This is a genomic window from Pseudooceanicola batsensis HTCC2597 (genome assembly GCF_000152725.1).
GTDB classification, from domain to species: domain Bacteria; phylum Pseudomonadota; class Alphaproteobacteria; order Rhodobacterales; family Rhodobacteraceae; genus Pseudooceanicola; species Pseudooceanicola batsensis.
The window spans coordinates 2,251,568-2,362,204 of the sequence record NZ_CH724131.1 but is presented as its reverse complement, the minus strand read 5'-3'; the positions used below and the strand labels follow the sequence as shown (position 1 = coordinate 2,362,204).

Genomic DNA, 110,637 nt, shown 5'->3' with positions numbered 1-110,637 from the left:
CCGGGCGCGCGGCTGTCGGTGCTCGCGCTGCCGTTGACGGGCGCGTTCCTGCGGGGGGCGGTTCAACCTGTGGTCAAGCTGGGGCTGCTGATCTGGCCTTCGGCCTTCGCCGCCGCGCTGATCGGGTATCTCGTTTCATCCCTGGTGGTCTGGGCGGCACGGCTGACCATGGGCCAGCGCACGCCGCCCGGCGCGCGGGCCGGAATCGGGTGGTTCATGGTCATCGGATTATGCAACGGGACCGCGCTGGTGATGCTCTACGCGGCGCTCGGGCTGGGCGAGGTGGCGCAGGTCTCGCCTATCGTGGCGATCTATCCGCTGATCACGATCGGGCTGAACCGCGTCGTTCATGGCGACCGGAGCATGGGCGGCCGGGGCATCGCCGGCAGCCTCGCCTCGGTGGGCGGGGTGGTCGCGGTGCTGCTGGGTTGACCTACTGCAGGTCGGCGAAAGCCTTCTGCATGCGGTCCACCGCCTCGACGACGCGGGCGCGCTGAGTCGCGAGGTTGAAGCGCTGGAACGTCTCGCCGCCCGCCCCGAAAGTCTCGCCCTGGTTCACGGCAATGCGCGCATCCTCGAGGATCCGGCGCTGCACTTCGGTTCCGGTCATGCCGGTATCCGCAAAGTCCACCCAGGCGAGGTAGGTGCCTTCGAGCGGCATCGACTTTAGCCCCGGAATGGCGGCCATGCCTTCGTCGAAGATGCGGCGATTGCCGTCGATGTACTCCATCAGCGCATCGACCCAGGCCGCGCCCTCCGGCGAATAGGCGGCGGCGACCATGTGCTTGCCGAAGGCGTTCGGAGATATTCCGAGCGCGCTCATCCGCGTCTCGAAGCGGCGGCGCAAGTCGGGATCGGAGATGATCACGTTCCCGGTGTGCATGCCGGCGAGGTTGAAGGTCTTGGTCGCCGCACTCATCATGACGAGCCGTTCCGCGGCGCCGGGAATGAGGGACATCGGGATGTGCCGTTCTCCGGGCAGCACGAGGTCATGATGGATCTCGTCCGAGACGACGATCAGGTCGTGTCGACGGGCAAAGTCGATCACGCCGGTCAGTTCCTCGCGCGTCCATACGCGTCCGCCGGGATTGTGCGGCGAGCAGAGAACGAGGATCTTCTCGTTTCCGGTCATCATCCCGTCGTAGGCGTCGAAATCGAGCGTGTACTTCGCGCCGTCGCGCGACATCGGGCATTCCACGATCTCGCGGCCCGCCGCGCGGATCACGCGGAAGAAGGCATGGTAGATCGGGGTGAACATCACCACGCCGTCGCCCGGTTCCGTGAAGGCTTCGATACAGAGGCCCGTGCCGTTGACGAGACCGTGGGTCGAGAAGATGTGACCGGGATCGACCTCCCAGCCGTGGCGTGTCTTCATCCACCAGGTGATCGCGTCGAGATAGGCGGTGTCGTCGCCGAAATACCCGAAGACCCCGTGATCGACGTAATGCCGCACGCTGTCCGTGACGGCCTGCGGCGGGCGGAAGTCCATGTCCGCCACCCACATGGGGATGCCGTCGTCGGAGGAAACGCCGCAGAACGCCTCCATCTTGTCCCATTTGGCGGAGTGGGTGCCGCGGCGCTCGATGATCTGGTCGAAGTCAGGGGTCGTCATGGTCGGTCCTTGATTGCTGCGCGCGAGGCTAGCGATTGAGCGGCGAAGAGCAAGCCGGAGCAGGCCATGGCCGATTGTGCAAAAATTGACAGCCCGGCAGGAGATTGCGCCACGCAAAGGCTTCGCTTAAATCAGGCGCATGATCAGACCCATACTCATCCACCCGGATCCGCGCCTGAAGAAGGTCGCCGAGCCGGTCGCAGATATCACCGACGAACTGCGGACGACGGCGGACGACATGCTGGAGACCATGTACGACGCGCCGGGCATCGGGCTGGCCGGTCCGCAGATCGGTCTGATGGCACGTCTGATCGTTCTCGATTGCGTGAAAGAGGAGACGCTTCCCCCCCGACCCCTGGTGATGTTCAATCCGCGGGTTGTCGCCTCGTCCGACGAAAAGTCGGTGTACGAAGAGGGATGCCTGTCGATTCCCGATCAGTATGCCGAAGTGGAGCGGCCCGCCGAGGTGACGGTGGAATGGCTGGATCGCGACGGGGTCCTGCAGGAGGAAAGTTTCGACGGGCTCTGGGCGACCTGCGTCCAGCACGAGATCGACCACCTGAACGGCAAGCTCTTCATCGACTACATCAGCCCCATCAAGCGGCAGATGATCACGCGCAAGATGCAGAAGCTGAAACGCGAGCGGGCGAGGGCCTGAGCGCGTGGCGGTGCGGCCGATCCTGCGCTGGCCCGATCGGCGGCTGCGGGCCGCCGCCGCGGATGTCGTGGATGTGACGGATGCCGTGCGTGCGACCTGGGCCGACATGATCGACACGATGGAGGCGATGCCCGGCGTGGGGCTTGCGGCGGTCCAGATCGGGGTGATGCAGCGTCTTGCCGTCGTGGATGCCTCGGGCGAGCGGGGGCAGGCGGTGCGGATGGCCAATCCCGAGGTGCTGCACGCCAGCGTGGAACCGCGGGATCACGAAGAGGCCTCGCCCTGCCTTCCGGGCGTCTCGGCCAGGATCACGCGGCCCCGGGCGGTCACGGTGCGGTTCCTAAACGCCGAGGGCGCGGTGGAGGAGCGGGACTTCGTCGGCCTCTGGGCGACCTCGGTGCAGCACCAGATCGACCACCTCGCGGGGCGGATGTATTTCGACCGGCTGAGCAAGGTGAAGCGCGACATGCTGCTGCGCCGGGCGCGCAAGGCCGGGCCGTGAGGGGCGGGTTTGAGCAGGTGAGCGGGCAGGTCCGCGGGCGTTCCGGGGTAACAGGGTCTAGGATGAAAGGTGGGGCGGGATGCGCGTGATCTTCATGGGAACGCCGGAGTTCTCGGTACCGGTGCTCGAGGCGCTGGTGGCGGCGGGGCACGAGATCGTGCGGGTCTACTGCCAGCCGCCGCGGCCAGCGGGGCGCGGCAAGAGGGACCGGCCGACGCCGGTGCATGCGCGGGCGCTGGAGATGGGGCTCGACGTGCGGCATCCGGTGTCGTTGAAGGGGGCCGAGGCGCAGGCGGATTTCGCCGCGCTCGAGGCGGACGTGGCGGTGGTGGTGGCCTACGGGCTCATCCTGCCGCAGGCGATCCTCGACGCGCCCCGGCACGGCTGCGTGAACATTCATGCCTCGCTTCTGCCGCGCTGGCGCGGGGCGGCGCCGATCCACCGGGCGATCATGGCCGGCGACGCGGAAACGGGCGTCTGCATCATGCAGATGGAGGCCGGGCTGGATACCGGGCCGGTGCTGCTGCGCGAGGCGCTCCCGATCGGGCCCGAGGAGACGACCGGGGAACTTCACGACCGGCTTTCGGCGCTCGGCGCGCGGCTTATCGTGACCGCGCTCGACCGGCTGGACAACCTGACGCCGCAGCCTCAACCCGAAGAGGGCGTGACCTATGCCGACAAGATCGACAAGGCGGAGGCGCGGATCGACTGGACCCGGCCGGCCACCGAAACGGACCGGCAGATCCGGGGATTGTCGCCGTTTCCCGGGGCCTGGAGCGAACTCGAGGGGGAGCGGCTCAAGATTCTCCGCTCGCGACCGGGCCGAGGGTCGGGCGACCCCGGCGAGGTGCTGGATGACGAATTGACCGTGGCCTGCGGAGAGGGCGCGGTGCAGCTTCTGCGCTTGCAGCGGGCGGGCAAGGGGGCGCAGGATGCGCAGGAATTCCTGCGCGGGCGGCCGGTCGCCAGGGGCGCGCGGTTCTAGGAGGCGGAGATGTTTCCCACTCTCATCGGGACGGTCGTGATTGCCGGCATCGTCGGATATGTTTCCGAACGGACGGGGTTCACCCGGAACGGTTATGTGCCATCGGTCGTGATCTGCGTCGGCGGGGCTTTCCTGTTCTATTTCGTCGGGCTGATGTTCGGCCTCCGGCTGGTGTCGCCGGGGGTCGATGCTATCCTGGCCTCGCTCGGTGCGCTGCTGATCGTGCCGACCCGGTACAGGCGGAAATAGGAGGCGGCGATGAATGTCATCTGGCTACTGATCGTGGGCGCTGCGGCGGGATTCCTGGCGACGCGCATGATGCGGATCGAGGCCTCGGTCCCGGCCACCATCGCGATCGGCATGGGCGGGGCGCTGATCGGCGGGCTGGTGCTGCGGGCCCTGCTTTCGGTTATGGGGCTTCTGGCCGGGCTGGTGGGGGCCGTTCTGGGCGCGCTGCTGCTGATCTGGCTGTGGCAGACCTACGGGCCGAAATAGGCCGCGCCGCCGTTATTTGAACGGGGCCATGCCGGCGCGGGCCAGTTCGTCGGCGCGCTCGTTCTCGGGGTGGCCGGCGTGGCCCTTGACCCATTGCCAGGTGACATCGTGGCGGGCCTGCGCCTCGTCGAGGCGCTGCCAGAGGTCGGCGTTCTTGACCGGCTTTTTCGCCGCGGTCTTCCAGCCGTTGCGCTTCCAGCCGTGGATCCAGCCGGTCACGCCGTTCTTCACATAGGCGCTGTCGGTGACGATGGTGATGGCCGTGGACCGCCCAAGCGCCTCGAGCGCATTGATCGCGGCGAGCAGTTCCATCCGGTTGTTGGTGGTTGCCGCTTCGCCGCCCTTGAGGTCGCGCTCTTTCAGCACGGTTTCCCCGTCCTTCGCCTGAAGCAGGACGCCCCAGCCTCCGGGGCCGGGATTGCCGGAGCAGGCTCCGTCGGTATAGGCGAAATAGTCAGGCATGGGCGGTGACGAGACACCACGGATCGACCGTCCCCGCAAGACCTTTTCCCTTGCCTTCGGCGCAGCCCGTGACCGTGAACCCCGCGTGGGCGAGATGGCCCAGCAACTCTTCGGGCCGATAGTAGGTATAGAAACGGCCGAGCGTGTCGCGGGCCTCGCCCTCTCCGGTCTTCATGCCGAGGTGCAGCAGCCCCCGTGGCCGGAGCGCGCGGTGCAGCCGGGCGAGGTGGCCGGGAAACGTTGCCCGTGGCGCGTGGAGGAGCGAGAAGTTGGCCCAGATGCCATCGTAGCGGTCCCGGGCGGTAATGTCCCCGAACCGCGCCTGGCGGGCGGGCAGGCCCCGCGCGCGGGCGAGGGCGACCATCTCGGCAGAGGCGTCGACGGGATCGGGCGACAGCCCGGCTTCGGCCATGCCGGCGGCGGCGTGACCCGGCCCGCACCCCAGATCGAGAACTCGCGCGCCGGAGGGCAGCGCGGCAATGAAGCTGCGCAGGGCTGTCACCTCGCCGATGTCGGCGGTCATCGCGGCATAGTCGCCGGCCCTGCCGTCATAGGCGGCGATCGTTCGCGCGTCGCTCATCCGACGCGCGCGGCGAAGGTGCCGCAGTAGAGGCAGACGAGAACGCCGATCGTCAGCATGGTCCGCAGCGGCTGCCACCACTCCGGAGCGAGCCTGGCCCGAAGGTAGAGCTGTTCGATCAGACCGAGCAGAAGAAAACCGACCATCAGTTTCAGGAGCTGCTGAAGCTCGGTTCCCGTGTTGAAGAAAGCCCAGAGTGCCGGGACGACCGAGAGGACGTAATAGAGCGGCATCTCGCTGCGGGTGGCAAAGCCCCAGAGGACGCCCGACATGAACGACAGGATTACCGTGCCGTAGGCGATGAGAAGCGCCGGCCCGTTCTGCAGGCTGACCAGAGGGTGATCCGCGGTCGCGAGGAACCCCACAGGGGATGTGTCGCCGAGGCTGACGATCGCGCCGGCGACGAAGGGCAGCAGCCCCGCGAGGCCGAGCAACAGGGGCGCGCGGGGGATCTGCCGGATCACGCGGGTTCCCGCAGCACGCGGGGGACCTTGAACTCGACGTTCTCCTGCGCGGTTTCGACCTCTTCGACGGTGACATCGTAACGGGCGCGCAGGGCGTCGATCACCTCGTTCACGAGAACCTCGGGGGCCGAGGCGCCCGCGGTGATGCCGATGGCGCTGATGCCCTCCAGCGCGCGCCAGTCGATGTCAGTGGCGCGCTGGACAAGCTGCGCATAGCTGCAGCCGTTATTGGCGGCGACTTCGACAAGGCGGCGGGAGTTCGAGGAATTGGGCGCGCCGACCACCAGCATGGCGTCGATCCTGCCGGCCATCGCCTTGACGGCGGCCTGCCGGTTCGTCGTGGCGTAGCAGATGTCTTCCTTGTGCGGGCCGATGATGGCGGGGAAGCGGTCCTGAAGCGTGGCGACGATCCCCTTGGTGTCATCGACCGACAGGGTCGTCTGGGTGACGAAGGCGAGACGGTCGGGATCGCGCACCTCGAGGGTGGCGACATCCGCCTCGGTCTCGACCAGCAGGACCTCGCCTGCCGGAAGCTGCCCCATGGTGCCGATGGTCTCGGGGTGGCCCGCATGGCCGATCATCACGATCTGCAGGCCGTTCTCATGGTGCCGTTCGGCCTCGATATGTACCTTCGAGACCAGCGGGCACGTGGCGTCGACGTACACCATCTCGCGGCGCGCGGCCTCGGCGGGCACGGCCTTGGGGACGCCGTGGGCCGAGAAGATGACCGGCCGGTCGCCGGGGCATTCGTCGAGTTCCTCGACAAAGACGGCGCCCTGGTCGCGCAGCGCATCGACCACGAACTTGTTGTGGACGATCTCGTGGCGCACGTAGACCGGCGCGCCCCATTTCTGCAGCGCCATCTCGACGATCTTGATCGCACGATCGACGCCGGCGCAGAAGCCGCGCGGCGCGGCGAGGTAGAGGGTGAGGGGCGGCTGGGTCATCGCGGTCTCCTTCCCGCCAGACCTAAGACCTGCGGGCCGGCGCGTCCAGTTGGTCGGCGGAAAGAGTTTTCGGTTGGTCGGGCGCAGCTCTTTGGGCCGGACAGTCGCGCCCGGAGAGAGCTGATCGCCCCCGGTCGGACCGGCGCAGCGGCCGGCTTCGACAGGGGGCGAGGCAGGCGTCAGCCGTTCGAGGCCGTTTCCCGTTCACGCTCGTTCTGCGTTTCGCGCGGGGGGCGACCGATGACATCGCGCAGGTCGTCGAGCTCGATGAAGTTGTCGGCCTGGCGGCGCAGTTCGTCGGCGATCATCGGCGGCTGGCTGCGGATCGTCGACACGACGGAGACCCGGACCCCCTGACGTTGCAGACTTTCCACGAGCGGGCGGAAATCGCCGTCGCCGGAGAAGAGGACGATGTGATCGACGCGCGGCGCGAGCTCCATGGCATCGACCGTCAGTTCGATGTCCATGTTGCCCTTGACCTTGCGACGGCCCTGGCTGTCGGTGTATTCCTTGGCTGGCTTGGTCACCATGGTAAAACCGTTGTAATGCAACCAGTCCACCAAGGGCCTTATGGGCGAGTATTCATCGTTTTCTAGAAGTGCCGTGTAGTAGAAAGCGCGCAGCAATTTTCCCCGCCGCATGAACTCCTGCCGCAGCAACTTGTAGTCAATGTCAAAGCCCAGAGCCTTCGCGGCGGCGTAAAGGTTTGACCCGTCGATGAACAGCGCCAGCCGTTCGTCTTTGTAGAACATCCAATACCTTTCGAAATTTGCGCCCGGGTCCGTGAGTGAGTTAAATGCATTGGGCGCAATGTGCTGCGACAATAGGCTCAAACGGATTATGTATCAAGAAGTTGAACCTGTCCAAAAGAATAGGAAATGTGGCATATGACGCACAGGTACCTTGTGGCGATCGGTGGAAACCTGCCGATGGACGGGGCGAGCGTCGGCGAAAACATGCAATCTGCGATTGCGGAGGTCGGTCGCCGAACCGTCCGAATCGTCGCCGTTTCGCGTCTGTTCCGCTCGCCCGCCTTTCCGCCTGGCTCCGGCCCCGACTTCGTGAACGGGGCTTTTGCTCTCGAGGACGATCGCCCGCCGGAGGAAATACTTTCGTTATTGCATGACGTTGAGCGTTCGCACGGGCGCGAGCGGCGCGTCAGGTGGGGGCCGCGCACGCTGGATCTCGATCTGATTGCCGCCGGCGCCTACGTGGTGCCGGATGTCGCGACATGGCGTCACTGGCAGACCCTGCCACAGGCGAGGCAGAGTACCGAATCTCCTGCCTCCCTGATTTTGCCACACCCGCGTTTGCAGGACCGCGCCTTCGTTCTGGTTCCGCTGATGGACATCGCGCCGGACTGGCGGCACCCCGTCACCGGGCTGACGGTAGCGGAAATGCACGCAGAATTGACCGGAGAGGCACGCGGATCGGTGGTTCCCCTCCCAGATCCGGCTTGTCAATAAGGGACGCGGCGCGTATGTAGCCCACTCACCCCCGCCCTATCCGGAGTGCCCCATGGCCCGTGTGACCGTTGAAGATTGCGTTGACAAAGTCCCGAACCGTTTCGAGCTGGTGATGCTCGCCGCACATCGCGCGCGTGAGATCTCGGCCGGAGCCCAGATCACGGTGGACCGCGACAACGACAAGAACCCGGTGGTCAGCCTGCGCGAGATCGCGGACGAGACCCAGTCGGCCGATGAACTTCGGGAACGTCTGATCGAGGCGAACCAGAACCAGATCGAGGTCGACGAGCCGGAAGAGGACAGCATGGCGCTTCTGATGGGGTCGGAAACCGCCGACAAGCCCGCCGAAGACGACATGAGCGAAGAAAAGCTGCTGCGCGCGCTCATGGAGGCGCAGGGCGGCCAGGGCTGAAGATGACCGGAAAGGCGCGACCAAGTGGACCTGAAGCCTGCCGATCATCTGGTCACGCTGGTTCGCGCCTATAATCCACGGACGAACGAAGCGCTCATCCGTGACGCCTATGACTTCGGGCGCGACATGCACGAGGGGCAGTTCCGCAAATCCGGAGAGCCCTACTTTTCCCATCCGCTGGAAGTCGCCTGCATCCTGGCCGAACAGCATCTGGATGACGCTACGATCGTGACCGCGCTGCTGCACGACACGATCGAGGATACCAAGGCCTCGTATCAGATCGTCAGCGACCGCTTCGGACCCGAGATCGCCGACCTGGTCAACGGCGTGACCAAGCTGACCAACCTGCAGCTGACCTCGACCGAGACCCGGCAGGCCGAAAACTTCCGCAAGCTCTTCATGGCCATGTCGCGCGACTTGCGCGTGCTTCTGGTCAAGCTGGCCGACCGGCTTCACAACATGCGCACGATCAAGTCGATGCGCCAGGAGAAGCAGGTCCAGAAGGCGCGCGAGACGATGGACATCTTCGCGCCCCTCGCGGGGCGCATGGGGATGCAATGGATGCGGGAAGAACTCGAGGACCTGGCCTTCAAGGTGCTCAATCCCGACGCGCGGAATTCGATCATGCGCCGGTACGTGGTGCTTCAGCAGGAAGCCGGGGACGTGATCCAGCGCATCACCGGCGACATGAAGACCGAACTGGAAAAGGCGGATCTCGTTGCCGAAGTCAGCGGCCGGGCGAAGCGCCCCTATTCCATATGGCGCAAGATGGAGGAGAAAGAGCAGAGCTTTTCCCGTCTGTCTGACATCTATGGCTTTCGCATCATCACCGCATCCGAGGATCACTGTTACCGGGTGCTGGGGGTGATCCACCGGCGGTGGCGGTCCATTCCCGGCCGGTTCAAGGACTACATCTCGCAGCCGAAATCGAACGGCTACCGGTCGATCCACACAACGGTATCGGGTCGCGACGGCAAGCGGGTGGAGGTGCAGATCCGCACCCGCGAAATGAACGAGGTGGCCGAGTCGGGCGTCGCGGCGCACTGGTCCTATCGGGATGGCGTGCCGGCGGAAAACCCCTTTGCGGTCGATCCCGCCCGCTGGATCGCGTCGCTTTCGGAGCAATTCGGGAGCGAGGACGATCACGAGGATTTCCTCGAGGCGGTGAAGCTCGAGATGTATTCGGACAAGGTCTTCTGCTTCACGCCCAAGGGCGACGTGGTCAAGCTGCCCAAGGGCGCCACGCCGATCGATTTCGCCTATGCGATTCACACCCGCATCGGCTCGGCCTGTGTCGGTGCCAAGATCGACGGGATGCGTGTGCCGCTTTGGACCCGGATCAAGAACGGGCAGTCGGTCGAGATCATCACCGCCGAGGGGCAGGAGCCGCAGGCGACCTGGCTGGACATCGCGACCACCGGCAAGGCCAAGACCGCGATCCGCCGGGCCCTGCGCGAGGTCGACCGCGAACGCTTTATCCGGCTGGGGGCGGAACTTGCCCGGTCGGCCTTCGAGCACATCGGCAAGAAGGCGACCGACAAGGCGCTGGACAAGGCTGCCGAAAAACTGCGGCTGATCGGACGGGACGAGCTGCTGGCGCGGCTCGGCTCGGCCGAACTGAGGGCGAGCCAGGTGGTTCAGGTGCTCTATCCGAAACTCGTGCCGGACGATGGCGAGGGGATCGGCCAGGACCGCGCCGTGATCGGCCTGTCCCCGGGTCAGAAGTTCGAGCGCGCGCCCTGTTGCCAGCCACTTCCCGGGGAGCGCATCGTCGGGATCACCTGGAAGGGGCGGGGCGTGGTCGTGCACGCGATCGACTGTCCGGTTCTGGGCGACTACGAGGATCAGCCGGACCGCTGGCTCGATCTGCACTGGCACGCCGGCAAGCATGCCGCCGTCAACCCGGTGACCTTCGCCGTGACGCTGGGCAACGATGCCGGTGTCCTGGGGCGAATTTGCACATTGATCGGCGAGCAGAAGGCCAATATCTCGGACCTCAAGTTCGTTGACAAGAAACCAGATTTCTACCGCGTTCTTGTTGATGTGGAATTGCGCGACGCAGAGCATCTGCACAACGTGACCTCGGCGCTGGAGGCCGAGTCCGATGTGGCGGCCCTGTCGCGGTATCGCAACCCGTCGGCGGCCCGGCCTCCCGTGGCTCCTCCGGCAGAGATGGGAGAGACCGTTGGTCTTCAAACGTCGGGATAGACGTCCTCTCTGGCAAATGGCTGTCGAATTCTTCTGGCCGCGTGGCGGCTGGGGTCGGGCCTTCCACTATGTCAAGCACCGCATGCGGCGGCTTCCCGACACGCCCGAGAAGATCGCCCGGGGCATCTTTGCCGGCATCGTCACGATCTTCACGCCGTTCTACGGTCTGCATTTCCTCACGGCGGCGATCCTGGCGACCATCACCCGGGGGAACATCCTGGCCGCGCTGCTGGCGACCTTCGTCGGCAATCCCCTGACCTACGTGCCGATCGGGCTGATCTCGGTCCAGACCGGCTATTTCCTTCTGGGGCGTCCTCTCGGCTCGCATGGCGACGGCGAGAACTTCGTCAAGAAGTTCATCCTCGCGGCCGAGGACCTCAGGGACAACGTGATCGCGCTCTTTACGAACCAGGACGCCGATTGGACGGCGCTCGGTGTGTTCTACCACGACATCTTCTACCCCTACATGATCGGTGGCATTATCCCCGGACTCATCGGCGGGATCGTGGGGTACTATGTCTCGGTCCCCTTGATCCGCGCCTACCAGGCACGCCGGCGCGGCGCGCTGAAGACCAAGCTGGCTGCGATGAGGGCGAAGGCGGATGCCAAGAGGATGAAGAACGGGAACGGAGAGGGCAAATCGCGGGAGAGGAAGATATGAGCGAACCAGCGCTGCGGCTCGGGGTGAACATCGACCATGTCGCTACGGTCCGGAACGCCCGCGGCGGAGCCTATCCGGACCCCCTCCGCGCGGCGAAACTGGCCCAGGAGGCCGGGGCCGACGGCATCACCGCGCATCTGCGCGAAGACCGGCGGCATATCTCGGACGCGGATATCGAGGGGCTGATGGCGACCCTGTCCCTGCCGCTCAACTTCGAGATGGCGGCCACGGACGAGATGCAGGCCATCGCGCTGCGGCACCGGCCACATGCCGTCTGCATCGTGCCGGAGCGGCGCGAAGAGCGGACGACCGAGGGCGGGCTGGAGGTCGCGCGCGAAGAGAACAGGCTGGCACATTTTATCGCGCCGCTGCGCGAGGCAGGGTGCCGCGTCTCGATATTCATCGCGGCGGACAGCAAGCAGATCGAGGCCGCGCACAGGATCGGCGCGCAGGTGATCGAGCTTCACACCGGCGCCTATTGCGATGCCCATGCCGAGGAACGGTTCGAGGAACGCGACGCGGAGCTGGCGCGGCTGACCGAGATGGCGACATTCGCGCATTCGCTCGGGCTCGAGGTCCACGCAGGACACGGGCTGACCTATGACACGGTGCAGCCCGTCGCGGCCCTGCCCGAGGTGCGGGAGCTGAACATCGGCCATTTCCTGGTCGGCGAGGCGATCTTCCGGGGGCTCGATCCGGCCATCCGCGAGATGCGGCGCCTGATGGACGACGCGCGCGCTGCGTGATCCCACGTGTTCCGCGGCGGGGCGCCGGAGGCCGAGGGAAGCGGACTGTCTGACCATTGACAGGCGGTGGCGTCACCGGATGGCAAGCCGCTGACAAGGCGGCGGAAAGCAGGTAGTGAGGGGAAGATCTCAACGGAAACGGGCCGCCCCGCATGATCCTTGGAATTGGTACCGATCTGGCGAATATCGACCGGATCCAGGGCACGCTCGACCGGTTCGGCGATCGGTTCCGCAACCGCGTCTTCACCGAGACCGAGCAGCGCAAGGCCGAGCGTCGGGCCGATGTCGCCGGGACCTATGCCAAGAGATGGGCTGCCAAGGAGGCCTGTTCCAAGGCGCTCGGCACCGGGTTGCGCATGGGCATCGCCTGGAAGGACATGGCCGTCAGCAACCTGCGCACCGGGCAGCCTATCATGCATGTCACGGGCTGGGCCGCCGAGCGGCTCGCCGCGATGACCCCGCCGGGACACGAGGCGATCATCCATGTCACGCTGACCGACGACCACCCCTGGGCACAGGCCTTCGTGGTGATCGAGGCCCTGCCGGTGGCAGGCGCGTCGCCTGATTGACGACTGTGTGGCCCCACGGGACCGGCGGCCCCGCGCTCCAATTCGTGAACTGCCGCCGACCCGCCGGCTGCAAACTTGACACCCCGTGGATGGGGCCGCATGTACCGTCGGAGCGCCGAGCAGAAGGACATCCGCAATGGCTGACGACAACCAGAGCTTCCTGGGAGCGGTCTGGGAAACCATCAAGACGATCTTCTGGGCGCTGGTCATTGCGGGCATCTTCCGCACGCTCTTTTTCCAGCCGTTCTGGATCCCCTCTTCATCGATGAAGGATACGCTGCTGGTCGGCGATTTCCTCTTCGTCAACAAGATGGCCTACGGCTACTCCCATGCCTCCTGCCCGAACATCAAGCTGGCCCGGTTCGGCGTCGATATCGACGCGGCCGACATCTGCGGCTTTCTCGATGGCGACAACACCCGCGTTCTGGGCAGCGAGCCGGAGCGCGGCGACGTGGTCGTCTTCCGGCACCCGGTGACGCATCAGGACTATATCAAGCGGGTGGTGGGGCTGCCCGGCGACACGGTGCAGATGAAGGACGGCATTCTCCACCTCAACGGCGAGGCGGTGACCGTCGAGGATGGCGGCACCTTCACCGAGGTCAAGGAACCGCAGGGCCCCGAGGGGCGCTATCCCCGCTGCTCCAACGATCCCGTCGGAGAGGGCGGCTCGTGCGCGAAACAGCGCCAGATCGAGACTCTGCCGAACGGCGTGCAGCATTCGATGCTGAATATCCGCGACGGGCTCGATCTGGACGACACCAAGATCTTCACCGTGCCCGAGGGCGAATATTTCTTCGTGGGAGACAATCGCGACAACTCGACCGACAGTCGGGTGGCGCAGACCTCCTTCGGCGTGGGCTTCGTAGCCTACGAGAACCTGATCGGCCGGGCCGACCGGATCATGTTCTCGTCCGGCGGACGGTCGATGCTCTTTTTCTGGACCTGGCGCGGCGACCGGTATTTCAAATCCATCGATTGAGGGGCGTATTGAAGCTTTCGGCGGACCTTCAGGCATTTTCCTCGCGCATCGGGCATGACTTCCGGCGACCCGAGCTGCTGGTGCAGTCGGTGACCCATTCGTCGGTGTCTTCGCCGACGCGGGACGACAACCAGCGGTTGGAGTTTCTGGGGGACCGGGTTCTCGGCCTGGTCATGGCCGAGGCGCTGCTGGCCTCGGACCGGGCGGCCAGCGAAGGGCAGCTGGCGCCGCGTTTCAACGCCCTGGTGCGCAAGGAAGCCTGCGCCGATGTCGCGCGCGAGGTGGGTCTCGGTGCGGTTCTCAAACTGGGGCGGTCCGAGCAGCTCTCCGGCGGGCGGCGCAAACAGGCCCTCCTGGGCGACGCCATGGAAGCGGTCATCGCCGCGGTCTACCTGGACGGGGGCTTCGCGGCCGCCAGGGACATGATCCTGCGCCTCTGGGGCGCGCGTGTGGCGCAGGTGGATGTCGATGCGCGCGACGCCAAGACCGCGCTTCAGGAATGGGCGCAGGGCCGGGGACTGCCGCCGCCGTCCTATATCGAGGTCGCGCGCGAGGGGCCGGACCACGCGCCCGAGTTCCGGATCGAGGCGCGGCTGGTCACGGGAGAGACCGCGCAGGCGAGCGCGGGGTCGAAACGGGCCGCAGAACAGGCCGCGGCCAAGGCATTGCTCGGGGAGGTGACAGGCTGATGCGCATCGTGAGCTTGAACGCATGGGGCGGGCGCCTCTTCGAGGAGATGGTGGCCTGGATCGCCGAGGTGCAGCCGGATATCCTGTGTCTGCAGGAAACGGTCTTTGCGCCGGGCAGTCCGTCGGCCTGGCTGGACTACCGCGACGGCGACACGGTGCTGCCGCAGCGGGCGGACGTGCTGCGCGATGTCTCGCGCGCCCTGCCGGATCATGGCATGAGCTTCTGTCCGGCCGCCTGCGGGAACCTCTGGCTGGGCAATCGCGAGGTGCCCAGCCTCTGGGGGCTGGCGACCTTCCTGCATCCCGATCTCATGATCGTTGGCCAGTCGCAGGGGTTCGTGCACGGCGCCTTCAGCCCCGACGGCTTCGGCGACCACCCCAGGTCGCGCACGGCCCACGTCGTCCGTGTCTGGCACCCGGACGAGGGCGGAATCACGGTCGGGCACATGCATGGCCTGCGCGATCCGAACGGCAAGATGGACACGCCGGTGCGCGGCGAACAGGCCCGCAAGTTCGCGACCATGGTGCAGAGCGTGCTGCAGCCGGGAGACCCGGTGGTGGCCTGCGGTGATTTCAACGTGCTGCCGGGCTCCGAGACCTTCCGGGTGATGGCCCGGGTCGCGCCCTACAACCTCGTGACGCAGCGGGGGTTCGATGGCACGCGCACCTCGCATTACGAAAAGCCCGAGAGGTGGGCGGACTACATGCTGGTCAATGGGCCGCTGAAGGACGCCGCCTTCGACGTCATCCGCACGCCGGAAATTTCTGACCACTGTCCGCTGGTGCTCGACACCGTCTGAACGCGCGGCGCCCCGGTCCCGAAGAGAGTTCCCGGGGAAGGTCCGCCCCTTAGGCCAAAGCCGTCGCTTGGTGCTGGCACTGGGGGCCGCCGTGCAGTATGAGGCCGGGATGCATCACAAGGTGAACCCATGACCACCCGCGCCGGATTCGTCGCCCTGATCGGAGAGCCCAATGCGGGCAAGTCCACCCTGACCAATCGCATGGTCGGGGCGAAAGTGTCGATCGTCACGCACAAGGTGCAGACCACCCGGGCGCGGATCCGGGGGGTCGCCATCGAGGGCGACAGCCAGATCGTCTTCGTCGACACGCCGGGGCTGTTCCAGCCCAGGCGCCGGCTCGACCGGGCGATGGTCGCCGCCGCCTGGAGCGGCGTGGCGGATGCCGATCTCACCGTGCTCCTAGTCGAGGCGCACCGGGGCGTGACCCCGGGGGTCGAGAAGATCCTCGAGACGTTGCAGCAGATGGCCAAGGGGCGGCGCGTCGCGCTGGCGATCAACAAGATCGACCGGGTCGAGGCGAAGCAGTTGCTGGACCTGACGGAGAGGCTGAACGCGGCCTATCCGTTCGAGAAGACCTTCATGATTTCCGCCGAAAAGGGTCATGGCGTCCAGGATTTGAAGGAATGGCTTGCCGCCGAAATGCCGGAAAGCCCCTGGCTCTATCCCGAGGATCAGATTGCCGACCTGCCGCTGCGCATGATCGCGGCCGAGATGACGCGCGAGAAGCTGACCCTGCGCCTGCATCAGGAACTGCCCTATCAGCTGACCGTCGAAACGGAGAGCTGGGAGGAACGCAAGGACGGCTCGGCCCGGATCGATCAGCTGATCTATGTCGCGCGGGACGGGCACAAGGGGATCGTGCTCGGCAACAAGGGCGAGACGATCAAGGCCGTGAGCAAGGCGGCGCGCGAAGAGCTGGAAGAGTTTCTCGGGCGGCGCGTGCACCTGTTCCTGCAAGTGAAGGTGCGCCAGAACTGGCTGGACGAGGCCGAGCGATATTCGGAAATGGGGCTCGACTTCCGCGACGGGAACTGAGCCATGCGCCTGACCGCCCGGATCTGGGTCGATGCCTATCTCGCGCGGCTGCGGTTGCAGGACATTCCGGCCTTTGTCGTCGCGCATGGCGACGACACGGCGGGGGCGGTGCTGATCAAGCTGTCCACGCTCGACGGGCAAGCCAGGGCCTTTCAGCGCAGCTTCGACATCATGACAGGTGCGCGGAACTGGATGGTTCTCTCCGAAGGAGAGGAACGCGAGGTGGATGCGGCCATCGGACGCCAGCGCAGTTTCGACCCCGATCTCTGGGTGATCGAGGTCGAGGACAAGGCGGGCCGACATCTTCTGGACGAGCCGGGGCTGCGGGACTAGCGGTTTCGTACCACCCGGGCGAGCGCGATCTGAAGCAGGCCCGCGACGAAAAAGGCGCCCGCCAGCGCGGCGGACCAGGTCAGGACGCCGGTCCAGCCGATCCGGTCGGGATTGGTGAAGAAGTAGGGATAGGCGCCGTCGAACTGCCCGCGCAGGAGCGCGTAGCAGACGTAGATCAGCGGCCAGGACATCCAGACCAGTGCCGCGGTGACGTTCAGCCTGTCCCGCGGCGCGAAGGCCAGCCACCAGAGCAGGACGACGATCGGAACGCTGGTGTGGATGCCGAAATTGGCCCAACAGCCGATGCCGGTCTTCTCGCCGTCCGTCTCGGCCAGAAGCAGGTGATAGACCGCACCGGTTATGCCGATCCAGAGGGTCACACCACCCAGCCAGACGGGCGAGGCGACGCGGCCCCGGATGGCGAGCACGGCGAACGTCCCTGCGACCAGCCCGTTCGTCAGGATCGTGAAGAACCGTCCAAGCCGCCAGAGCGTCTCCCACAGGGTATCGTCGGCATTGTTCCGCTGCACGGACAGGAACTGCAGGGCGAGCGCCGCGAGAGCCATCGCGGCGATCAGTGCTGCAAGCAAGCGAACGGTCGGAGACAGCGACATGGATCAAGGATTGCGCCAACTTGCCCGGCCACGCAAGGGCGCAGATAAGGGGGTATGGAGTGGCGCGATCAGGGAATCCTTCTGGCGGTGCGGCGGCATGGCGAATCTGCCGCCATCGCCGATGTCTTCACGCCGGGGCGCGGGCGCCACGCGGGGGTGGTTCGCGGCGCGACCTCGCGAAAACTCGCCCCGGTCCTGCAACCGGGCGCGCAGCTGGACATCTCCTGGAAGGCGCGGCTCGAAGAGCACCTCGGCCATTTCACGGTCGAGCCGGTCCGCTCGCGTGCGGCGCAGATCCTCGGCGACCGCCTGGCGCTGGCGGGTCTGAACGCGGTGACGGCCCTGCTGTGTTTCGCCCTGCCCGAACGCGAGGCGCATGAGGCGCTGTACAGACGGACCGAGACACTGCTGGACCTTCTGGGGCAGATGGACCTCTGGCCCCTGGCGTACCTGCACTGGGAGCTGGCGTTGCTGGAAGACCTCGGATACGGGCTCGACCTGACGGAATGCGCGGTCACGGGCGCGCGGGAGGGGCTGGACTACATCTCTCCGCGCACCGGCCGGGCGGTGACGGCGGCGGGGGCGGGCGACTGGGCGGACCGACTCCTGCCGCTGCCGCCCTGCCTGCTTCGGCAGGGCGAGGCGCCGGACGAGGAAATCCTCTCGGGGTTCCGCGTCACCGGCCATTTCCTTGCCGAACACCTGGCGCCGGAACTCGGGCAGAAGCCGATACCCGAGGCGCGGCAGCGCTTCGTCGACAGGTTCGCCGCCGGGATCTAGCGGAGGGCGAGCACCAGATCGACGATGGTGGACAGGGCGTCGTCGTCGCTTGTGCCCCGGGCGAGGCTTCCCATGCCGACCTTGGCGGCATAGAGGCTGAGCGCGATGTCGGGGTTCGTCACGTCCAGCTTGCGGAGAATCGCGGAGAGATGGGCGAGTCGGGCGCCATCGAGTTCGCCGATCGTCTCGGCGGCCGCGGGGTCGGTCGCGGCCCAGCTGCGCATGGCGGCCTCGGTCGCCGAATCGCCGCCGAACCCGTCGCGCATGATGGCATGAAGCTGCGCCACCGCGTCGGATCTCTCGGAGGGGGGGCTCGGCATCTTGCCGGAAACGTCGCGCCAGAACTTGAGCAGCGCCTGCCTAAACCGCGGTACGTCCTCGAAATGCCAGTAGAAAGACCCCTTGGTCGTGTCGAGCGCGCGCGCCAGCGGCTCTGCCTTCAGGGCCTCGGGCCCTGAAGCGGCAAGGGCCCGCAGCCCGGCATGGAGCCAGTCATCGGCGGAAAGGCGTTGCTTGCGACTCATGCCCCTATTCTAGCGCATTCATGCTGCTGCGCAGCGAATTTCTGCGCGCGCGAAGGAATTTGACTGCGCGTGCAGCGTTTTTGACCAGGTGCCGGCGCCCTGAGCCGGGTCGCCGCCGTGCTGTCAGGCGGGGCCTTCCGGCGCGCCGATCGTCAGTTCGATGGGGTCGAGGCCGTCGATATCGCCTTTCAGAACATCGCCTTGCTCGACGGCCCCCACGCCGGCCGGGGTACCGGTATAGATCAGATCGCCGGGGCCCAGGTGATAGTAGCCCGAGAGATGTGCAATGACGGCCGGCACGTCATGCAGCAGCTGGTCGAGCTTCGCTTCCTGCCGGACATCGCCGTTGACGGTCAGGCGGATGCTCTGCGGGCCGAGGGGGGGCAACGTCGCGGTCTTGCTGAGGGGTGCGATGACGGCGGCGTTTTCGAAATCCTTGCCGAGATCCCAGGGGCGCCGCTTGTCCTTGGCATCTTGCTGCCGGTCGCGCCGCGTCATGTCGAGACCGCAGGCATAGGCGTAGACCGCGTTCGCCGCCGCTTCACGATCGGCGCGGAAGACGCTGGCGCCGAGTGCCACGACCAGCTCCATCTCGTGGTGAAGGTCCGAGGTGCCCGGGGCGTAGGGCACGGTGGCGCCAGTCAGGCACAAGGCCGCCGGCGTCTTGGTGAAATAGAACGGCGCCTCAAGGTCGGGTTCCTGCCCCATCTCGCGCGCGTGGTCCGCGTAGTTGCGGCCGACGCAGAAGATGCGGCGCACTGGATAGCCGCGGTTTTCGCCGTTCACCGGCACGTCGGGGATGGGGGGGAGGTCGAACAGGCTCATCGCGATGCTCCTTGCAGGTCGGGCCGGTTATCGGCGGTCGCGGGGGCGCGGTAAAGGGCCGGGGCTGGACTTTCCGCCGTGGCTTGCGTTTGCTTCGCCGTGACAGCTGCAAGAGGTGACCCATGGCCGAACCGCTCTCCCGTCTGATTTCGCAGGGCCGGGGCGACATGCCCGCCGATCTGGTCCTGAGGGGCGGAGAGGTCTGGGACATGGTGACCGGTGACCGGATCACGGGCGACGTGGCGATCTGCGGCGGAACGATCGTCGGGATCGGCGCCGATTACGAGGCCGAGCGCGTCGTCGACGTGGCGGGAATGACGCTCGTCCCCGGATTCATCGACACGCATCTGCATATCGAAAGCTCGCTGGTCACGCCGCACGAATTCGACCGCTGCGTCGGGCCGCGCGGGGTGACCACCGCGATCTGCGACCCGCACGAGATCGCCAACGTGATCGGGGTCGAGGGCATCCGGTACTTTCTCGACGCCGCGTCCGAGACGGTGATGGACATCCGCGTGAACCTCTCGTCCTGTGTGCCCTCCTCGCACATGGAGACCGCCGGCGCGCGGATCGAGGCCGAGGACCTGGTGCCGCTGATGGATCATCCGCAGGTGATCGGGCTGGCCGAGTTCATGAACTATCCCGGGGTGGTCTTTCAGGATCCTGGCTGCATGGCCAAGCTGGAGGCCTTTCGGGGGCGGCATATCGACGGGCACTGCCCGCAGCTTGGGGGCAAGGACCTGAACGCCTATGTCGCGGCCGGCATCCGGACCGAACACGAGGCGACGACCGCCGAGGAGGCGCGCGAGAAGCTGCGGAAGGGCATGCGCGTCCTGATCCGCGAGGGGTCGGTGTCGAAGGATCTTCACGCGCTCCAGCCGCTTCTGACCGATGTGACATCCGCCTACATGTGTCTGTGCACGGACGACCGGAACCCGCTGGATATCGGCGAGCACGGGCATCTGGACTACATGATCCGCGAATTGATCCGGCTGGGCTGTCCGCCGCTGGCGGTCTACCGCGCGGCCTCGCTGTCGGCGGCCGAAGCCTTCGGGCTGAAGGATCACGGCCAGATCGCGCCGGGCAAGCGGGCGGATATCGTCGCGCTGCGGGACGTGTCCGCCTGCCGGGCCGAGATGGTCATCTCCGACGGCGTGGTCATGGGGGATGAGGCCTTTGCCGCGCGTCGGATCACGCCGCCCGTGGGACACGGGTCGGTCCGGATCGAAACGCTTCGGCCCGAGCAGTTCCGGACCGGAGGAAACCGGCCCAAAACCGACGTGATCGGCATCATCCCCGGAAAGATCATCACCGAGCACCTGACCGAGATCATCGAAATCGAGAACGGCGACAAACGCCCCGACCTCGGGCGCGACCTGGTCAAGATCGCGGTGGCCGAACGGCACGGGATCAACGGCAATGTCGCCACGGGGTTCGTGAAAGGGTTCGGGCTGAAGACGGGGGCGATCGCATCGACTGTCTGCCACGATCACCACAACATCGCCGTAGTCGGGGCCGAGTACGGGGACATGGCCCATGCCGCGAACCGGCTGGCCGAGCTTCAGGGCGGATTCGTCGTGGTTCGGGACGGCGCGGTCCTGGCCGAGCTGGCGCTCCCGGTCGCGGGACTGATGTCGGATCAGCCGTTCGAGGTCGTGCATGACCGGCTGGTGGAATTGCGCGAGGCGGCCAAGGGCCTCGGCGTCACGCTGGACGAGCCGTTCCTGCAGCTCGCGTTTCTGGCCCTGCCGGTCATCCCCGCGCTCAAGATCACGGACCGCGGGATGGTCGACGTCACGAAATTCGAGATCATCCCGGGCTGAGGGAATAATTCTGCACTGCAAAACGCAATTCCACGTGATTGACGACTTGGGACCGGCGGCTTAGGTTCTCCGCCATCAGGGAGGAGACATTGCCCGCCGATCCGGACCGCATCGGCCGGGGCGGCCTTCTCCCATTGGCTTGAATCCGTAAGGCGAGGGGACCGACATGGCCGAATCCAATTCCACAAGTGAAGCAGTCAGCTATGGATACGAAGGCGATGTCGCGCTTGTCTGTGTCGACAACCCGCCGGTGAACGCCACCGGTGTCGCCGTTCGCGCCGGACTGCAGGACGCGTTCCGCAAGATCAACGAAGAGGGAAAGGCCAAGGCCATCGCCCTCTACTGCGCCGGGCGGACCTTCATCGCCGGGGCCGATATCCGGGAATTCGGGCAGCCGCCCAAGGCGCCGGGCCTGACCGAGGTTCTGAGCGAGATGGAGCAGAGCGCCATTCCGACGGTTTCGATCATTCACGGCACGGCATTGGGCGGCGGCTACGAGACGGCGCTGGCCACCCACGCGCGGGTCGGCATGAAGGGGGCCAAGTTCGGCCTGCCCGAGGTTCTTCTGGGGATTCTGCCCGGTGCCGGCGGCACGCAGCGTCTGCCGCGCCTATCGGGCATCGCCTACGCCCTGGACATCGCCGTGTCGGGCCGTCATGTGCCTGTCGAAGAGGGTGTCGAGAAAGGCGCCATCGACCGCGTCGTCGAGGCAGGCGATCCGCGCGAGATCGCCATCGCCATGGGGCAGGAGGTCGTCGCCGGGACGTTGCCGACGCGCCGGACGGACCAGCTCCAGGCCCAGGCCGACGATGCGGCGGTCCAGCAGACGTTGGAGATGGTGCAGAAGAAAAACCCGCACCTGATCAACCTGGCGGAATGCGTCAAGGCCATCGCCGCCTCCACCAAGCCGATCGACGAAGGTCTTGCGGCCGAGCGCGAGCATTTCCTCGTCTGCATGAACTCGCCGCAGCGGTCCGGGCTGATCCACGCCTTCTTTGGCGAGCGGGCGGTGTCGAACATTCCCGAAGCCAAGGGCGAAACCCGGTCTCTGGACAAGATCGGCGTGATCGGCGGCGGCACGATGGGGTCGGGCATCACGACCTCCTGCCTGATGGCGGGCATTCCGGTCCGCCTGATCGAGGTGCAGCAGGAGGGGCTGGACCGTGGCGTGGCGACGATCACCAAGAACCTGGATGGTGCGCTGTCGCGCGGAAAGATGACGTCGGACAAACGCGATGCGGCTCTGGCCATGCTCGAGCCGTCGCTGAACATGGAGGACCTCTCGGATGTGGACCTCGTCATCGAGGCCGTCTTCGAGAAGATGGAGATCAAGAAGGACATCTTCGGCAAGCTGAACACGATCTGCAAGCCGGGCGCGATTCTTGCCTCGAACACCTCCTATCTGGACATCGACAAGATCGCGGCCACCACGGACCGTCCGCAGGATGTTCTGGGCCTGCACTTCTTCTCGCCCGCGCATGTGATGCGCCTGCTTGAAATCGTGCAGGGCGAGAAAACGGCGCCGGATGCGCTGGCCACGGGCTTTGCCCTGGCCAAGAAGCTCAAGAAGGTCGGCGTGCTGGCGCAGGTCTGCGACGGCTTCATCGGCAATCGGATCCTCGGCCACTACGGCAAGGTGATCTCGTATCTCGTTCTCGACGGCGCCTCGCCCGCCGAAGTCGATACCGCGCTGGAGAACTTCGGCATGGCGATGGGGCCGCACAAGGTCGGCGACCTGGCCGGGCTCGACATCGGCTACATGACCCGGCAGCGCCGCAAGGAAGAAGGTCTGCCCGCGGACGAACGCTATGGCGGCGATATCGCCGACCGCATCTGCGAGCGCGAAGGCTATGGCCGCAAGACGGGCAAGGGCTATTACCTCTACGAGACCGGCGCGCCCGTGCCCAACCCGGCGGTCGACGAGATCATCGACGAGGTGCGGGCCGAAAAGGGGATCACACCCAAGGAGTTCACCGAACAGGAGATCGTCGACCGCTACATGACGGCCTTCATCTCGGAGGCGACCCGCGTGGTCGAAGACGGCACGGCGAAAAGACCCATCGACGTCGATATGGTCTTCCTCTTCGGCTACGGTTTCCCGCGCTTCCGCGGGGGGCCGCTGCACTATGCCGACACGATTGGCGCAGCGGAACTGGTGCGCCGGATCGAGGAATATGCCAAGGAAGACCCCAACTATTGGCAGGTTCCGCCGCTGCTGCGCAAGATGGCCGACGACGGAACGACCTTTGCCGACATGAACTCGTAAGGAGGCGAGACCATGGATCTGAACTTCACCCCCGAGGAAGAGGCGTTCCGCCAGGAGGTCAGGGACTTCTTTGCCGAGAACCTGCCGGACGACATTCGCGATGCCGTCCGGAATGGCGGCGAGCTGACCAAGGAGCACATGGAGCGGTATCACGCCATCCTGAACAAAAAGGGCTGGCTGGCGACGACATGGGCCGAGGAATTCGGCGGGCCGGGCTGGGGCCCGGTCGAGCGGCATATCTTCGACGAGGAGAGCAGCGCCGCCTACGCCCCCCGAATCGTTCCCTTCGGGCTGTCGATGCTCGGTCCGGTGCTGCAGAAGTTCGGGTCGAAGGAGCAGCAGGACTACTACCTGCCGCGCATCCTGAACGGTGACGACTGGTGGTGCCAGGGCTATTCCGAGCCGGGCGCCGGATCGGACCTCGCCTCGCTCAAGACCCGCGCGGTGCGCGAAGGCGACGAGTGGGTGATCAACGGCCAGAAGACCTGGACCACGCTCGGCCAGCACGCGAACATGATCTTCTGCCTCGTCCGCACCGATCCGGACGTGAAGCAGCAGGAAGGCATTTCCTTCATCCTCGTCGACATGTCCACGCCGGGCGTCGAAGTGCGGCCGATCAAGCTGATCGAGGGCGGGCACGAGGTGAACGAGGTCTTCTTCACCGATGTGCGTGTGCCCTACGAAAACCTCGTCGGCGAAGAGAACAAGGGCTGGACGATTGCCAAGTACCTGCTGACGCATGAGCGGACGGGCATTGCCGGCGTCGGCTTCTCGATGCTCGAACTGGAAGAGGTCAAGCAGCTGGCGAAAAAGATCACCCGCAACGGCAAGCCGCTGGCCGAGGATCCGCTTTTCGCGGCCCGCGTGGCCCAGGCCGAGATCGATCTCGAGGCGATGAAGCTCACGAATCTGCGGATGCTCTTCACCGCGCAGAAACAGGGGGCGCCCGGACCGGAAACCTCGATCCTCAAGATCAAGGGCACGGTGATCAACCAGGAGCTCAAGGACATCCGCCGCCGGGCGCTCGGCCCTGCCGCGGCCCCGTTCCCGGGCAGCTTCAAGGACAGCAACCTCGATGTGGCCCCTTCGGGTCATGCGAACAATGCCGCGCGGTACTTCAACAACCGCAAGACCTCGATTTTCGGTGGATCGAACGAGATCCAGCGGAACATCCTGACCAAGACCATGCTGGGGCTCTGATCCATGAATTTCGACCTCACCGAAGACCGCCAGATGCTGCAGGACAGCCTGCGCCGCTACCTTGGCGACAAGTACCAGATCGAACACCGGAACAAGGTGGCCTATGCCGAGCCCTATCATGACCCCGCCAAATGGGGGGAGCTGACCGAGCTGGGCGCGCTCTTCGCCCTGGCGCCCGAGGATGCGGGCGGCATGGGCGGCGCGGGTTTCGACATTTCGGTCGTGTTCGAGGAACTGGGGCGCGCGCTCACTCCCGAACCGGTTCTGGGCGCGCTGATGGCCTCGCGCCTGCTGACCGCCGCCGGTGCCGACCAGGAGGCGCTGCTCTCCGGCGAGACGAAATACGCCGTCGGGCTGGGCGAGCTGGATGCCCCCTATGACCTGAGCGAAATGACGACCACCGCAGAGGGCGGGAAGGTGTCCGGCCGCAAGTCCGTGGTCTATGGCGGGCAGGCCGCCGACGTCTTCCTGATCGCGGCGAAGGAAGGCGACAGCCTCTCGGTCTACGAAGTTCAGGCTGCGGACGCCTCGGTCACCGGCTACGCGCTGATGGACGGCGGCGGGGCGGCCGAAGTCGTGCTGGAGGATGCGCCGGCCAAGCTGATCCTCGAGAACGCCGGCGAGGCGATTGCGGATGCGGTCAACGCCGGGATCGTGGCGCTCTGCGCCGAGGCGGTCGGAGCGATGGACGTGCTGCACAGGATGACGGTCGAATACCTCGGTCAGCGCAAGCAGTTCGGCCGTCCGATCGGGACGTTCCAGGTGCTGCAGCACCGGGCCGTCGACATGCTGACCGAGATCGAGCAGTCGCGCTCCATCGTCATTAAGGCAGCGGCCGAGCTCGGCGGTCCTGACGCGTCGCGCTATTGCTCGATGGCCAAGAACCTGATCGGCCGGGCGGGCCGGCTGGTGGCCGAAGAGGCAATCCAGATGCACGGCGGCATCGCGATGACCTGGGAATACCCCGGCTCGCATTACGCCAAGCGGATCATCATGATCGACGCACAGCTGGGCGACACCGACTACCATCTCTCGCGCGTCGCCCAGGCTGCGTGAGGGGGCGGGCCGGGGCGTGTCTCCGGCCCCCGTTTCCAGGATTTCCGACATGACAGAAGACACTGTGCCGACACTCGGTGACATGGTCCGCGACCTCTCGGGCGAGGCGGGCCGGATCGCCGCCCGCATCTCGCCCCACTGGATGCAGGGCCGCACGGCCTTCGGCGGCATCACGGCCGCTCTGGCACTGGCGGCCACGCGGCAGGCGCTGCCCGGGCTGCCCGCCCTGCGGTCCATGCAGGTCAGCTTCCTGCGACCGATCTCGGAGCATGTGGCCTTCGAGGTCGAGACGATCCGCGCGGGCCGGACCTCGACCTTCGTGCAGGTCGACTGCATCAGCGGCGACAAGCTCGGCGCGCGCTGCACCTTCGTCTTCGGCGCCCCGCGCGAGAGCGCCTACGCCCACGACTACGGCCGAGCTCCGGACGTGCCGGGGCCTGACGACTCGCCCGAATTGCTCCGCCGGTCGTCGGGGCCCTCGTTCTTCAAGAACTTCGAGGCGCGGCTGGCCGACGGGGCGCAGCTCGCCTCCGGGTCGGACAGGCCCGAGATGATCGTCTGGACGCGCCTTGCCGCGCGGGAGGACGTGGACCCCGAGATCGCCTTCATCTGCAACGCCGACAACCTGCCGCCCGCGGCGATGGCGACCTTCCATGGCGGCGCGCCGGTCAGCACGGTGACCTGGGCGCTCGACGTGGCGCGCATACCCGCCGACACCGACTGGCAACTGACGCGGACCACGTCGAAACATTCCGCCGAGGGCTACTCCGTCCAGGACATGGAGATCCGCGACCGTGGCGGAGATATCCTGGCCTCGGCGCAGCAACTGGTGGCGCTTTTCGCCTGACCGCCCTCGCTTCTTTGGTCCGGAAAATATCCCGGGGTCCGGGGCAGAGCCCCGGCCGGCCGGGCAGGGGGCGCCCGCCGGGGCGGGCACCCGTCGCCGGCTAGTCCACCTTCACGACCAGCTTGCCCTGGTTCCTGCCCTTGAGCAGGCCCATGAAGGCCTCGGGGGCGTTCTCGAGGCCCTCTTCGACATCCTCGACATAGACGATGTCGCCGCTGGCGACCTTGGGCGCGACTTCGCGCAGGAAGTCGCCGAACCGGCTGACGTGGTCGGTCTGCAGCAGGCCCTGGATCGTCAGCCGCTTGACCAGCGCGTGACGCCACAGTTTCTGCAGGGGCATGGACCCCGTCTCGTCGCTCTCGCCCGAGTACCAGGCGATCATGCCGCAGACGATGACGCGGGCGTGGAGGTTGAGAAGGGGGATCACCCCGCCCAGGGTCGGGCCGCCGACGTTCTCGAAATAGATGTCGATGCCGTCCGGGCACTCGTTCTTGAGCGCCTCGCGCATGGCCCTGGCGTCCTTGCCGCGGTGATCGACACAGGCGTCGAAGCCGAAGGTCTCGACCGCCATTTTGCACTTTTCCTCGCCGCCCGCGACGCCGATCACCCGAAGCCCGGCCTGCTTGGCGAGTTGCCCGACCATCGATCCGACGGGACCGGTGGCCGCGCCGACCACGAGGGTCTCGCCCTCCTTCATGCGGGAATAGGCCGTCATGCCGGCCCATGCGGTGAAGCCGGGCATCCCGAGCACCCCGAGCGAGGTCTGGATCGGCGCGTCGTCGGGGTTCACCTTGCGCAGCATCCTGGCCGGCTGGACACCATGGGTGGCCCAGCCGAACATGCCGAAGGCGTGGTCGCCCGGCTGGAACTTGGGATCGTTCGAGGCGATGACCTCGCCGACCGCGCCGCCTTCCATCGTGCTGCCGACTTCGACCGGGGCGGCATAGCTGGGGCCGTCGTCCATGCGTCCGCGCATGTAGGGGTCCAGCGACATGTACTTGACCTTGACCAGCACCTCGCCCTCACCCGGTTCGGGAACCGGCGCGTCCTCGAGCCGGAAGTTCTCGTCCGTGGGGGCACCTTCGGGCCGCTTGGCGAGGACGATGTGTTTCATTGTGTCTGTCATGTTGAAAACCTCCCTTTCGCGGCACAAGTTAAAGGGCTGTCCCGCCGTGCCAAGAGGCAATCGGCAGGAATGGACTCGACGGAAGGGAGAGGCTAAGACCGCGCGATCATGGCCAATGAAAAGACCAACCCGAACTACAAGGTGATCGCCGAGAACCGGCGGGCCCGGTACGACTACGCGATCGAGGAAGATCTCGAATGCGGGATCGTGCTCGAAGGGTCCGAGGTCAAGTCTCTACGCGAGGGCGGGTCCAACGTCGCCGAGAGCTATGCCACGGTCGATGATGGCGAGTTGTGGCTGGTGAACAGCTATATCGCGCCCTACGATCAGGCCAAGACCTTCGGCCACGAGGAACGGCGGCGGCGCAAGCTGCTGGTGAGCCGCAAGGAACTGGCCAGGCTGTGGCAGGCGACGGCGCGCAAGGGCATGACGCTGGTGCCGCTGGTTCTGTATTTCAACCACCGCGGCATCGCCAAGCTGAAGATCGGGATCGCCAAGGGCAAGAAGACGGTGGACAAGCGCGACACCTCGGCCAAGCGCGACTGGAACCGGCAGAAGCAGCGGCTTCTCAAGCAGGGCGGATAGGCGGCTGCGGTCCGTTTCGCTTGCTTGCCAAAGGGGCTGCCTGTAGGGATTTGGTCCAGACCTAAACGGGAGGGCCCCATGCAGGATGATCCGAAGACGCTGGTTTCAACAGATTGGCTTGCCGCCCATCTGGACGATCCCGATCTGCGGATCCTGGACGCGAGCTGGTATCTTCCGGCGATGAAGCGCGACCCCAAGGCGGAATACGATGCCGCCCATATCCCCGGCGCGCGGTTCTTCGACATCGACGAGATCTCGGACCTTCGGTCCGAGTTGCCGCACATGGTGCCTCCGGTCGAAAAGTTCATGTCCCGGATGCGGGCCATGGGGGTCGGCGACGGCCACCAGGTCGTGGTCTATGACGGGGCCGGCATCTTTTCGGCCCCGCGGGTCTGGTGGCTCTTCCGGCTGATGGGGCAGCAGGACGTGGCCGTTCTGGACGGCGGTTTCCCCAAGTGGCAGGCCGAAGGCCGCCCGGTCGAGGACATGCCGCCCGTGGTGCGGGACCGACACATGACGGTGCGCCGGCAGAACCACCTCGTAAAGGATGTCACGCAGGTTTCGGCCGCCTCGAAGCTGGCGGATACCACCATTGCCGACGCCCGCTCGGCCAGCCGGTTCGAAGGTGTCGACGACGAGCCGCGCCCGGGCCTGCGCAAGGGTCATATTCCGGGGTCGGTGAACGTTCCCTTCACCGAGCTTCTGACCGGCGAGGGCACGATGAAGCCGGCCGATGCGCTGGCCGAGATTTTCGCGGCCAGGGGAATCGATGCGAAACAGCCGGTCATCACCTCCTGCGGATCGGGCGTGTCGGCGGCCATCCTGAACCTCGGGCTCGAGATCACCGGACATCGCAATCACTCGCTCTATGACGGGTCCTGGGCGGAATGGGGGGCCTTTCCCACCCTTCCGGTGGCGACCGGCAAGGAAAGCGCCTGACCTTGTTCGCAGAGCTGCGCCCCCAGCCCGATGATCCGATCCTCGCCCTGATGGACCGGTTCCGGGCCGACCCGCGCGCGGACAAGATCGACCTCGGCGTTGGGGTCTACAGGAACAGCCGGGGCGTGACGCCCGTGATGCAGGCCGTGAAATCTGCCGAGCAGCAACTGCTCGAACGGCAGGAAAGCAAGAGCTATACGGGCCTCGCCGGGGATCCCGCTTTCGTCGCGGCGATGACGCGGCTCGTGCTGGGCGGAGAAATCGACGCCGAGCGCATCGCCGGCGCCGCGACCGTGGGCGGGACCGGTGCGCTCCGGCAGGCCCTCGATCTGGCGCGCTTGGCAAGCCCGGGCGCGACGGTTCACATTCCCGATCCCAGCTGGCCCAACCACCGGGCGATCATCGAGGCGGTCGGGCTGTCCTGCCGCAGCTACCGGTATTACGACCCGGCAGCCGGCGGCATCGACATCGAGGGGATGATTGCCGACCTCGCCGCGGCAGAGCCCGGGGATGTCGTTGTCCTTCATGGCTGCTGTCACAATCCGACAGGCGCCGATCCGACGGCCGCGCAATGGCACGATATCGTCGAGGCGCTCCGCACATCCCGTGCAACCGTTCTGATCGACCTTGCGTATCTGGGGTTCGGCGAGGGGCTGGATGCGGATGCCGCCGCGACCCGTCTCGTTGCGCGGCAACTGCCCGAGGTGATCGTGGCGGTGAGTTGCTCCAAGAACTTCGGTCTCTATCGCGACCGGGCCGGGGTCGTGCTTGTCCTGTCAGAGACCGGTGCGCATCGCGATGTGGTTCAGGGCAACCTCGCCACGCTGAACCGGCTGGCCTATTCCTTTCCCGCCGATCACGGGGCGAAGGTGGCCGAAACGATCCTGAACGATCCTGCGCTCCATGCGTCCTGGACCGAGGAGCTGGGCCAGATGCGGGGGCGGATCAACGAGTTGCGCCGGAGCTTGGCCGATGCCCTGCGGTCCGAGACCGGCTCGGACCGCTTCGCCTTTCTGGCGTCTCAGAACGGCATGTTCTCGCGTCTGGCGGTGCCACCGGAGGACATCCGTCGGCTGCGCGAGGAGAAGGCGATCTATCTGATCGGAGACGGGCGCCTGAATGTCGCCGGGCTGAACGCCGAGGACATCCCGCGCCTCGCCCGGGCAATCGCCGAGATCAGCCCCTAGGCGGCCGGCTGCGGCGGGACGATTGTCATTCCGGTTTCAGTTGCCTTCGCGACGATGGCGGCGACGTCCGGCTCGACCGGGTCGGGCAGGTCTGTCTGCCCTTCGGGCAGGGGCGTTCCGAGACCGGTGAAAAAGGCGTCGTGCATCTCGCCCGGGGCGTTCAGGATCAGGAGCCGGGCTGGTTTGTCACCGACCGCCTGAAAGGCATGAACCGCTCCGTCGGGAACGGGGACGAAATCTCCGGCGCCCGCCAGGATCTCTTCGCCGTCGACCATGAATCCGACCTGGCCATCCAGAACGAAGAAAGCCTCGGTCTCGCCGGCATGGTGGTTCGGGGGGGCGCCTGCCCCGACTGGCACGGTGCATTCGACCAGCAGGTACTTGCCCTGTACCTCTTCCGGGAAGGCGTGGAATTTCATCAAGATATTGAGCACGTTGTATGTTCTGGGACGATCGGTCACGGTCAGCTCCTGCATTTTTTCCTGTGAGTCGTGGTCATGATACTCTAGTCTTATAACGAGACAAGTGTCTCATTTATGCGAGCGACCGATGACGACCACACGGCGGAACCAGAAAGCCCGGACCCGACAGGCTCTGTTGCAGGCGGCGCGCGACCTGCTGGCCGACGGTCGGACCGTCACCGTCACGGCGGCCGCAACGAAGGCCGGGATATCGAAGGCGACGGCCTACCGGTACTATTCCGAACCGGCCATCCTGGTCGCGGAAGCGGGTCTCGACATCGAGGTCCTGCCCTACGAGGCGGTCGTCGCGGGATGTGGCACAACGCGGGACAAGCTGCGCGCGATCAGCCTCTACTACCTGGACCTCGCGATCGAGCACGAGGCGGGATTCTGCCGCTATGTCGGTCTGACGCTCCTGTCCCCCCGCGAGGCCGTGCCGGGATTGGCCACGCGCCGGGGCGGGCGGCGGCTGGCGATGTACGAGGCCGCTTTCGAGGAGCACGAACCGAAGGTGTCGCCCGAAGCGCGGACCGCCTGCATCCAGGCGCTCGCGACCGCGACGGGGGCCGAGGCGATGATTTCGCTACTCGACGTGGTCGGCACGGACAGGCAGAGGGCGCGCTTCATCGTCGGCGAGATCGCGGAGGCCGTCATCGACCGTTACCTGGGCCGACCCGGCGACCCGGTCTAGCGGCGTCCCTCGCGCAGCCAGCCGGCGAGGATAAGGCTGGCGGCAACCAGCAGGACGAGCCATTCCGGCAAGAGCGGCACCTGCGTGACGTCGCGGGTCTCGAAGGCATCGCGCGGCGTCAGGCCGATCCATCCGCGTCCCGCAGCGGGCCGGCCCGCGCGCACGTTGCGGATGCTGGGCAGACCATCGGACATGTCGCGGATACCCCCCCGCGTGGAGTCGACCAGCGGCTCGAGGGCCTCTCCGTCGGCGATGGTCCTTTCGAACTCGCGCGGCGCCGAGGGGCCCAGGCCGATGACCGATTCGAGGTCGCCTTCGGCGAGCCGGTAGAGGCCGATTTCCGGGCCGGTGTACTCGGACGTCCAGGTGCCGGGCGCGACCTCTTGCAGGGTCAGTTCCTCGGTCTCGCCATCGGGGCGGGTGACGGTCAGGGCGCCGACGGAGTCCCCGAGCGTGCGGCGGATGATGCGCATGGACTGGCCTTCGGCCTCGGCGGTCAGCGCCTCTTCCTCCAGTTCGGGTTCCTTCATCATCCAGTGCGCCAGGCGGCGCAGCAGTTCGAGCTGCGGGCCGCCCCCCTCGTAGCCGCGGCTCCACAGCCAGGCGTGGTCCGAGGCGATCAGCGCCACCCGCCCCTCGCCCACACGGTCGAGGATCAGGAGGGGGCGGTCGTCGATGCCGGACATCACGACCTCGCCGCCCGCCTCGGCGGCGTCCACGTCGATCTGGCGCATCCAACGGCCCCAGTCCCCGTCCCATTCGGCCTCGAGGCCCGAGGTCACGGGGTGACGCCGCCCGAGGTCGGTGACCGCCGGCCGATAGGCCTCTTCGATCACGCGGGCCGTGCTGGGCTGGGCAGGAAGGATTTCGCTCAGCGGCGACCGATAGAGCGAATCCGCCGAGGCGAAGTCCGGCCCGGCGGCCACCAGAACCGCGCCGCCGCGGTTCACGTAATCGGCCACGTTCTGCAGATAGATCGAGGGCAGGATGCCCCGGCGCTTGTAGCGGTCGAAGATGATCAGGTCGAAGTCGTCGACCTTGTCCATGAAGAGTTCGCGGGTCGGAAAGGCGATGAGCGACAGTTCCGAGACCGGGACGCCGTCCTGTTTCGCCGGGGGGCGAAGGATCGTGAAATGTACCAGATCGACCGAACTGTCGGATTTCAGCAGGTTGCGCCAGGTCCGGCCACCGGCATGGGGCTCGCCCGAGACCAGCAGGACCCGCAGCCGGTCGCGGACGCCGTTGATCTGGACGATGGCGGCGTTGTTGCGCGCGGTCAGTTCGCCCTCGGCCTCGGGGGTGGAGATCCGAATGACATTGCGACCGCCATGGGGCAGCACCAGCGGCAGCTCAAGCTCGCGGCCCGTGGCGACCATGAAGCGCTGCGGCTCGGCACCGTCGATCGAGATGTCCAGCGGCACCTGGCCCCGGCTATCCGGCGTCGCGCCCATGTCCTCAATGCTGAGGGTCAGGGTGACCTCTTCGTCGAGGATGGCGAAGGCCGGGGCGTTCTGCACGGTCAGGCGCCGGTCCCAGTCCTCGGGCTGGCCCGACAGCAGGAGATGCAGGGGCGCCGGCAGAGCGGGCGCCTGGTCGAGGTCGTGCAACCGGCCGTCCGACAGCAGGATCATCCCCGCGACCCGGGCGCGCGGTTCTTCGGCCAGGGCGTCGGACAACGCGGTCATGAGACGGGTGCCGGTGTCGCCCGCCCCGTCCGCAAGCGTCACGCGCCGCAGCTCGGTATTCGGACGTGCGGCGATGCGGGCGGCGAGGGTCTCCGCCGCCTCCTCCGTCTGCCGCGCACGGTCGGACAGGCGCTGCGAGGCCGTCCGGTCCTCGATCATCAGGACGATGTCGGTCAGCGGTGTCCGGTCTTCCTGGCGCCAGGAGGGGCCGGTGAGCGCGGCGATGACGACGAGCGCCGCCAGCCCCCGCAGTGCCCAGCCCGTGAGGCCGCGCCACACGGCGAGCGCCACCCCGGCGAGCGCGATGGCGGCGATGCCCGCCAGAAGCGCCCATGGCAGGAGAGGAGAGAAGATGATGGTGCCGGTCATTGTCCAAGCCTGTCGAGGAGGGCGGGCACATGGACCTGGTCGGACTTATAGTTGCCGGTCAGCACATGCATGATCAGATTGACCCCGAACCGGTAGGCGATCTCGCGCTGACGTTCCCCGGCATAGCCGCGCCCGATCGGGACCAGCGGCGCGCCGCGGTCGTCCACGGCCCAGGCGGCAGCCCAGTCGTTTCCGCCGATTACCACGGGGGTGACGCCGTCGTTGAGGTTGCGAAACGGCATCCCCTCGACCAGTTCGGCATCCGGCGGGGCGGCCTCGACCCAGACGTCGCGGCCCAGATGGCGGCCCGGAAAGTCGCGCAGCAGATAGAAGGTGCGTGTCAGAACGTGATCCTCGGGCACCGGTTCCAGCGCGGGGATGTCGAGAGGCGCGGCCAAAGCCTGCAGCTTGCGGCCGTTGGGTCCGGAGGTGCCGAAGCCGGCCACGTCGGCGTCGCGGGTGTCGAACAGGATCATTCCGCCGGTGCGGAGGTAGCGGTTCAGCTTCTGATAGGCCACGTCCGACGGGATCGGCTGGTCCGGGGTGACCGGCCAGTAGAGAAATGGGTAGAACGCCAGTTCGTCGGTCTCCAGGTCGACGGCCATCGGTTCGGCCGGTTCGACCGAGGTACGGAAATTCAGCGTCTGGCTGAGGCCGCGCAGCCCGTCATGCGCCAGATCGTCGACCGCCCGGTTGCCCGTGACGACATGCGCCAGGACAACCTCGGCCGTGGCCTGGATTGCCTGGGCCGGATCGCTCTCCTCCTGCGCCCGCGCTGCACCGGGCTGTACGAGCGCCAGGGCCAGCAGGACCGCGGTGGCGCTCGCCCCGGCGCGGGGGCCGGACAGTCGACCGGAGAGTGCCAGCGTGGCAAGGATATCCGCCGTCAGCAGGATCAGCGAAAGCGCCAGCAGCCAGCCGCCGAGCGGTTGTTCCTCGGCCCGGGTCATCCCTTCGACGCGCAGCCGTGCCGGCCAGTTGACAGGGGCGAGGGTGGATTCGGCCTGCAGGACGTTGCGGGCCAAGGTCCGGTCGCCGCTCTGATAGAGGCCGGGCTGGAGGTTCGGCCCGAGCGCCGCGTCGATCAGCCGTTCGCCGGGGACGCCGGGCAGGGTGCCGGCCCGCTCGATACGGCCGTCGGCGGTCAGCAGTTGGGTCGCCTGCCAGGTGGTGCCCTCGAGATCCTCGGCCTCGGGGCGCGCGGTGCCCGACGCGACGGACAGGCGTTCCAGCATCTGGACGAACAACCCCGATAGCGGCAGCGTCGACCATTCCGCATTGGCGGTGACATGGAACAGGACGACCTGTCCCTGGCCGATCGTCTTGCGCGTGACCAGCGGTGTGCCGTCGCTCAGCCGTGCGATCACCCGCTCGGAGAGCGAGGGATCGGGCTGGGCCATCACCTGCGAAGAGACGGTCACGTCGTCGGGAACCTCCAGCCCCTCGAAGGGGCTTTCGGTGTCGAACGGGGCAAGCGTCTTGGGTTCGCCCCAGCTCATTGCGCCGCCGACATTGCGGCCGCCGGCCCGCAGGCGCGTCGGCAGAAGCGGGTTCTCGGCGTCCCGGGCGACATCGCTGGCGGCAAGGCGCGGTCCGGCAAAGCGCAGAAGCAGGCCGCCCTCTTCCGCCCATTCCAGCAGTTCTTCCTCTTCGAGTGCCGAGAGGGAGGCCACGTCGGCCATCACGACGACGTCCGGGTTGGCCGGCAGCATCTCGGTCAGGGGGCCTTCGATCAGGTCGACCGTCTCGACGAGCGCCTTGCGGAGGTAGTGGAGCGGCGACAGGAGGTCGAGCGTCTCGCCCTCCTGCCGTGTGCCGATCAGGGCGACCTCGCGGCGGCGGAAGCTGTCGTCGGACAGGGTGGTCGCGCCGGCAGTGCGTTCGCCGGCGATGGCCAGATGCGTGACCCGGGCGCGCAGCTCGGCCGGCAGGGACAGCGCCCCGCTCGCCTCGGTCTCGCCGTCGGCGAAGGCCAGCGGCAGATTGGCCAGGGTCCGCATCGTGCCGGCGGGGTCGCGCCCCATTGCCTGCACGGTGATCTCGCGGGCCGACCGGGGCAGCGGGCGGATGGCGGCAATCGCCAGGGCGCCGTCCTCGATCGTGACGGGTCTGAGGCCGAGCGGTGGCCGCGGGCTTTCGTAGACGGTCACCGTGCCACGCGACTCGAGTGCGGCGAGGAGGGCCTGGCGTCCGTCGCGGGCCAGGCCGTCGGATAACCAGTACGTGTCGAACGCGCTGTCGGGAAGGCTGGCGGCGACGCTCTCCAAATCGTCGGCCGAGGGTTCCCACGGGCGCGCGGTCAAGCCGGGCAGGTACTGCCGCCAGGTGTCGGCGGCGCGGAAGACGGGCGGTTCGGGCGTGGTCAGTCGCTGGAACGCGGCGGTACGGCCCTGGCGGCCGGCCTCGGCCAAGAGCCCGTCGATCAGGTCGGACTGCGCGTCCCAGTTCCGTGCCGAGGCCCAGCTGCCGTCGAGAAGGACGAGAAGCGGCCCCCGCCCCGTCCGGGCCTCGTCCTGCGGGTTCAGGATCGGGCCTGCCAGGCCGACGATGACGGCGGCGACGGCGAGCATTCGAAGCAAAAGCAGCCACCACGGGGTGCGGTCGGAGACAGCTTCGTCATCGGTCAGGCCGAGCAGCAGCGCCACGCCGGGAAAGCGGCGCCGGATCGGGGCGGGCGGCACCGCCCGCAGGAGCAGCCAGAGGATCGGCAGCGCCGCGAGGGCGATCAGCAGCCAGGGCGCCGCGAATCCGATCGGTCCCAGCGTCATGCCGTCCCCCTGTCGAGTGCCTGGTAGATGGTCAGCAGGGCCGATTGGGCCGAGGCGTCGGTGTGATGGATCAGGTACTGCCAGCCGGTGGCCCTGCAAAGCGTGTCGAGCCGGTCCTTCCGTTCGGCCAGTCGCGCCAGGTACCGGGCGCGCAGATCGTTCGCCTTGAGCGTTTCATGCTCGAGCGTGCCGCCGACCGACTGGAAGATCGTGCGCCCCTTGAAGGGAAAGCTTTCCTCGGAGGGATCGAGAACCTGAAGGACGACGCCGCGGATGCCGCGATCGGCGGCCTTGGTCAGGGCAAGTTCGACCTGATCGATGCCGCCCAGGAAATCCGACACGAAGAGGGCGCGGGCGTTCGGGATCATCGCGCGATGCTCCGGCACGCCGTAATCGCCGGTTTCGGAGACGCTGAAGAACTCGGCCAGCCGCAGGATCTGGTTGCGGGCGTGGCGCGGCGGCAGCATCGTGCCGGTCAGGCCGACCCTCTCGCCGCCGCGGATCAGCAGGATCGCGATGGCGAGGGCCAGCAGGCGGCCGCGTTCCGATTTCTCCGGAAGCCGCTTGTCGGAACTGAACCGCATGGAAGCGGCCTGGTCGACCCAGAGCATGACGGACTGGGCGATCTGCCATTCACGTTCCCGGACATAGCGTTCGTCGCTGCGGGCCGACCGCCGCCAGTCGATCCAGCGGCGGGGATCCCCCGGCTGCACGGGCCGGTATTGCCAGAAATCGTCGCCCATCCCCGGCCGGCGGCGGCCGTGGTCGCCCAGCAGGACAGTTCCGGCCAGATGTTCCGCGCGGGCAAGCAGGGGCGGCAGGTTCGAGGCCTGACGTTCCGCCCGTTCGCGCAGCTGGCGCGGGTCCTGGACCAGGGTGGGCGTGTCGCTCACGCGGCGGCCTCGGTCCGGGTGACGGCCGCGGCGGTTTCGTCGATCAGGGCGGCGAGACTGTCGCCGCGTGCCCGGGCCGCGAAGTTCAGGCCCATGCGGTGTGACAGGACCGGGCGGGCCATGGCGATCACGTCCTCGGTCGACGGGGCCAGGCGCCCGTGCAGCATGGCGCGGGCGCGCACCGTCATCATCAGCGCCTGGGCCGCGCGGGGCCCCGGCCCCCAATTGACAGTGTCGCGGACACGTTGCGCCGCGCTCGGATCCTCCGGCCGGCAGGCGCGCACGAGGTCGAGGATCTGTTCGACGATGCTCTCTCCTATGGGCATGCGGCGCAACAGGGTCTGCGCGGCGAGCAGTTCCTCGGCCGTCAGGACCTGGTGCGCCTCGTCCTCCTCGACGCCGGTGGTGGCCAGGAGGATCGAGCGTTCGGTATCGCGGTCGGGATATTCCACGTCGATCTGGACGAGGAACCGGTCAAGCTGGGCCTCGGGCAGGGGGTAGGTGCCTTCCTGCTCGATCGGGTTCTGGGTGGCCAGCACATGGAACGGTCGCCCCAGGTCGCGATCCTCGCCGGCGACGGTCACCTGACGTTCCTGCATGGCCTGGAGCAGCGCCGACTGCGTCCGGGGCGAGGCACGGTTGATCTCGTCCGCCATCAGAAGCTGGCAGAAGATCGGCCCCTGCAGGAACCGGAACGAGCGGGAGCCGTCGGCGCTGGTCTCCAGCACCTCGGACCCGAGGATGTCGGCCGGCATGAGGTCGGGGGTGAACTGGATGCGGTTGCCGTTCAGGCCCATCACCGTCGACAACGCCTCGACCAGGCGGGTCTTGCCCAGCCCCGGCAGACCGATCAGCAGGCCGTGGCCGCCGCACAGCAGCGCCGAGAGCGTCAGCTCGACCACCCGTTCCTGACCGATGAAGCGACGCTCGATGGATGTGCGGGCCTCGGCCAGCTTTTCCTCGACCGCCTCGATCCGGGCTACGAGGTCGTCATCGGCGGTGTCGGTCATGGCAATGGCTCCGTGGGGGTCTATACTCTCATCCAGTGTATCGCGGGCGGAAGGAATGACAAAAGCAATGAGTGCACAAAATACCGTGAAACCGGATGCCGACGACATTGCTGCTTCTGCGAGGGCGGCGGCCAAGGGGCGCGGTCTGCCGCCGGTGGACGAATGGGATCCGCCCGACCGGGGCGATCTGGACATGCGTATCGCGCGCGACGGCACCTGGTTCTACCTCGGAACGCCGATCAACCGGCCGGAACTCGTCCGCCTGTTCTCGACGATCCTGCGGCGCGATGGGGATCGCCACGTTCTGGTCACGCCCGTCGAAAAGGTCGGCATCACGGTCGAGGACGCGCCCTTCGTCGCCGTCGACTTCGAGGCCGAGGGCACGGGCGAGGCGCAGGTGCTGCGATTCTCGACCAATGTGGGCGATGTCACCGAGGCCGGGCCGGACCGGCCCATCCGCGTCGAGCGCGATGCCGAGACGGGCGAGCCCTCGCCCTACGTGCTGGTGCGGGGGCGGCTCGAGGCACTGATCGACCGCAAGAGCTTCTATCGTCTGGTGGAACGGGGCGAGCATCGCGACCACGAGGGAGAGCGCTGGTTCGGACTCTGGTCGGGGGGCAGGTTCTTTCCCATCATCCCTTCGGACCAGTTGACAGAGGATTAGCGCGCGGCCTTTTCTGGACGTCCCGCACCGGAGTTCGCCTTGCCCAGATTTTGCGCCAACCTCTCTTTCCTCTGGAAGGATCTGCCGCTGCCCGCGCGGATCTCGGCGGCGGCCGAGGCAGGATTCTCGGGGGTCGAGATCCTGTTTCCCTATGACGACCCCGTGCCGGAGGTGCGCGATGCGCTGGCCCGGACGGGTCTGCCGTTGGTGCTGATCAACTGCCCGCCTCCGAACTATGCCGGCGGGGACAGGGGCTTTGCGGCGGTCCCGGGACTGGGCGGCCGGTTCCGCAGCGATTTCCTCCGCGCCCTGCGATACGCCCGGGCGCTCGGGGTCGAGCATCTGCACATCATGTCCGGTGCGGCCGAGGGAGCCGAGGCCGAGGCCTGTCTCGTCGACAACCTGGCCTGGGCCTGCGCCGAGGCGCCCGGGCAGAGCCTGACCATCGAGCCGATCAACGGCGCGGACATGCCGGGCTATTTCATGAATGATTTCGACCTGGCGCTGCGCGTGATCGACAGGGTCGGCGCCGCGAACCTCGGCCTGCAATTCGACGCCTATCACGCGCACCGGATCACCGGCGATCTGCTTGGCACCTGGGCAAGGGCGGCGCCCCGGGTCCGGCACGTTCAGTTCGCCGACCATCCCGGCCGGCATGAGCCGGGGACGGGCGAGGTGGATCTGGGCGCGTTCTTCGAGCGCCTGGATGCGGACGGCTTTGCGGGATGGGTCAGTGCGGAATACGTGCCGTCGTCCAGTCCGGAGGCTTCCCTCGGTTGGATGGGGTCTGCCGATTCCTCCTGACACGAGGCTGTCAGGAGGGGTATGTCATAGCTGAGCCATCGCAACCTGATGGAGTGACTGACATGACTGAACGCCTGACCACCGTATGGACCGAGATACCCGTGAAAGATCTGGATCGCGGCATCGCCTTCTATTCCACCGTCTTCGACTGGACGATGTCCAGGGAAGAGGCCGGCCCGAATGCCGTCGCCAATTTCAGCAGCGACATGGGCGGCGTGCACGGGCACCTCTACCCGGGGCGCCCGGCGGAGGCGGGCGCGGGTCCGACCATCCACATCGCGGTGCCGGACACGCTGGCCGCGGCCTCGGACCGGCTGAAAAGCGCGGGCGGCAGGATGGTCGCGGGGCCGATTTCGATCCCCGTCGGCAGCTTTCTCTACTGCGAGGACCCCGACGGCAACTCCATCGGGCTCTTCGAGGCGACGGCCGCCTGATGCGCCGGGCCGACCGTCTCTTTCAGATCGTCCAGTTTCTCAGGGGCGGTCGGCTTGTCACGGCGGCGCAACTGGCGGCGAAACTCGAGGTCTCGGAACGGACGATCTATCGCGACATCGCCGATCTCATCGGCTCCGGCGTGCCCGTCGAGGGAGAGGCCGGGGTCGGCTACGTGATGCGCGGCGGGTACGACCTGCCGCCCCTGATGTTCTCGCAGGACGAGATCGTGGCGCTGGTGGCCGGCGCCCGGCTGATCCGCGCCTGGGGTGGTCTGTCGATGGCGGCCGCGGCGGAAGAGGCGTTGGTCAAGATCAATTCGGTCCTGCCGGCACCGGCCCGGGACCGGTCCGAGCGGGTGCAGATCCACGCCTTTCCCTTCAGCCAGATGAGCGATGTCGTGCGCGACCGGCTGGACCGGATCGAGGCGGCGATCCACGCGCGCGCCCGCCTGATCGTCCATTACGCCAAGGAAAGCGGCGTGGCCGAGGATCGCTGTCTTCGGCCGCTGGGTCTCTATTTCTGGGGCAAGGTCTGGACGCTGGTGGCGTGGTGCGAGCTGCGCGAGGATTTCCGCAGTTTCCGCGTGGACCGGATGACGCGCATGGAGGTGGGCGACCCGTTCCGCGAAGAGCGCGACAAGAGTCTCAAGGCCTATTATGATACGCAGCGGCTCCACGGAGACCACCCGCCGCACTGATCCGGCAGTCAGTGACCGATGGCGGGAATGCCCTCGCAGGCGGCCTCGGGGGGTTCGACCTCGATCGTCGAGTGATGGATCGCGAACCGGTCGATCAGCATCGCCTTGAGCGACTGCCGGACCGCATCGCTCCGGGGACCGCACTGGACCACATGCGCCTCGAGCGCGGTTTCATGCTCCTGCATGCGCCACAGATGCAGGTGGTGGACATCCTCGACGCCGGGCATCGCGCGCATCGCCTCGAGCACCTCCTCGGCATGGGGCGTGCCGGGGCTGCCGAGCATCAGGATGCGGATGGCGGGCATGACCTCGGACGCCGCGTGCCAGAGAATGTAGGCGGCGATCAGCAGGGTGACGATCGGATCGATCAGCCGCCAGTCGTAGAGCAGGACCAGCGTGCCGGCGAAGATCACGCCGATCGAGCCCAGGGCATCGGCCAGATTGTGCAGGAAGGCCGCGCGGATGTTCATGCTGTCGCGCGCCATGCGAAAGGTCAGCCAGGCGGTCACTGCATCCACGATCAGAGCGAGGGTCGCGACGATGACCACGACCCAGCCCGCGATCGGTTGCGGATCGAGCATCCGCATCACGCCCTCGGCGGCGAGCCAGACCGAGAGAACGATCAGGGTGGTGTAGTTGATCAGGGCGGCGACCACCTCGGCCCGCCCGTAGCCGAAGGTCATCTCTGCATCGGCGGGGCGGCGCGCGATCCGGCGGGCGACCAGCGCGAGGACCAGGGATATCGCGTCGGAGAGGTTGTGGATCGCGTCGGCGATGAGCGCGAGGGAGCCGGAGATCAGACCGGCGACGATCTGGGCCAGGGTCAGCCCGATGTTGATCCCGGTGGCGATCCACAGCCTCTTGCCGCCCGCATCGACGGGCAGATGATGATGGTGGTGATCATGTGGCATGGCCGGTTGGTCTCATCTGGCGTCCCTCTCTTCAAGGTGCCGCAGCGCGGCCGCCTCAGGCGGTTGCCTTGCCCGCGGCCTCGACCTGGTTGCCGGACCGAAGCCCAGCGGCGGCGGCCGCGACGAGGGCGCGGAAGAGGGCGCGCTGGCGCCGGGCGTAGAACAGATGCTCGGGATGCCACTGCACGCCGAGGGCGAAGGGATCCCGCGTTCGTTCGATGGCCTGGATCATCCCGCCCGTGTCCCGCGCCGCGACGCGCAGTCCGCTGCCCAGCTCGCGCACGGCCTGGGAATGCAGGGCGTTGACCTTCATCTCCTCCGGTCCCGTCAGCGCGAGCAGCCGGGTGTGGGATAGGACGCGCACCGTCTTGCGCGGGAGGATGGTGCGGTACCTGCGGCTGTCCTCGTGCGTGGCATAGGCGTCCTGGTCCAGCGTGCCGCCGAGGGCCACGTTGATCATCTGCGCGCCGCGGCAGATGCCCAGAACCGGCTTGCCCTGTGCCTGCGCCTCGGTCACGAGGCGCCGCTCGAGCGCATCGCGGGCGGGGTCGAGGCGGGCGGAGGCGACGAGCTCTCCACCGTAGAGGTCGGGCGATATGTCGTCCCCGCCGCCGATGACCAGCCCGTCTATCCCGCCGACATCCGACGGACGCCCCGCGCCCCACCTCTGCGCGCGACCGCCGGCGAGCCAGATGTTCAGGGCGACCAGCGGAAAGATGCGCCAGCCGGAGCGGTTCGAGGTCGTGACGCCGATGAGCGGGCGGGTCATGCCGACACCCCGGATGCCATCAGACCGGACGCGGCCAGAACCTCGCCGCAGCGCCGGGCCCACTTGTGGCGGATGAGTGTCAGCTTTCCGTGCGCCTCCTGCCATTCGGTCATCAGCCGGACCATCAGCCGGTCGTCCTCGGCGACCTGCTCGACAAGGCGCCAGCGGTCCCATTCCTGCCGGAGCGTCCAGTCCGGATCGTCGATCAGGCAGTCCGGAAGCCGGAAGTGAAAGGCCGGGCGGGCCGAGACCGCGTCGCCCTTGAGCGCCTTCTCGACGCGGTCCGGAGCGAGCCAGGCGAAGATCGGCAGCATGTCCAGGCCGTAGTTCCGGCTGGCGGCGTGCTGCAGGTAGATCTCGAGCGCGGCATCCGGGCTGACGAAGCCGGCGTCGCAGAGATGCGCGACAAGGGCCGTCGGGTAGGGATCGGTAAAGGGCAGAACCTCGCGGCTGAGGTCGATGGGCCGCACCTCGCGCATCCAGTCCTCGATCAAAGCATAGGCCATCAGGGGGCGGGTGATCGATCGTGCATCCTGCCCGGCGAGCGCCGGGTTCAGATGCACGCCGAACCCGTAGGTCAGCCCCTTGCGACTGCCTTCGGCGCCCGCTTCGCGGAGGGCGGTGCGCAGGGCCTCGAGCCGGAAGAGCTGTTCGCGGTCCAGCGGTTCGGAGACGATCTCGACGGGAATGACCTCGCGGCCGATGTCGAGGCCGAGGCGCTTGATCGGGGTGTCCCTGGCGTGGCGCAGCGCGGTATCGAGGTAGATGTCGAGGCGGCCCAGCTCGCTGTCGGGAACGCTCCAGACATGCGCGTCCTGCCGGCTGGGCGAGCCGCCGAGTGTCCGGGCGGCCAGCGTGGCAGCCTCTTCGGCCGTCAGGCCGGAAAATTCGATCTCCACGCCGGTCAGGCGCGGGTCCCCGTCGTCGGTCCGGTCCCGGGGCAGTTGCGGAAAGGACTGCTGCGTCATGGTTTCCCCTTGCTGTCGGGGGATCAACCGTCCCAACGCCGGGCGGTTCCCGTGACGCGGCGGCGCGCGCCGCTGGCGCGCACGACATCATTTAGGGAAGGGCGCTGCCCTTCTGCGGCGAAGCGGGGCTTCGCCGCATTCATCCCGGGATACTTGCCGGACCAAAGAAGGGTTATTGCAGGCCGGACTCCGCGGCAATCTCGGCGGCGATCCGGGCGCGGGATTTCCTTTCGCGTTCGGTCGCGGACTTGAGCTGGCCGCAGGCGGCCATGATGTCCTCGCCGCGCGGGGTGCGGATGGGTGAGGCGTAACCGGCCTTGTGGACGATATCCGCGAAGCTTTCGATCCGCGACCAGTCCGAGCGTTCGTAGGGGGCGCCGGGCCATTCGTTGAACGGGATCAGGTTGATCTTGGCCGGGATGCCGGAGATCAGTTTCACGAGGCGGCGGGCGTCGGCGTCGCTGTCGTTCACGTCCTTCAGCATGACGTATTCGAAGGTGATGCGTTCGGAGTTCGACAGGCGCGGATAGTCGCGGAGCGCGGTCAGCAGCGTCTCGATGTTCCAGCGCTTGTTGATCGGGACCAGCCGGTCGCGCACTTCGTCCGTGGTGGCGTGAAAGCTGACCGCGAGAAGGCAGCCGATCTCTTCGGCGCATCGCGCGATCTCGGGGACGACGCCGGAGGTGGAGAGCGTGATGCGGCGGCGCGAGAGGGAGATGCCCTCGCCGTCCATGGCGATCTTCATGGCGTCGCGCACGTTGTCGAAATTGTAGAGCGGCTCGCCCATGCCCATGAGGACGATGTTGGAGAGCAGTCTCTCCTCCCGCTTGGGCGCGCCGGGCACCGGCCATTCCCCGAGATCGTCGCGGGCCACCATGATCTGGCCGACGATCTCGTCGGCGGAGAGGTTGCGCACCAGCCGCTGCGTGCCGGTATGGCAGAAGGAGCAGGTGAGCGTGCAGCCGACCTGGCTGGAGATGCAGAGCGTGCCGCGATCGGCCTCGGGGATGTAGACAGTCTCGACCTCGTGACCACCGGCGATGCGCATCAGGTACTTGCGGGTGCCGTCGGCAGAGACCTGTTTCGACACCATCTCGGGGAGGTCGATGCGGAAGGTCTCGGTCAGTTTTCCGCGGTAGTCCCGGGCGAGGTTGGTCATCTGGGAAAAGTCGCGCACGCCCCAATGGTAAATCCACTGCCAGACCTGGTTGACGCGCATCCTGGCCTGCTTTTCGGGCGTGCCCATGTCGATCAGAGCCTGGCGCAATGCCTCGCGCGTGAGGCCGACGATATTCGGCTTTCCCCCGGGCTGTTTCCGGGGGATCGTCATCACGTCCTGCGTGATCGGCGTCTGCGGCGCGTCGGTCATGGGCTCGGCTCCTGGGCGAAGCCTAGCCCTATAGTGGATTCGGGGCGGTTTGAAAACTCCCCCGGATCACGGATGCGCTACTGGCAGCGGCTCTGCGCCTCGGTCACGGCAGCGGTGTAGCCGGTGAGCGAGAAGGTGTCCTTGGTGGTCGTCCCGCGCGAGGAGCGGCCGGTGACGATCGCGCTGGCGCCGGCCTTCATGGCCGCGACGATCCGCGCATCCTGGGACTTGTTCTCGGGCCAGGCCCATTCGCCCTGGGTGATCAGTTCGAATTCGGTGCCGTCGACGTTCAGGTTCACGGTCGAGCCGTTGGCGAAGGGATAGCCGCCGGTGAAGGTGACCTGAGCCTCGACGCCCGCGCCGGGGCGGAAGAAGGTCATCAGCAGCATCTGCGACCGGGTCACCGTGACCACGCGGCCGTCCTTGGTATTGACCGTTTCCTTCGGGGCCGCGACGGCCCAGCACTCCTTGGGGTCGGCATCTTCGTACACCGCCCAGTCTTCCTGTTCGCTGACGATGTTCTCGCTGACCTGCTGTGCGAATGCGGGCGTGGCGACACCTCCGCCCAATCCGATCACGGCAGCCGCGGTCAGACCCAACACTTCACGGGAAATCATATCTCCAGCCTCCAAGCCGTCCTTGCCTCTGTCATGCTCATCCCGCCTTTGCGGACGTGTTCAGAGCTTTTGTTCTTCGACATTGCTACAATAGTCGGAAATCTGCCAATGACGAAAGAGCGAGTGGCGGGATTTTGCAGAGAAGGAGATCAGATGTCGAGTGCGGTGGAGCTTGCGCAGGTCTGGCGCGGAGAGGTTCTGGAGAGCGTGCATCACGGGCACGCGGTGATCTGCGATTCGTCCGGCGGGATCGTCGAGGCCTGGGGGGATCCGGACCTCGTCATGCTGCCGCGGTCGTCCTGCAAGATGATCCAGGCCCTGCCACTGGTGGAAAGCGGGGCGGGGCTGACGGACAGCCAGCTCGCGCTGGCCTGTGCGTCGCATTCCGGCGCCTCGCTGCACACCGGAATGGCCGGTGCCTGGCTGGAGGAGATCGGTCTGGGCGAGCCCGATCTGCGCTGCGGCTCGCACATGCCGAAGGACGAGGAGGCGCATCATCGCCTGATCCGTGCCGGGGCCGAGCCCTGCCAGTTGCACAACAACTGCTCGGGAAAGCACGTGGGCTTTCTGATGCTGAACCAGCGGCTCAAGGGGGATGCGGATTATGTCGAGCCGGATCACCCGGTCCAGCTGGCCGTGCGCGCCGCCTTCGAGGAGGTGACCGGAGCCGAGAGTCCCGGCTACGGGATCGACGGCTGCTCGGCCCCGAATTTCGCCACGACGCTGGCGGGGCTGGGGCGGGCGATGGCCTTCTTTGCCAATGCGCACCGGGCGTCGGGGGCGCGGGCCGGGGCCGCTGCGCGGCTGGTCGCCGCCATGGCGCGGCATCCGGTCCTGGTGGCGGGCGAGGGGCGGGCCTGCACCGATCTGATGCGCGCCATGGAGGGGCGCGTCGCGATCAAGACCGGGGCCGAGGCGGTCTATGTCGCGATTCTGCCCGAGGCCGGGCTGGGGGTGGCGCTCAAGGTGATGGACGGCGCGACGCGGGCGGCGGAATGCGCCATCGCCGCGATCCTGATCCGGCTCGGCGTTCTGTCGGCGGAGCATCCGGCGGTGGAGAAGTACTGGAACGCCCCGCTCGTCAATTGCCGCGGGCGCCGGGCGGCGTGGATCAGGCCGGGCACGGGCCTGGCCTGATCCGAGCGGTCAGTCGGTGCTGCTGAGGCCCTCGGGCTGGCCGACGACCACGAAGCGCAGAGCGTCGGGATCGAGATACCGGCGCGCCACGTCGTTCACCTGGTCCAGCGTGACCGCCTCGACCCGGTCGTTGCGGGTCGCCGGATAGTCGAGCGGCATTCCTTCGATCTGCATGCCGGTGATGATGTTGGCGATCCGGCCGTTGCCGTCGAACCGCAGGGGGTAGGCCCCGGTCAGGTACTTCTTGGCGGCCTCCAGTTCTTCCGCGGTGACGCCGTTTTCCGAGATCTCGGCCCATTGGGCCCTGATCACCTCGATCGCATCGGCGACCCGATTGTTCGCCGACTGGACCTGGCCCATCCAGAGATCGGCATGATCCTTGTCGACGAGAAAGCTGTAGACGCCATAGGTCAGGCCGCGCTTTTCACGGACCTCGGTCATCAGGCGGCTTTCGAAACCGCCGCCGCCGAGGATCGTGTTCAGCAGGTAGGCGGCGAAGAAGTCGTCGCTTTCCCGGTCCACGCCGGCATGGCCGAAGAGCGCGACGGATTGCGGCGTATCGAAGGGCACGACGGTGGTTCCGCCGGTCAGCGCGGGCTCGATATCGCGGGGAAGGGGCGCGCCGGTCTCTGGCAGATCGCCCAACAGATCGTCCAGAAGGGTGGCAAGCTCTTCGGGTGTGATGTCGCCGACGGCACCGATGTAGATGCGGTCGCGGGCCATCGCATCCGCATGCGCCTGGAGGATGTCCCCGCGCGTCAGGGACGAGACGCTGTCGACCGTGCCGTTGCTGTCGGTGCCATAGGGGTGATCGCCGAAGGCCCGCGATTCGAAGGCCCGGCCGGCGATGTCGTTCGGGTCCTTGGCATCCGAGCGGATGATCGAGAGGACCTGACTGCGCACCCGGTCGATGGCCTCCTGGTCGAAGCGGGGAGAGACGAGCGTTTCGCGCAGGAGCGCCACCGCTTCGTCGCGGTTCTCGGTCAGGAACTTGGCCGAGACGCTGACGGTGTCGTCGCCGGCGTCGTAGCTGAACGATGCGGCCAGCTCTTCCTTTGCCCGGGTGAAGGCGAGCGCGTCCATTTCGCCGGCGCCCTCTTCCAGCGTCGCGGTCATGAGATTCACGGCCCCGCGCTTGCCGGGCCGGTCGAGCGACGTGCCCCCGCGGAACCAGATCTCGAGGGCGGTGAAGGGGATCGAATGCTCTTCGACAAGCCAGGCGGTGAGCCCGCCGGGTGTCTTCACCTCCTGGATGTCCACTCCGGCCCGCGCGGGAAGCGTGAGCGCGAGGGAGACCAGGGTGGCCAGCAGGATACGGATCATTGGCTCACCTCGTTTGCAGGCTGCGTTTCGTTCGCGTCGGCAGAGGGTTCATCCCGTGCCGGGGCCCGGAGATAGCCGGTGACGGCGCGGTCCCGGTCCAGTACTTCGCGGGCGGCGGTCAGGATGTCGGCTTCGGTCACCTCCTGCAGGATGTCGGGCCAGGCCTGGATGTCTTCGATCGTGAGTCCCTGGGTCAGGCCCGAGCCATAGCGGCGGGCCATGCTTTCGACGTTGTCGCGCGCGTAGACCTGTCCCGCGCGGATCTGCATCTTGATGCGTTCGAGCTGCGCCTCGTCGACGCCTTCGTCCAGGAACCGGTCCAGCGTCTCGTCCATCGCCCGTTCCGCTTCCTCGAGGGACACACCCTCGGCCGGGACGACATAGACGCCGAACGTCGTGTCATCGAGCGACTGTCCGCGATACCAGGCCGATGTGTAGACCGCTTTTTTCTGCTCGAAAGTCAGTTTCTCGGTGAGATAGCCGGTCTGGCCGCCGCCGAGGATGTCGGCAAGGATGACCAGCGCGGCGGCGGTCTTCTGGTCGCCGGGATCGCGTTCCGGGGCAAGATAGCTGCGGCTGACATAGGGTTGGGCGACGCGCGGGTCCTCGAATACCAGCCGGCGTTCGGCGGTCTGGCGCGGTTCGGCCGGGCGGTCGCGCTCTTCCGGCAGTTCGGGGTTGGCCGGAATGGGCCCGTAATGCTCTTCGGCCAGTGTCCGGACCTCATCGGGCGTCACGTCGCCCGCCACGACGAGGATCGCATTGTTCGGCGCGTAGAACGTCCGGTAGTAGTCCATTGCGTCGTCGAGGCCGAGCTGCTCCATCTCGTGCCGCCAGCCGATGACCGGCACGCCGTAGCGGTGGTTCAGATACTGGGCGGCCATGGCCTGTTCGCGGAACAGGGACTGGGGCGAATTCTCGACCCGCTGGTTCCGCTCTTCGATGATGACTTCGCGTTCGGTCAGGATGTCGGTTTCGGTCAGGCGGATATTGCGCATCCGGTCCGCCTCCATCGACATCATGAGACCGAGCCTGTCGGCCGCGACGCGCTGGTAATAGCCGGTGTAATCGTGGCTGGTGAAGGCGTTGTCGGTCCCGCCGTTCTCGGCGACCGTCTTGGACAGCTCACCCGGCGCCAGATCGTCCGTACCCTTGAAGAGCAGGTGTTCGAGGAAATGCGCCACGCCCGAGACGCCGGGCGTCTCGTCCGCGGCTCCGGCCCTGTACCAGACCATGTGGACGACGACGGGGGCGCGATGGTCCTCGATCACGACGACCTGCATTCCGTTGCCGAGGGTGAAGTCGGTGACGAGATCCTCGGCCGCCTGCGCCGAGGGTGCCGCCAGTAGGAGAAGGGCCAGGACGGTCTTGAGTATCCGGGCCGGAGAGAAGAGAGACATCGGCGTTCCTTTTTATCCGAACCGGCCGTGCGGGACGGTTCAGTTCCAGTTGCCGGGGAAGATAAGCGAAAGGCCCGTGTTCGCAACACGGGCCCCGGTGGATGACGGATGTTTGACGCCCGCGTGAGGCCGTCAGCGTTCGGGCGGCGCCGAGGGGGTCTGGGCGCCGGCGCGCCGCCAGATCCATTTGACCGACTGGGAATCCAGCGTCTGGTTGTCGTAGGCGCGGTAGTATTCGTCCCCGCCGAAGATCCGGAACCGGGCGAACCGGTGCTTCCTGCGGCGCAGTTCCTCGTCTTCCTGCGCCAGTTTCTGGCGGATCGTCGAATCGACGCCGCGGCGCGAGGCCGCGCTCACCAGCGCCCCGTCGGCAGCGGCGATGCCGCGGTCCTCAAGCGCCGAGGGATTGCCGCCCAGGGCGGCGACGGCGTCGGCGATCGGCTGCTGGTCGGTGCGGTTCGCTCCGCCGGGGGTGGGCGGCGGCAGTTCGACGAAGCTCGGCGGTGTCTCGAGCGGCTTGCCCGGAACGATGGTGAATTCCTCCGGCCCGTTCGAGGTATTGCGAATCTTCCGCAGCGTGAAGTCACGATCGACACCCCCACAGGCCGCAAGGCCCGTGCAGGCTATAAGGATCAGCGGCAACGCAAAGCGTCTTGTCGCCGACATGGCAGTCCCCCTAGGCAGTCTGGGAACAAGGTCTACCGCATCTTGTGGTGGAGGTCACGTGCCTTTCTCGCCCGGCAGAAGGACGAGCACGGCCGCGCCGACGAAGATCGCCATGTCGGCCACGTTGAAGGCAAAGGGGTTGTCGATTCCGCAGCAGGAGACGTTCAGGAAATCGGCCACGGCGCCGTAGAGAAGCCGGTCGATGACGTTCCCGATCGCGCCGCCGACCAGCAGGCCGGTCGCGACCAGTCCGGCGCGCCGGGGCCTTTCGCGATACGCCCAGTAGAGCACCCCGACCGAGATCAGCAGGGCAACGGCGATCAGGATCCACCGGGACGACGCGGCGCCCTCGGCAAAGAGGCCGAAGTTGATGCCGGTGTTCCAGGCCATCCGCAGCGTCAGGAGAGGCGGGTAGACCTCGATGGTGCCGCGCTCGGCCAGGTTCATGGCATGAACGACGAGGTACTTGGTGGCCTGGTCGATCAAAAAGGCCCAGAAGGCGGTCCAGTAGACGATGCGCATTGTTCTGGCCGTTCAGTGCCGGAAATGCCGCATGCCGGTGAGAACCATGGCCAGCCCGGCGTCGTCGGCCGCGCGGATCACCTCGTCATCGCGCATGGAACCGCCCGGCTGGATCACCGCGGTCGCCCCCGCCTCGGCCGCGGCGAGAAGACCGTCGGGGAACGGAAAGAAGGCGTCCGAGGCCACCACCGACCCCTTGGCCGGCGTTTCGGCAAGACCGAGCTCGTCCGCCATGCGCTGCGCCTTGTGGGCGGCGATGGTCGAGCTGTCGACGCGGCTCATCTGGCCGGCGCCGATCCCCACGGTCTTGCCGTCCCTGGCGTAGACGATGGCATTCGACTTGACGTGCTTGGCCACGGTCCAGGCAAAGAGCAGGTCGGCCATCTCCTTCTCCGAAGGCCGGCGCGTCGTCACGACCCTGAGGTCGTCCATGTCGATGCGTCCGTTGTCCTTGTCCTGCACCAGAAGCCCGCCCGAGACCTGACGGAGCGTCAGGGTCGCCGTGGCCGGATCGGCGAGGCCGTCCGTCGTCAGCAGACGCAGGTTCTTCTTGCGGGAAAAGACCCGTTTCGCGGCGTCGTCCGCACCCGGGGCGATGACCACCTCGGTAAAGATCTGCGCGATCTCCTCGGCGGTCTCGCCGTCGAGCGGCCGGTTCAGCGCGATGATCCCGCCGAAGGCCGAGGTCCGGTCGCAGTCGAAGGCGCGCATGTAGGCCTCGCGCAGGGTGCCGCCGCGCGCCACGCCGCAGGGATTGGCATGCTTGATGATCGCGCAGGCCGGGCCATTCGCGGGAAGGAACTCCGACACCAGTTCGAAGGCCGCGTCCGTGTCGTTGATGTTGTTGTACGACAGTTCCTTGCCCTGATGCTGTTCGGCGGTCGAGACCCCGGGCCGGGCGGTGCCGTCGGTGTAGAAAGCCGCCGTCTGATGCGGGTTCTCGCCATAGCGCAGCGTCTGGGCGAGGGTGCCCGCGAAGACGCGGCGGCGGGGCGCCGGTTCCCCGATCGCGGCGGCCATCCAGGTCGAGACGGCGGCGTCGTAGGCCCCGGTGCGGGCATAGGCGATCTGGGCCAGGCGCTTGCGGAAGGCCAGCGAGGTGCGGCCTTCGTTGACCTTCAGTTCGTCGATCAGGAGGCCGTAGTCGCCGACATCGACCACCGTGGTGACGAAGGCGTGGTTCTTGGCCGCGGCGCGGATCATGGCCGGTCCGCCGATGTCGATGTTCTCGATGCAGGTATCGTAATCCGCGCCCTTCGCGACGGTTTCCTCGAACGGGTAGAGGTTGACGATCAGCAGGTCGATTCCCTCGATCCCGTGATCCTCCATCGCTGCGACGTGGCTCTCGTTGTCGCGCAGTGCCAGCAGCCCGCCGTGCACCTTGGGATGCAGGGTCTTGACGCGTCCGTCCATCATTTCGGGAAAGCCCGTCACCTCGGCGACGTCGGTGACCTCCAGCCCGGCCTCTCTCAGGAGGCCGGCGCTGCCTCCGGTGGACAGGAGCTGGACGCCCATGTCGGCCAGTTCCCTTGCAAGATCGACGAGGCCGGTCTTGTCGGAAACCGAGATCAAGGCGCGGCGGACGGGGTGGAGGTCGGTCATCTGGTTTGGTGATCCCTTGTCAACGGTCGGTCGCCGCATCCATCCCGTCGCGATGCAGATCGCGGATCGAGATCGGCGTGTCATGCGCCTTGGAGAGCGACCAGCGCACGCGGCTGGCGTGATCCCGGGCGATGGACGACAGCACGATCTGGGTGGTCGCACGCGGCTTGAGGCGGTTCTTCTCCAGAAAGACGGAAGGTTCAAGGCGCATTTCGCCGCCTCCGTCGTGCCGGAAGACCCAGATCTCGCCCGACTTCAGCGCCAACGAGACGGCCACGCCCCCCATGTCGAGCTGCGCTTCCACATCGGGATGCAGGTGAAACCGCACCTGATAGGCGATGCCCTCGGCGGCGTCGCGCGCCAGAATCGCGTCGAAGCGGCGCTTTTCGTCGTCCTCCATCGCGATCAGGAGATCCTCGCCCGCCACGGCGCGCCCGTCGCCCGTCAGCTCCAGCGTGCGGGCGTGGGTGAGGCCGTGGGATTTGACATAGCCGTCATGGCCGACCTGCAGCCGAAGCCCGTCGGGCGCCCGGGTCATCCGCACGGGCACGCGGCCGGGGCCTTCGACCAGCGGCTCGAACGCGCCTCCGCGCGTCCTGTGGCCGAGGCGGGCGCTCGACCGGCCTTCGAGGCAGAGGGTCGAGTGGCTGGGCGTCGCCCGGCCGGCACGGTGCCATTCGACACCGAAACTGACGCCGGACCCGCAATTGACGATGACGGGACGCCGCCCCGAGGTGAGTTCGAAGGCGAGGGTCGAGGCATGCGCGGCCTGGGACGAGCGCCCGGTGGGCGGCGTGGCCGCATCGACGATGACGCTCGTCCGGCCGCTCGAGAGGCGCGCGAACCCCATGGCGAGGCCGTTCGAATGACGGCGCCTGATCCCGGACTGGGCGAGAGCCTGGTCGAGCTGCCCCTCGGCCCCGCGACCGCCGCCGTGGAACCGGGCCAGCCCGCCGTCCGCGTGGCGCAGCGTGCGCAGGGTCGGGGCGATCCGTTCGATCGCCTCGGCATGGGCCGGGCCCAGCAGCAAGCCCCGGTCGGTGAGGGCCGCATCGGCGAGGGCCAGCAGCGAGAAGACTTCCAGCAGTTCCTCGGGGTTCCGGCTGGCGATCCCGCCCTGCTCGTCGATCTGATCACGGCAGGCGCGCTCCAACGCGGCGAGGGCCGGGCCGGCGTGGCGGCGCATGCCCTCGAGCGACAGGCTCGCATGGATCAGCCCGCAGAGCGCCTCGAACCGCGGCAGCCCGGGGTCGGCGGCGCGCCAGCGGCGCGCGAGGTAGCGCGTCTGCCGGGTGAGCGCGGCGAGGTAGCCCTGGTGTGCCGACCTGTCCTGCCCGCGCAGGACGAAGAGTGCGTGCTGGATGCAACGGATCAGGCGCCGACCGGTCAGGTCGGGCGTCCAGCCGGGACCGGCGCCTCGGCCGAACCGTGCGATCCAGTCGCCGACCCATTTCTGCGCCCGCTGGCGGGTGGTTGCATCCGCGACCGCGGCAAGGTCGTCGAGCCAGGCAAAGCCGTGCAGTTCGGCCGCGAAGGCCGGGTCCGGGGGGCGGATCGCCCAGATGTCGCCGCCCGGGTCTTCGACCAGATGGCCCGCGAACATGAAGTTGCCCGCCACCAGTTGCCGGCCCCGTGCAAAGCTGCCGACGCTGCGCGGTTCGGGCTGAGAGACGAATCCTCCGGAGGGTCGCGCCAGCGCCGACCAGCGCGCCACGACCCGGTCCATGAGACGGGGGGCGCTGCTGACCTTTGGGATGCTGTCCGACATTCTCTGCCTGTTCTCTGCGCTCGGGTGCGTGCCGGGGCCGACCTTATCGCCGCCCCCCGGCAAGGTCACCGGAAAATCCGGGTCACGCCGGTTTGCGAAGCATGGCGATGTAGAAGCCGTCCATTCCGCCCAGCCCGGCCCAGTGGTCCGGCCGCAGGCGGAGGCCGCCCTCCTGGGTGATCCAGTCCGCCTCGAGGCCGGGCAGGTCGAGATCGGCGGGATCTGTGGACAGACCGGGGTGCCGGGCCAGGGCCTCTGCGACCTGGACCTCGCCCTCGTCCGGAATGAGCGAGCAGGTGCAGAACACGAGCCGCCCGCCGGGGCGCAGCAGCGACAGGGCATGGTCGATCAGGCCGGACTGCAGGGCGATCAGGTCGCCGATCCTGCTGCCGTCCTGGGCGTGGGGCAGGTCGGGATGCCGTCGGATCGTGCCGGTGGCCGAACAGGGTGCATCGAGGAGGATGGCGTCCCAGCCGGTCCGGTCGAAGTCCAGCGCATCAGCCACGACGATCTCGGCCCCGAGCCCGGTGCGGGCGAGATTCTCGGTGATCCGCTCGGTGCGCGCGGCCGAGATGTCGAGCGCCGTCACCTCGGCGCCCGCGGCCGCCAGCTGCAGGGTCTTGCCCCCCGGCGCGGCGCACATGTCGAGCACCTTTTCGCCCGGGCGCGCGCCCAGCAGGCGTGCCGGGATGGCGGCGGCCGCGTCCTGCACCCACCATTCGCCCGCGTCGAACCCCTCGAGCCTCGAGACCTGAACGGGCCTGTCTATCCTCAGGTTGCCGGTCGGGAGGACCCTGGCCTCGAGCCGCTGGGCCATGTCGGCGGCGGCGGAGGGGTCGCGCGGCGTCAGGTCGAGCGGGGCGCCCCGGGCATGCGCGGCTTCCATCGCGACGACGCCGGCTTCGCCCCAGGCCATGACGAGCGGCGCGCGCAGCCAGTCGGGCAGGGGCGACGGCGGCAGATCCGGCCAGCGCGAAGGGGCCGTCGCGGCGACCTTGCGCAGGACGGCGTTCGTCATGCCCTTCAGCCGGTTGTGGCGGGGCATCGCGGCAACATGGGTCACTGCCGAATTGACCACGCCATGCGCCGCCTCGCTTGTGGCCAGCTCGTAGGTCGCGATGCGGAGGGTGATCAGCACCGGAAGGGGCGGCATGTGAGAGAGATGCTCGGCCAGGAGCGTGTCGAGCCGGCCGAGGTGCCGCAGCGTCTCGGTCGCGAGACGCTGGGCGCGGGCGCGGTCGGCGGGATCGAACCGGCCGAGCGGCCCCGTCCGCCCCAGCAGGTCGGCCAGGGTCTTCTGCTCATCGATAACGGAGGAGACGAGTTGATGCGCCGCGCGGCGCGGATCGGGTCGGCGTTCCGGACGCGGCTTGGCCTGCCGGTTCGACCGGTCGGGTTGGTTCGTTCCAGCGGGCCGGGCGGGGCCGCTGCGGCCGGGTCGTCCTCCCCGGTGTGGTCTTTTCCCCGACGGCGGCGTCATGGTGCTCTCCTTGCCCGTGAACAGGCGCGCGGTATATCATGGGGAGAGCAAGAAGGAAGCCCGGGATGAGCGACGACACCGTTCGGAAGGACCTGCCGCCCGCCGCGCAACGTGCGCTGGCGGAAGCGGAAGAGAGGCGGCGCGCCGCTGCGGCAGAGGCCCTGCCGCCGGAACTCGGAGGGCGCGACGGCCCGGAGCCGGTCCGCTACGGCGACTGGGAGAAAAAGGGAATCGCCGTCGATTTCTGACGGGGCGCCCGGTGGCGCCGCCGTCATGACCCCTTCACGGTGTCGTCACAGGCCCAGCACGTCCAGCATCGAATATTCGCCCGGTTCCCTGCCCTGCGCCCAGAGGGCGGCGCGCAGTGCGCCCCGGGCAAAGAGCGCCCTGTCGTCGGCGACGTGGCGCAGCGTGATCCGTTCGCCGGGGCCGGCGAAGATCACCTCGTGTTCGCCGACGATCCCGCCGCCACGGATCACGGCAAATCCGATATCACCCTTGCGCCGGGCGCCGGTGATGCCGTCGCGGCCCCGGTCCGAAACCTCGCTCAGATCGACGCCGCGGCCTCCGGCGGCGGCCTCGCCGAGCATCAGCGCCGTGCCCGAGGGGGCGTCGACCTTGCGGTTATGATGCGCTTCGACCACCTCGATGTCGTAGTCCTCGTCCAGCGCGGCGGCGACCTTCCTGACCAGCATCGTCAAAAGGTTGACCCCCAGCGACATGTTGCCGGCGCGCACGATCGCGGTCTCTTTCGCGGCATCCGCGATCGCGACCAGATCCTCGTCGCCGAACCCTGTCGTGCCGATGACATGCGCCGCGCCCGCGCGGGCGGCGGTCCGCGCGAAGGCGACGGTGGCTGCCGGCGCGGTGAAATCGAGCACGGCCTGAGCCCCGTCGAAGGCGCGGGCGGGGTCGTCCGTCACGGTGACGCCCAGCTCTCCGGTTCCGAGGCAGGTGCCGAGGTCCTGCCCGATCCAGTCGTGCCCCTGCCGTTCCACGGCGCCCGCCAGGCGCGCCCTGTCGCTTTGCCGCACCGTCTCGATCAGCATCTGTCCCATGCGCCCCGATGCGCCCGTCACGACGATCCCCGGAAGGTCACCCATCTGTTCCGCTCCTTGCTGGTTCCGCCTTGCTTATCGCCACAGCCCTGCCTTGGCAAAGGGATGGCGAAGGTCTAGATGCGGACCATGAGCAGAAACATTCACAACGACGGCCCCGGCCCCTCGCAAAGGCAGCTTCGTGTCGGCGAGACGATCCGGCGCGCGCTGTCGGAAATCCTGATGCGGGGCGATATCCACGACCCCGACCTCAACCGCCTGTCGATCACCGTGGGCGAGGTGCGCACCTCGCCCGACCTCAAGGTGGCGACCGCCTTCGTCCTGCCGCTCGGCGGTACCGGGCAGGACGTGGTGGTGGACCTGCTGGCCCGGAACAAGGGCGAACTGCGCCGAATGATCGGCAAGAAGCTCGGTCTCAAGTTCACGCCGGATCTGCGCTTCCGGGTTGACGACACGTTCGATCGCATGGACGAGACGCGACGGCTCTTCCAGCAGGACGACGTGCGGCGCGATGTCGAGGAGTAGGGCCGCGATGCGCGCCCTCGCTCTGGTGCTTTCGCTTTTCGCGACCTCCGCCGCGGCGGTGGAATGCCGCGACGCGGAGTGGCTCGGGCGGGGTTATACGGTCTGCGCGGTCGATGCGGTGCAGGACGAGCTGCGGCTTTTCCTGACCGATGACGGCGGCGTGCCCTATGGAACCTTCGCCGCCGTGGACGCCGGGCTGGCCCAGCAGGGCAAACAGCTGGTCTTTGCCATGAATGCCGGAATGTATCACGAAGACCGCAGCCCCGTCGGGCACTACCGCGAATCGGGGCGTGAGGTGCGGGGCGTCATAGCCAATGCCGGGCCCGGCAATTTCGGCATGCTGCCCAATGGCGTGTTCTGCTTCGGCCCCGGGCGGGTCGAGGTGATCGAGACCACGGCATACCAGGGTCGCGACGAGGCCGATTGCCCCAATGCCACACAATCGGGGCCGATGCTGGTGATCGACGGTGAACTGCACCCGCGTTTCCTGTCGGACAGCACATCGCGCTACATCCGCAACGGCGTCGGCGTGAATGCCGAGGGGACCAAGGCCTGGTTCGTGATGTCCGAGCTGCCGGTGACATTCCACGAATTCGCCTCGGTTTTCCGCGACATGCTCGGGGCGCCGCAGGCGCTGTATTTCGATGGCAATGTGTCGCGGCTCTTCTCGCCGCAGATCGGTCGGAACGATCTCGGCCTGCGCATGGGGCCGATCGTGGGTGTCGTGGCGGACCGGCCGGCGGATTGACCCGCCCGCCCGGCCGGGGTAGGTCCGCGGCCCTGACGACGAGGAGCGAGATGGCGCGCAAACGCAAAGGCCGGGACGTTTCGGGGTGGCTCGTGGTGGACAAGCCCGCGGGCATGACTTCGAACGCCGTGGTGAACAAGGTGAAATGGGCTTTCGAGGCACGGAAGGCCGGTCATGCCGGAACGCTGGATCCGGAGGCCACCGGTGTGCTGGCCGTCGCGCTCGGCGAGGCGACCAAGACGGTGCCTTTCGTGACCGACGCGCTCAAGGCCTATGTCTTCACCGTCCGGCTGGGGCAGGCCACCAACACCGACGATGCCGAGGGCGAGGTGATCGCCGAGAGCGATGCGCGTCCGACCGACGACGAGATAAAGGCGGCCCTGTCGCCTTTCGTGGGCGAGATCATGCAGGTCCCGCCCAAATTCTCGGCCGTGAAGATCGACGGTCAGCGGGCCTACAAGCTGGCGCGGGACGGCGAGGATGTCGAACTGGACGCGCGGCCCTTGTGGGTCGAGAGCCTGATCCTCGTCGACCGTCCCGATCCGGATCACGTCGTGCTGGAACTCGTCTGCGGCAAGGGCGGGTACGTCCGGTCGATCGCGCGGGACCTGGGGGCGGCGCTCGGCTGCCACGGGCATGTCGTCCGGCTGCGTCGCGTCTGGTCGGGACCGTTCCTCGCGGAAGAGGGCGTCGAGATGGACCGTATCGAGGCGCTGGCCCGGTCCGAGGAGATCGACACGCTTCTGCTCCCGGTGGAGATCGCGCTCGACTGCATGCCCGAAGTACGCGCCACCGACGAGAGCGTGACACGTCTGCGCAACGGAAATCCGGGTCTGGTGATCGCGCATGACGTCGAATACGGCGAGGAATGCTGGGCCAGCCACGGGGGCAAGCCGGTCGCCGTCGGCCACTACCGGGCCGGTGAGCTGCATCCCAACCGGGTTTTCCTGATCCCGTGATCGAACGGACGTTCCAGAAGGGCGATGCCGCGTCGGCGGCGGTCTACTCGGAGTGCGAGCTCTACCGATATGCTCTGACGCGGGTCTGGGAACCCTCCGGGCGCCGCGTGCTCTTCATCATGCTGAACCCTTCGGTCGCGACGGAGATTCAAAACGATCCCACGGTGGAACGGTGCGAGCGTCGCGCGCGGGTGCTCGGCTATGGCGGCTTTCGCGTCGTCAACATCTTCGCCTTTCGGGCGACCGACCCCAAGGTGCTGAAGCGCGCGCCTGCACCGATCGGGCCGGAGAACGACCGGACGATCTGCGACGGCGTCGCCTGGGCGGAAGATGTCATCGCGGGCTGGGGCGCGCACGGGGCGCATCTGGGGCGCGGCGCCGCGGTCGCGGCGATGCTCGGCCGGCTCGGGTGCCAGGCCATGCACCTCGGGCTGAGCAAGCAGGGGCATCCCCGCCATCCGCTGTATATCGCCTATACCCGCCAGCCCGAGATCTGGGTAGATCATGCCCTTGCTCCGCAGGACGCATGAACCGTTTGTTTGCAAAGCCTTAACCACAACACACGGTAGGCTTTGACCCGACTCGGAGCGGCGCCTATCGCTGGCACAGCTTTGAGGGCGACACGATGCTGATGCTTGCGGGAATGATGGGTCTGGTGTTGGTCGGGGCGACGGCTTTTATCGGTTTCGTCGATGATGAGGTTGCGGAAACCCGGGTCGATTCCCCCGAGCCCGACGAGAGACCGGAACTTTCCGCCCATGCGCTGCTGGAACTGATCGAGGGCGAGATCGTCGCGGGCACCGGACAGCCGGAGACCCTCTCCGGAACAGCTCACGATGACCAGATGAACGGCTATTCGGGCGACGACAGCCTGGCTGGCGGTGGTGGGAGCGACGTCGTGCTAGGTGCGGGCGGCGCGGATGTCCTCGACGGTGCGGGCGGGGACGATACGCTGCACGGCGGGGAGGGGCGGGACACGCTCTACGGCAGCAGCGGCGATGACGCGCTATTCGGTCACATGGGGCGGGACCTGCTGGACGGCGGCGGCGGGCGGGATGTCGCCCACGGCGGGGCCGGAGGGGACCGCCTGGCCGGCGGCGCCGCGGCAGATGCCCTCCACGGCGGGCTGGGGGGAGACGTGATCGATGGCGGCTCCGGAGACGACATGCTGTTCGGCGGATCGGGCGACGACTGGATCAACGGCGTCGCGGCGACACACGCGGCGGCAACGGATGCCGATTTCCTGAACGGCGGTCCGGGCGAGGATACCCTCATCGGCAATGCGAAGGATACGCTCACGCTCGGGGCCGGGGCGGACAGTGCCGTCCTGGGGCATTGGATCGGGACGGGTGATGAGGCGGCGGAGCTGATCGACTTCCTGGCAGGCGAGGACCAGCTGATCCTCATTCGTCCGGAAGGCGCCGCCTCGGATTACGACGTCCAGATCGATTCGAATGCAGCGGCGACCCGGGTTCTGCTGGACGGCGTCGCGGTCGCGGCTCTGCCCCCGGGCACGGAGATCGGACCGGGCGATATCGCCGTGATGCAGGAAAATGCGGCCGCTGAACTCCTGCAGCCAGGTCGAGAGGGCGGGGCAGGCACGCCATGATGCCAGAAAGGACTTTATTTTCCGGGAGAATTGGCCTAGATCGCCGGAATGCCATCGGTCTGCCGGTGGCATTTTGTTTCGGACCTTGCTGGACGACATCCCGGCTCGTGCCCGCCACCCCTGATGAAGGAGACCCCGATGTCGATTACCGTGGAAGAAAAATCCCGCCTGATGAAGGAATATGCGACCAAGGACGGCGACACCGGTTCGCCCGAGGTTCAGGTCGCGATCCTGACGTCGCGCATCGCCACGCTCACCGAGCATTTCAAGACCCACACCAAGGACAACCACGGCCGCCGCGGCCTGCTGAAGATGGTGGCGCAGCGCCGCAAGCTGCTGGACTATCTCAAGGGCAAGGACGAAGGGCGCTATCGTGACTTGATCAAGCGCCTCGGCATCCGCCGCTGAGGGACTGGTGGGGGTGAAACCCCACACTTCGCAAAAAGCGCCCGTTCCGGATGGAGCGGGCGTTCTGCTATGCCGGTACGTCAGGATTGACCACGGCGATCAAGTGGCCGCATTCTTGCCGCAGGAGGAGCGACATGATCCCGGCCCTGCGCATCGTCATCCACATGGGCGGCCTGCACCGCCTGTTTCCGTTCTGGCTGGCAGGCCTTTTCGCCCTCGCGACCTGGTTCAGTCCCGTCCTGCTGGTGGCCTTGGTCTATGGCGTCGTGCTGCAATGGATCAACGAGTACCTCATCCACAGGTTCATCTATCACCGTGAGCCGCCGTCGGATCAGAGTCCGTTCAACCGCCTCTACCGCAGCCATATCGGCCATCACGAATTTCCGCAGGACGAGGAATTTTTCACCGGCGACGACCACTGGTTTCCGTTGAAGGTCGCCGCGGGATCCTTTGTCCTGCATCTGCTGGCGCTGTGGCCCCTGCTCGGTCTCGCTTCGGCGGCCCTGCTGTCCTGGGTGGCGATCTTCGTTGGATCGGCCTCGGCTTTCGCGTTCTACGAATACTGTCACACGCTCGCCCATCTGAACGTGCCGAAGGGTCGGTTCGGCAAGCGACTGACCCGCAGCCACATGGCGCACCACTATCAGGATCACGAGGCCACCTATCACGTGACCTTCGGCATGGGATGGATCGACCGGCTGTTCGGAACGGCTCATGATCCGGCCAGGGCGCGCGCCAGGTATGACCGCCGCACGATGATGAGCATCGGCATGGACCCGGAGGACCTGCGGCTGGTGACGGCGCGCAAGGCCTATGGTATCAACAGATCGCCCCGGCACATGTCCTGATCGCTGGCGCATCAGGATAGCGCACCAGCGCGTCCCTCCGGCCGCTGGCGGCGCGCAAACCAGAGCTTTCCAATCGGTTGCAATTCCTGTATGGCCCCGCCATCTGAGACGTAACGCTCCGGCCCCCGGCGTTGTGCGAAGGATAGGGGGCGGTGGCAATGGGGCCGCCATGCAAACGGGAGACCCGGCAGGGGCCGGGAGTGCTCCCTCACAGGATACGATGATGTTCAACGTAACGAAGAAATCGATGGAGTGGGGCGATGAAACCCTCACTCTGGAAACGGGCAAGGTTGCCCGTCAGGCGGACGGTTCCGTGATCGCGACTCTGGGCGAGACCAGCGTGATGGCGAACGTGACCTTCGCCAAGGAACCGAAGCCGGGTCAGGACTTTTTCCCGCTCACGGTTCACTACCAGGAGAAATACTATGCCGCGGGCAAGGTGCCCGGCGGCTTCTTCAAGCGCGAGGCCCGGCCGACCGAGAAGGAAACGCTGACCGCGCGCCTGATCGACCGTCCGATCCGTCCGCTGTTCGTGCCCGGCTTCAAGAACGAAGTTCTGGTGATGTGCACCGTGCTGAGCCACGACCTGGTCAACGACCCGGACATCGTGGCGATGATCGCGGCCTCGGCCGCGCTGACGATCTCGGGCGCGCCCTTCATGGGGCCGATCGCCGGCTGCCGCGTCGGCTATGTCGACGGCGACTATGTGCTCAACCCCGATGTCGAGGACATGAACGGGCTGCGCAACAATCCCGAGCAGCGGCTCGACCTTGTCGTCGCGGGCACGAAAGACGCCGTGATGATGGTGGAATCGGAAGCCTACGAGCTGACCGAGGACGAGATGCTGGGCGCCGTGACCTTCGCGCACGAGCAGATCCAGCCTGTGATCGACCTGATCATCTCGCTCGCGGAAGAGGCGGCGAAAGAGCCGTTCGACTTCACTCCGCCGGACTACTCGGCCCTGTATGACGTGGTGAAGGCCGCCGGCGAAGCGCAGATGCGCGACGCCTATGCGATCACCGACAAGCAGGAGCGCGTCGCCGCCGTCGCGGCCGCGAAAGAGGCCATCAAGGCCGGGCTGAGCGAAGAGCAACTCGAGGACCCGAACCTCGGCTCTGCGCTGAAAAAGCTGGAATCGACAGTCCTGCGCGGGACGGTGGTCAAGGACGGCAAGCGGATCGACGGCCGTGCGCTGGATCAGGTCCGGCAGATCGAGGTCGAGACCGGCCTGCTGCCGCGGACCCATGGCTCGGCGCTCTTCACCCGTGGCGAGACGCAGGGCCTGGTCGTGACCACCCTCGGCACCGGAGATGACGAACAGATCATCGACGCGTTGCACGGGAACTTCCGCTCGAACTTCCTGCTGCACTACAACTTCCCGCCGTATTCTGTCGGTGAAGCCGGGCGCGTCGGCCCTCCGGGTCGTCGCGAGATCGGCCACGGCAAGCTCGCATGGCGCGCCCTTCAGGCCGTTCTGCCCGCCGCGACCGACTTCCCCTACACGATCCGGGTCGTCTCGGAGATAACCGAGTCGAACGGCTCCTCCTCGATGGCCTCCGTCTGCGGCGGGTCGCTGTCGATGATGGATGCCGGTGTGCCGCTCAAGGCCGCGGTGGCCGGTGTGGCCATGGGTCTGGTTCTGGAAGACGATGGCGAATTCGCGATCCTGACCGACATTCTCGGCGACGAGGATCACCTCGGCGACATGGACTTCAAGGTCGCCGGGACCGAGAACGGCATCACCTCGCTCCAGATGGATATCAAGGTTGCGGGCATCACGCCCGAGATCATGAAGAAGGCCCTCGCCCAGGCGAAGGACGGCCGGATGCATATCCTTGGCGAGATGAACAAGGCGCAGGCGGGCACGGGCGAGTTCTCGATCCACGCCCCGCGGATCGAGACGATGCAGATCCCGACCGACAAGATCCGCGAAGTGATCGGGTCGGGCGGCAAGGTGATCCGCGAGATCGTCGAGGTTTCCGGCGCCAAGGTCGACATCAACGACGAGGGCATCATCAAGATCGCCAGCCCGAACGGGGATGCCATCCAGAAGGCCTATGACATGATCCACTCGATCGTGGCCGAGCCGGAAGAGGGGCAGATCTACAAGGGCAAGGTCGTGAAGATCGTCGACTTCGGCGCCTTCGTGAACTTCTTCGGCAAGCGGGACGGGCTTGTGCACGTCTCGCAGATCGAGAACCGTCGCCTGAACCACCCGTCCGATGTTCTGAAGGAGGGCCAGGAGGTCTTCGTCAAGCTTCTGGGCTTCGATGACCGCGGCAAGGTCCGCCTGGCCATGAAGATGGTTGACCAGGAGACCGGTGAGGAAATCACCAAGGAAAAGGCCGAAGCCGAGGAGTGATCCTTGCAGACAAAAAGAAAGCGCCCCGGTTCGTCCGGGGCGTTTTTTCGTTTGGCGGCGGCACTTGTCGCCAACAACCGCTTCTGCAATATCAGCCCGGAAATTGGTGGCGCGCCGGGTGATCAGAATCTCCCGCAACGGCAACGAAGGATTGTCGCGCGGTCGCGAATTGATCGGACCAAGTGGCGTTCCTGTGAATGGCAGAAAATCAGATGTCAAAACCGGTGTTCTACGACCTCACCGAGATTCTTTACCTGTCCGGCAGTTCACCGTTCTATTACGGCATCGCCCGTGTCGTGGCCGAAGCCGCGCGCGAGATCTTCCTGCTGGATCGCGGCGTGCGTTTCGTCGCCTATTCCCAGGCCCATGACACGTTCATGGAGATATTCCCCGGCCGCGACGAAACGGGCGATGTCGATCTGAACGTCCCGAACGCCCGGCTGCTCAAGTTCGTTCGGGCGACTGGGGGTAAGCCGCGGGCCATCCGGCACGTCCAGCCGCTTCTGCTGCCTCCGTTCCTGGCCTATCAACGGCTGCGCTGGTTCCGGACGGGTGTCGATATTCGCCCCGTTGACATGTCCGGGGGCATCTTTCTCTCCTGCGCGCGCCCCAAGCTGATGATCCACGCGGTGGATTCGATACGGGCGAAGCACCCGGGTTGCGAGGTTCACGCGCTCTTGCACGACATGATCCCGCTGTATGTCGAAAAGCACGACAGGGACACGCGTTTTGCGTCGTCATTCAGGATCGACAACAATTACCTGATCGAACGAGCGGACCACATCATTACCAATTCCCAGTTTACCGCGGACGACATCATGTCGTTCGTGGAACAAGGATTACTGATTCAGCCCCGGAAGATGACCGCTGTGCGGTTGCCTCACGAATGTCGCGCGGGGACAGATCAGCCGGTCATCTCCCTGCCAGAGCGGCCCTATGTCCTGATGGTGGGCACCTCGCTCGGCCGCAAGAACCTCGATGTCGTTCTGGACGCGATGTGTCTGGTGCTGGAGCGGGGCAAGACCCCGCCGCTTCTCGTTCTCGCCGGGCGCAAGCGGAAGCGCACGCTGGAATTGCTCGAGACGCCGCGCATGGCGGAGGTGGCAAAGCATGTCCTTCATGTGGATCGCCCCAACCAGACCGATCTCGAGCGGCTGTATCGCGAGGCTCTGGCGCTTGTCCTGCCCAGCGAGATCGAGGGCTGGGGCCTTCCCGCGGCCGAAGCCCTGTGGAACGGGATCCCGCCGTTCTGCTCGGACATCCCGGTCTTGCGCGAAGTCTGTGGCGACTTGGGCGTCTATTTCGACCTGCGCGATGCCGAGGCGCTGAGCGGCCACCTCGTCAGGCTGAAGGAAGAGCCCGGGTGGCGCGCCGGGTTGGTCGATCGGATCGAGGCGAATTCCGGGTCTCTCAGGACCTGGAACCAGTTCGCGACCGAGCTGCTGGATCGTGCCGTCGCGCCCTGAGGCACCTCACGTCCCGCGACGGCGGAACACGCCCGTGGCCTGTGCCGCCTCATTGCCCAGTTCGTCGCGAATCCGGGCCTCGGCAAAATAGGTCCTGGCGCCACCGCCCGTGACCGTGCCCTCGGCGATGATCGTTCGGCCCTTGAGAGGGCCGAGATAGTTCACGTTGAGGTTGAGGGTCATGGCGAGTTTCCGGTCGTCGGGATCGCCGGTGTAGCAGCCCGCGTAGCCCATAACGGTATCCGACATGACCGCGTGCACGCCGCCGTGCGGGATGCCGTAGCGGTTGAGGAGGAAATCCTCCATCGGCAGATCGAACCGGGCATAGCCCTCGCGCCAGGCGGTGAGGCGGAACCCGAGATGGCGCTGGAAGGGGTAGGGGTCTTCCACCAGAAGCGGATCGAGCTGCTGATCATCCATCTGCCGTCACACCTTCCTGGCCGCGTTCAGACCGGCCTCGGCGAAATGGGGCACGGACTCGCCCATCTTGCGGGCTCGCTCCGGGTTCGAGGCGTTGCCGTCCAGCGCCCGCTTGTAGACGCCCTGGATGATTGCGGCCATCCGGAAAAAGGCGAAGGCGAGGTAAAAGCCGAAGCGGTCGATTCCGTCTATTCCGGCCCGCTTGCAATAGCTCTCGACGAATTCCTCGTCGGTCATCAGCCCTTCGGCCTTGCGATCGGTTCCGGCCAGGCCGCGGCCGTCGACGCCGCCGGGCATCGACCATTGCATGATCACGGCGGCCACGTCGGCGTAGGGATGGCCGGTGGTCGAAAGTTCCCAGTCCAGAACGGCGGCGACGCGGGGGCTGTTCTTTTCGAACAGCATGTTGTCGATGCGATAGTCGCCATGGGCGAGGGTGCGCAGGCCGTCATCCTCGGGAATGTTGTCGTTGAGCCATTGGATCAGCTCGTCCATGGCCGGGATCGTATCGGTCTCGGAGGCGCGGTACTGCTTGGTCCAGCGGCCGATCTGACGTTCATAGTAGTTGCCGGCCGGGCCGTAGTCGTCGAGGCCGGTCGCCACGAGATCGACGCCGTGGATCGCCGCCAGGACGCGCGACATCTCGTCATGGATGGCCCACCTGTCCTCTTTCGGCAGTTCCGGGAGGGAGGGCAGGTTGAAATGGCGGCCATCGACCTCGTCCATGACGTAGAACATCGAACCGATGACATCCTCGTCCTCGCAGAGGACATGGACCTTGGCGACCGGCACGTCCGTGTCGTAGAGCGCCTTCTGCACGCGGAACTCGCGATCCACCGCATGAGCCGATTTCAGCAGAACCCCGGGCGGCTTGCGGCGCAGGACATAGCGGTGTTTCGGCGTGACCAGCCGGAACGTCGGGTTCGACTGTCCGACGTCGAACTTCTCGGCCTCGATGGGGCCTTCGAAGCCGGGCAGGTTCTCGGTCAGCCATTTCTCGACCGCGGGCAAGTCCAGTTTGGTGGGGTCCTGTTTGGTCATCTCGGGCCTCATGCGTAGGTCAGCAGGCGGTCGGCATTGGCCGCCGTGATGTGCGGGGTTTCGTTGAACCCATGGAAATAGGTGTTTCGGGGCGTGAAGACGAAGCGCGTGATCGCCGTGTTCTTCATCTGCAGCTGCATCTTGGTCTGGTGGACGCCGGGCGTTTCCAGAAGGGCCGAAACCGCCTGGCTGATGGCGCCGCCGGAGGAGACGGCGAAGACGGTCTCGACCCCCTCGCGCATGACCGCCCTGCAGGCGGTGTCGACGCGGCCGGTGAAGTCCGACCACATCTCTGGCGGGCCGGCAATTTCGTCGCGCTGCCATTCGGCGACCGTCGAGCGCAGGGTGCGAAAGTGGCTCTTGTGATCGGTCATCAGACCCTCCGGCGCGCCCCCGGCGGCATATTTCGCCTTCAGCAAGCCGCCGAAATCGTATTCGTCGAAGCCCTGGTGTTCCTCGGGTTCAAGCTCGAGACCCATGCCGCGCAGGATCCCGGTCAGGGTCTCCTTCTGCCGGCGCAGGGTGCCGTGTGCGACAAGGTCGGGACGGATGCCTTCCTGCGCGAACCAGCGGCCGAGCGCACCGGATTGCTCATGTCCGATTTCGGACAGGACATCGTAGTCGTCGGCGCCAAAGGACGCCTGACCGTGACGGATCAGGTAGAGTGTCGGCATTTCGCCCCGTTCGGTTGGGCCCCGGCGCGCAGGCCGGGGCACCGTTGCTCTTACAGGACTTCGAAGAGGCCAGCCGCGCCCATGCCGCCGCCGACGCACATGGTGCAGACCACGTATTTGGCACCGCGGCGCTTGCCCTCGATCAGGGCGTGGCCGACCATGCGGGCGCCCGACATGCCGTAGGGGTGGCCGATCGAGATCGCGCCGCCGTTGACGTTCAGGATCTCGTCCGGAATTCCAAGGACGCGGGCCGAGTGCAGGACCTGGCAGGCGAAGGCCTCGTTCAGTTCCCACAGGCCGATGTCTTCCATCTTGAGGCCGTGCGCTTCCAGCAGCTTGGGCACCGCGTAGATCGGGCCGATGCCCATCTCGTCGGGGTCGAGGCCGGCGGCCATGACACCGATGTAGCGGCCCAGCGGCTGAAGGCCGCGCTTCTCGGCCTCCTTGGCCTCCATGACGACCGAAGCCGAAGCCCCGTCGGACAGCTGCGAGGCGTTGCCGGCCGTGATGTTCTGCCCTTCCTTGACCTTCTGGCCGTCCTTGAAGACCGGCTGCAGGCCCTGCAGGTTCTCGAGCGTGGTGGAGGGGCGGTTGCCCTCGTCCTTCTCGAGCGTGACCTCCTTGTAGGAGACCTCCTTGGTTTCCTTGTCCATGACGGCCATGGTCGAGGTCAGCGGCACGATCTCGTCATCGAACTTGCCGGCCTGCTGTGCGGCGGCGGTTCGCTGCTGCGACCGCAGGGCGTACTCGTCCTGATCCTCGCGCGAGACGTTGTAGCGGTCGGCCACGATCTCGGCGGTTTCCAGCATCGACATGTAGATCGCCGGCATGTTCTCGACCAGCCAGGGGTCGGTCCGGCGGTCCGTCCGCATGTTCTGGTTCTGAACGAGCGAGATCGATTCGACTCCGCCGCCGATGGCGACCTGCATGCCGTCATGCACGACCTGCTTGGCGGCCGTGGCGATGGCCATCATGCCCGAGGCACACTGACGGTCGAGCGACATGCCCGCGACCGATGTGGGCAGACCCGCCCGCATCGCGGCCTGACGGCCGATGTTGCCGCCGGTGGCGCCCTGCTGCAGGGCCGCGCCGATCACGCAATCCTGAATTTCGCCGCCCTCGAGGCCGGCGCGGGACACGGCGTTGCTGATGGCGTGGCCGATAAGCTCCTGCGCCTGTGTGTTGTTGAACGCACCGCGAAAGGCCTTGCCGATCGGGGTCCGGGCCGTTGAGACGATAACTGCGTCACGCATTGGGGGTCCTCCCTCTGGGTATTACGATTTCGGTAGTTCGATGCCGCGCTTTTCGGCGGCCATCTGGGCATATTTTCGGGTCTGCGCGAAGGCGCCGGGCATGATCCGCTGGTTTCCTTCGTCCCGGATCGCGTCCATTTTCGAGGCGATCGTGTCGGGGTCGAGTTCGTCGTCGCCGAAGGCCAGGCCCTCGGTTTCGTAGATGCGGCATTCGGCGAAACAGCCGCCCCCCGCGCCCATGATCATACGATTGGGGCTGTCCTCGTGCACGAGGGTCAGCAGGCCGGGGGTGATTGTCTCGGGCTTGAGCAGGTCGAGCACCTGCTCCGGCAGCAGGCCCTCGGTCATCCGGGTCGCCGCCGTGGGAGCGAGGATATTGGCCTTGATGTTGTATTTCTGGCCTTCCTGCACCAGCACGTTCATCAGGCCGACCATGGCCGCCTTGGCCGCGCCGTAGTTGGACTGGCCGAAGTTGCCGTAGAGGCCGGAGGCCGAGGTCGTATAGACGATCCGGCCGTACTCGTTCTCGCGGAAGTGGTCCCAGAGCGCCTTGGTCGGCACGACCGAACCCATCAGGTGGACGTCCACGACCTTGGAAAAGTCGTCCAGCCCCATCTTGGCGAATGTCTTGTCGCGCAGGATGCCGGCGTTGCAGACGAGGATGTCGACCTTGCCCCACCTGGCGATGGCCTGATCGACCATGTCCTTGACCTGAGCGGCATCCGTGACGTTCGCGCCATGGGCCATGGCCTCTCCGCCCATGGCTTCGATCTCCTTCACCACCGCGTCGGCCTGCGCGGTCGATGAACCGGTGCCGTCCGTCGCCACGCCGAGGTCGTTCACGACGACCTTCGCGCCCCGGGCCGCCAGCCCGAGGGCATGGGACCGGCCCAGACCGACGCCCGCGCCGGTCACGATGGCCACCCGGCCGTCAAAACGTATGCTCATGGTTCAACCTCCGAAATATCTGCGGCCCAGCCACTCGGCGACGAGTGCGGGCTTTTCCTTGCCTTCGATCTCGACCGTCACGGTCGTGGTCGTCTGGACCTCGCCGGGCCGGATCTCTTCGAACTTGTCCAGAACGAACCGCCCCCTGATCTTCGATCCGACGGGCACGGGCGAAACGAAACGCAGCTTGTTGAAGCCGTAGTTGACGCCCATGGTGACGCCCTCCATCGCTGGCATCTGGTATACCATCGCCGACAGCATCGAAAGGGTGAGGAACCCGTGGGCGATGGTCGTGCCGAAGGGCGTCTCCTTCGCCTTCTCGGGATCGACGTGGATGTACTGCCAGTCCTCGGTGCAGTCGGCGAAGGTGTCGATCCGGTCCTGCGTGATCTCGAACCAGTCGGAGACACCGATCTCCTGGCCGGTCAGGGCTTCGAATTCTTCCCGGGTGACGGTCTTGCTCATGTGGGGTCCTTTCAGAAGCTGCGGGCGGCGGCGACGCGGGCGGCGTGATAGCCATAATCGCCCAGCCATTCGGCGCCGACGCGCGCGCGCTTCATGAAGAAGCCCATGTCGAATTCGTCGGTCATGCCGATGCCGCCGTGCATCTGCACGCCCTCGCTCACTGCGAGCTTTGCGGTCTGGGTGGCGCGGGCCTTGGCGATGGACACGGCGATTTCGGCGTCTTCGGGGCTTTCGTCCATCATCCGGCCCGCATTGGCGATGGCCGAGGCGGTGATCTCGATTTCCGAGAACAGGTGTGCGGCGCGGTGCTGGAGCGCCTGGAACGAACCGATCGTGCGACCGAACTGCTTGCGTTCCTTCAGGTAGCCGGTGGTCATGCCGAAAGCGCCTGCCGAAACGCCGAGGAGTTCGGCCGAGAGCGCGGCCTGCCCTGCCTTCAGAGCGGTGGCGAGGGCCGCCATGCCGCCGTCGACCTCGCCCACCACGTCGTCGCCGGTGGCCTCGACCGCGTCGAAATCAAGCTGCGCATGATCACGTTCGTCGATCGTGTGCTTCGCGCTGCGGCTCAGTCCCGCACGGTCGGCGTCCAGATCGAACAGTGTCAGGCCCTCAGCCTCTCCGGGGCTTCCGGCCGTCCGGGCCAGCACCAGCACGCGCGTCGCGGCGGCGCCATCGGCGACAAAGACCTTGCGGCCGGACAGCCGAAAGGCGTTGCCGGATTTCTCGGCCTTCAGACCCGTCCGGAGCGGCGCGTGTTTCGGCCCCTCGTCCACGGCCAGCGCGTAGATCGAAGAGCCGTCCGCGATACCCGTCAGCCGGTCGTTCGCGGCACCCTTCAGCGCGGTCGCGGCCATCACGGCGGTGGAGATGAATGGAGAGGCGGCCAGCACCTCGCCCATCTCCTCGCTCAGGATGCCGGCGGCGCGATGCCCCATGTCCGACCCGCCCGCATCCTCGGGCAGGAGGACCCCGGTCCAGCCCATCTGGGCCATTTCCTTCCAGAGGCCGGAATCGTAGGTCCGGCCGGCGTCGCGGTTGGCGCGGAAGGCGCTGACGGGAGAAGATTCCTGCAGGAACCCGCGCGCCGCATCGCGCAGCATGACTTCATCCTCGGTCGGGACAAGCGAAGTAACCATGTCGATATTCCTTTACGAGGAGGGCAGTTCGAGAACGCGTTTGGACAGGATGTCGAGCATCACCTCGCTCGTTCCGCCCTCGATCGAGTTCGCCTTGGTGCGCAGCCATTCCGGCGCGAGCGACCCGTGTTCTCCGTCCCATTCGACGCCTTCGGAGCCGGTGATGGACATGAGAACCTCGTAGCGGCGCTTGTTCAGTTCGGTGCCGGCATACTTCAGCATTGCCGAGGCATGGCCGACGCCGCCCTGTTTCGCCATGTCCTTGTACCGTTCGAGCGTCATTCCCATGGCCAGCGTGTCGATCTCCAGTTCCATGGTTTGGGACCGAATGACCGGGTCGTCCATCAGCGTCTCGTCCAGGGTGTCGATGAAGGCCCCGAGCGACCGTGATCCGAGGATGCCGCCCGCCGCGCCCGAGCCGCCACCGCCGATCATCTCGCGTTCATGCGTCAGCAGGTGCTTGGCGACGTCCCAGCCGCGGTTCAGTTCGCCGACGATGCGCGAGTTGCCCTCATCGTCGGTCTTGGGAACGGTCACGTTGTCGAAAAAGGTCTCGCAGAAGGGCGAGGCACCCGAGATCAGCTTGATCGGTTTGGTCGAGACGCCCTCGGCCTCCATGTCGATCAGCATGAACGAGATGCCCTTGTGCTTGGGCGCCTCCCTGTCGGTGCGGACCAGGGCGAAGATCCAGTCGGCCTTGTTCGCATAGGAGGTCCAGATCTTGGAGCCGTTCACCACCCAATGATCGCCCTTGTCCTCGGCGCGGGTCTGCACCGATGCGAGGTCCGAACCCGCACCCGGTTCCGAGTAGCCCTGGCACCAGCGGACCCGTCCGTTGGTGATCTCGGGCAGGTATTTCAGCTTCTGTTCGTGCGTGCCGAAGGCCAGCAGGGCCGGTCCGAGCATCCAGAGGCCGAAGCTTTCGAGTGGCGAAGGCGCGTTCGCTTTCGCCATTTCTTCGCGGAAGATCTTTTCCTGGGCGCGGGACAGGCCGGCGCCGCCATATTCGGTTGGCCAGCGGGGGGCGGTCAGCCCCACCTCGGCCGCGTTCTCCATCCAGATTCGCTGCTCATCGCACGAGAAGTTGAAGCGCTTGCCGCCCCAGCAGATCGTCCGCTCATTAGCGGGCATATCCCTTAGTTTTTGTGGGCATTTTTCGGCAATGAAAGCCGCGACCTCGGACCTGAACTGGTCCAGGTCGTCCGAAAACGACGCCATATCCGCTCCTCCCAGACGGGTGATGTTTTGCAGTGCAGAATAGAATTTCACAGTTTGCTTGACAAGGCGGCCCGGAAACCTTTTGATCGGCCCCAGAAATGCGTCGGGGTCAGTACCCGGCCGTTCGAAACGGGAGGAAATTCATGTCCATCAAAACTGCCGCTCTCGCGGCTGCTGTCTCTGCCGTTGCCGTCACCGCGGCGCAGGCCGAAATCAAAATGGCGTTCATCGATCCGCTGTCCGGTCCCTTCGGTCCCTCGGGTGAGGCCGCCTACACCAGCTACCTGCTGGAAGCCGAGCGAATCAACGAAGCCGGCGGCGTCAACGGCGAGATGATCGAGCTGACCGGCTATGACAACAAGGTCAATCCGAAGGAATCGCTCGTCCAGCTGCAGAAGGCCATCGACAGCGGCGCGCGCTACATCTTCCAGGGCAATGGCTCTTCTGTGGCGGCTGCGATCATCGATGCGGTGAACAAGCACAACAAGCGGAACCCGGGCGACGAGGTCCTGTTCTTCAACTACGCCGCCGTCACGCCGGCCTTCACCAACGAAAGCTGCTCGTTCTGGCATTTCCGCTTCGATGCGCATGCCGACATGAAGATGGCGGCGATCACCGACTACATCCGCTCGCAGGACGACATCAAGAAGGTCTACCTGATCGGGCAGGACTATATCTTCGGCCAGGCCGTCGCCGCTGCGGCAGAAAGCCAGTTGACCGAGAAGCGTCCCGACATCGAGATCGTCGGCAACGAACTGCACCCGCTCGGCAAGGTCAAGGACTTCACGCCCTACATCCAGAAGATCATCTCGTCCGGGGCGGACGCGGTCATCACCGGCAACTGGGGCGCCGACATGCAGCTGCTCATGAAGGCAGCGGCCGAGTCCGGCTCCGACATTCCCTACATGACTTTCTACGGCGGTTCGCTCGGGGCCGTGTCGGCGCTTGGCGAAGGTGCGATGGACCTGCTCTACCAGGTCTCGGAAGGCATCACGAACCTCGAGGCTTCGGATGAGCAGTACGAGCTGATCGAGACCTACAAGGAACGCTTCCCCGAGTACGACTATTACTATCACCGGGCCCATGTCGCGATGCGCATGTTCAAGGAAGCGGCCGAGAAGGCCGGCTCCGTCGATCCGATCGCGGTCGCCTACGCACTGGAAGGTATGGTGCACCAGGACGCCTACGGGCCGGTGACCATGCGCGCGGAAGACCACCAGGCGCAGCAGAACCTCTACATCTCGACCGTGTCGGATGACGTGAAATACGGCGTCGACAACATCGAGCTGGGTTGGAAGGTCGTCGAGGGCGGCGAGATCGACGCGTCGGTCGCCGAACAGCCGACCACCTGCGAGATGGAACGCCCCGAGAAGCCGTAATCTCGGGCGCCGTCTGAACCATCTGACAGGGGCGCCGTGCAGGTCCGCGCGGCGCCCCAACTACACCTGAGAGGTCGACATGGAAACGATCGTATTCGCGCTGCTCAACGGCGTGATCTACGGGCTCCTGCTCTTCATGCTGTCGTCTGGCCTGACGCTCATCTTTTCCATGATGGGCGTGCTGAACTTCGCGCATGCAAGCTTTTACATGCTGGGCGCCTACTTCGCCTTCACCATTTCCGGATCCACAACCTTCTGGATCGCGCTCTTCGTGGCCCCCGTCCTCGTCGGGCTGGTCGGCGCCGTGGTCGAGCGCTACGGGCTGCGAAAGGTCCACGCCAACGGGCACGTCGCGGAACTGCTGTTCACCTTCGGCCTCGCCTACCTGATCGAGGAGATCGTCAAGATCGTCTACGGCAAGACGGCCGTGGACTACCGGATCCCCGATCTGCTGAATTTCCCCGCCTTCACGATCTACGGCGCGTCCTTTCCGGCGTACCGGATATTCATGCTGTTCATCGCGATCGGCATGCTGATCGGGCTGTGGTACCTGCTCAAGAAGACACGGGCCGGCCTGATCATCCAGGCGGCGCTGACCCATCCGCACATGGTGGGTCACCTGGGGCACAACGTGCCGCTGATCTTCATGACCGTCTTCGGGATCGGCTGTGCGATGGCGGGTCTTGCCGGCGTCATCGCGGGCAACATCTTCGTCACCGACCCGGCCATGGCGGTGCAGATGGGGCCGATCGTCTTCGTGGTGGTGGTCGTCGGCGGAATCGGGTCGCTCGAGGGGGCGTTCCTGGCTTCCCTGCTGATCGGCCTGATCCAGAACTTCGCCGTGGGTATCAACGCCTCCTTCGCCGAGATCTTCTGGTTCACCGGGCTCAGTCCGACCTCGGAAATCGGTGACATCACCATATCCTCGCTGGCACCCGTGATGCCGTTCCTGCTGCTGGTCCTGATGCTGATCTTCAGACCCCGCGGCCTGATGGGGGAGCAAGAGCTATGAGCGACGCAACCCAGAACCACGCGGATCTCGCCCCGTCGACCGGGGCCAAGTTCCGCCAGCGCACCCTGCCGATCCTGATCTTCGTCGCGATCATCCTCGCGATTCCGATGACGGACCCCTCGCGCACGATGCTGACGCTGATCCACCAGATGGCGATCAACATCGTCTTCGCGCTGGCCTACAACATGCTGCTGGGCAAGGGGGGCATGCTCTCCTTCGGCCATGCTGTCTATTTCGGGCTCGGCGGGTATTTCTGCATGCACGTGATGAACTGGATCGAGGAGGGATCCGGTATCTGGGGCAGCTACCCGACCTTCTTCCTGCCGGTGATGGGCTTTGTCGCGGGCGGTCTGGCGGCTGCCGTGATCGGGTCCTTCTCGTGCCGGCGGGCGGGAACGACCTTCGCGATGATCTCGCTGGGCGTGGCCGAACTCGTCTTCTCGGGCGCCTTCATGTTCGACAGCCTCTTCGGCGGCGAGCAGGGGATCAACGGCGACCGGATGAACGGCCCCGAGGTCTTCGGACTGTCCATGGGGCCGATGCAGGACATCTACTGGTTCATGGCCTTCTGGACCGTTGTCGGGATCGTCGCCATGTACGCCTTCACGCGGACGCCGCTCGGCCGTCTGTCCGAGGCGACGCGCGACAACCCGCAGCGGGTGCAGTTCATTGGCTACAACCCGACGCGGGTGCGGTGGCTGGTCTTCACCATCTCGGGCGCCTTCGCCGGTCTTGCCGGCGGCATGTCCGCAGTGAACTACGAGATCTTCACGCCGGAGGCCCTGTCGCTGATCCCTTCGGGCTTCGTCCTGATCATGGCCTATGTGGGTGGCATCACCTATTTCGCCGGCCCGATCATGGGGGCGATCCTGCTGACCTACATGTCCTCGATGATGTCCGACTTCACCGAGGCCTGGCTGCTCTATCTCGGTCTGATGTTCGTGATCATCGTGATGTACGCCCCGCGCGGCATTGCCGGTATCGTCTTCGGCTTCTGGGACGGGTTGCGCGGCGCGCAGTCGGGTGAATTCCTGAAGCGGACGCTGATCCAGTTGGCGGGCTGTCTGCTGATGCTGCTGGGCCTGATCGTCCTCGTCGAAGTGTCGATCCGCTGGTCCAACGGCTGGGGCGAGGTGTTCGAGCCCTACGGCATGCACTTTGGTCACGACAGCATCCTGACATGGATCGTCATTGTGGTGCCGATCGTGGCGGGGGCAGCGATCCTCCGCTACCTCGGCCGCGAGAAAGAGGAGATGCCGGCATGACCGCACCTGCGCTTTCACTGAAGAACCTGAGCAAGAGCTTCGGCCCGGCCCAGATCATCAACGACGTGAACCTCGACATCGCCAAGGGCGAGCGGCACGCGATCATCGGCCCGAACGGGGCCGGCAAGTCGACGCTGTTCAACCTGATCTCGGGGCTCTACACGCCGACGTCGGGCACGGTCTCGCTCAACGGCACGCTGATCTCCGGCGTGCCGCCCCACGAGATCAACCGGATGGGCCTGTCGCGGTCCTTCCAGGTCTCGAACATCTTCGCCAACATGACCGTGCGCGAAAACGTGCGGTGCGGCGTCCTGCATTCCCTGGGACAGGGGTATTCGTTCTGGAAGAGCGTGACCTCCTCGAAGGCGGTGCAGGAGAAGACCTTCGAGGTGCTCGAGCATTGCGCCCTCGTGGACAAGGCGAATACGCCGGCCGCGCTGCTGCCCTATGCCGACCAGCGCGCGCTCGAGATCGCGATCACCATCGCGGGCGGAGCGAATGTCATCCTGCTCGACGAACCGACGGCGGGGATGAGCCATTCCGAAACCGACCGGGCGGTGGAGCTGATACGCAAGTCGAGCGAAGGCAAGACGCTGGTGATCGTGGAACACGACATGGGCGTGATCTTCGATCTCGCCGATCGCATCTCGGTTCTGGTCTACGGCGAAATCATCGCCTCGGCGCCGCCATCGGAAATCCGTGGCGATCCGAAGGTGCGCGAAGCCTACCTCGGCGACGAGGCCCTGCCGGAGGAAACCGCATGACCCAGCCAATGCTTGAAGTCAAAGACCTTCATGCCTTCTACGGCAAGTCCCACGTGCTGCGCGGCGTGAACATGGAGATCATGCCGGGCGAGGTGATCGCGCTTCTGGGCCGCAACGGGGTGGGGCGGTCCACCACCGCCAAGGCCATCATGGGAGAGGTCGCACCCAAGGGAGAGATCCTCTTCAAGGGGCAGCCGATCTCGGGTCTGGAAAGCCACAAGATCAGCCGCCTCGGCCTGGGCTACGTGCCTGAAAGCCGGGATATTTTCCCGTCGATGACGGTGCGCCAGAACCTCGTGCTCGGCGTGAAGGATATGAAGAACCCGGGCAAGTACAGCATCGACCAGATGCTCGACATGTTCCCCAACCTGCGGGCCCGCGCCGACAATCCGGCCGGTGTGCTTTCGGGCGGGGAAAAGCAGATGCTGACGATGTGCCGGACGCTGATGGGCGACCCGGAGCTGATCATCATCGACGAACCGACCGAGGGGCTCGCGCCCAAGATCGTGCAGCAGATCGGCGACACGATCGCCGAGATCGCCAAGACCGGTGTCGCGATCCTGCTCGTCGAGCAGAAGCTGTCGATCGCCCTGAGGATCGCCAACAGGGTCTATGTCATGGGCCACGGTGAGATCGTCTATGGCGGCACCCCGGCGGAATTCGCCGAGCGCGAAGACGTGCGGAAGGAATGGCTCGAGGTGTGACCGGGCTTTCGGGGCGGGTGCGGTTGTGCCCGCCCTTTTTGTCTGGCGGACGACGCTCCGGCAAAGACATGCACGGTCGTGACAGGTGTCGGTTCAGCGCCCCCGGCCCGCGAGGCGCAGCCCCAGCAGGCCCGAGATCAAAATGATCACCAGTCCCGCCAGGGCGAGGCTGTCGGGCCAGTCTCCGAAGACGGCGAAGCCCAGAACCATCGCCCAGAGGATCTGCGAATAGACCAGCGGCGCCACCACGTTGGCCGGAAGACTGCGGCTGGCGATCAGCAGGAGGTAGTTGCCCATGGCCGATCCGATCGCGGAGAGGGGAAAGGCCCAGGCGAACCCCGGCGGCAGTGTCGCGGGCCAGATGACGGCGGCCAGGGGCGTCAAAACCACCGCGCCGATCGCCAGCTGTGACAGCAGAAGAAGACGCGGTCGGTAGACGCCCGCGATCAGACGGGTCGCCACCAGATAGCTGCCGTAGAACGTACCCGCCAGCAGCGCCATCGCCATGCCGAAGGACATCCCGAAGCCGGGTTTCACCACCAGCAGCACGCCGCCGAAGCCGACCAGAAGCAGCAGGGCGCGGATCAGGGTGACCCGTTCCTTCAACAGCAGGGCCGAGCCGAAATAGGCCACGACCGGCCCGACGAAGAAGGCGCCGAAGACATTGGCGATCGGTTCGGTCCTGAGCGCCGTGAGGATGGCGGTGATGCCGGCGACCACGAGACCGGTGCGCAGCAGGACGCGCCAGTCGCCGAAGGCGGGGAGATCGGCCCGTCTCAGCCCGGCGAAAGGAGCCAGCGCGACGGCGGCAAGGGCAAAGCGTCCCCAGGCGGCGAAATAGGGGCTGATGCCCTGAGCGGTCATGGTCTTGCCGCCGGTATCCCCCAGAACGATGCAGGCCATGGCCAGGACCACCATCAGAGCGGGGAAAGGGGGCAGGTCGCGCATCGCCCCTCATGATCCTATCCAGCGCGGCTTGTCAAACGCCCGCCCCGCGCATGTCCGTTCGCGGGGCGGGGTCCGGCCCGGGGCTATTGCGCCGGCAACGGGAGGTTGCGCTGCGCCTTCAGCCTCAGGGCGATCACGAGGCCGGTCGCGGCCAGGGCGATACCGGCGGTGCTGATGTAGGTCAGACCGACCGAGGACAGCATCGCCCCGCCCAGAACGACCCCCATGCCCTGCCCGAGGTAGACCATCGACCCGTTCAGCGCGAAGGCGAGCGTGGCGGCCGGTCCCGCGGCCTCGGCCAGGCGGGATTGCACGATCGGGGCCGTCGCGAAGAGCGATGTCGATCCGATGAGCATGGCGACGACCGAGCCCGCGAGCCCCGCGGGTCCGGTCCAGCCGCCGATCAGGGCCACGGCAAAGACGGTCTGCGCGGCGGCGATGGCGCAGAAGAGCCGGATCAAGGGGCTTCCGGCGGGTCGTTCGACCATGCGGGTGCCGATGACGAGGCCGAGAAAGCTCCCCACGCCCGAGACCATCTGCACCATGCCGACGCCCCGGCCGTCGAATCCCGTCAGCGCCGACACGACGGGCCGGACGAACCCGATGACCACGAATATGGCGGCGAAGGCGAACAGCGTGACCAGAAGATAGCCGGTGGTCGGCCATTTCAGCACCGCGCCGAAGGCGCCTTTCGGGACCGCCGGCGGTGTGGGCGTGCGCGGGACGAAGAGCGCGGTCATCAGCCCGGCGACGGCACACAGACCCGACGCCAGCCAGAAGCTCGACCGCCAGCCGTAGATCTCGCCGATGGCCGAGCCGAGGGGGATGCCCGACAGGAAGGCCAGGGTGATCCCGCCATAGACCATCGCCAGCGCACGCGCGCGGCGCTCGGGCCCGGCGAGCGCGACCGCGATCGTTGAGGCAAGGGGCAGGGCGAGCGCGCCGAGGGCCCCGGTCAGGGCACGAGTCACGGCAAGTCCGACGAACCCCGGCATCACGGCAGAGGCCGCGTTCATCACGGTGAGATAGACCAGCGACAGGACCAGTAGCCTCTTGCGGTCGAAGCGACCGGTCAGCAGGGCCAGGACAGGTCCGCAGATGGCGCAGGTTATGGTGAAGAGCGATTGCAGCTGACCTGCCGCGCCGACGCTGACGCCGAGGTCCTCCGCCATGGGGGTCAGCACGCCCGCGAAGACGAAGACCCCGGTGGTGAAGGCGAGAGGCGCCAGCATGAGAACGAATATCGGCATGCTCAATGCCCCAGCGGCCGGATGAAACACGAGGTGGTGCCGGTGGCGAGAACCCGGCCCGTGCGGTCCTCGATCACGCCCTCGGCCGTTGCGATGCGCTTGCCGCGCGATTGCACGCGACCGATGCACCGGACTTGCCCGGTCTCCGGGGTGATCGGCCGGACGAACCGCACCGAGGTGTCGAGCGAAACGAAGGTGACGCCCTTTTCCAGCGTGGTCTGCACCGCGCAGCCCAGGGCGCTGTCCAGCAGGGTCATGGCCCAGCCCCCATGCACCAGCCCGCCGGGATTGAGCACCTCGGCCGAGGGTTCGCCGCGGAATTCGACTTCGCCCTCTTCGACCCGCGCGATCCAGTGGCGCATGGTCCGGGCCATACTCGGCGCCGGTTGGTCTCCGTCGATGATTCCCTGCATCAGATCCTGGCCGGTCCTGTTCAGGACTTCGGAAATGTCAGCGGTACCAACGTTGTAGTCGGGGATTGGCGCGGGATCGAACATAAGGTACTCCTTGATTTTATGCATATACAGGTAAATCCATGCATATGCATGGGTCAAGAGGATATGATCGACACTAGAGACGCCCCCGAAACACCCGCTCTTGCCGAGTTGCTCTCGGGCTCCTGCTACTGCCTGGCCACGCGCAGGGCCTCGCGCCGCCTGGTGCGCCTGTACGATGCCGCGCTGGCGGATCATGGCCTGACGATCTCGCAGTTGGCGACGCTGGCGTGGATCCGCCACCTTCGGAAACCCACCGTCCAGAAGATCGCCGATCTGATGGAGATGGATCAGTCGGCGTTGTCGCGCGGCCTGATGCCGTTGGAACGGGCGGGGCTGGTCACGTCGCAGCCGGACGATATGGACAAGCGCAAGAAGGTGCTGGCGCTGACGGAGGCCGGCAATTCACGGCTTGTCGCAGCGGCCGAGGACTGGTCCGCCGCCCAGCGAGAGGTCGAGGCGGATCAGGCCAGGCGCCATGCCGATATCGCGCGGCTGATCTCGGGCATCAACGGCCTCGCCGTGTCCGGGGCCGATGATCCGCAGGACTGACAAGGGCAGTGCAAAAGAAGACGGGCGCCACACAGGGGCGCCCGTCGATCTCGTCATGGATGTGCGGCTCAGGCGGTTTCGCGCAGTTCCGGATGCTTGTAGTCGGCCAGCTGCTTGCGCAGGTTGAGCTTCGAGAACTTGCCCGTCGCGGTAAGCGGAATGCTGTCGACCCAGACGACGTCGTCGGGCAACTGCCATTTGGCGAAATGTTCGCTCAGATGCTCGCGGACCTCGTCGAGATCGGGCTTCTCCGCCCCCTCGGCGGCCACCGCCACCAGGATCGGGCGCTCGTCCCATCTGGGATGCGCGACGCCGATCGCCGCCGCCTGGGCGATCGCGGGATGGGCCATGGCGATGTTCTCCAGATCGATCGACGAGATCCATTCGCCGCCGGACTTGATGAGGTCCTTCGCACGGTCCTGGATCGACAGGAAGCCGTTCGGATCGATGGTGGCCACGTCGCCGGTGCCGAACCATCCCTCGGAGTCCAGGGCCTTGGCGCTCGCCTCTTCGTTCTTGAAGTAGCCCGAAACGACGGTGTTGCCGCGGACGTAGAGTTCGCCGACCGCCTTGCCGTCGTGCGGCAGGCGGTTTCCGTCCTCGTCGACGAGCTTGAGTTCGACGCCGAAGCACCGCCGGCCCTGCTTGGACTTGTAGTCGATGCGCGTGTCGAAGGGTTCGTTCTCCATCCACTTGGGCATGATCCCGTGCGTGCCGACCGGGGACATCTCGGTCATGCCCCAGGCGTGACCGACGCTGACATCCATCTTCTCGAAGGCCTCGATCATCGAGCGGGGGGCGGCCGAGCCGCCGATCACGACATCGCCGAACCCCTCGGGCTTGCGGCCCTGTTTTTCGATCTCGCCCAGCAGGCCCTGCCAGATCGTCGGGACGCCCCAGGCCGAGAACACCTTTTCCTGGTCCATCAGCTTGAACAGGCTTTCCCCGTCGAGGGCGGGGCCGGGCATGACCATGTTCATGCCCGACAGCAGCGAGGAATAGGGCAGCCCCCAGGCGTTGACGTGGAAGAGCGGGACGACGGGCAAGACGCTGAGCCCTTCGTTGAAGGTCGTGGTCTGCATGACGGACATCATCATGCCGTGCAGCACGGTAGAGCGGTGCGAATAGAGCGCGCCCTTGGGGTTTCCGGTCGTGCCCGAGGTATAGCACAGGCCGCAGGCCGTTTCCTCGTCGAAGAGAGGCCATTCGATCTCGGTCGGCTGTCCCTCGAGCAGGTCCTCGTAGCAGAGCGCCTCGAAGGGGGCGTCCGGCATGTGCGCCTTGTCGGTCATGATCACATAGGTCATGTCCTTCGGCAGATGGTCCTTCACCGCAGCGATCAGGGGCACGAAGGTCGTGTCGAGGAAAAGCACCTTATCCTCGGCGTGGTTGACGATATAGATCATCTGCTCGGCCGAGAGGCGCGGGTTGATCGTGTGGCAGACCGCCCCGATCCCCGAGATGGCGTAGTAGAGCTCCATGTGCCGGTAGCCGTTCCAGGCGAGGGTCGCGACACGGTCCCCCAGCTCGACCCCGTGCGCCTTCAGCCCGTGTGCCAGCTGGATGGTGCGTTCCCGGAACTCGACCAGCGTTTCCCGATGGATGTCGCCCTCGGTGCGAACCGACACGATCTCGGCCTTGGGGTAAGCGCCGGCACCGAATTCAAGAATTTCCGACACCAGCAGAGGCTGGTGCATCATCATGCCTTTCATGGCAAAATCCTCCCGTAATCTCCCGGGAAACTTAACGCCCGCGACCCAGAGGTGGAAGGGAATTCCGCAGTTTGACGCAAGGTTCGTTCGCAAGGCGGAAATTACCGGCCCGCCGTGCGGAAAATCACGGTGTTTATGCCGAAATATGTCTGTTTCCAATGGCATACGTTTCTAGATGAGGTAGGTATTGTCGTGAACGCGGCGCCGCTCCGGGCGCCCACGAGGGAGGCAATGATGAAAGCAATTGTGTGTAAGGAATTCGGCCCGCTTGATGATCTGGACTACAAGGACGTGCCCGATCCCCGGCCGGGGCCCGGTCAGGTCCTGATCAGAACCGAGGCGGCCGGCGTGAACTATCCCGACGGGCTGATCGTGCAGGGGCTCTACCAGTCCAAGCCCGACCGTCCGTTCACGCCGGGCAGCGAAGTCGCGGGCGAGATCGTCGCGGTCGGCGACGGCGTGACCCGCTTCCGGCAGGGCGACCGGGTCGTGACCTACTGTTCGGGCGGATATGCCGAGATGGCCGTGGGCAGCGAACGGACCTGTTTCTCCCTGCCCGAGGGCATGGATGCGGCGGATGCCTGCGCGATGATCATCGCCTGGGGCACGTCGCACCACGCGCTCAAGCAGCGCGCGAACATCCAGCCGGGCGAAACGCTCGTGATCTTCGGCGCGGCCGGCGCCACGGGGACGGCCGCGATCCAGATCGGCAAGGTCATGGGCGCCACCGTGATCGCCGTCTGTTCCTCGGACGAGAAGCAGAAGATCGCCACGGAACAAGGCGCGGATCACGTCATCGGATACGACAACCTCAAGGACGAGGTGAAGGCGCTGACGGGCGGCAAGGGGGCGGACGTCGTCTATGACTCTGTCGGTGGCGACGCCTTCAAGGCGGCCTCGCGGTTCATGGCGCCGAATGGCCGCCTGCTGGTCATCGGCTTCGCCAGCGGAGAGATCCCGCAGTTGCCGGTGAACCTGACCCTGGTCAAGGAATACTCGGTCGTCGGCGTGTTCTGGGGCAACTGGACCCGCCGCGAGCCCGAGGCCTATCTGGCCAACATGGACGAACTGTTCGGCTGGTATGCCGAGGGTAAGGTCAAGCCGCTGATCGAAGGGCGTTACCCGCTGGCCGACGCGGCTGACGTGCTCAAGCGCGTCATGAACCGGGGCGCGGTCGGCAAGATCGCCCTGGTGCCCTGACGGGCGCGGGCCGAGTCAGTATCCGACCCGGCTCACCATCCGGACGAGATCGACAAGCTGCGGCCCGAGGTCGTTCTCGAGCCGCTCCTTCGGAAGGGCGAAGCTGTAGCCGCCCAGGTTGAAGGCCAGCATCGGCGTGTCGGGCTGCTGGCTGCGGTAGGGCACGGCCACGGCGTTCACGTCGCGCTGCCAGCCGCCCATCATGCAGAAGAAGCCCTTTTTCTGAACCTGCTCGCGCGCGTCGTCGAGACTGTCCAGGATCTCGTTCACCCTGTCCGGCTCATAGCGGGTGCGAATGCGGTCCACGATCTCGGCACGCTCGACCTCGTTCGTGCCTGCGATATAGGCCTGACCGATGGCCGACCGGGCGAGCGAAATCCGGGACCCGACGGACAGCTGCAGAGAGATCACGCCCTTGGACCGGGCGGCGGCGATGTAGGTCATCGACATGTCGTCGCGCCCGCCCAAGGCCACGAGCACGCCGTCGCCCGCCTTGTCGGCGAGTTCCTGCATGTAGACCTGTGCGGTTTCCCGGACCTGCATTCCCGCCAGACAGGCATAGCCGAGAGACAGGACCGGCACGCCCATACGGTAGCGTCCGGTCCCGTCGTCGTAGACGAGGTATCCGGACTTCAGCAACGTGAAGGTCAGGCGCGACACCGTGGAATTCGGCAGGCCCGTGCGTTCGGCAAGCTCGGAGTTCCCGAGTCCCGCCTTGTCGGCCGGCCGGAAGGCCCGCAAGATCTCGAGACCGCGGTGCAGGGCCGTGACGAACTGGCGGTCACTGTCAGAACGCTCGCCGGCGTCCAACGTGTTATCGGTTGCTCTTTTCCGCACCATTTTCCTTTCCTCCGCGCCCGCTGCAGGTGTCTGCGCGAACCGCTCCGGAGACCCTATCCCTGTTCACCCGCCCGTGTCGCCTCTGCCTCCGCAAGGTCCCGCCACTTTACCTTGCCCGACCCTGTCTTGGGCAGGCTATCCCTAAAAATGATGTGTTTCGGGCATTTATAGGCGGCCATGTTGTCGTGGCACCACGCGATGACATCGGCCTCGGACAGGTTCCCGGCATCAGGGCGGCGTACCACATAAGCCTTGACCGTCTCGCCCCTGCGGGCGTCGGGCGCACCGATGACGCAGGCCTCGGATATACCGGGATGGCGGTGCATCAACGCTTCGACTTCGGCCGGCCAGACCTTGAAGCCCGACGCGTTGATCATCCGTTTCATCCGGTCGGACATGTAGAAGAAGCCATCCGCGTCGTAATGGCCGATGTCCCCGGTCCGGAAGAATCGCTTGCCGCCGAGTTCGATGAACGCCGCCGCCGTGGCGTCGGGGTTGTTCCAGTATCCCTCGAAGACCTGCGGCCCGTGTGTCACGATTTCGCCGCTCTCGCCCGGGCCCAGTTCGGCGCCGGAATCGATGTCGAGCACGCGGGACTCAACGTCGAAAATCGGGATGCCCAGGCACTGCCGGCGCGGCGCCTGCGGCGGATTGATATGCGTGGCGGCGGCGGTTTCGGTTAGGCCGTAACCTTCCACGAAATCCAGCCCTGTCAGGTCCTTCAGCCGGGCCGCCACGGCCTCGGGCATGGCCGCGCCGCCGCCGCCCATGGTGCGCAGGGAGGACAGGTCGTAGCTGTCGAAATGCGGCGCGTTCAGCAGATCGATCACCATGGTGGTGATGGACCTGAACATGTTGACCCGGTAACGCCGGATCAGTTCCGCGGCGAGGTCGCGGTCCCATCTCGACATCAACACCAACGTGGCGCCGGTCAGGATCGGCGCGTTCATCGAGTTCTGCATCCCCGTGACATGGAAGAACGGCAGGACAGCCAGCAGGGTCGTCTCTTCGGTGAAAGGGCTCCAGTACTTGTAGGCTTGAGCCGTCGCCTGGACCGAGCGGTGGTGGTGCACGCACCCCTTGGGATGTCCGGTGGTGCCACTGGAATAAGGGATGATCGCGAGGTCGTCCGCGCCGGAGCGCAGCGGGCCGGGGGCTGCATCGCCAGCAAGGGCATCGGTCCAGCGGGTCAGGCCGGCTCCGGTGATGCCCTCGTCCGTCATCCCGGCGAGACTGTCGGGCATCTCGAGGTCGCTGTCGGGATCGGCCATGTCCGCATAGGCGGCGACGACGATCCGGTCGAGATCGCGCGTGTCGATCAGCGGGCGCACATGGTCGAGGATCTCCGATCCGACGAGGGCGATGCGCGCCCCGGTGTCGCGCGCGATATGCTCGATCTCGGCCCGGTGGTTCATCGGGTTGACCGGGATCACGGCGGCATCGGCCCGCAGGATCGCGTAGTAGCCGATGATCCATTGCGGCGAGTTCTGCATGTAGAGCAATACCCGGTCGCCGCGGGCAACGCCCTGCGCCTGAAGCCAGCCGGCGAGGCGCTCAACCCGTTCCAGCAGATCGCCATAGGAGATCTGCGTTCCGTAGTAGTGGATCGCGACCTTGTCGGGCAGGCGGGAGGCCGTATCGATGAGGTTCTGTGCGATCGACTGCTTCGGGACGTCGATGCGATGCGGCAGACCCGGCGGCCAGTGCTGGAAGTGCAGGTCCGTCATACCTTCATGCCGGGCAGATTGAGCGAGGCCGTGTTGCCGCCATCGACCGGCAGGGCCTGCCCCGTGATATAGGAGGCATCGTCCGAGGCGAGGAAGCAGATCGCGGCGGCGATTTCCTCGGGCCGGCCGTACCGACGCAGTTCGCAGCGCGATCCCAACTTCTCTTCCTTGCCATGCTCGCGGGCATAGTCGAAGACACGCCGGGTCATGCCCGTCTCGATCAGCCCGGGGCAGACTGCGTTCACCCGGACGTTGAAGCCGCCGAGGTCGCAGGCGGCCGTCTGGGTCAGGTTGACGACCCCGGCCTTGGAGGCGGAATAGGCATTGCCGCCGGCGCCGGACCGTATCCCGGCGACCGAGGCGGTGTTCACGATCGCCCCGTGGCCCTGATCGCACATGACCCGGCCGGCGTGCTTGATGAAATTCGCCACCCCGATCAGGTTGACGCCCAGCACCTTCGTCCAGACATCCATGGCGTTTTCGGTGATCGGTTCCTTGGTGCAGGCGATGCCGGCGTTGTTGGCCACGACGTCGATCCGGCCCCATTTGTCCATCACGGCCTTTATGACCGCCTCGACACGGGTCTCGTCCGAGACGTCGCAGGCCATGGTCATGTGATCGCCCTCGGGAAGACTCTCCGTCAACCCGGCCTCGTTCAGATCGACGAGACACACGTTTGCGCCCTCGGATGCCAGCCGCCGCGCGGTCGCACGCCCGATGCCGCTGCCAGCCCCGGTTACGATCGCGACCCTGCCCTGAAATCTCACGTTCCGTCCTCCCGAATTATCGAACGATGGCACAGCTTTCGGCGCCGATCAATATTGTTGGAATTAGCTTCCGCAATGCGGATTTACGCCGGCTGCCCTTCCCAGTAAGGGGCGCGAAGCTCGCGTTTCAGTATCTTGCCGATCTCGCTGCGGGGCAAATCCTGGCGGAATTCGATGCGGGACAGGCGCTGTGTCTTGCCCAGCTGGTCATTGGTCCAGTCGCGGATGGCTTCGGCATCGGCCTCCGGCCGTCTGGGCACCACGAGGCCGAGAGGTGTCTCGCCCCATTCGCGCGAAGGGATGGCGATCACGGCGACATCGGCCACGTCCGGGTGCTTGCGCAGGACGGCCTCGAGATCGGCAGCATAGATGTTGAACCCGCCCGAGATGATCATGTCCTTCTTGCGGTCCAGGAGGTGGAGAAACCCGTCCTCGTCGAACCGGCCCATGTCGCCGGTGCGCACGAAATGGTCCCCCTCGGGGCTGACCCATGTCGCCTCGCGCGTCTTTTCGGGGTTGTTGTGGTAGCCCGGCATCATCGAGCCCGACCGGCCCACGACCTCGCCGTAGGCGCCGTAGGGAAGTTCATTTCCCTCTTCGTCGATGACTCGCATGTCCGCTCCCGGCTGCGGCTGGCCGACGGTGTCCCACTTGTCCGGATGGGCGGCGCAGTCGAGCACGGTGGCGGGCCCGCCTTCGGTCATGCCGTAGAATTCAAGGATGTTGCCCGGCCAGCGCTCCATACATTGCGCGATCAGCACGCCCGGCAGCGGAGCAGAGGTGGACATCTTGCACTGATAGCTCGACAGGTCGAACTCGTCGAAGCGCGGTTCATCCATCAGTCGCATGTACTGGACCGGCACCAGCATGGCATGGGTCGCGCGGTGCCGTTCGCTGAGTTCCAGGAAACGGACGGTGTCGAACCGGGCCATGGTGACCAGCGTCGCCCCCCGGACGAGGCCGGCGATGGCGGCCACCAGCGTGGTGTTGGAATAGAGCGGGGTCGACAGCATCAGCACGCCATCCGCCTCGAGCCCGTAGGCCGAGGTGCGCGAGAACTGACGCGACCGGAACCGGTGATCATGCACGATCCCCTTCGGCGTGCCGGTGGTGCCGCTGGAATAGATCATGTCGAACAGGTCGTCGTCGGTGACGGGCACCGGATCGATCGCCGGAGCGTCGCCCACCCAGGCTTCTATTTCGGCAAGGTCCACGATCTCGCTGGCGCCCAGTTTCTCGGCCGTGGCGCGGAACTGGTGCGTGGTGAAGAGAAGCGTGGCGCCGCAGTCGGCGCGTTCCTTGACCAGGGCCGCTTCTGTCGCGGAAAAGGGCAGGGGCACCATGCAGGCGCCCGCGTACAATACGCCCGCGTACATGGCGACGTTGTTGGCCGAGTTCTCGGCAAGCGAGGCGACCATGCTGCCCGGCCCGATCCCCATGGATCGGAGCCGTCCGGCGATCCGGGCGACGAGGTCGCCGAACTCGGCCCAGCTCATGGTGCCGATCTCGTCGATGACGCAGGGCTTGGAGCCGTGGACCTCGGCGTTCTCCTTCATGCGGGGACCGAAGCGAACCAGCTCCTCGCCCTCGATCACCTTGGGCGTCAGGCGTGCCACCCCTGTCGATTGATCGTTCGTCACGATCCGCTCCTCCCGCTGCCGACCTTGAATGGCGGCATCTTATCGTCGGGAAAGACGGGGTCAATATTCCGCTTATCGGAACACCTTTCCGCAGGTTGACTTGCCTGAGAAAGCCGTGTCCATTACCGCGAGCCACGAGGAGGACCTGCCATGTACGATCATTTCCCGATTTCGGATCGCGCCAAACGGATGCGTGAAACCCTGTTGAAATTCATGGATGATCACATCTACCCGGCCGAAACGACCTATAAGCAACAGGTCGCGGAGGGTGACCGCTGGCAGCCCGTCCCCATCATGGAGGAGCTGAAGGCCAAGGGGCGCGAATCCGGCCTCTGGAACATGTTCCTCACGCATGACGCGGGCGAGTACAAGGGCGCGGGTCTCACGAACCTCGAATACGGCACTCTCTGCGAAATCATGGGCCGCTCCTCGATCGGGTCCGAGCCGTTCAACTGCTCGGCCCCCGACACCGGCAACATGGAGACGATCTTCATGTACGGCACCGAAGAGCACAAGGCGACCTGGCTCAAGCCGCTGCTGGACGGCGAGATCCGCTCGTGTTTCGCGATGACGGAGCCGGGGGTCGCCTCGTCGGATGCCACCAACATCGAGACCAGGATAGTCCGGGACGGCGACGACTATGTCATCAACGGGCGCAAGTGGTGGTCGTCGGGTGCCATGGACCCGCGCTGCAAGATCGCGATCCTGATGGGCAAGACCGATCCGGAAGCCGAGACCTACCGCCAGCAGTCGATGATCCTCGTTCCGTTCGACACGCCCGGCGTCAAGGTGATCCGCCCGCTCTCGGTGATCGGCTACGACCATGCGCCGCACGGTCATGCGGAGGTCGAGTATACCGATGTGCGGGTGCCCGCGTCGAACATCCTGCTGGGCGAGGGCCGGGGCTTCGAGATCGCCCAGGGCCGGCTCGGACCGGGCCGCATCCATCACGCGATGCGGTCGGTCGGCCAGGCGGAGCGCGCGCTCGAGATGATGTGCGAGCGGGCCATGGGCCGGAGCGCCTTCGGCAAGCGGATCGCCGACATGGGCGTGACCAAGCACTGGATCGCGGAGAGCCGAATGGAGATCGAACAGGCCCGCCTGCTCGTGCTGCACGCCGCCTACATGATGGACACTGTCGGCAACAAGACCGCGCGCAAGGAGATCGCGATGATCAAGGTGGTCGCCGCCAACATGGTGCAGCGGGTGATCGACCGCGCCATGCAGGTTCACGGTGCCGCCGGTGTCAGCCAGGACACCTCGCTCGCCTCGGCCTTCGCCAATGCCCGGACCATGCGCCTCGTCGACGGTCCGGACGAGGTGCACCGGGAGACCGTGGCCAAGCTCGAACTGAAGCAGTACCGGAACTGAGGCCATGACCGATCTGCTTCGACTGAAGGACAAGGTCGTGGTGATCACCGGGTCGTCGCGCGGGATCGGCCGCGCGATGGCCGAAATGTTCGCGGAGGCGGGGGCTAGGGTGGTCGTCTCGTCGCGCAAGCGCGAGGCCTGCAAACCGGTGGCCGAGGCGATCCGTGAAAAGGGCGGCGAGGCGATCGTCGTTCCCTGCCATATCGGCAATCCGGAGGACCTGCAGAACCTCGTCGACACGACGATCCGCGAATGGGGCCGGATCGACGTGCTGGTGCCCAATGCGGCGATCAACCCCGTCTACGGTCCGATGCAGGACCTGGACGACGCGGTCTTCGACAAGATGCTGGTCACCAATGTCCGGACGATCAACACCATGTGCAAGATGGTGCTGCCCCGAATGGCGGAGAATGGCGGCGGTGCGGTCGTGATCATCTCTTCCGTCGCGGCGATCAAGGGATCGACGACGCTGGGCGCCTATGGCGTCACCAAGGCGGCGGATGCGGCCGTCGCCCGGGCGCTCGCGCTGGAATGGGGGCCGCAGAACATCCGTGTCAACGCCATCGGCCCCGGTCTCATCAAGACGGATTTCGCCAGGGCCCTCTGGGAGGACCCGGACCGGATCGAGCGGATCAACAGTGCCAACCCGCTGCGGCGGATGGGCACGGTCGACGAGATCGCCGGGACCGCGCTCTGGCTCGCCTCGCCGATGTCGGGCTATGTGAACGGGCAGCTGATCATCGCGGACGGCGGTCAGTCGCTCGCCTGACCGGAGCGGCCGGCGACGCGACCCGCGGGACGGGCGCCGCCTCCATCGCATTCTGCCACCGCCGAGGGACAGGCCAGCCCGGGAACGGCCGGGGAAAACCCCCCGGCCCGGTCCGCCGGCGCTTCCGCCGCGGCGCGGAATGGGGCATAACCGCGACGACCCGAACCCGGAGGACCCCATGCTCGCCATCGATCCAGCCCTGATCCCGGAACATCTGCGCCCCGTCATCGAAGCCATGTGCCGGACCGGTGCCGAGCTTTCGCGCGTGATCGCCAAGGGCCCGCTGGCAGGCAAGCTCGGCGCCGGGGTCGGGGAAAACAGCGACGGCGACCAGCAGAAGGCGCTGGACGTCATGGCGGACGAGATGTTCGAGGCGGCGCTCCGGGGGACCGGTGTCCGGTACTATGCCTCCGAAGAACAGGAAACCGTGCTGACCCTGGACCCGGAAGGTGGGTATGCGCTGGCGACCGATCCGCTGGACGGGTCCTCGAATATCGATGTCAACGTCACCATCGGCACGATCTTCTCGGTCTTCGCGGCCGCCGAAAGCGCCGAAGCCAGCTTTCTGCGTCCGGCGTCGGACCAGATCGCGGCGGGGTACATCGCCTACGGGCCCCAGACGCTTCTGGCAGTCACCTTCGGCGCGGGCACGATGCTGTTCGTTCTCGACCCCGACAGCGGATCCTTCGTGCTGTCGGAGGACAGGATGGCGCTGCCCGAAGCCGCCAAGGAGTTCTCGATCAACGCGTCCAACCGACGGCACTGGACCGCGCCGGTGCGTGCCTATGTGGAAGAGTGCGAGGCCGGCCGGGAGGGGGCGAAGGGCAAGGACATGAACTTTCGCTGGGTGGGATCCCTGGTGGCCGAGACGCACCGGATCCTGACGCGGGGCGGGACTTTCCTCTATCCGGCTGATGCGCGGCCGAGTTACGGCAACGGCCGGCTCCGCATGGTCTACGAGGTCGCGCCGATGGCGTTCCTCGTGGAGCAGGCTGGCGGCAAGGCGACCGACGGCACGCGGCCGATCCTGTCCCTGACGGCAGAAGAACTGCACGAGCGGCGCCCCTTCGTCTTCGGCTCGGCCGAGGAGGTCGACCGGATCGCGGAGCTGCACGGATAGGCCCGGGCGCGGCGCGGCCGCGGCCTCCGGCGGGAGTATTTGCGGCAAGATGAAGCACGGCGGTTCCGCTCCGGAGCGGAAGCGCTTATCTGGGCGGGCAGCAGCAATGGGGGCATGCCATGTCATTCGATCGCAATCTCAAGATCGCGCCGTCGATCCTCTCCGCAGATTTTGCCAACTTCGGCGCCGAGATCGATGCGGTCGAGGCGCAGGGGGCAGACTGGATCCACGTCGACGTGATGGACGGGCATTTCGTGCCCAATCTGACCTTCGGGCCGCCGCTGGTGAAGGCGATCCGCAAACACGTCCGGACCGTGATGGACGTGCATCTGATGATCGCGCCGGTCGATCCCTATATCGAGGCCTTCGCTGATGCCGGGGCCGATGTGCTGACCGCGCATGTCGAGGCCGGGCCGCATATCCATCGCACGCTGCAGGCGATCAAGGGCGCGGGCATGAAGGCCGGCGTCGCCCTGAACCCGGCGACGCCGGCCGAGGCGGTGCGCCATCTTCTCGACCTGACCGACCTTGTCTGCGTGATGACGGTGAACCCCGGATTCGGCGGCCAGTCCTTCATTCACTCGCAGATCGACAAGGTGCGCCAGCTGCGGGAAATGATCGGCGACCGGCCCATCCATATCGAGATCGACGGCGGCATCACCCCCGCCACCGCGCCGCTGATGCGCGAGGTCGGGGCGGATGTGCTGGTGGCGGGCTCGGCCGTGTTCAAGGGCGGGTCGGTGGATGACCCGGCCCCCTACGGAGCCAACATCCGGGCGATCCGGACCTCCTGCGACACGCTGGTCTGAGGCTCAGTTCTCGTCCGAAAGTGCGATCCGGATGGTGGTGACCGTGCCCCGTTCGTCGCTCTCGATCCGGGCGGGGCCGCCGAGCTGCTGGGCCGATGCTTCGATGATCCGGAGGCCGAGGCCCCCGCGCCGGGGCGAGGTCGAGGACATGCCCCGACCGTTGTCGCTGCAGGTGAGGATCACGTGATCCTCGCCGTCGCGGTCGATGACGAAGCGGATCAGGCCCTGCCCCCCGGCTTCGAACGCGTGCTTGGCAGAGTTCGTCGCGAATTCGTTCAGAATGACCCCTACCGCGGCGGCATGGGCCGCGGACAGCGAAACGCGGGTCACTTCGGTCTCGATCCGGATGCCGGCGGGCATCGACTGTTGAAGAAGCCGGGCGACACGCGGCACGACATCCGCGAGATCGACGGCGCCGTCCGCGCTTGCGCAATAGAGGTGCTGGTGCAGGAGGGCGACCGTCTCGATCCGCCGGCCCGTCAGGTCGAGCGCTTCGCGGGTCTCCTCGGAGGTGGCGGAGCGGGCCTGCATCCGCGTCAGTGCCGAGACCGACTGGAGCGAGTTCTTCACGCGGTGGTCCACCTCGCGGCGCAGGACCTCGGCCTCGCGCAGGGCGCGGCGCAGTTCAAGCTGGGCCACCACCTGCCGGGCCAGCACGCGCAGGGCCTCACGCTGAAGATCCGTCAGCCGGTTCGGTTTGTTGTCGAGGACGCAGAGCGTGCCCAGGGCGTGCCCACGGTCACTGCGGAGTACCGCGCCGGCGTAGAACCGCAGGTCTTCGGGGCCGCGGACCAGCGCATTGTCGGCGGTCCTGGGGTCCAGCCGTGTGTCGCCGATCTCGAGATAGTCGTCCTCGAGGATGGCATGGGCGCAGATCGCCTGTTCCACCGGGGTCTGGGGTTCGTCCATCCCGACGCTCGCCTTGAACCACTGACGCTCTGCATCGACCAGGGAAATCAGGGAAATGGGCACGCCGCAGATCTTCGAGGCCAGCTGCACCACGTCGTCGAACTCGGCCTCCGGTTCCGTGTCCAGCACGTCCAGTTCGCGAAGATCGTGCAAGCGATCGATCTGGTCTGTGGGTAGGTCTGCCCTCATCTTCCCGCCCCGTTTTTCAGGAGCGACGAATATGCATGAATTTCCGCGAACAACAATAGTGTGTGTTCCCCTTGGCGAAGGGCCCTGCCGCGTCAGAAGGCGGGCCCCGCGAGCCGGGTGAGCAGCTCGGCGGCGTTCCGCGCCTCGTACCGGCGCAGAAGCCGGGCGCGAACGTCCTCGATCGTGCGGGGAGACAGTCCGAGGTCGCGCGCGATTTCCTTGCTGGTCTGGCCCCGCGCGAGGCCGGCGACGACGGTGCGTTCGCGGGGTGTCAGAACGCGGTCGGGCTGATCGTCGCGCAGCGCAGCGAAAGTCATGACCAGACGGGAAAGCGGGTCGTCCGGGGCCAGAGTGCGCGCGCGGAACCGCACCAGCAGCGCGCGGCCGCTGGCGTGCAGCAACAGTCGTTCGTCGCTGTAGATGGCCCCGGAGCGCAGGACATGCAGGCCGATGTCGCGGATGTTCCGGAAGGCCCGGGCGCTGTCGTAGAACATCCGGAAGCTTTGGCCGGGCAGGCCCGAGGGGTCGTGGCCCGTCATTTCGCCGAAGGTGCGGTTGCAGCTGCGTATGACGCGCGCCTCGGTCATCACGATGCCGAGCGGGGCGTGATCGAAGGCGAGGCTGGTGAAGTCGTCCAAGGCGGGCTCCCGTAGATCTACGGTATTGAGACCGTAGACACTCCGCCGCATCCTGTCACGATGGTAGACAGGGCAGAGATGACGAACTTGCAGAGCCGGCTGGCGACCGAAATCGAGGCGCGGCGCGGCGACCTCGTGACCCTGACGCAGGAGCTGATCCGCATCCCGACGCTGAACCCCCCGGGGGACAATTATCGCGAGATCTGCGATTTCCTCGATCTCCGGCTGCTGCGGGCGGGGTTCCACACGCAGCTGATCCGGGCCAAGGGTGCGCCGGGGGACAGCGACCGATATCCGCGGTGGAACATCGTGGCGCGGCGCGAAGGGGCGCGACCGGGGCAATGCGTTCATTTCAATTCGCACATCGACGTCGTCGACGTCGGTCGCGGCTGGACGGTCGATCCGTTCGGCGGTCTGGAGCGGGACGGCAAGGTCTACGGTCGCGGCGCCTGCGACATGAAGGGGGGACTCGCCGCCTCGATCGTCGCGGCCGAAGCCTTTCTGGCGGTCGTGCCGGACTGGGAAGGCGTGATCGAGATCAGCGGCACGGCCGACGAGGAATCGGGCGGCTTTGGCGGGGTGGCCTATCTGGCCGAGCAGGGGCATTTCGCGCGGGTCGACCACGTGATCATCCCCGAGCCGCTGAATGTCGACCGCATCTGCCTCGGTCATCGCGGGGTCTGGTGGGCCGAGATCGAGACATATGGCGAGATCGCCCATGGGTCGATGCCGTTCCTCGGGGACTGCGCAGTGCGCCACATGGGCGCTGTCCTGCACGAAATGGAGGAGACGCTGTTTCCCGCGCTGGCCCGCAAGCGGACCGATATGCCCGTCGTGCCGGATGGGGCGAAACAGTCGACCCTGAACATCAACTCGCTTCACGGCGGCCAGGAGGAGATCGCGAAGGATTCCACCGGTCTTCCCAGTCCTGTGGTTCCCGACAGCGCCCGCATGGTGATCGATCGCCGCTTTCTGATCGAAGAGAAAATCGACGAGGTCCAGCAGGAGCTGAACGACGTGCTGGAGCGCGTGAAAGCGCGGCGCGATGGTTTCTCGTACGATATCAGAGAGATGCACAGGGTTTTGCCCACGATGACCGAGAGGGACGCGCCCGTGGTCACGACCGTCACCGAGGCCATTCGCGCGACACTCGGAAAAGAGCCCGATTACGTGGTATCTCCCGGAACCTACGACCAGAAGCATATCGACCGCATCGGCAGGCTGAAAAATTGCGTGGCCTATGGTCCGGGAATTCTGGACCTCGCGCATAAACCGGACGAATATGTCGGCGTGGATGACATGGTGGCCTCTGCTCAGGTTATGGCGCTCAGTCTGCTATCCCTGCTCGGGCCTCCGGATAACCCCTGACCAAGGGGAGACAGGGAGTGATGATGACCAACAAGCCTTTTGCCTTGGGCCTCGCCGGGGCGTTCGCCCTGACGGCCACGCTGGCCGTGGCGCAGCAGTCCGACATGACCATCGGGCAGCAGCTGGAACCGCCGCATCTGGATCCGACCTCGGCCGCGGCCGGGGCCATCGATTCGGTGCTGTATTCGAACGTGTTCGAGGGACTGACCCGGTTCGGACCCGACGGATCGGTCGGGCCCGGCCTGGCGCGCGAGTGGGAAATCTCGGACGACGGGCTGACCTATACCTTCCACCTCGCCGAAGGGGTCAAGTTCCATGACGGCACCACGATGGACAGCGAGGACGTCAAGTTCTCGCTCGACCGCGCCCGGGCCGAGGACAGCGTGAACGCGCAGAAGGCGCTCTTTTCCGGGATCGAGTCGGTCGAAGCGACCGATCCGGCGACGGTGACGGTGACGCTGAAGAACCCGGACGGGAACTTCCTGTTCAACCTGGCCTGGGGCGATGCGGTGATCGTGGCGCCCGAAAGCATCGAGAACATCAAGACCACACCGATCGGAACCGGCGCCTTCATGTTCGACAACTGGGTGCAGGGCGACCGGATCGAACTGACGAAGAACCCGGAATACTGGGGCGAGCCGGCGATGCTGGACGCGGTGACCTTCAAGTTCATCAGCGATCCGACCGCCGCCTTCGCGGCGATGATGGCCGAGGATCTCGACGTCTTCCCGGCCTTCCCGGCACCCGAGAACCTGCCGCAGTTCGATGCGGACCCCCGGTTCAAGGTCCTGGTGGGCTCGACCGAGGGCGAGACCATCCTCGCCATCAACAACAAGCTGCCGCCGCTGGATGACGTCCGCGTGCGCCAGGCCATCGCCCACGCGGTCAACCGTCATGAGATCATCGACGGGGCGCAGTTCGGCTACGGCACGCCGATCGGCACCCATTTCGCGCCGCATCACCCGGATTACGTCGATCTGACGGAGATGTCGCAGCATGACCCCGAGAAAGCGCGGACGCTGCTGGAAGAGGCCGGGGTGTCGCTGCCGCTGCAGCTCAAGATGACGCTGCCGCCGCCGTCCTATGCGCGCCGCGGCGGCGAGATCATCGCGGCCCAGCTGCGCCAGGTCGGCATCGAGGCCGAGATCGAGAACGTGGAATGGGCGCAATGGCTGGAGGCGACCTTCCGGGGCTACGACTATGGCCTGACCGTGATCAGCCATACCGAGCCGCTCGACATCAATATCTATGCCCGGCCGGACTACTACTTCCAGTACGACAACGCCGAGTTCCAGAAGCTGATGGAGGAGGTCGGCGTCGAGAGCGATCCCGACAAGCGCTCCGAGATGTTCCGGCAGGCGCAGACCACGATCGCCGAGGACTACGTCAACGCCTATCTGTTCCAGCTGCCTCTGCTGACCGTGGCCAAGACAGGTGTCGAGGGGCTCTGGGAGAATGCTCCGACGCAGGCGGCGGACATGACTGCGGTTCACTGGGCCGAGTGACTCTTCGTGGCGGTGCGTGCAAGCACGCACCCCACGCCGCGCAACCCATAGGGTGCGTGATCTCACGCACCCTTGCCGACGGTCCCGAATGCTCCGCTATACCCTGACCCGTCTTCTTTCGCTGGCGATCAGCCTCGCCGTGGCCTCGGTGGTGATTTTCCTCGCCATCGAGATCCTGCCGGGCGATCCGGCGGCCTTCATGCTGGGCGTCAACGCCCAGGAAGACACGCTCGCGGCGCTGCGGGATCAGCTCGGGCTGAACGGCACCCTGTGGGAGCGGTACGTGTCCTGGGTCGGCGGCATGCTGACCGGCGACTTCGGCACGTCCTACACTTACCGAACGCCGGTGGCCGGAATGATCGCCGACCGGCTCTGGATCTCCCTGCCTCTCGCGATCTACGCGCTGTTGCTGTCTACCCTCATCGCCTTTCCCGCCGGCATCTGGGCCGCCTCGCGGCGCGGTTCGGCGGCGGATGTGGGCGTGATGGGCACCACTCAGCTCGGCGTGGCGATCCCGAATTTCTGGTTCGCGATGCTTCTGGTCGTGGTTTTCGCCATCAACCTCCAGTGGTTCTCGGCCGGCGGGTTCCCGGGCTGGGACGAGGGCTTCTGGCTCTCGATCAAGTCGCTGACACTGCCGGCCATTGCGCTCGCGCTGCCCCAGGCCTCGATCCTGGCGCGGGTGATGCGGTCGGCGCTTCTGGATACCCTGTCCGAGGATTTCGTGCGCACCGCCCGCGCCAAGGGGCTGAGCCGCCGCCAGGCGCTCTGGCGGCATGCGCTGCGCAATGCGCTGATCCCCGTGCTGACGATCATCGGGCTCCAGTTCTCGTTCCTGCTGGCGGGCGGCATCATCATCGAGAACGTCTTCTACCTGCCGGGGCTGGGGCGGCTGATCTTCCAGGCCATCTCGGCCCGCGACATGATCGTGGTGGAGTCGGTGGTGATGCTTCTCGTCTTCGCCGTGATCCTGGTGAACTTCCTGGTCGAGATCGCCTATGCTCTGGTCGATCCGCGACTGAGGCACCGCGCATGACCGATCTGCGCGCCGACAGCCTGCCGCCCCAGGGGGCGCCGGTCCGCCTCTGGGGGCGGGCGCTGCGGTCGCGCAACCTGGTGGTGGGCGCGCTGCTGACGCTGGTCTTCGTTCTGGCAGCGGTCCTGTCCTTCCTCTGGACACCCTACGAGGTCACGGGCCTGGACATCGCCAACAAGATCAAGCCACCGTCATGGCGGAATCCGCTGGGCACCGATCACTTCGGCCGCGACATCCTGTCGATGATCATGGTGGGGGCGCGGGTCTCGATCGCGGTGGCGGTGGTCGCCGTGGGGATCGGCATGATCTTCGGTGTGCCGCTCGGCCTTTTGGCGGCGGCGCGCAAGGGGTCGCTGCTGGACGAGGTGATCATGCGGGCGAACGACCTGGTCTTCGCCTTCCCCTCGCTGGTGATCGCGATCCTGATCACGGCGACCTTCGGCCCCTCGGCCGTGAACGCGATCATCGCCATCGGCATCTTCAACATCCCGGTCTTCGCGCGGCTGACCCGGTCGGGCGCGCTGACGCTCTGGCAGCGGGACTACATCCTGGCGGCGCGGGTCGCGGGCAAGGGGGCCGCGCGGATTTCGGTCGAGCATATCCTGCCGAACGTGACAAACCTGCTGATCGTTCAGGGAACCATCCAGTTCTCGCTCGGTATCCTGGCCGAGGCGGGGCTTTCCTACGTCGGGCTCGGGGCGCAGCCGCCGACGCCGTCCTGGGGCCGGATGCTCGCGGAATCGCAGACGATGATCTCCTTCGCGCCGCACATGGCGCTGTTCCCGGGGCTGGCCATCCTGCTGACCGTGCTGGGGCTGAACCTGATGGGCGATGGCTTGCGCGACCTCTTCGATCCGAAGCTCAGGGGGCGGACATGAGCCTGCTGTCGATCGAGGGCCTGTCGCTGGAGATCGGCCGCCACACGATCCTGCGGGACGTATCGCTTTCGGTCGATCCGGGGCAGATCGTGGGCGTGATCGGCGAAAGCGGGTCAGGCAAATCGATGACGGCCTTTTCGGTCATGCAGCTTCTGCCCGACGGGGCGAGGGCGCACGGGTCGGTGATGCTCTCGGGCCATGACATGCTGGCGTTGCCGGAGGCTCAGCTCTGCAGGTTGCGCGGCAACGAGGTCGGCATGGTCTTCCAGGAGCCGATGACCGCGCTGAACCCGATCCGGACCATCGGCGACCAGGTGGCCGAGACGATCCTGATACACGAACGCGCGTCGAAATCCGAGGCGATGATGCGCGCGCGCGAGGCGCTGAACCGCGTCGAACTGCCCGAGGACCGGTTTCCGTTGACCCGCTACCCGCACGAGCTCTCGGGCGGGCAGCGGCAGAGGGTGGTGATCGCCATGGCCATCGCCCTTCGCCCCAGCCTGCTGATCGCCGATGAACCCACGACCGCGCTGGACGTAACGACGCAGGCGCAGATCCTAGACCTGCTCAAACGGCTTGTGCGCGAGGACGGGATGGGGATGCTGATGATCTCGCATGACCTTGCGGTCGTGGCCGACATGGCGGACGAGATCGTCATCATGCGGCATGGCGAGGTGGTCGAGCGCGGTACCTGTCCGGCGATCTTCGGGCAGCTCAGGCATCCCTATTCGATCTCGCTGCTCGAGGCGTCGACCCATGCGCCCGACAGGCAGGCTCACACCGAGGAGGCCCCCCTGCTGCGCGTCCGCGATGTCGTGCGGACCTACACCCTGCCACGCAATACCCTGTTCGGGGCGCCGGGGCGGGTGGAAGCCGTCAGGGGTGTCTCCTTCGATCTGAAGAGGGGCGAGAGCCTCGGGCTTGTGGGGGAATCCGGCTGCGGCAAGTCCACGCTGACCCGTGCGATCCTGGGGCTGGAAGAGGTGCAGGACGGCGAGATCCTGCTGGACGGAGAGCCGGTCTTCACCGGTCACGCGCCGAACCGTGCGGTGCGGCGCCGGATGCAGGTGGTCTTTCAGGATCCCTATGGCTCGTTCAATCCGCGCCACCGGGTCGACCGGCTGATCTGCGAACCGTTTCACCTGCTCGATGCGCCGCCCCGGGGCGAGGCGCGGGATGCGGCCATCGCCGAGGCGCTGACCTCGGTGGGGCTCGCGGCTTCGGACCGGTACAAGTTCATCCACGAATTCTCGGGCGGACAGCGGCAGCGCATCGCCATCGCGCGGGCGCTGATCATCAAGCCGGAGCTGATCCTGCTGGACGAAGCGGTTTCGGCGCTGGACGTGCAGGTTCGCGCGCAGATCCTCGACCTGCTGGCCGATCTGGGCAGACGGTTCGGGCTGAGTTACCTCTTCATCTCCCATGACCTGAGCGTGGTGCGCGTGATCACCGACCGTTGTCTGGTGATGAAGGCGGGCGAGATCGTGGAACAGGGCCCCACCGAACGGGTCTTTTCGGATCCGCAGCACCCCTATACCCGGCAGCTCATCGCCGCCGCGCCGGATCTGCCCGAGATCGCGTGACGCAGGACCCTGAACCGATCCGCACGGGCGGCCTCTGACCCGAGTGCTCCACGCTCTCATCGGGCGGCGGAAAGCGGGCCGGACCCGGCGTACCGACAGAAATGCAATCGGGCATTGGCGGGACAGGCGCCCCGGTCCGGCTTGCCATTTCCGGGCAGAGCGCAGTACGTCACGCAGACGTGAGGGAGGAGAGCAAGCATGAGACTCGGGATCAAGACCGCCGCCGAGCCGGTGGCGCAGGGCTTCGGCGAGGGGATCGCCCGCTTCGGACCCGGGTGCGCGCGGGCCGGCGCCCCAGCATGGCGTCCGCCGTACGCGGCTTCCTGACATGCGGTTCGATTTCGTCCTTCTGGTGGCGGGCTACGTTCTGTCGCAGTTCTTCCGGTCGTTCCTGCCGGTCCTCACCAATGTGCTGAACCGCGACATCGGCGCCGACCCGGCGGATCTGTCGCTGGCGGCGGGAATGTGGTTCCTGACCTTTGCCGCGATGCAGATCCCCGTGGGCGCGGCGCTGGACCGGATCGGGCCGCGGCGCACGGCGGTGTCCCTTTTGCTGCTGGGCGGCGGCGGCGGGTCCCTCGTCTTCGCGCTGGCACAGGCGCCCTGGCACATCACCGTGGCCATGGGGTTGATCGGGGTCGGCTGTTCCCCGGTGCTGATGGCGTCCTACTACATTCTGGCGCGGGTCTTCCCGGCCGCCAGATTCGCCACGCTGGCCGCCCTGATCCTCGCGGTCGGGCAGTCGGGGAACCTGGCGGGATCTCTGCCCATGGCCCTGGCGGTCGAGGCGATCGGCTGGCGGGGTTCGATGTTCGTCATGGGCGCGCTCTGCGTGCTGATCGCACTGGGCCTGCAGCGGTGGGTGATCGACCCGCCGCCGCTCGAGGGCGGCCCGACGGGCAGTCTTCTGGATGTGCTCAGGATCCGGGCGGTCTGGCCGATCTACTTCATGATGCTGGTCGCCTATGCGCCCGCTGGCGGCCTCCGGGGCCTCTGGGCCGGGCCCTATTTCGCCGAGGTCTTCGGGTCTGACGCCACCCGGATCGGTATCGTGACCCTCATCATGGGAAGCGCCATGATCCTCGGGTCGCTGGTCTACGGGCCGGCGGATCGGATCCTGGGGACGCGGAAGTGGGTCAACGTCTTCGGCATCGGTGCCTCGCTCGCGATCTGCATCGTCCTGACGCTGGTGGTGCCCGAACACTTCTGGCTGGCCGTGCTGCTGTTCTGCGGCGTCGGATTCGCGCTGAGCAACTACCCGATGATCATGGCGCATGGGCGCGCGTTCTTTCCGCCGCACCTGGTGGGGCGCGGCGTGACGCTGATCAATCTGTGCGGCATCGGCGGGGCCGGCGTGGGGCAGGTAATCACGGGGCGGATCTACGATGCCGCCGCGCTGCGGGCCGACCTGCCGTGGGAAGCCTTCACCCCGATCTTCTTCTACTACGCCGTCACGCTGGGGGCCGGTCTGGCCGTCTATCTGTTCGTCAAAGACAGGACCGACTGATCCGGTCCCTTGATCCGGCGCATCACCGCATTACGCTTTGCACCGGGTCGCGGCTGCGGTATACGCCCGCGACCCGACGTGAAAGGAGTTTTCCAGATGGGCTATAAAGTCGTCGTCGCGGGCGCCACGGGCAACGTGGGCCGCGAAATGCTGAACATCCTCGCGGAACGCCAGTTCCCGGTGGACGAGATCGCCGTGCTCGCCTCGCGCCGGTCGCTCGGGACCGAGGTCAGCTTTGGCGACAAGACCCTGAAGACCCAGGATCTCGCCACTTTCGATTTCACCGGCTGGGACATGGCGCTCTTCGCCATCGGCTCGGGCCCGACGAAGGAATTCGCGCCCAAGGCCGCGGCAGCGGGTTGTGTCGTCATCGACAACTCCTCGCTCTACCGCTACGACCCGGACGTGCCGCTGGTGGTGCCCGAGTGCAACCCCGAGGCGGTCGAGGGTTATGCCAAGAAGAACATCATCGCCAACCCGAACTGTTCGACCGCGCAGATGGTCGTGGCGCTGAAGCCTCTGCATGACCGCGCCCGGATCAAGCGCGTGGTGGTCTCGACCTATCAGTCGGTCTCCGGCGCGGGCAAGGAGGGGATGGACGAGCTCTGGGATCAGACCAAGGCCATCTACAACCCGACCGACGATGTCGAGCCGAACAAGTTCCAGAAGCAGATCGCATTCAACGTCATTCCGCATATCGACGTCTTCATGGAGGACGGGTCGACCAAGGAAGAGTGGAAGATGGTCGTCGAGACCAAGAAGATCGTGGACTCGTCGATCAAGGTGACCGCGACCTGCGTGCGGGTGCCGGTCTTCGTCGGCCATGCCGAGGCGGTGAATGTCGAGTTCGAGGATTTCATCGACGAGGACGAGGCCCGCGACATCCTGCGCGAGGCGCCGGGTTGCATGGTGATCGACAAGCGCGAGGACGGCGGCTACGTCACGCCGATCGAATGCGTTGGCGACTATGCCACCTTCATCTCGCGCATCCGTCAGGATCCGACCATCGACAACGGCCTGAACATCTGGGTGGTCTCCGACAACCTGCGCAAGGGCGCGGCGCTGAACGCGGTGCAGATCGCCGAGACGCTGGGCAACCGGGTGCTGAAGAAGGGCTGACACCGGCCCGCCGCGACCGCGGCTTCGCTCGATACAGCAAAGGCCCCCGCCGCGTGACGGGGGCCTTTTTCATCATGGCTCCCGTCTCAGACTAGCACTGGATGAAGACCCGGCCGTCGCCCCGGATGGTCCGGCCGCCGAGGCTGACGGCGCCCTGATCGGGCGCCATCACCGCCACGCCGTCCGGTCCGCGGCTCTCGAGCGGGAATTCACGGCGCGGCTGGTCGAAGATGAACGCCGGGTCGTCGCCGAGCGCGACGTAGCCGGTGCGCGGCGCCCCGTCGAGCGAGGTCTCGATGACCAGCCCGCTCGATCCGGTGCGCGTGATGTCGAAGTCGGGCCGGCTGCAATCGCCGCCCTTCGCGGCCCAGGGACCGGCCAGGTAGGCCGCGTCGAGGCGGATGCCGCCGTCGCGGTCGGGATCGCGGTCGCGCGCAGGCGGAGAGACCTCGCGGATGCTGTCCACCGTGATCGTGGCCTGGCCCTGCTGACAGAAGGACATCTCGGCCCGCGTGCCGCGGACCTCGACGTATTCGCCGACCGTGACACCGCGATCCGAGGCCAGCGCATAGTGGTCGCCGTCGGGGGTGACGAGCAGCGGACATTCGACGCCATCGCGCACGCGGCCCTCGACGCGCATGCCGTCGCTCTCGCCGGCGTCGTCGCGGGGCGGCGCGACTTCCTCGATCTCGGTGACCCGCACCGTATCGACGCCGTTCATGCAGAAGGCCATGTCGGCGCGGCGGCCCTCGATGCGGACGTATTCACCCGGGGTGATGCCGACACTGCGCGAAGTGAGGGCATAGCGGTCGCCGTCGCGGGTGCGCAGGACCGGACATTCGGTCCCTTCATCGACCCGCCCCTCGAGCGTCACGGTGCGGGGCAGCGGTTCCGAGCGTGTGACATCGAACACGCCGGACTTCAGGGTCAGGCCGCGGTCGGTGTCGACGACGAAGATCAGATCGTCGCCCGGTTCGGACCATTCGGGAACGCGGAGGTCGGCCGAAAGACGACCGTCGCCATCCACGCGCGCCTCGCGGAGGGCCTCCCATTCCGATGCCTGCGGCCCCACGCCGATGGTGACGTAGTCCGAGGGTCGGAGATTGCGCGCGTCGATCGTGACACGGCTGCCCGGCGGACCGTTGTCGGTGCTCAGCCCGATCGAGGCCGCGGGGCCGTCGCCGGGAATATCGAGCAGTTCGCCCACGGCGAGGGCAAAGGGATTCACGTCATCGTTCTCGCTGATCAGTTCGAAGAGCGAGACGCCGAAGCGTTCGGCGACCTCGGCCAGCGTGTCGCCGGATTCGACCCGGTACTGATCGCCCCGGTCGCGGGGCGGGGCGCCGTTTTGGCCGGCCCCCGACACGAGCTGGAGCCGCGTTCCGACGGAAATGTCGCGCGGATCCCCAAGCGAGGGGTTGAGGTCCATAATCCGGGCAAGCGACACCCGGCATTGTTGCGAGACGCGATAGAGCGTGTCCCCCGGCTGGATCGTGTAGCTCTGGCCGCAACGCGACTGCGCCGAGGCTACCGTGGCGAGGCCGGCCGTGGCGATCAGCGCCGCGGCGCCGAGCCGGAGGGCGCTCTTGGGGTGGAAAGGGTTGGACATCTGGACCTCCCGTTCTGGTGCGTACGGTCCGAGAACAGGGAGCCCGCGCCGGATGTTCCCGGTGCCGGGGCGTTCGCATCGGCACCGGGCGGCCTCAAAGCGTTTGTGACTTGGCCTTTGGGCCGGCATTGGCGACAGTCGGGCGACTCACGCTGACCAGGAGGTTCACATGCGTCCGTTCGCCGCCGCCCTGATGATACTGGCCCTGCCCGGCCCGCTGGCCGCCGAGGATTTCGTCGTTTCCAGCCGTGTCACCGCCGCAACCGTCTTTCCGCAGGGGGCGACCCTCACGCGGGTCGCAACCGTCTCGGTTCCCGCGGGGCGGCATCGCATCCTCGTGCAGGACATGCCGGTCATCGACCCCGCCGCGCTACGTGTCGCCGCGCCCGGTCTGACCGTGGGGCCGATCCGGTACCGTGACGATTACGTCCCGCCCCGGGACCCCGCGGAAACGGCCGCTTTGGAGGCCGCGCGCGAAGAGGTTCGCGCAAGGGAGCGTGCAGTCGAGGCCGCGCGGGACGCCGTGGCCGCCATCCGGATCGAGGCGGATGCGGCGCGGGCGCGGATCGCGTTTCTCGACGGCATCGGCCAATCCGACGGGCTGGCCCAGGCCGATCCCGAGCGGCTGCGCGACCTCGTGGCGCTTATCGGCGAAGTGGGGCTGGAGGCCCGGCGCGCGGTCCAGGCGGCCGAGACCCGCGCACGGGCGGCGGAACAGGACGTCAAGGACGCGCTGGAGGACCTGGCAAAGGCGCAGCAGGCCCTGAAGGCGCTGGATACCGAAGCGCAGGACCGCGCCTTTCTGGCGATCGAGGTGCAGGCCGAAACGGCCGCCGAGGGCGCCATGACGTTGACGTATTCGACCGGGTCCGCCTCGTGGCAGCCCACCTACGATCTGCGCCTGACCACCGGCGAGGCCCCCGACCTGATGATCGGGAGGGGCGCCTACGTCCGGCAGTCGACCGGCGACAACTGGACCGATATCGCGCTGACGCTTTCGACCGTGCAGCCCTCGGGCCAGCAGGTTCCGGGCGAGGTCTGGCCCTGGCTGCGTCAAATCTTCGACCCTGGGCAGCCGCCGATGCCCGCACCTCTCGTTCGGGGGTCGGCGAGCATGGCGTCCGAGATGGCGACGAAGGACATGGCAAGCCCCGTGGCCGAAGAGGTGCAGGCCGCGGCCAGCTTCGACGGGCTCTCGGTCACCTACAGCTATCCCGATCCGGTCAGCGTCGCGACCGCTGCGGATGCGGTGAAGATTGCGCTGGGGGAGATCTCGCTCGAGCCCGAGATCTTCGCCCGCGCCGTGCCGCTCGCGGATCGGACCGCCTTTCTCAATGCCGGTTTCACGAACAATTCGGGCGAGCTGATCCTGGGCACCGGGGACGCCCGGTTCTTTCTCGACGGGACATTCGTCGGGCAGCGTCACCTCGACCTGATCGCGGAGGGTGACGATGCCGAGATTTCCTTCGGCCCGATCGAGGGGCTGCGGCTGGAACGCGTGGTGCGCGACCGCCAGCAGGGGGACAGGGGCGTCATCACGCGGTCGAACGAACAGGACGAAGAGGTCGAGATCACGCTGCGGAACCTGACCGGGCGCGACTGGACCGTGCGGCTGCGGGACCGCGTGCCCTATTCGGAACAGGAGGATCTGGACATAACCTGGGAGGCCCGGCCCGCCCCGACCGAGACGGATGTCGAGGGCCGCCGGGGCGTCCTGGAATGGCGTTTCGACATGGCCCCGGGCGAGGATACGGAGATCGTGCTGACGCACCGCCTGCGCTGGCCCGAGGACCAGGTTCTGCGCTAGACCTCAGATCGGTTTGAAGGCGTTTTCGGCCGGCAGATACTGTTCCACCCCGCCTTCGCCGATGTCGTTCCACAGCCCGTGCAGGGAGAGGTCGCCGGACTTCACCGCCGCCTCTACGAAGGGGAAGGTCATCAGGTTCTGCAGCGAGGTCAGCACCGCCTCCTTCTCGAGGGCGCGGACGCGTTCGGCCTCGTCCTCGATATGCTTGACGCGCTCGTAGCCCGGCCGGAGCAGGTCCATCCAGCGGCCGACGAAGCTGGATTTTTCCTCCAGTTCGGGCGCGTGGCCCGCGCACATGTCGTGGCATCCGCGCACACCACCGCAGCTCGAATGGCCGACAATCACGATGTGGGCGACCTTGAGCGCGGTGACCGCGTATTCCACCGCGGCCGAGGTGCCGTGCTGGTTCCCATCGGGTTCATAGGGAGGCACCAGGTTGGCGATGTTGCGGTGGATGAAGAATTCGCCCTGATCGGCGCCGAAGATGGCGGTGACATGCACCCGGCTGTCGCAGCAGGAGATGACCATCGCACGGGGGCGCTGACCTTCATCAGCAAGGCGCTTGTACCATGCCTTGTTGTCCGCGAACGTCGTCGCCTTCCAGCCGTGGAACCGCTGGACGAGGTAATTCGGGAGGGGCTTGGCATTATGCATGTCGGGTCCTTTCCTGAAGCGTCCGGGCGCGCTGAAGCGGTGTTATACCGCGCCGGGACGAGGTTGAAGCAAATTTGCGACGATTTTTCGCCAGAAAAGACGGGGCGGGAAAGGTTTTGGGAAGGGCTGCTCTGCATAGATCGCCGCGTTGGAATTCGGGATCGGGGTGAGATTCTTGGAAGACGTGAAGATACTGCCGCAGGACGAACCGGTCCGTCTGGACCCGGACCGGTTGAGCGTTCTCTACGAACAACTGGGCGAGGCGGGGGCCGAAGACGTGGTCTGCCGCGCAATGGAAGAACTGGCCCTGCGCCTCTCGATGACGGAACGGCTCTACCGGCAGGACCGTCACGAGGAAATGCGCAAGGCCGCCCGGTCGCTGGCGGGCATCGCGGACCAGGTGGGCATGAACAGTCTTTGCCGGGTCTCGCGGGACGTGACGGAATGTATCGACACGGGAAACGAGGTGGCCCTCGCGGCGGTGCTGTCGCGGCTCCTGCGTATCGGTGAGCGCTCGCTGATGGAGGTCTGGGACATGCAGGGGTGACGGTGTGATGCCCTCTCGTCCCCGCGACAGGCGAATGGACCTTGCGGGCTGCGGGATTAGAACTAGGCTTCCGGGCAAACGCCAGGAGATGCCCATGCCGCTGCAATTCGCCACCGATCCGGACACCGCTCTGCCCCTGCACGTGGTTGCCAGCGACGATCTGGAGGACTGGGCGGCGTCCCAGAACGGCACGGTCGGCACATGGGTCAAGGCGGCCGGATTCAGGGCCGGGCTGGGCGAGGTGCTGCTGGTCCCCGACGGCAACGGCGCACCGGTGCTGGCGGTGGCCGGCTACGGGACCGCCGATCAGAGGGCGCGGACACGCTTCGCCCTTGCGGGCGCGGCGGCGTCGCTCCCCGAAGGCTCTTACCGGCTGGTCGGCGGGCCGGACGGCGCCACGCTGGACGAGGAATGCCTGGGCTGGCTGCTGGCGGGTTATGCCTTCGATCGCTACCGCGCCCAGTCCGGCGCCAAGGCCCGGCTGGTCGCGCCGGAGGGGGTGGATGCGTCCCGGCTCGAAGCGATCGCGGCCGGCGAGGCGCTGACCCGGGACCTGATCAACACGCCCGCCAGCGACATGGGGCCGGACCAGCTCGAGGATGCGGCGGCGGGGCTGGCGGCCGAGTTCGGCGCGCGCTTCGAGGTGACTTCGGGCGAGGATCTTCTGAAGAAGAACTTTCCCATGATCCACGCGGTCGGCCGGGCCTCCGCCCGCGCGCCCCGCCTTCTCGACCTGGCATGGGGCGATGCCGGCCCGATGCTGACGCTGGTCGGCAAGGGCGTCTGTTTCGATACGGGCGGGCTGAACATCAAACCCGCCGTCTCGATGGGACTCATGAAAAAGGACATGGGCGGCGCCGCGGCCGTCCTGGGGCTCGCGCGGATGATCATGGCGCTGGAGCTGCCGCTGCGGTTGAGGGTCCTCGTGCCTGCCGTCGAGAACTCCATCGCAGGAGACGCGTTCCGGCCGCAGGATATCCTGACGGCCCGCAACGGCCTGACGGTCGAGATCAACAATACCGATGCCGAAGGGCGGCTGGTGCTGGCGGATGCGCTGGCGTACGCGGCCGAGACTCCGTCCGACCTGACCGTCTCGATGGCGACGCTGACCGGCGCGGCCCGGGTCGCCGTGGGGCCGGATATCGCGCCGTTCTACGTCGATGACGACGCCGCGGCGGCGGCGATCGCCGGCGCGGCCGCCCGGGTGGCGGACCCGGTCTGGCGGATGCCGTTCCACGCGCCCTACGAGACCATGATCGAGCCGGGGGTGGCGGATCTGGACAATGCACCCAAGGGCGGGTTCGCGGGTTCCATCACCGCCGCGCTGTTCCTGCGCCGCTTCGCCGGGGCTGCGCCCAGGTATACCCATTTCGACATCTACGGCTGGCAGCCCGCCGCCGCGCCCGCGCGGCCCAAGGGCGGCGTCGGCCAAGGCACCCGGGCCCTGCTGGACGCCCTGCCCGAGCTGCTGGACCTGTGAACGACCGCCGGGTCCTGAAATCCAACGGCCGGGTGGCGGATGTTTCCCTGCGGGGGCAGACCGTGGCGGAGCGGTACGTCACGCCGGACCTGTACCACGTCTCCGCGCCCGTGGCGCCGATCCTCGACCGCCCCGAGGGGGGGCGGGACCGCGAACTCGCCTTTGGCGAGGGCTTCCACGTTCTGGAGTTCAGGAAGGGCTGGGCGTTCGGCCATGCTCAGCGGGATGGCTACGTCGGCTATATTGCGCAAGACCTCCTCTCGGACCGGATGGAGCCGCCGACGCATCGCGTCATATCCCCCAGCTACCGGTTCGACCGTCCCGCCCTGAAATGCGCCGCGGCGCCGGGATACCTGCCGATCGGGGCCCGTGTCGCCGTGGCCGGTGTTCATCGCGACCACTGCGACTGGGGCGAGATATCGCTTCCCGAAGGCACCGGGTTCGTCCCGATGCCGACCCTGGCCGCTCTGTCCGAAACGGCGACCGACCCGGTTGCGGAGGCCGAGCGTTACCTGGGCGTGCCCTATCTCTGGGGCGGCAACAGCGGCTTCGGGACGGATTGTTCGGGACTGGTCCAGGCGGCATTCCTCGCCTGCGGATACGATTGCCCCGGTGACAGCGACCAACAGGCCGCCGGGCTGGGCACGGCGCTGGATCGGGACGCACCGGCACGGCGGAACGACCTCATCTTCTGGAAAGGGCACGTGGCGCTGGTCGCGGGCGATGGCCGCATTCTTCACGCCAACGCGCATCACATGGCGGTGGCCTACGAGGACATGGAGGCGGCGATTGCGCGGATCGCGGCCAGCGACGGCCCGGTCACCGGGCGGCGGCGCGTGCTGCGGCGCTGAGCGCCTATTCCACCGCGCGGATCAGCTTGCGTTCGAGAACCCGCAGCACGGTCTTCAGGTCATGGCCGCGCTTGAGGATCTGACCGTCCATGCCGACGACCGAGTACTGACC

Annotated in this window: 113 protein-coding genes (2 of these 113 only partly in view); 64 read left to right on the top strand and 49 right to left on the bottom strand. The window is 66.6% G+C overall.

What is annotated here, in order from left to right:
- Positions 1-432, top strand: the final stretch of a protein-coding gene (locus OB2597_RS15370; RefSeq protein ID WP_009806519.1) for a DMT family transporter. It extends 432 nt beyond the left edge of the window; 432 of the gene's 864 nt are visible here — the last part of the coding sequence; its start codon lies off the left edge, out of view; it ends in the stop codon at positions 430-432.
- A gap of 1 nt (position 433) precedes the next feature.
- On the opposite strand, the gene OB2597_RS15365 is transcribed toward OB2597_RS15370, so the two are convergent.
- Positions 434-1,612 (bottom strand): MalY/PatB family protein, encoded by a 1,179-nt coding sequence (locus tag OB2597_RS15365; RefSeq protein WP_009806518.1) that lies wholly within the window; start codon positions 1,610-1,612, stop codon positions 434-436.
- A gap of 139 nt (positions 1,613-1,751) precedes the next feature.
- Here OB2597_RS15365 and def (OB2597_RS15360) point away from each other — a divergent pair, with 139 nt between their 5' ends.
- The 5 genes from def (OB2597_RS15360) to OB2597_RS15340 all read left to right on the top strand — a co-directional run bounded on the left by def (OB2597_RS15360) (position 1,752) and on the right by OB2597_RS15340 (position 4,252).
- On the top strand, positions 1,752-2,270 hold the full coding sequence (gene def, locus OB2597_RS15360; RefSeq protein ID WP_009806517.1) for a peptide deformylase: 519 nt from the start codon (positions 1,752-1,754) through the stop codon (positions 2,268-2,270).
- 4 nt (positions 2,271-2,274) lie between these two features.
- Positions 2,275-2,772: a peptide deformylase gene (def, locus tag OB2597_RS15355; protein WP_009806516.1), complete on the top strand. Its 498-nt coding sequence runs from the start codon at positions 2,275-2,277 to the stop codon at positions 2,770-2,772.
- Positions 2,773-2,851: 79 nt separating this feature from the next.
- Positions 2,852-3,757, top strand: coding sequence for a methionyl-tRNA formyltransferase (gene fmt, locus OB2597_RS15350; RefSeq protein WP_009806515.1), 906 nt, complete (start codon positions 2,852-2,854; stop codon positions 3,755-3,757).
- A gap of 9 nt (positions 3,758-3,766) precedes the next feature.
- Complete coding sequence (locus OB2597_RS15345) at positions 3,767-4,006, top strand: hypothetical protein (protein WP_009806514.1); 240 nt, start codon at positions 3,767-3,769, stop codon at positions 4,004-4,006.
- A 9-nt stretch (positions 4,007-4,015) separates the two neighbouring features.
- Positions 4,016-4,252 carry a GlsB/YeaQ/YmgE family stress response membrane protein gene (locus OB2597_RS15340; protein ID WP_009806513.1) on the top strand — a complete coding sequence of 79 codons (237 nt, stop codon included), beginning with the start codon at positions 4,016-4,018 and terminating at the stop codon, positions 4,250-4,252.
- Positions 4,253-4,264: 12 nt separating this feature from the next.
- Here the strand turns inward: OB2597_RS15340 and rnhA are convergent, their stop codons facing one another.
- From rnhA to OB2597_RS15315, 5 genes are all read right to left on the bottom strand, one after another.
- Positions 4,265-4,714 carry a ribonuclease HI gene (gene rnhA, locus OB2597_RS15335; protein ID WP_009806512.1) on the bottom strand — a complete coding sequence of 150 codons (450 nt, stop codon included), beginning with the start codon at positions 4,712-4,714 and terminating at the stop codon, positions 4,265-4,267.
- Positions 4,707-5,294, bottom strand: a complete 588-nt coding sequence (locus OB2597_RS15330) for a class I SAM-dependent DNA methyltransferase (RefSeq protein WP_009806511.1) — start codon at positions 5,292-5,294, stop codon at positions 4,707-4,709. Before OB2597_RS15330 ends, rnhA begins: the two co-directional genes overlap by 8 nt.
- Positions 5,291-5,758: a DUF3429 domain-containing protein gene (locus OB2597_RS15325; protein WP_009806510.1), complete on the bottom strand. Its 468-nt coding sequence runs from the start codon at positions 5,756-5,758 to the stop codon at positions 5,291-5,293. Before OB2597_RS15325 ends, OB2597_RS15330 begins: the two co-directional genes overlap by 4 nt.
- Positions 5,755-6,705 (bottom strand): 4-hydroxy-3-methylbut-2-enyl diphosphate reductase, encoded by a 951-nt coding sequence (gene ispH, locus OB2597_RS15320; protein WP_009806509.1) that lies wholly within the window; start codon positions 6,703-6,705, stop codon positions 5,755-5,757. Before ispH ends, OB2597_RS15325 begins: the two co-directional genes overlap by 4 nt.
- Positions 6,706-6,884: 179 nt before the next feature.
- Positions 6,885-7,457, bottom strand: coding sequence for a LabA-like NYN domain-containing protein (locus OB2597_RS15315; protein WP_009806508.1), 573 nt, complete (start codon positions 7,455-7,457; stop codon positions 6,885-6,887).
- A gap of 135 nt (positions 7,458-7,592) precedes the next feature.
- On the opposite strand from OB2597_RS15315, the gene folK reads away from it, so the two are divergent.
- From folK to OB2597_RS15260, 11 genes are all read left to right on the top strand, one after another.
- Complete coding sequence (gene folK, locus OB2597_RS15310) at positions 7,593-8,171, top strand: 2-amino-4-hydroxy-6-hydroxymethyldihydropteridine diphosphokinase (protein WP_238529726.1); 579 nt, start codon at positions 7,593-7,595, stop codon at positions 8,169-8,171.
- Between the two features lie 52 nt (positions 8,172-8,223).
- Positions 8,224-8,583, top strand: a complete 360-nt coding sequence (gene rpoZ, locus OB2597_RS15305; protein WP_009806506.1) for a DNA-directed RNA polymerase subunit omega — start codon at positions 8,224-8,226, stop codon at positions 8,581-8,583.
- A 24-nt stretch (positions 8,584-8,607) separates the two neighbouring features.
- Positions 8,608-10,791: a RelA/SpoT family protein gene (locus OB2597_RS15300; protein ID WP_009806505.1), complete on the top strand. Its 2,184-nt coding sequence runs from the start codon at positions 8,608-8,610 to the stop codon at positions 10,789-10,791.
- Positions 10,769-11,452 (top strand): DUF2062 domain-containing protein, encoded by a 684-nt coding sequence (locus OB2597_RS15295; protein WP_040609389.1) that lies wholly within the window; start codon positions 10,769-10,771, stop codon positions 11,450-11,452. Before OB2597_RS15300 ends, OB2597_RS15295 begins: the two co-directional genes overlap by 23 nt.
- Positions 11,449-12,198 carry a pyridoxine 5'-phosphate synthase gene (locus OB2597_RS15290; protein ID WP_009806503.1) on the top strand — a complete coding sequence of 250 codons (750 nt, stop codon included), beginning with the start codon at positions 11,449-11,451 and terminating at the stop codon, positions 12,196-12,198. The genes OB2597_RS15295 and OB2597_RS15290 overlap by 4 nt, the downstream gene beginning before the upstream one ends.
- Before the next feature lie 152 nt (positions 12,199-12,350).
- Positions 12,351-12,767, top strand: a complete 417-nt coding sequence (acpS, locus tag OB2597_RS15285; RefSeq protein ID WP_009806502.1) for a holo-ACP synthase — start codon at positions 12,351-12,353, stop codon at positions 12,765-12,767.
- A gap of 136 nt (positions 12,768-12,903) precedes the next feature.
- Entirely contained in the window at positions 12,904-13,746 is an 843-nt protein-coding gene (lepB, locus tag OB2597_RS15280; RefSeq protein ID WP_009806501.1) for a signal peptidase I, read from the top strand.
- Positions 13,747-13,754: 8 nt separating this feature from the next.
- The gene (gene rnc / locus OB2597_RS15275) at positions 13,755-14,435 is read left to right on the top strand and encodes a ribonuclease III (protein ID WP_009806500.1); all 681 of its coding nucleotides are present in this window, start codon (positions 13,755-13,757) and stop codon (positions 14,433-14,435) included.
- Complete coding sequence (locus OB2597_RS15270; RefSeq protein ID WP_009806499.1) at positions 14,435-15,235, top strand: endonuclease/exonuclease/phosphatase family protein; 801 nt, start codon at positions 14,435-14,437, stop codon at positions 15,233-15,235. The genes rnc and OB2597_RS15270 overlap by 1 nt, the downstream gene beginning before the upstream one ends.
- A gap of 129 nt (positions 15,236-15,364) precedes the next feature.
- On the top strand, positions 15,365-16,270 hold the full coding sequence (gene era / locus OB2597_RS15265) for a GTPase Era (RefSeq protein ID WP_009806498.1): 906 nt from the start codon (positions 15,365-15,367) through the stop codon (positions 16,268-16,270).
- Positions 16,271-16,273: 3 nt separating this feature from the next.
- A complete protein-coding gene (locus tag OB2597_RS15260; RefSeq protein ID WP_009806497.1) occupies positions 16,274-16,603 on the top strand; it encodes a DUF1491 family protein in 330 nt (109 codons plus the stop codon).
- Here the strand turns inward: OB2597_RS15260 and OB2597_RS15255 are convergent.
- On the bottom strand, positions 16,600-17,193 hold the full coding sequence (locus OB2597_RS15255; RefSeq protein WP_238529725.1) for a Pr6Pr family membrane protein: 594 nt from the start codon (positions 17,191-17,193) through the stop codon (positions 16,600-16,602). The genes OB2597_RS15260 and OB2597_RS15255 overlap by 4 nt on opposite strands.
- Positions 17,194-17,271: 78 nt before the next feature.
- On the opposite strand from OB2597_RS15255, the gene recO reads away from it, so the two are divergent.
- On the top strand, positions 17,272-17,997 hold the full coding sequence (gene recO, locus OB2597_RS15250; protein WP_009806495.1) for a DNA repair protein RecO: 726 nt from the start codon (positions 17,272-17,274) through the stop codon (positions 17,995-17,997).
- Here the strand turns inward: recO and OB2597_RS15245 are convergent.
- Positions 17,994-18,521, bottom strand: a complete 528-nt coding sequence (locus OB2597_RS15245) for a TetR/AcrR family transcriptional regulator (RefSeq protein ID WP_009806494.1) — start codon at positions 18,519-18,521, stop codon at positions 17,994-17,996. The genes recO and OB2597_RS15245 overlap by 4 nt on opposite strands.
- A 123-nt stretch (positions 18,522-18,644) precedes the next feature.
- Positions 18,645-19,346, bottom strand: a complete 702-nt coding sequence (locus OB2597_RS15240; RefSeq protein WP_009806493.1) for a fumarylacetoacetate hydrolase family protein — start codon at positions 19,344-19,346, stop codon at positions 18,645-18,647.
- 122 nt (positions 19,347-19,468) lie between these two features.
- On the opposite strand from OB2597_RS15240, the gene ade reads away from it, so the two are divergent.
- The 5 genes from ade to OB2597_RS15215 all read left to right on the top strand — a co-directional run bounded on the left by ade (position 19,469) and on the right by OB2597_RS15215 (position 26,538).
- The gene (gene ade / locus OB2597_RS15235; protein ID WP_009806492.1) at positions 19,469-21,169 is read left to right on the top strand and encodes an adenine deaminase; all 1,701 of its coding nucleotides are present in this window, start codon (positions 19,469-19,471) and stop codon (positions 21,167-21,169) included.
- Between the two features lie 166 nt (positions 21,170-21,335).
- Positions 21,336-23,435 carry a 3-hydroxyacyl-CoA dehydrogenase NAD-binding domain-containing protein gene (locus OB2597_RS15230; RefSeq protein ID WP_009806491.1) on the top strand — a complete coding sequence of 700 codons (2,100 nt, stop codon included), beginning with the start codon at positions 21,336-21,338 and terminating at the stop codon, positions 23,433-23,435.
- A gap of 12 nt (positions 23,436-23,447) precedes the next feature.
- Positions 23,448-24,635, top strand: coding sequence for an acyl-CoA dehydrogenase family protein (locus OB2597_RS15225; RefSeq protein ID WP_009806490.1), 1,188 nt, complete (start codon positions 23,448-23,450; stop codon positions 24,633-24,635).
- 3 nt (positions 24,636-24,638) lie between these two features.
- Complete coding sequence (locus OB2597_RS15220; protein ID WP_009806489.1) at positions 24,639-25,691, top strand: acyl-CoA dehydrogenase family protein; 1,053 nt, start codon at positions 24,639-24,641, stop codon at positions 25,689-25,691.
- A 49-nt stretch (positions 25,692-25,740) separates the two neighbouring features.
- Positions 25,741-26,538, top strand: coding sequence for a thioesterase family protein (locus tag OB2597_RS15215; protein WP_050759242.1), 798 nt, complete (start codon positions 25,741-25,743; stop codon positions 26,536-26,538).
- Between the two features lie 100 nt (positions 26,539-26,638).
- Here the strand turns inward: OB2597_RS15215 and OB2597_RS15210 are convergent, their stop codons facing one another.
- On the bottom strand, positions 26,639-27,664 hold the full coding sequence (locus OB2597_RS15210) for an NADP-dependent oxidoreductase (protein WP_040609386.1): 1,026 nt from the start codon (positions 27,662-27,664) through the stop codon (positions 26,639-26,641).
- Between the two features lie 108 nt (positions 27,665-27,772).
- Between OB2597_RS15210 and smpB the strand changes: the two genes are divergently transcribed.
- The 3 genes from smpB to OB2597_RS15195 all read left to right on the top strand — a co-directional run bounded on the left by smpB (position 27,773) and on the right by OB2597_RS15195 (position 30,375).
- On the top strand, positions 27,773-28,249 hold the full coding sequence (gene smpB / locus OB2597_RS15205) for an SsrA-binding protein SmpB (RefSeq protein WP_009806486.1): 477 nt from the start codon (positions 27,773-27,775) through the stop codon (positions 28,247-28,249).
- A 78-nt stretch (positions 28,250-28,327) separates the two neighbouring features.
- Complete coding sequence (sseA, locus tag OB2597_RS15200; RefSeq protein ID WP_009806485.1) at positions 28,328-29,188, top strand: 3-mercaptopyruvate sulfurtransferase; 861 nt, start codon at positions 28,328-28,330, stop codon at positions 29,186-29,188.
- Positions 29,189-29,190: 2 nt separating this feature from the next.
- Positions 29,191-30,375 carry an amino acid aminotransferase gene (locus OB2597_RS15195; protein ID WP_009806484.1) on the top strand — a complete coding sequence of 395 codons (1,185 nt, stop codon included), beginning with the start codon at positions 29,191-29,193 and terminating at the stop codon, positions 30,373-30,375.
- On the opposite strand, the gene OB2597_RS15190 is transcribed toward OB2597_RS15195, so the two are convergent.
- Positions 30,372-30,836, bottom strand: coding sequence for a cupin domain-containing protein (locus OB2597_RS15190; RefSeq protein ID WP_238529724.1), 465 nt, complete (start codon positions 30,834-30,836; stop codon positions 30,372-30,374). The two genes, OB2597_RS15195 and OB2597_RS15190, sit on opposite strands and share 4 nt — an antisense overlap.
- An 88-nt stretch (positions 30,837-30,924) precedes the next feature.
- Here OB2597_RS15190 and OB2597_RS15185 point away from each other — a divergent pair, with 88 nt between their 5' ends.
- A complete protein-coding gene (locus tag OB2597_RS15185) occupies positions 30,925-31,527 on the top strand; it encodes a TetR/AcrR family transcriptional regulator (protein ID WP_148234745.1) in 603 nt (200 codons plus the stop codon).
- On the opposite strand, the gene OB2597_RS15180 is transcribed toward OB2597_RS15185, so the two are convergent.
- The 4 genes from OB2597_RS15180 to OB2597_RS15165 are packed head-to-tail and all read right to left on the bottom strand — an operon-like array spanning position 31,524 to position 38,252.
- Positions 31,524-33,581: a membrane protein gene (locus tag OB2597_RS15180; RefSeq protein ID WP_009806481.1), complete on the bottom strand. Its 2,058-nt coding sequence runs from the start codon at positions 33,579-33,581 to the stop codon at positions 31,524-31,526. The genes OB2597_RS15185 and OB2597_RS15180 overlap by 4 nt on opposite strands.
- On the bottom strand, positions 33,578-36,349 hold the full coding sequence (locus tag OB2597_RS15175; RefSeq protein ID WP_009806480.1) for a DUF4159 domain-containing protein: 2,772 nt from the start codon (positions 36,347-36,349) through the stop codon (positions 33,578-33,580). The genes OB2597_RS15180 and OB2597_RS15175 overlap by 4 nt, the downstream gene beginning before the upstream one ends.
- Positions 36,346-37,242, bottom strand: coding sequence for a DUF58 domain-containing protein (locus tag OB2597_RS15170; protein WP_009806479.1), 897 nt, complete (start codon positions 37,240-37,242; stop codon positions 36,346-36,348). Before OB2597_RS15170 ends, OB2597_RS15175 begins: the two co-directional genes overlap by 4 nt.
- Positions 37,239-38,252 (bottom strand): AAA family ATPase, encoded by a 1,014-nt coding sequence (locus tag OB2597_RS15165; RefSeq protein ID WP_009806478.1) that lies wholly within the window; start codon positions 38,250-38,252, stop codon positions 37,239-37,241. Before OB2597_RS15165 ends, OB2597_RS15170 begins: the two co-directional genes overlap by 4 nt.
- 67 nt (positions 38,253-38,319) lie before the next feature.
- Between OB2597_RS15165 and OB2597_RS15160 the strand changes: the two genes are divergently transcribed.
- The 4 genes from OB2597_RS15160 (at position 38,320) to OB2597_RS15145 (ending at position 40,852) form a co-directional block, all read left to right on the top strand.
- Complete coding sequence (locus tag OB2597_RS15160; RefSeq protein ID WP_009806477.1) at positions 38,320-38,916, top strand: DUF1285 domain-containing protein; 597 nt, start codon at positions 38,320-38,322, stop codon at positions 38,914-38,916.
- A 39-nt stretch (positions 38,917-38,955) separates the two neighbouring features.
- The gene (locus OB2597_RS15155) at positions 38,956-39,720 is read left to right on the top strand and encodes a hydroxypyruvate isomerase family protein (protein ID WP_009806476.1); all 765 of its coding nucleotides are present in this window, start codon (positions 38,956-38,958) and stop codon (positions 39,718-39,720) included.
- A gap of 62 nt (positions 39,721-39,782) precedes the next feature.
- Positions 39,783-40,154 carry a VOC family protein gene (locus tag OB2597_RS15150; protein ID WP_009806475.1) on the top strand — a complete coding sequence of 124 codons (372 nt, stop codon included), beginning with the start codon at positions 39,783-39,785 and terminating at the stop codon, positions 40,152-40,154.
- Complete coding sequence (locus tag OB2597_RS15145; protein ID WP_009806474.1) at positions 40,154-40,852, top strand: helix-turn-helix transcriptional regulator; 699 nt, start codon at positions 40,154-40,156, stop codon at positions 40,850-40,852. Before OB2597_RS15150 ends, OB2597_RS15145 begins: the two co-directional genes overlap by 1 nt.
- Before the next feature lie 8 nt (positions 40,853-40,860).
- On the opposite strand, the gene OB2597_RS15140 is transcribed toward OB2597_RS15145, so the two are convergent.
- From OB2597_RS15140 to OB2597_RS15120, 5 genes are all read right to left on the bottom strand, one after another.
- Positions 40,861-41,763, bottom strand: coding sequence for a cation diffusion facilitator family transporter (locus OB2597_RS15140; RefSeq protein WP_009806473.1), 903 nt, complete (start codon positions 41,761-41,763; stop codon positions 40,861-40,863).
- A 55-nt stretch (positions 41,764-41,818) separates the two neighbouring features.
- Positions 41,819-42,532 (bottom strand): gamma-glutamyl-gamma-aminobutyrate hydrolase, encoded by a 714-nt coding sequence (locus tag OB2597_RS15135; protein WP_009806472.1) that lies wholly within the window; start codon positions 42,530-42,532, stop codon positions 41,819-41,821.
- A complete protein-coding gene (locus OB2597_RS15130; protein ID WP_009806471.1) occupies positions 42,529-43,500 on the bottom strand; it encodes an amidoligase family protein in 972 nt (323 codons plus the stop codon). Before OB2597_RS15130 ends, OB2597_RS15135 begins: the two co-directional genes overlap by 4 nt.
- A 172-nt stretch (positions 43,501-43,672) precedes the next feature.
- Complete coding sequence (gene rlmN, locus OB2597_RS15125) at positions 43,673-44,869, bottom strand: 23S rRNA (adenine(2503)-C(2))-methyltransferase RlmN (protein WP_009806470.1); 1,197 nt, start codon at positions 44,867-44,869, stop codon at positions 43,673-43,675.
- Positions 44,870-44,946: 77 nt separating this feature from the next.
- On the bottom strand, positions 44,947-45,486 hold the full coding sequence (locus tag OB2597_RS15120; RefSeq protein ID WP_148234744.1) for an invasion associated locus B family protein: 540 nt from the start codon (positions 45,484-45,486) through the stop codon (positions 44,947-44,949).
- A gap of 153 nt (positions 45,487-45,639) precedes the next feature.
- Between OB2597_RS15120 and OB2597_RS15115 the strand changes: the two genes are divergently transcribed.
- Positions 45,640-46,623 carry an asparaginase gene (locus tag OB2597_RS15115; RefSeq protein WP_009806468.1) on the top strand — a complete coding sequence of 328 codons (984 nt, stop codon included), beginning with the start codon at positions 45,640-45,642 and terminating at the stop codon, positions 46,621-46,623.
- A 9-nt stretch (positions 46,624-46,632) separates the two neighbouring features.
- Here OB2597_RS15115 and OB2597_RS15110 read toward each other — a convergent pair whose 3' ends face one another.
- The 7 genes from OB2597_RS15110 to OB2597_RS15080 form a co-directional block, all read right to left on the bottom strand.
- Complete coding sequence (locus tag OB2597_RS15110; protein ID WP_009806467.1) at positions 46,633-47,946, bottom strand: M16 family metallopeptidase; 1,314 nt, start codon at positions 47,944-47,946, stop codon at positions 46,633-46,635.
- Complete coding sequence (locus OB2597_RS15105; RefSeq protein WP_009806466.1) at positions 47,943-49,346, bottom strand: M16 family metallopeptidase; 1,404 nt, start codon at positions 49,344-49,346, stop codon at positions 47,943-47,945. The genes OB2597_RS15110 and OB2597_RS15105 overlap by 4 nt, the downstream gene beginning before the upstream one ends.
- A gap of 132 nt (positions 49,347-49,478) precedes the next feature.
- Positions 49,479-50,012 (bottom strand): DUF3035 domain-containing protein, encoded by a 534-nt coding sequence (locus OB2597_RS15100; RefSeq protein WP_086000835.1) that lies wholly within the window; start codon positions 50,010-50,012, stop codon positions 49,479-49,481.
- Positions 50,013-50,066: 54 nt separating this feature from the next.
- Positions 50,067-50,534 carry a signal peptidase II gene (gene lspA / locus OB2597_RS15095; protein WP_009806464.1) on the bottom strand — a complete coding sequence of 156 codons (468 nt, stop codon included), beginning with the start codon at positions 50,532-50,534 and terminating at the stop codon, positions 50,067-50,069.
- 12 nt (positions 50,535-50,546) lie between these two features.
- A complete protein-coding gene (purH, locus tag OB2597_RS15090; protein WP_009806463.1) occupies positions 50,547-52,136 on the bottom strand; it encodes a bifunctional phosphoribosylaminoimidazolecarboxamide formyltransferase/IMP cyclohydrolase in 1,590 nt (529 codons plus the stop codon).
- A gap of 19 nt (positions 52,137-52,155) precedes the next feature.
- Complete coding sequence (locus tag OB2597_RS15085; protein ID WP_040609384.1) at positions 52,156-53,904, bottom strand: heparinase II/III family protein; 1,749 nt, start codon at positions 53,902-53,904, stop codon at positions 52,156-52,158.
- Positions 53,905-53,986: 82 nt separating this feature from the next.
- Positions 53,987-55,384, bottom strand: a complete 1,398-nt coding sequence (locus tag OB2597_RS15080) for an RsmB/NOP family class I SAM-dependent RNA methyltransferase (RefSeq protein ID WP_009806461.1) — start codon at positions 55,382-55,384, stop codon at positions 53,987-53,989.
- 65 nt (positions 55,385-55,449) lie between these two features.
- On the opposite strand from OB2597_RS15080, the gene OB2597_RS15075 reads away from it, so the two are divergent.
- A complete protein-coding gene (locus OB2597_RS15075) occupies positions 55,450-55,632 on the top strand; it encodes a DUF1674 domain-containing protein (protein ID WP_009806460.1) in 183 nt (60 codons plus the stop codon).
- A 45-nt stretch (positions 55,633-55,677) separates the two neighbouring features.
- On the opposite strand, the gene dapB is transcribed toward OB2597_RS15075, so the two are convergent.
- Positions 55,678-56,487: a 4-hydroxy-tetrahydrodipicolinate reductase gene (gene dapB, locus OB2597_RS15070; protein WP_009806459.1), complete on the bottom strand. Its 810-nt coding sequence runs from the start codon at positions 56,485-56,487 to the stop codon at positions 55,678-55,680.
- Positions 56,488-56,571: 84 nt separating this feature from the next.
- Between dapB and rbfA the strand changes: the two genes are divergently transcribed.
- The 9 genes from rbfA (at position 56,572) to OB2597_RS15025 (ending at position 65,367) form a co-directional block, all read left to right on the top strand.
- Positions 56,572-56,967: a 30S ribosome-binding factor RbfA gene (gene rbfA / locus OB2597_RS15065; protein ID WP_040609835.1), complete on the top strand. Its 396-nt coding sequence runs from the start codon at positions 56,572-56,574 to the stop codon at positions 56,965-56,967.
- Between the two features lie 7 nt (positions 56,968-56,974).
- Positions 56,975-57,715: a phosphodiester glycosidase family protein gene (locus tag OB2597_RS15060; RefSeq protein WP_009806457.1), complete on the top strand. Its 741-nt coding sequence runs from the start codon at positions 56,975-56,977 to the stop codon at positions 57,713-57,715.
- 50 nt (positions 57,716-57,765) lie between these two features.
- Positions 57,766-58,674, top strand: a complete 909-nt coding sequence (truB, locus tag OB2597_RS15055) for a tRNA pseudouridine(55) synthase TruB (RefSeq protein ID WP_009806456.1) — start codon at positions 57,766-57,768, stop codon at positions 58,672-58,674.
- The gene (locus OB2597_RS15050; protein ID WP_009806455.1) at positions 58,671-59,204 is read left to right on the top strand and encodes a DUF1643 domain-containing protein; all 534 of its coding nucleotides are present in this window, start codon (positions 58,671-58,673) and stop codon (positions 59,202-59,204) included. The genes truB and OB2597_RS15050 overlap by 4 nt, the downstream gene beginning before the upstream one ends.
- 95 nt (positions 59,205-59,299) lie before the next feature.
- Positions 59,300-60,283 (top strand): calcium-binding protein, encoded by a 984-nt coding sequence (locus OB2597_RS22200; protein ID WP_009806454.1) that lies wholly within the window; start codon positions 59,300-59,302, stop codon positions 60,281-60,283.
- A gap of 138 nt (positions 60,284-60,421) precedes the next feature.
- The gene (gene rpsO / locus OB2597_RS15040; RefSeq protein WP_009806453.1) at positions 60,422-60,691 is read left to right on the top strand and encodes a 30S ribosomal protein S15; all 270 of its coding nucleotides are present in this window, start codon (positions 60,422-60,424) and stop codon (positions 60,689-60,691) included.
- 134 nt (positions 60,692-60,825) lie between these two features.
- Positions 60,826-61,539, top strand: coding sequence for a sterol desaturase family protein (locus OB2597_RS15035; RefSeq protein ID WP_009806452.1), 714 nt, complete (start codon positions 60,826-60,828; stop codon positions 61,537-61,539).
- 223 nt (positions 61,540-61,762) lie between these two features.
- Entirely contained in the window at positions 61,763-63,901 is a 2,139-nt protein-coding gene (gene pnp / locus OB2597_RS15030; protein ID WP_009806451.1) for a polyribonucleotide nucleotidyltransferase, read from the top strand.
- Between the two features lie 212 nt (positions 63,902-64,113).
- Positions 64,114-65,367 (top strand): glycosyltransferase family 4 protein, encoded by a 1,254-nt coding sequence (locus tag OB2597_RS15025; RefSeq protein WP_009806450.1) that lies wholly within the window; start codon positions 64,114-64,116, stop codon positions 65,365-65,367.
- 6 nt (positions 65,368-65,373) lie between these two features.
- Here OB2597_RS15025 and OB2597_RS15020 read toward each other — a convergent pair whose 3' ends face one another.
- The 8 genes from OB2597_RS15020 to OB2597_RS14985 are packed head-to-tail and all read right to left on the bottom strand — an operon-like array spanning position 65,374 to position 72,522.
- Positions 65,374-65,787, bottom strand: coding sequence for a PaaI family thioesterase (locus tag OB2597_RS15020; RefSeq protein ID WP_009806449.1), 414 nt, complete (start codon positions 65,785-65,787; stop codon positions 65,374-65,376).
- 6 nt (positions 65,788-65,793) lie between these two features.
- Positions 65,794-66,828: a phosphotransferase family protein gene (locus OB2597_RS15015; RefSeq protein WP_009806448.1), complete on the bottom strand. Its 1,035-nt coding sequence runs from the start codon at positions 66,826-66,828 to the stop codon at positions 65,794-65,796.
- An 8-nt stretch (positions 66,829-66,836) separates the two neighbouring features.
- Positions 66,837-67,502 carry a histidine phosphatase family protein gene (locus tag OB2597_RS15010; RefSeq protein ID WP_009806447.1) on the bottom strand — a complete coding sequence of 222 codons (666 nt, stop codon included), beginning with the start codon at positions 67,500-67,502 and terminating at the stop codon, positions 66,837-66,839.
- A 50-nt stretch (positions 67,503-67,552) separates the two neighbouring features.
- The gene (locus tag OB2597_RS15005; RefSeq protein WP_009806446.1) at positions 67,553-68,755 is read right to left on the bottom strand and encodes an acetyl-CoA C-acyltransferase; all 1,203 of its coding nucleotides are present in this window, start codon (positions 68,753-68,755) and stop codon (positions 67,553-67,555) included.
- 21 nt (positions 68,756-68,776) lie between these two features.
- Positions 68,777-69,703 (bottom strand): SDR family NAD(P)-dependent oxidoreductase, encoded by a 927-nt coding sequence (locus OB2597_RS15000; RefSeq protein ID WP_009806445.1) that lies wholly within the window; start codon positions 69,701-69,703, stop codon positions 68,777-68,779.
- 3 nt (positions 69,704-69,706) lie between these two features.
- Positions 69,707-70,168 (bottom strand): MaoC family dehydratase, encoded by a 462-nt coding sequence (locus OB2597_RS14995; RefSeq protein WP_009806444.1) that lies wholly within the window; start codon positions 70,166-70,168, stop codon positions 69,707-69,709.
- An 11-nt stretch (positions 70,169-70,179) separates the two neighbouring features.
- Positions 70,180-71,304, bottom strand: a complete 1,125-nt coding sequence (locus OB2597_RS14990; RefSeq protein WP_009806443.1) for an acyl-CoA dehydrogenase family protein — start codon at positions 71,302-71,304, stop codon at positions 70,180-70,182.
- 12 nt (positions 71,305-71,316) lie between these two features.
- A complete protein-coding gene (locus OB2597_RS14985) occupies positions 71,317-72,522 on the bottom strand; it encodes an acyl-CoA dehydrogenase family protein (RefSeq protein ID WP_009806442.1) in 1,206 nt (401 codons plus the stop codon).
- 143 nt (positions 72,523-72,665) lie between these two features.
- Between OB2597_RS14985 and OB2597_RS14980 the strand changes: the two genes are divergently transcribed.
- From OB2597_RS14980 to OB2597_RS14960, 5 genes are all read left to right on the top strand, one after another.
- The gene (locus tag OB2597_RS14980) at positions 72,666-73,901 is read left to right on the top strand and encodes a branched-chain amino acid ABC transporter substrate-binding protein (RefSeq protein WP_009806441.1); all 1,236 of its coding nucleotides are present in this window, start codon (positions 72,666-72,668) and stop codon (positions 73,899-73,901) included.
- 79 nt (positions 73,902-73,980) lie between these two features.
- Positions 73,981-74,913: a branched-chain amino acid ABC transporter permease gene (locus OB2597_RS14975; protein WP_009806440.1), complete on the top strand. Its 933-nt coding sequence runs from the start codon at positions 73,981-73,983 to the stop codon at positions 74,911-74,913.
- Complete coding sequence (locus tag OB2597_RS14970) at positions 74,910-76,178, top strand: branched-chain amino acid ABC transporter permease (protein WP_009806439.1); 1,269 nt, start codon at positions 74,910-74,912, stop codon at positions 76,176-76,178. Before OB2597_RS14975 ends, OB2597_RS14970 begins: the two co-directional genes overlap by 4 nt.
- Positions 76,175-76,942, top strand: coding sequence for an ABC transporter ATP-binding protein (locus tag OB2597_RS14965; protein ID WP_009806438.1), 768 nt, complete (start codon positions 76,175-76,177; stop codon positions 76,940-76,942). Before OB2597_RS14970 ends, OB2597_RS14965 begins: the two co-directional genes overlap by 4 nt.
- The gene (locus OB2597_RS14960) at positions 76,939-77,646 is read left to right on the top strand and encodes an ABC transporter ATP-binding protein (RefSeq protein ID WP_202944581.1); all 708 of its coding nucleotides are present in this window, start codon (positions 76,939-76,941) and stop codon (positions 77,644-77,646) included. The genes OB2597_RS14965 and OB2597_RS14960 overlap by 4 nt, the downstream gene beginning before the upstream one ends.
- 93 nt (positions 77,647-77,739) lie before the next feature.
- On the opposite strand, the gene OB2597_RS14955 is transcribed toward OB2597_RS14960, so the two are convergent.
- From OB2597_RS14955 to OB2597_RS14945, 3 genes are all read right to left on the bottom strand, one after another.
- On the bottom strand, positions 77,740-78,594 hold the full coding sequence (locus OB2597_RS14955; protein ID WP_009806436.1) for a DMT family transporter: 855 nt from the start codon (positions 78,592-78,594) through the stop codon (positions 77,740-77,742).
- Between the two features lie 83 nt (positions 78,595-78,677).
- On the bottom strand, positions 78,678-79,844 hold the full coding sequence (locus OB2597_RS14950; RefSeq protein WP_009806435.1) for an MFS transporter: 1,167 nt from the start codon (positions 79,842-79,844) through the stop codon (positions 78,678-78,680).
- Positions 79,845-79,846: 2 nt separating this feature from the next.
- The gene (locus tag OB2597_RS14945) at positions 79,847-80,341 is read right to left on the bottom strand and encodes a PaaI family thioesterase (protein WP_009806434.1); all 495 of its coding nucleotides are present in this window, start codon (positions 80,339-80,341) and stop codon (positions 79,847-79,849) included.
- A gap of 63 nt (positions 80,342-80,404) precedes the next feature.
- Between OB2597_RS14945 and OB2597_RS14940 the strand changes: the two genes are divergently transcribed.
- A complete protein-coding gene (locus OB2597_RS14940; protein ID WP_009806433.1) occupies positions 80,405-80,890 on the top strand; it encodes a MarR family winged helix-turn-helix transcriptional regulator in 486 nt (161 codons plus the stop codon).
- Positions 80,891-80,958: 68 nt separating this feature from the next.
- Here OB2597_RS14940 and OB2597_RS14935 read toward each other — a convergent pair whose 3' ends face one another.
- Entirely contained in the window at positions 80,959-82,602 is a 1,644-nt protein-coding gene (locus OB2597_RS14935) for a long-chain fatty acid--CoA ligase (RefSeq protein WP_009806432.1), read from the bottom strand.
- A 234-nt stretch (positions 82,603-82,836) separates the two neighbouring features.
- On the opposite strand from OB2597_RS14935, the gene OB2597_RS14930 reads away from it, so the two are divergent.
- A complete protein-coding gene (locus OB2597_RS14930) occupies positions 82,837-83,802 on the top strand; it encodes an NADPH:quinone oxidoreductase family protein (RefSeq protein WP_009806431.1) in 966 nt (321 codons plus the stop codon).
- A 15-nt stretch (positions 83,803-83,817) separates the two neighbouring features.
- On the opposite strand, the gene OB2597_RS14925 is transcribed toward OB2597_RS14930, so the two are convergent.
- The 4 genes from OB2597_RS14925 to OB2597_RS14910 form a co-directional block, all read right to left on the bottom strand.
- Positions 83,818-84,642, bottom strand: a complete 825-nt coding sequence (locus OB2597_RS14925; RefSeq protein WP_050759240.1) for an IclR family transcriptional regulator — start codon at positions 84,640-84,642, stop codon at positions 83,818-83,820.
- 53 nt (positions 84,643-84,695) lie between these two features.
- Positions 84,696-86,369 carry a long-chain-fatty-acid--CoA ligase gene (locus tag OB2597_RS14920; RefSeq protein WP_009806429.1) on the bottom strand — a complete coding sequence of 558 codons (1,674 nt, stop codon included), beginning with the start codon at positions 86,367-86,369 and terminating at the stop codon, positions 84,696-84,698.
- Positions 86,366-87,136 (bottom strand): SDR family NAD(P)-dependent oxidoreductase, encoded by a 771-nt coding sequence (locus OB2597_RS14915; RefSeq protein WP_009806428.1) that lies wholly within the window; start codon positions 87,134-87,136, stop codon positions 86,366-86,368. The genes OB2597_RS14920 and OB2597_RS14915 overlap by 4 nt, the downstream gene beginning before the upstream one ends.
- 83 nt (positions 87,137-87,219) lie before the next feature.
- Complete coding sequence (locus tag OB2597_RS14910; RefSeq protein ID WP_009806427.1) at positions 87,220-88,776, bottom strand: class I adenylate-forming enzyme family protein; 1,557 nt, start codon at positions 88,774-88,776, stop codon at positions 87,220-87,222.
- A gap of 150 nt (positions 88,777-88,926) precedes the next feature.
- Here OB2597_RS14910 and OB2597_RS14905 point away from each other — a divergent pair, with 150 nt between their 5' ends.
- The 4 genes from OB2597_RS14905 (at position 88,927) to rpe (ending at position 92,845) form a co-directional block, all read left to right on the top strand.
- Positions 88,927-90,147 (top strand): acyl-CoA dehydrogenase family protein, encoded by a 1,221-nt coding sequence (locus tag OB2597_RS14905; protein ID WP_009806426.1) that lies wholly within the window; start codon positions 88,927-88,929, stop codon positions 90,145-90,147.
- Positions 90,148-90,151: 4 nt separating this feature from the next.
- A complete protein-coding gene (locus tag OB2597_RS14900; protein ID WP_009806425.1) occupies positions 90,152-90,916 on the top strand; it encodes an SDR family NAD(P)-dependent oxidoreductase in 765 nt (254 codons plus the stop codon).
- 178 nt (positions 90,917-91,094) lie between these two features.
- Positions 91,095-92,036, top strand: a complete 942-nt coding sequence (locus tag OB2597_RS14895) for a class 1 fructose-bisphosphatase (RefSeq protein WP_040609378.1) — start codon at positions 91,095-91,097, stop codon at positions 92,034-92,036.
- Positions 92,037-92,155: 119 nt separating this feature from the next.
- Positions 92,156-92,845, top strand: a complete 690-nt coding sequence (rpe, locus tag OB2597_RS14890) for a ribulose-phosphate 3-epimerase (RefSeq protein WP_009806423.1) — start codon at positions 92,156-92,158, stop codon at positions 92,843-92,845.
- Positions 92,846-92,848: 3 nt separating this feature from the next.
- Here the strand turns inward: rpe and OB2597_RS14885 are convergent, their stop codons facing one another.
- Positions 92,849-93,943 (bottom strand): sensor histidine kinase, encoded by a 1,095-nt coding sequence (locus tag OB2597_RS14885; protein ID WP_040609376.1) that lies wholly within the window; start codon positions 93,941-93,943, stop codon positions 92,849-92,851.
- A 92-nt stretch (positions 93,944-94,035) separates the two neighbouring features.
- Positions 94,036-94,581, bottom strand: a complete 546-nt coding sequence (locus OB2597_RS14880; protein WP_009806421.1) for a LuxR family transcriptional regulator — start codon at positions 94,579-94,581, stop codon at positions 94,036-94,038.
- 78 nt (positions 94,582-94,659) lie between these two features.
- Between OB2597_RS14880 and OB2597_RS14875 the strand changes: the two genes are divergently transcribed.
- The 7 genes from OB2597_RS14875 (at position 94,660) to OB2597_RS14845 (ending at position 103,577) form a co-directional block, all read left to right on the top strand.
- Entirely contained in the window at positions 94,660-95,949 is a 1,290-nt protein-coding gene (locus tag OB2597_RS14875; RefSeq protein ID WP_009806420.1) for an acetylornithine deacetylase/succinyl-diaminopimelate desuccinylase family protein, read from the top strand.
- A 23-nt stretch (positions 95,950-95,972) separates the two neighbouring features.
- A complete protein-coding gene (locus OB2597_RS14870) occupies positions 95,973-97,454 on the top strand; it encodes an ABC transporter substrate-binding protein (RefSeq protein ID WP_040609826.1) in 1,482 nt (493 codons plus the stop codon).
- An 88-nt stretch (positions 97,455-97,542) separates the two neighbouring features.
- Positions 97,543-98,490 carry an ABC transporter permease gene (locus OB2597_RS14865; protein ID WP_009806418.1) on the top strand — a complete coding sequence of 316 codons (948 nt, stop codon included), beginning with the start codon at positions 97,543-97,545 and terminating at the stop codon, positions 98,488-98,490.
- Positions 98,487-99,368, top strand: coding sequence for an ABC transporter permease (locus OB2597_RS14860; RefSeq protein ID WP_009806417.1), 882 nt, complete (start codon positions 98,487-98,489; stop codon positions 99,366-99,368). Before OB2597_RS14865 ends, OB2597_RS14860 begins: the two co-directional genes overlap by 4 nt.
- Complete coding sequence (locus tag OB2597_RS14855; protein WP_009806416.1) at positions 99,365-100,951, top strand: ABC transporter ATP-binding protein; 1,587 nt, start codon at positions 99,365-99,367, stop codon at positions 100,949-100,951. Before OB2597_RS14860 ends, OB2597_RS14855 begins: the two co-directional genes overlap by 4 nt.
- 328 nt (positions 100,952-101,279) lie before the next feature.
- Positions 101,280-102,458 carry an MFS transporter gene (locus OB2597_RS14850; protein WP_009806415.1) on the top strand — a complete coding sequence of 393 codons (1,179 nt, stop codon included), beginning with the start codon at positions 101,280-101,282 and terminating at the stop codon, positions 102,456-102,458.
- Between the two features lie 96 nt (positions 102,459-102,554).
- Positions 102,555-103,577: an aspartate-semialdehyde dehydrogenase gene (locus OB2597_RS14845; protein ID WP_009806414.1), complete on the top strand. Its 1,023-nt coding sequence runs from the start codon at positions 102,555-102,557 to the stop codon at positions 103,575-103,577.
- 91 nt (positions 103,578-103,668) lie between these two features.
- Here OB2597_RS14845 and OB2597_RS21035 read toward each other — a convergent pair whose 3' ends face one another.
- The gene (locus OB2597_RS21035) at positions 103,669-105,186 is read right to left on the bottom strand and encodes a DUF5818 domain-containing protein (protein WP_009806413.1); all 1,518 of its coding nucleotides are present in this window, start codon (positions 105,184-105,186) and stop codon (positions 103,669-103,671) included.
- Positions 105,187-105,355: 169 nt separating this feature from the next.
- Between OB2597_RS21035 and OB2597_RS14835 the strand changes: the two genes are divergently transcribed.
- Entirely contained in the window at positions 105,356-106,993 is a 1,638-nt protein-coding gene (locus OB2597_RS14835; protein ID WP_009806412.1) for a DUF4139 domain-containing protein, read from the top strand.
- Positions 106,994-106,996: 3 nt separating this feature from the next.
- Here the strand turns inward: OB2597_RS14835 and OB2597_RS14830 are convergent, their stop codons facing one another.
- A complete protein-coding gene (locus OB2597_RS14830) occupies positions 106,997-107,647 on the bottom strand; it encodes a carbonic anhydrase (protein WP_009806411.1) in 651 nt (216 codons plus the stop codon).
- Positions 107,648-107,822: 175 nt separating this feature from the next.
- On the opposite strand from OB2597_RS14830, the gene OB2597_RS14825 reads away from it, so the two are divergent.
- The 3 genes from OB2597_RS14825 to OB2597_RS14815 all read left to right on the top strand — a co-directional run bounded on the left by OB2597_RS14825 (position 107,823) and on the right by OB2597_RS14815 (position 110,525).
- Positions 107,823-108,194, top strand: coding sequence for a hypothetical protein (locus OB2597_RS14825; protein WP_040609822.1), 372 nt, complete (start codon positions 107,823-107,825; stop codon positions 108,192-108,194).
- Positions 108,195-108,288: 94 nt separating this feature from the next.
- Positions 108,289-109,674 (top strand): leucyl aminopeptidase family protein, encoded by a 1,386-nt coding sequence (locus OB2597_RS14820; protein ID WP_040609374.1) that lies wholly within the window; start codon positions 108,289-108,291, stop codon positions 109,672-109,674.
- The gene (locus OB2597_RS14815) at positions 109,671-110,525 is read left to right on the top strand and encodes a C40 family peptidase (RefSeq protein ID WP_009806408.1); all 855 of its coding nucleotides are present in this window, start codon (positions 109,671-109,673) and stop codon (positions 110,523-110,525) included. Before OB2597_RS14820 ends, OB2597_RS14815 begins: the two co-directional genes overlap by 4 nt.
- Positions 110,526-110,529: 4 nt before the next feature.
- Here the strand turns inward: OB2597_RS14815 and OB2597_RS14810 are convergent, their stop codons facing one another.
- Positions 110,530-110,637, bottom strand: the end of a protein-coding gene (locus OB2597_RS14810) for a DUF2794 domain-containing protein (RefSeq protein WP_040609821.1). 234 nt of this gene lie beyond the right edge of the window; 108 of the gene's 342 nt are visible here — the last part of the coding sequence; its start codon lies off the right edge, out of view; the stop codon is at positions 110,530-110,532.

What these genes read in the sequence shown, in the direction of transcription:
- OB2597_RS14860 (WP_009806417.1), top strand. Translation starts at nt 98,487, where the DNA reads ATGACCGATCTGCGCGCCGACAGCCTGCCGCCCCAGGGGGCGCCGGTC.
- truB (WP_009806456.1), top strand. Translation starts at nt 57,766, where the DNA reads ATGGCGCGCAAACGCAAAGGCCGGGACGTTTCGGGGTGGCTCGTGGTG.
- OB2597_RS14945 (WP_009806434.1), bottom strand. Translation starts at nt 80,341, where the DNA reads ATGTTCGATCCCGCGCCAATCCCCGACTACAACGTTGGTACCGCTGAC.
- ade (WP_009806492.1), top strand. Translation starts at nt 19,469, where the DNA reads ATGGCCGAACCGCTCTCCCGTCTGATTTCGCAGGGCCGGGGCGACATG.
- OB2597_RS15180 (WP_009806481.1), bottom strand. Translation starts at nt 33,581, where the DNA reads ATGACCGGCACCATCATCTTCTCTCCTCTCCTGCCATGGGCGCTTCTG.
- sseA (WP_009806485.1), top strand. Translation starts at nt 28,328, where the DNA reads ATGCAGGATGATCCGAAGACGCTGGTTTCAACAGATTGGCTTGCCGCC.
- OB2597_RS14930 (WP_009806431.1), top strand. Translation starts at nt 82,837, where the DNA reads ATGAAAGCAATTGTGTGTAAGGAATTCGGCCCGCTTGATGATCTGGAC.
- OB2597_RS15145 (WP_009806474.1), top strand. Translation starts at nt 40,154, where the DNA reads ATGCGCCGGGCCGACCGTCTCTTTCAGATCGTCCAGTTTCTCAGGGGC.
- OB2597_RS14920 (WP_009806429.1), bottom strand. Translation starts at nt 86,369, where the DNA reads ATGACGGACCTGCACTTCCAGCACTGGCCGCCGGGTCTGCCGCATCGC.
- OB2597_RS14835 (WP_009806412.1), top strand. Translation starts at nt 105,356, where the DNA reads ATGCGTCCGTTCGCCGCCGCCCTGATGATACTGGCCCTGCCCGGCCCG.
- OB2597_RS14900 (WP_009806425.1), top strand. Translation starts at nt 90,152, where the DNA reads ATGACCGATCTGCTTCGACTGAAGGACAAGGTCGTGGTGATCACCGGG.
- OB2597_RS15140 (WP_009806473.1), bottom strand. Translation starts at nt 41,763, where the DNA reads ATGCCACATGATCACCACCATCATCATCTGCCCGTCGATGCGGGCGGC.
- OB2597_RS15035 (WP_009806452.1), top strand. Translation starts at nt 60,826, where the DNA reads ATGATCCCGGCCCTGCGCATCGTCATCCACATGGGCGGCCTGCACCGC.
- OB2597_RS14960 (WP_202944581.1), top strand. Translation starts at nt 76,939, where the DNA reads ATGACCCAGCCAATGCTTGAAGTCAAAGACCTTCATGCCTTCTACGGC.
- rpoZ (WP_009806506.1), top strand. Translation starts at nt 8,224, where the DNA reads ATGGCCCGTGTGACCGTTGAAGATTGCGTTGACAAAGTCCCGAACCGT.
- OB2597_RS15000 (WP_009806445.1), bottom strand. Translation starts at nt 69,703, where the DNA reads ATGAGCATACGTTTTGACGGCCGGGTGGCCATCGTGACCGGCGCGGGC.
- OB2597_RS14975 (WP_009806440.1), top strand. Translation starts at nt 73,981, where the DNA reads ATGGAAACGATCGTATTCGCGCTGCTCAACGGCGTGATCTACGGGCTC.
- OB2597_RS14820 (WP_040609374.1), top strand. Translation starts at nt 108,289, where the DNA reads ATGCCGCTGCAATTCGCCACCGATCCGGACACCGCTCTGCCCCTGCAC.
- OB2597_RS15175 (WP_009806480.1), bottom strand. Translation starts at nt 36,349, where the DNA reads ATGACGCTGGGACCGATCGGATTCGCGGCGCCCTGGCTGCTGATCGCC.
- OB2597_RS14830 (WP_009806411.1), bottom strand. Translation starts at nt 107,647, where the DNA reads ATGCATAATGCCAAGCCCCTCCCGAATTACCTCGTCCAGCGGTTCCAC.
- OB2597_RS15260 (WP_009806497.1), top strand. Translation starts at nt 16,274, where the DNA reads ATGCGCCTGACCGCCCGGATCTGGGTCGATGCCTATCTCGCGCGGCTG.
- OB2597_RS14895 (WP_040609378.1), top strand. Translation starts at nt 91,095, where the DNA reads ATGCTCGCCATCGATCCAGCCCTGATCCCGGAACATCTGCGCCCCGTC.
- era (WP_009806498.1), top strand. Translation starts at nt 15,365, where the DNA reads ATGACCACCCGCGCCGGATTCGTCGCCCTGATCGGAGAGCCCAATGCG.
- rpe (WP_009806423.1), top strand. Translation starts at nt 92,156, where the DNA reads ATGTCATTCGATCGCAATCTCAAGATCGCGCCGTCGATCCTCTCCGCA.
- OB2597_RS15165 (WP_009806478.1), bottom strand. Translation starts at nt 38,252, where the DNA reads ATGACCGACACCGCCGATGACGACCTCGTAGCCCGGATCGAGGCGGTC.
- OB2597_RS14950 (WP_009806435.1), bottom strand. Translation starts at nt 79,844, where the DNA reads ATGCCGATATTCGTTCTCATGCTGGCGCCTCTCGCCTTCACCACCGGG.
- pnp (WP_009806451.1), top strand. Translation starts at nt 61,763, where the DNA reads ATGTTCAACGTAACGAAGAAATCGATGGAGTGGGGCGATGAAACCCTC.
- OB2597_RS14955 (WP_009806436.1), bottom strand. Translation starts at nt 78,594, where the DNA reads ATGCGCGACCTGCCCCCTTTCCCCGCTCTGATGGTGGTCCTGGCCATG.
- OB2597_RS22200 (WP_009806454.1), top strand. Translation starts at nt 59,300, where the DNA reads ATGCTGATGCTTGCGGGAATGATGGGTCTGGTGTTGGTCGGGGCGACG.
- def (WP_009806517.1), top strand. Translation starts at nt 1,752, where the DNA reads ATGATCAGACCCATACTCATCCACCCGGATCCGCGCCTGAAGAAGGTC.
- OB2597_RS14980 (WP_009806441.1), top strand. Translation starts at nt 72,666, where the DNA reads ATGTCCATCAAAACTGCCGCTCTCGCGGCTGCTGTCTCTGCCGTTGCC.
- OB2597_RS14905 (WP_009806426.1), top strand. Translation starts at nt 88,927, where the DNA reads ATGTACGATCATTTCCCGATTTCGGATCGCGCCAAACGGATGCGTGAA.
- OB2597_RS15105 (WP_009806466.1), bottom strand. Translation starts at nt 49,346, where the DNA reads ATGTCTCTCTTCTCTCCGGCCCGGATACTCAAGACCGTCCTGGCCCTT.
- OB2597_RS15365 (WP_009806518.1), bottom strand. Translation starts at nt 1,612, where the DNA reads ATGACGACCCCTGACTTCGACCAGATCATCGAGCGCCGCGGCACCCAC.
- OB2597_RS14885 (WP_040609376.1), bottom strand. Translation starts at nt 93,943, where the DNA reads ATGAGGGCAGACCTACCCACAGACCAGATCGATCGCTTGCACGATCTT.
- OB2597_RS15240 (WP_009806493.1), bottom strand. Translation starts at nt 19,346, where the DNA reads ATGAGCCTGTTCGACCTCCCCCCCATCCCCGACGTGCCGGTGAACGGC.
- lepB (WP_009806501.1), top strand. Translation starts at nt 12,904, where the DNA reads ATGGCTGACGACAACCAGAGCTTCCTGGGAGCGGTCTGGGAAACCATC.
- OB2597_RS15025 (WP_009806450.1), top strand. Translation starts at nt 64,114, where the DNA reads ATGTCAAAACCGGTGTTCTACGACCTCACCGAGATTCTTTACCTGTCC.
- OB2597_RS15245 (WP_009806494.1), bottom strand. Translation starts at nt 18,521, where the DNA reads ATGAGTCGCAAGCAACGCCTTTCCGCCGATGACTGGCTCCATGCCGGG.
- OB2597_RS15100 (WP_086000835.1), bottom strand. Translation starts at nt 50,012, where the DNA reads ATGTCGGCGACAAGACGCTTTGCGTTGCCGCTGATCCTTATAGCCTGC.
- OB2597_RS15290 (WP_009806503.1), top strand. Translation starts at nt 11,449, where the DNA reads ATGAGCGAACCAGCGCTGCGGCTCGGGGTGAACATCGACCATGTCGCT.
- OB2597_RS14845 (WP_009806414.1), top strand. Translation starts at nt 102,555, where the DNA reads ATGGGCTATAAAGTCGTCGTCGCGGGCGCCACGGGCAACGTGGGCCGC.
- rpsO (WP_009806453.1), top strand. Translation starts at nt 60,422, where the DNA reads ATGTCGATTACCGTGGAAGAAAAATCCCGCCTGATGAAGGAATATGCG.
- OB2597_RS15330 (WP_009806511.1), bottom strand. Translation starts at nt 5,294, where the DNA reads ATGAGCGACGCGCGAACGATCGCCGCCTATGACGGCAGGGCCGGCGAC.
- fmt (WP_009806515.1), top strand. Translation starts at nt 2,852, where the DNA reads ATGCGCGTGATCTTCATGGGAACGCCGGAGTTCTCGGTACCGGTGCTC.
- OB2597_RS14875 (WP_009806420.1), top strand. Translation starts at nt 94,660, where the DNA reads ATGACGAACTTGCAGAGCCGGCTGGCGACCGAAATCGAGGCGCGGCGC.
- OB2597_RS14850 (WP_009806415.1), top strand. Translation starts at nt 101,280, where the DNA reads ATGCGGTTCGATTTCGTCCTTCTGGTGGCGGGCTACGTTCTGTCGCAG.
- OB2597_RS14965 (WP_009806438.1), top strand. Translation starts at nt 76,175, where the DNA reads ATGACCGCACCTGCGCTTTCACTGAAGAACCTGAGCAAGAGCTTCGGC.
- OB2597_RS15120 (WP_148234744.1), bottom strand. Translation starts at nt 45,486, where the DNA reads ATGATTTCCCGTGAAGTGTTGGGTCTGACCGCGGCTGCCGTGATCGGA.
- OB2597_RS15225 (WP_009806490.1), top strand. Translation starts at nt 23,448, where the DNA reads ATGGATCTGAACTTCACCCCCGAGGAAGAGGCGTTCCGCCAGGAGGTC.
- OB2597_RS15085 (WP_040609384.1), bottom strand. Translation starts at nt 53,904, where the DNA reads ATGTCGGACAGCATCCCAAAGGTCAGCAGCGCCCCCCGTCTCATGGAC.
- OB2597_RS15130 (WP_009806471.1), bottom strand. Translation starts at nt 43,500, where the DNA reads ATGACGCAGCAGTCCTTTCCGCAACTGCCCCGGGACCGGACCGACGAC.
- OB2597_RS15270 (WP_009806499.1), top strand. Translation starts at nt 14,435, where the DNA reads ATGCGCATCGTGAGCTTGAACGCATGGGGCGGGCGCCTCTTCGAGGAG.
- OB2597_RS15315 (WP_009806508.1), bottom strand. Translation starts at nt 7,457, where the DNA reads ATGTTCTACAAAGACGAACGGCTGGCGCTGTTCATCGACGGGTCAAAC.
- OB2597_RS14925 (WP_050759240.1), bottom strand. Translation starts at nt 84,642, where the DNA reads ATGGTGCGGAAAAGAGCAACCGATAACACGTTGGACGCCGGCGAGCGT.
- OB2597_RS15150 (WP_009806475.1), top strand. Translation starts at nt 39,783, where the DNA reads ATGACTGAACGCCTGACCACCGTATGGACCGAGATACCCGTGAAAGAT.
- OB2597_RS15075 (WP_009806460.1), top strand. Translation starts at nt 55,450, where the DNA reads ATGAGCGACGACACCGTTCGGAAGGACCTGCCGCCCGCCGCGCAACGT.
- OB2597_RS15005 (WP_009806446.1), bottom strand. Translation starts at nt 68,755, where the DNA reads ATGCGTGACGCAGTTATCGTCTCAACGGCCCGGACCCCGATCGGCAAG.
- OB2597_RS15135 (WP_009806472.1), bottom strand. Translation starts at nt 42,532, where the DNA reads ATGACCCGCCCGCTCATCGGCGTCACGACCTCGAACCGCTCCGGCTGG.
- OB2597_RS15220 (WP_009806489.1), top strand. Translation starts at nt 24,639, where the DNA reads ATGAATTTCGACCTCACCGAAGACCGCCAGATGCTGCAGGACAGCCTG.
- recO (WP_009806495.1), top strand. Translation starts at nt 17,272, where the DNA reads ATGGAGTGGCGCGATCAGGGAATCCTTCTGGCGGTGCGGCGGCATGGC.
- OB2597_RS15015 (WP_009806448.1), bottom strand. Translation starts at nt 66,828, where the DNA reads ATGACCAAACAGGACCCCACCAAACTGGACTTGCCCGCGGTCGAGAAA.
- OB2597_RS15115 (WP_009806468.1), top strand. Translation starts at nt 45,640, where the DNA reads ATGTCGAGTGCGGTGGAGCTTGCGCAGGTCTGGCGCGGAGAGGTTCTG.
- OB2597_RS15210 (WP_040609386.1), bottom strand. Translation starts at nt 27,664, where the DNA reads ATGACAGACACAATGAAACACATCGTCCTCGCCAAGCGGCCCGAAGGT.
- OB2597_RS14855 (WP_009806416.1), top strand. Translation starts at nt 99,365, where the DNA reads ATGAGCCTGCTGTCGATCGAGGGCCTGTCGCTGGAGATCGGCCGCCAC.
- OB2597_RS14990 (WP_009806443.1), bottom strand. Translation starts at nt 71,304, where the DNA reads ATGGTTACTTCGCTTGTCCCGACCGAGGATGAAGTCATGCTGCGCGAT.
- OB2597_RS14940 (WP_009806433.1), top strand. Translation starts at nt 80,405, where the DNA reads ATGATCGACACTAGAGACGCCCCCGAAACACCCGCTCTTGCCGAGTTG.
- OB2597_RS14985 (WP_009806442.1), bottom strand. Translation starts at nt 72,522, where the DNA reads ATGGCGTCGTTTTCGGACGACCTGGACCAGTTCAGGTCCGAGGTCGCG.
- OB2597_RS14870 (WP_040609826.1), top strand. Translation starts at nt 95,973, where the DNA reads ATGACCAACAAGCCTTTTGCCTTGGGCCTCGCCGGGGCGTTCGCCCTG.
- OB2597_RS15160 (WP_009806477.1), top strand. Translation starts at nt 38,320, where the DNA reads ATGAGTGCACAAAATACCGTGAAACCGGATGCCGACGACATTGCTGCT.
- purH (WP_009806463.1), bottom strand. Translation starts at nt 52,136, where the DNA reads ATGACCGACCTCCACCCCGTCCGCCGCGCCTTGATCTCGGTTTCCGAC.
- folK (WP_238529726.1), top strand. Translation starts at nt 7,593, where the DNA reads ATGACGCACAGGTACCTTGTGGCGATCGGTGGAAACCTGCCGATGGAC.
- acpS (WP_009806502.1), top strand. Translation starts at nt 12,351, where the DNA reads ATGATCCTTGGAATTGGTACCGATCTGGCGAATATCGACCGGATCCAG.
- OB2597_RS15020 (WP_009806449.1), bottom strand. Translation starts at nt 65,787, where the DNA reads ATGGATGATCAGCAGCTCGATCCGCTTCTGGTGGAAGACCCCTACCCC.
- rlmN (WP_009806470.1), bottom strand. Translation starts at nt 44,869, where the DNA reads ATGACCGACGCGCCGCAGACGCCGATCACGCAGGACGTGATGACGATC.
- OB2597_RS15340 (WP_009806513.1), top strand. Translation starts at nt 4,016, where the DNA reads ATGAATGTCATCTGGCTACTGATCGTGGGCGCTGCGGCGGGATTCCTG.
- dapB (WP_009806459.1), bottom strand. Translation starts at nt 56,487, where the DNA reads ATGGGTGACCTTCCGGGGATCGTCGTGACGGGCGCATCGGGGCGCATG.
- OB2597_RS15060 (WP_009806457.1), top strand. Translation starts at nt 56,975, where the DNA reads ATGCGCGCCCTCGCTCTGGTGCTTTCGCTTTTCGCGACCTCCGCCGCG.
- OB2597_RS14865 (WP_009806418.1), top strand. Translation starts at nt 97,543, where the DNA reads ATGCTCCGCTATACCCTGACCCGTCTTCTTTCGCTGGCGATCAGCCTC.
- smpB (WP_009806486.1), top strand. Translation starts at nt 27,773, where the DNA reads ATGGCCAATGAAAAGACCAACCCGAACTACAAGGTGATCGCCGAGAAC.
- OB2597_RS15345 (WP_009806514.1), top strand. Translation starts at nt 3,767, where the DNA reads ATGTTTCCCACTCTCATCGGGACGGTCGTGATTGCCGGCATCGTCGGA.
- rbfA (WP_040609835.1), top strand. Translation starts at nt 56,572, where the DNA reads ATGAGCAGAAACATTCACAACGACGGCCCCGGCCCCTCGCAAAGGCAG.
- rnhA (WP_009806512.1), bottom strand. Translation starts at nt 4,714, where the DNA reads ATGCCTGACTATTTCGCCTATACCGACGGAGCCTGCTCCGGCAATCCC.
- OB2597_RS15080 (WP_009806461.1), bottom strand. Translation starts at nt 55,384, where the DNA reads ATGACGCCGCCGTCGGGGAAAAGACCACACCGGGGAGGACGACCCGGC.
- OB2597_RS14970 (WP_009806439.1), top strand. Translation starts at nt 74,910, where the DNA reads ATGAGCGACGCAACCCAGAACCACGCGGATCTCGCCCCGTCGACCGGG.
- OB2597_RS15010 (WP_009806447.1), bottom strand. Translation starts at nt 67,502, where the DNA reads ATGCCGACACTCTACCTGATCCGTCACGGTCAGGCGTCCTTTGGCGCC.
- OB2597_RS15215 (WP_050759242.1), top strand. Translation starts at nt 25,741, where the DNA reads ATGACAGAAGACACTGTGCCGACACTCGGTGACATGGTCCGCGACCTC.
- OB2597_RS21035 (WP_009806413.1), bottom strand. Translation starts at nt 105,186, where the DNA reads ATGTCCAACCCTTTCCACCCCAAGAGCGCCCTCCGGCTCGGCGCCGCG.
- lspA (WP_009806464.1), bottom strand. Translation starts at nt 50,534, where the DNA reads ATGCGCATCGTCTACTGGACCGCCTTCTGGGCCTTTTTGATCGACCAG.
- OB2597_RS15110 (WP_009806467.1), bottom strand. Translation starts at nt 47,946, where the DNA reads ATGATCCGTATCCTGCTGGCCACCCTGGTCTCCCTCGCGCTCACGCTT.
- OB2597_RS15230 (WP_009806491.1), top strand. Translation starts at nt 21,336, where the DNA reads ATGGCCGAATCCAATTCCACAAGTGAAGCAGTCAGCTATGGATACGAA.
- OB2597_RS14995 (WP_009806444.1), bottom strand. Translation starts at nt 70,168, where the DNA reads ATGAGCAAGACCGTCACCCGGGAAGAATTCGAAGCCCTGACCGGCCAG.
- OB2597_RS15185 (WP_148234745.1), top strand. Translation starts at nt 30,925, where the DNA reads ATGACGACCACACGGCGGAACCAGAAAGCCCGGACCCGACAGGCTCTG.
- OB2597_RS14935 (WP_009806432.1), bottom strand. Translation starts at nt 82,602, where the DNA reads ATGAAAGGCATGATGATGCACCAGCCTCTGCTGGTGTCGGAAATTCTT.
- ispH (WP_009806509.1), bottom strand. Translation starts at nt 6,705, where the DNA reads ATGACCCAGCCGCCCCTCACCCTCTACCTCGCCGCGCCGCGCGGCTTC.